This is a genomic window from Corynebacterium minutissimum, assembly GCF_000805675.1.
Taxonomy (GTDB): domain Bacteria; phylum Actinomycetota; class Actinomycetes; order Mycobacteriales; family Mycobacteriaceae; genus Corynebacterium; species Corynebacterium minutissimum.
In genome coordinates this window covers 109,703-223,936 of record NZ_JSEF01000006.1, presented here as the reverse complement: position 1 = coordinate 223,936, position 114,234 = coordinate 109,703, and the positions used below count along the sequence as shown (strand labels likewise).

The 114,234-nt window shown below is 60.6% G+C and carries 105 protein-coding genes and 2 pseudogenes (2 of these 107 only partly in view); 64 read left to right on the top strand and 43 right to left on the bottom strand.

Annotation, left to right across the window (positions count from 1 at the left end):
- From NX84_RS04175 to NX84_RS04150, 6 genes are all read left to right on the top strand, one after another.
- On the top strand, nt 1-632 hold the 3' portion of the coding sequence (locus NX84_RS04175) for an arginine deiminase (RefSeq protein ID WP_039674073.1). Its footprint begins 616 nt before the window's first position; 632 of the gene's 1,248 nt are visible here — the last part of the coding sequence; its start codon lies off the left edge, out of view; its stop codon occupies nt 630-632.
- Nucleotides 633-1,138: 506 nt separating this feature from the next.
- Nucleotides 1,139-2,377, top strand: a complete 1,239-nt coding sequence (locus tag NX84_RS04170) for a hypothetical protein (protein ID WP_174519846.1) — start codon at nt 1,139-1,141, stop codon at nt 2,375-2,377.
- 30 nt (nt 2,378-2,407) lie between these two features.
- Nucleotides 2,408-2,980, top strand: a complete 573-nt coding sequence (locus NX84_RS04165) for a hypothetical protein (RefSeq protein WP_039674069.1) — start codon at nt 2,408-2,410, stop codon at nt 2,978-2,980.
- A 3-nt stretch (nt 2,981-2,983) separates the two neighbouring features.
- Nucleotides 2,984-3,565, top strand: a complete 582-nt coding sequence (locus NX84_RS04160) for a hypothetical protein (protein ID WP_039674067.1) — start codon at nt 2,984-2,986, stop codon at nt 3,563-3,565.
- Nucleotides 3,566-3,784: 219 nt separating this feature from the next.
- Complete coding sequence (locus NX84_RS04155; protein ID WP_052319657.1) at nt 3,785-5,038, top strand: ATP-binding protein; 1,254 nt, start codon at nt 3,785-3,787, stop codon at nt 5,036-5,038.
- A gap of 27 nt (nt 5,039-5,065) precedes the next feature.
- Complete coding sequence (locus NX84_RS04150) at nt 5,066-5,413, top strand: DUF2200 domain-containing protein (protein WP_039674065.1); 348 nt, start codon at nt 5,066-5,068, stop codon at nt 5,411-5,413.
- A 34-nt stretch (nt 5,414-5,447) separates the two neighbouring features.
- Here NX84_RS04150 and NX84_RS04145 read toward each other — a convergent pair whose 3' ends face one another.
- Nucleotides 5,448-5,678: a hypothetical protein gene (locus tag NX84_RS04145; RefSeq protein WP_039674063.1), complete on the bottom strand. Its 231-nt coding sequence runs from the start codon at nt 5,676-5,678 to the stop codon at nt 5,448-5,450.
- A 1-nt stretch (nt 5,679) separates the two neighbouring features.
- Nucleotides 5,680-6,522, bottom strand: coding sequence for a nucleotidyltransferase family protein (locus NX84_RS04140; RefSeq protein WP_039674061.1), 843 nt, complete (start codon nt 6,520-6,522; stop codon nt 5,680-5,682).
- Nucleotides 6,523-6,838: 316 nt separating this feature from the next.
- On the opposite strand from NX84_RS04140, the gene NX84_RS04135 reads away from it, so the two are divergent.
- The 5 genes from NX84_RS04135 to NX84_RS12345 all read left to right on the top strand — a co-directional run bounded on the left by NX84_RS04135 (nt 6,839) and on the right by NX84_RS12345 (nt 11,437).
- Nucleotides 6,839-7,366: a hypothetical protein gene (locus NX84_RS04135; RefSeq protein ID WP_039674060.1), complete on the top strand. Its 528-nt coding sequence runs from the start codon at nt 6,839-6,841 to the stop codon at nt 7,364-7,366.
- Between the two features lie 60 nt (nt 7,367-7,426).
- Nucleotides 7,427-8,380 carry a DUF2891 family protein gene (locus tag NX84_RS04130; protein ID WP_039674059.1) on the top strand — a complete coding sequence of 318 codons (954 nt, stop codon included), beginning with the start codon at nt 7,427-7,429 and terminating at the stop codon, nt 8,378-8,380.
- A 41-nt stretch (nt 8,381-8,421) separates the two neighbouring features.
- A complete protein-coding gene (locus NX84_RS13135) occupies nt 8,422-9,420 on the top strand; it encodes a sortase family protein (protein WP_231913707.1) in 999 nt (332 codons plus the stop codon).
- 289 nt (nt 9,421-9,709) lie between these two features.
- Nucleotides 9,710-10,618: a hypothetical protein gene (locus NX84_RS04120; protein WP_039674058.1), complete on the top strand. Its 909-nt coding sequence runs from the start codon at nt 9,710-9,712 to the stop codon at nt 10,616-10,618.
- Nucleotides 10,619-10,834: 216 nt separating this feature from the next.
- On the top strand, nt 10,835-11,437 hold the full coding sequence (locus NX84_RS12345; RefSeq protein ID WP_052319656.1) for a hypothetical protein: 603 nt from the start codon (nt 10,835-10,837) through the stop codon (nt 11,435-11,437).
- A gap of 81 nt (nt 11,438-11,518) precedes the next feature.
- Here NX84_RS12345 and NX84_RS04110 read toward each other — a convergent pair whose 3' ends face one another.
- Entirely contained in the window at nt 11,519-13,099 is a 1,581-nt protein-coding gene (locus tag NX84_RS04110) for a peptide ABC transporter substrate-binding protein (RefSeq protein WP_039674056.1), read from the bottom strand.
- A 407-nt stretch (nt 13,100-13,506) separates the two neighbouring features.
- On the opposite strand from NX84_RS04110, the gene NX84_RS13255 reads away from it, so the two are divergent.
- The 11 genes and pseudogenes from NX84_RS13255 (at nt 13,507) to NX84_RS04045 (ending at nt 25,891) form a co-directional block, all read left to right on the top strand.
- On the top strand, nt 13,507-14,142 hold the full coding sequence (locus NX84_RS13255; protein ID WP_039674054.1) for a hypothetical protein: 636 nt from the start codon (nt 13,507-13,509) through the stop codon (nt 14,140-14,142).
- Nucleotides 14,143-14,378: 236 nt separating this feature from the next.
- Complete coding sequence (locus NX84_RS12340) at nt 14,379-15,182, top strand: hypothetical protein (RefSeq protein ID WP_052319655.1); 804 nt, start codon at nt 14,379-14,381, stop codon at nt 15,180-15,182.
- Between the two features lie 260 nt (nt 15,183-15,442).
- Nucleotides 15,443-16,015: a hypothetical protein gene (locus NX84_RS04090; protein WP_039674053.1), complete on the top strand. Its 573-nt coding sequence runs from the start codon at nt 15,443-15,445 to the stop codon at nt 16,013-16,015.
- A gap of 429 nt (nt 16,016-16,444) precedes the next feature.
- The gene (locus NX84_RS04085) at nt 16,445-17,206 is read left to right on the top strand and encodes a 5-oxoprolinase subunit PxpA (RefSeq protein WP_039674052.1); all 762 of its coding nucleotides are present in this window, start codon (nt 16,445-16,447) and stop codon (nt 17,204-17,206) included.
- Nucleotides 17,206-18,753 carry a 5-oxoprolinase subunit B/C family protein gene (locus NX84_RS04080; RefSeq protein WP_039674051.1) on the top strand — a complete coding sequence of 516 codons (1,548 nt, stop codon included), beginning with the start codon at nt 17,206-17,208 and terminating at the stop codon, nt 18,751-18,753. Before NX84_RS04085 ends, NX84_RS04080 begins: the two co-directional genes overlap by 1 nt.
- A gap of 18 nt (nt 18,754-18,771) precedes the next feature.
- On the top strand, nt 18,772-20,547 hold the full coding sequence (locus tag NX84_RS04075) for an acetyl/propionyl/methylcrotonyl-CoA carboxylase subunit alpha (RefSeq protein WP_039674050.1): 1,776 nt from the start codon (nt 18,772-18,774) through the stop codon (nt 20,545-20,547).
- A 22-nt stretch (nt 20,548-20,569) separates the two neighbouring features.
- Nucleotides 20,570-21,169, top strand: a complete 600-nt coding sequence (locus NX84_RS04070) for a GntR family transcriptional regulator (RefSeq protein ID WP_039674049.1) — start codon at nt 20,570-20,572, stop codon at nt 21,167-21,169.
- A 394-nt stretch (nt 21,170-21,563) separates the two neighbouring features.
- Nucleotides 21,564-21,833 (top strand): lactococcin 972 family bacteriocin, encoded by a 270-nt coding sequence (locus tag NX84_RS04065; protein WP_039674046.1) that lies wholly within the window; start codon nt 21,564-21,566, stop codon nt 21,831-21,833.
- Nucleotides 21,834-21,879: 46 nt separating this feature from the next.
- Nucleotides 21,880-23,106: pseudogene (locus NX84_RS12775) on the top strand (IS3 family transposase).
- 57 nt (nt 23,107-23,163) lie between these two features.
- Nucleotides 23,164-25,170 (top strand): hypothetical protein, encoded by a 2,007-nt coding sequence (locus tag NX84_RS04050; RefSeq protein WP_039674044.1) that lies wholly within the window; start codon nt 23,164-23,166, stop codon nt 25,168-25,170.
- Complete coding sequence (locus NX84_RS04045; protein WP_016456434.1) at nt 25,157-25,891, top strand: ATP-binding cassette domain-containing protein; 735 nt, start codon at nt 25,157-25,159, stop codon at nt 25,889-25,891. Before NX84_RS04050 ends, NX84_RS04045 begins: the two co-directional genes overlap by 14 nt.
- 133 nt (nt 25,892-26,024) lie before the next feature.
- Here NX84_RS04045 and NX84_RS04040 read toward each other — a convergent pair.
- From NX84_RS04040 to NX84_RS04030, 3 genes and pseudogenes are all read right to left on the bottom strand, one after another.
- A pseudogene (locus tag NX84_RS04040) lies at nt 26,025-26,804 on the bottom strand (IS3 family transposase); the annotation flags it as partial.
- An 81-nt stretch (nt 26,805-26,885) separates the two neighbouring features.
- Nucleotides 26,886-27,665, bottom strand: coding sequence for a putative hydro-lyase (locus tag NX84_RS04035; protein ID WP_174519842.1), 780 nt, complete (start codon nt 27,663-27,665; stop codon nt 26,886-26,888).
- Nucleotides 27,656-28,819: an NRAMP family divalent metal transporter gene (locus NX84_RS04030; protein ID WP_111689426.1), complete on the bottom strand. Its 1,164-nt coding sequence runs from the start codon at nt 28,817-28,819 to the stop codon at nt 27,656-27,658. The genes NX84_RS04035 and NX84_RS04030 overlap by 10 nt, the downstream gene beginning before the upstream one ends.
- A 279-nt stretch (nt 28,820-29,098) precedes the next feature.
- Here NX84_RS04030 and NX84_RS04025 point away from each other — a divergent pair, with 279 nt between their 5' ends.
- The gene (locus tag NX84_RS04025) at nt 29,099-30,259 is read left to right on the top strand and encodes an acetyl-CoA C-acyltransferase (protein ID WP_039674038.1); all 1,161 of its coding nucleotides are present in this window, start codon (nt 29,099-29,101) and stop codon (nt 30,257-30,259) included.
- Nucleotides 30,260-32,446 (top strand): 3-hydroxyacyl-CoA dehydrogenase/enoyl-CoA hydratase family protein, encoded by a 2,187-nt coding sequence (locus NX84_RS13250; protein ID WP_039674035.1) that lies wholly within the window; start codon nt 30,260-30,262, stop codon nt 32,444-32,446. It begins immediately after the preceding gene.
- A 279-nt stretch (nt 32,447-32,725) separates the two neighbouring features.
- Here NX84_RS13250 and NX84_RS13315 read toward each other — a convergent pair whose 3' ends face one another.
- Both NX84_RS13315 and NX84_RS04010 read right to left on the bottom strand, forming a co-directional pair.
- Nucleotides 32,726-33,142 carry an endonuclease domain-containing protein gene (locus NX84_RS13315; RefSeq protein WP_414973610.1) on the bottom strand — a complete coding sequence of 139 codons (417 nt, stop codon included), beginning with the start codon at nt 33,140-33,142 and terminating at the stop codon, nt 32,726-32,728.
- A gap of 852 nt (nt 33,143-33,994) precedes the next feature.
- Nucleotides 33,995-35,170 carry an acyl-CoA dehydrogenase family protein gene (locus NX84_RS04010; RefSeq protein ID WP_039674031.1) on the bottom strand — a complete coding sequence of 392 codons (1,176 nt, stop codon included), beginning with the start codon at nt 35,168-35,170 and terminating at the stop codon, nt 33,995-33,997.
- A 121-nt stretch (nt 35,171-35,291) separates the two neighbouring features.
- Here NX84_RS04010 and NX84_RS04005 point away from each other — a divergent pair, with 121 nt between their 5' ends.
- A complete protein-coding gene (locus NX84_RS04005; protein ID WP_039674030.1) occupies nt 35,292-35,849 on the top strand; it encodes a TetR/AcrR family transcriptional regulator in 558 nt (185 codons plus the stop codon).
- Here NX84_RS04005 and NX84_RS04000 read toward each other — a convergent pair.
- Entirely contained in the window at nt 35,846-36,895 is a 1,050-nt protein-coding gene (locus NX84_RS04000) for a hypothetical protein (RefSeq protein ID WP_039674027.1), read from the bottom strand. The genes NX84_RS04005 and NX84_RS04000 overlap by 4 nt on opposite strands.
- Nucleotides 36,888-37,382 (bottom strand): RNA polymerase sigma factor, encoded by a 495-nt coding sequence (locus NX84_RS03995; RefSeq protein WP_039674024.1) that lies wholly within the window; start codon nt 37,380-37,382, stop codon nt 36,888-36,890. Before NX84_RS03995 ends, NX84_RS04000 begins: the two co-directional genes overlap by 8 nt.
- Nucleotides 37,383-37,477: 95 nt before the next feature.
- Between NX84_RS03995 and NX84_RS03990 the strand changes: the two genes are divergently transcribed.
- Together NX84_RS03990 and NX84_RS03985 are read left to right on the top strand one after the other, a co-directional pair.
- Nucleotides 37,478-38,518, top strand: a complete 1,041-nt coding sequence (locus NX84_RS03990; RefSeq protein ID WP_039674022.1) for a ribonuclease HI — start codon at nt 37,478-37,480, stop codon at nt 38,516-38,518.
- A 38-nt stretch (nt 38,519-38,556) separates the two neighbouring features.
- A complete protein-coding gene (locus tag NX84_RS03985; RefSeq protein ID WP_039674020.1) occupies nt 38,557-39,012 on the top strand; it encodes a hypothetical protein in 456 nt (151 codons plus the stop codon).
- Here NX84_RS03985 and NX84_RS12510 read toward each other — a convergent pair.
- Nucleotides 38,969-39,463, bottom strand: a complete 495-nt coding sequence (locus NX84_RS12510; RefSeq protein ID WP_169744702.1) for a YdcF family protein — start codon at nt 39,461-39,463, stop codon at nt 38,969-38,971. The genes NX84_RS03985 and NX84_RS12510 overlap by 44 nt on opposite strands.
- A gap of 31 nt (nt 39,464-39,494) precedes the next feature.
- Here NX84_RS12510 and NX84_RS03975 point away from each other — a divergent pair, with 31 nt between their 5' ends.
- Nucleotides 39,495-40,388: a ribokinase gene (locus NX84_RS03975; protein WP_039674016.1), complete on the top strand. Its 894-nt coding sequence runs from the start codon at nt 39,495-39,497 to the stop codon at nt 40,386-40,388.
- On the opposite strand, the gene purE is transcribed toward NX84_RS03975, so the two are convergent.
- Together purE and NX84_RS03965 are read right to left on the bottom strand one after the other, a co-directional pair.
- On the bottom strand, nt 40,389-40,889 hold the full coding sequence (gene purE / locus NX84_RS03970) for a 5-(carboxyamino)imidazole ribonucleotide mutase (protein WP_039674014.1): 501 nt from the start codon (nt 40,887-40,889) through the stop codon (nt 40,389-40,391).
- 41 nt (nt 40,890-40,930) lie between these two features.
- Nucleotides 40,931-42,193: a 5-(carboxyamino)imidazole ribonucleotide synthase gene (locus tag NX84_RS03965; RefSeq protein WP_052319652.1), complete on the bottom strand. Its 1,263-nt coding sequence runs from the start codon at nt 42,191-42,193 to the stop codon at nt 40,931-40,933.
- Between NX84_RS03965 and budA the strand changes: the two genes are divergently transcribed.
- Complete coding sequence (gene budA, locus NX84_RS03960; RefSeq protein WP_039674010.1) at nt 42,179-42,898, top strand: acetolactate decarboxylase; 720 nt, start codon at nt 42,179-42,181, stop codon at nt 42,896-42,898. The two genes, NX84_RS03965 and budA, sit on opposite strands and share 15 nt — an antisense overlap.
- On the opposite strand, the gene NX84_RS03955 is transcribed toward budA, so the two are convergent.
- Complete coding sequence (locus NX84_RS03955) at nt 42,895-43,338, bottom strand: hypothetical protein (protein WP_039674008.1); 444 nt, start codon at nt 43,336-43,338, stop codon at nt 42,895-42,897. The genes budA and NX84_RS03955 overlap by 4 nt on opposite strands.
- Before the next feature lie 258 nt (nt 43,339-43,596).
- Nucleotides 43,597-44,472, bottom strand: a complete 876-nt coding sequence (locus NX84_RS03950; RefSeq protein WP_039674005.1) for a biotin--[acetyl-CoA-carboxylase] ligase — start codon at nt 44,470-44,472, stop codon at nt 43,597-43,599.
- Nucleotides 44,473-44,547: 75 nt separating this feature from the next.
- Here NX84_RS03950 and NX84_RS03945 point away from each other — a divergent pair, with 75 nt between their 5' ends.
- The 12 genes from NX84_RS03945 (at nt 44,548) to NX84_RS03890 (ending at nt 55,591) form a co-directional block, all read left to right on the top strand.
- Complete coding sequence (locus NX84_RS03945; protein WP_039674003.1) at nt 44,548-45,537, top strand: ABC transporter ATP-binding protein; 990 nt, start codon at nt 44,548-44,550, stop codon at nt 45,535-45,537.
- A 132-nt stretch (nt 45,538-45,669) separates the two neighbouring features.
- Entirely contained in the window at nt 45,670-46,956 is a 1,287-nt protein-coding gene (locus NX84_RS03940) for an ABC transporter substrate-binding protein (protein WP_039674001.1), read from the top strand.
- Between the two features lie 211 nt (nt 46,957-47,167).
- Nucleotides 47,168-48,160 (top strand): carbohydrate ABC transporter permease, encoded by a 993-nt coding sequence (locus NX84_RS03935; RefSeq protein WP_039673999.1) that lies wholly within the window; start codon nt 47,168-47,170, stop codon nt 48,158-48,160.
- Nucleotides 48,157-48,978: a carbohydrate ABC transporter permease gene (locus NX84_RS03930; protein WP_039673997.1), complete on the top strand. Its 822-nt coding sequence runs from the start codon at nt 48,157-48,159 to the stop codon at nt 48,976-48,978. The genes NX84_RS03935 and NX84_RS03930 overlap by 4 nt, the downstream gene beginning before the upstream one ends.
- Nucleotides 48,978-49,163 carry a hypothetical protein gene (locus tag NX84_RS13115; protein ID WP_039673994.1) on the top strand — a complete coding sequence of 62 codons (186 nt, stop codon included), beginning with the start codon at nt 48,978-48,980 and terminating at the stop codon, nt 49,161-49,163. Before NX84_RS03930 ends, NX84_RS13115 begins: the two co-directional genes overlap by 1 nt.
- Entirely contained in the window at nt 49,160-50,662 is a 1,503-nt protein-coding gene (locus NX84_RS03920; RefSeq protein WP_039673992.1) for an alpha-amylase family protein, read from the top strand. Before NX84_RS13115 ends, NX84_RS03920 begins: the two co-directional genes overlap by 4 nt.
- Before the next feature lie 161 nt (nt 50,663-50,823).
- Nucleotides 50,824-51,075, top strand: coding sequence for a hypothetical protein (locus NX84_RS03915; RefSeq protein WP_039673990.1), 252 nt, complete (start codon nt 50,824-50,826; stop codon nt 51,073-51,075).
- Between the two features lie 231 nt (nt 51,076-51,306).
- The gene (locus tag NX84_RS03910; RefSeq protein ID WP_039673988.1) at nt 51,307-52,920 is read left to right on the top strand and encodes an acyl-CoA carboxylase subunit beta; all 1,614 of its coding nucleotides are present in this window, start codon (nt 51,307-51,309) and stop codon (nt 52,918-52,920) included.
- Nucleotides 52,921-52,968: 48 nt separating this feature from the next.
- On the top strand, nt 52,969-54,300 hold the full coding sequence (locus tag NX84_RS03905) for a carboxyl transferase domain-containing protein (RefSeq protein ID WP_039673986.1): 1,332 nt from the start codon (nt 52,969-52,971) through the stop codon (nt 54,298-54,300).
- 8 nt (nt 54,301-54,308) lie between these two features.
- Nucleotides 54,309-54,503, top strand: coding sequence for an acyl-CoA carboxylase subunit epsilon (locus NX84_RS03900; protein ID WP_039673984.1), 195 nt, complete (start codon nt 54,309-54,311; stop codon nt 54,501-54,503).
- Nucleotides 54,504-54,507: 4 nt separating this feature from the next.
- Nucleotides 54,508-55,098 (top strand): Maf family protein, encoded by a 591-nt coding sequence (locus NX84_RS03895; protein ID WP_039673982.1) that lies wholly within the window; start codon nt 54,508-54,510, stop codon nt 55,096-55,098.
- 76 nt (nt 55,099-55,174) lie between these two features.
- On the top strand, nt 55,175-55,591 hold the full coding sequence (locus NX84_RS03890; RefSeq protein ID WP_039673980.1) for a DUF3151 domain-containing protein: 417 nt from the start codon (nt 55,175-55,177) through the stop codon (nt 55,589-55,591).
- A 303-nt stretch (nt 55,592-55,894) separates the two neighbouring features.
- On the opposite strand, the gene NX84_RS03885 is transcribed toward NX84_RS03890, so the two are convergent.
- Nucleotides 55,895-57,322 (bottom strand): DUF4282 domain-containing protein, encoded by a 1,428-nt coding sequence (locus tag NX84_RS03885; RefSeq protein ID WP_039673978.1) that lies wholly within the window; start codon nt 57,320-57,322, stop codon nt 55,895-55,897.
- Nucleotides 57,323-57,515: 193 nt separating this feature from the next.
- The gene (locus NX84_RS03880; RefSeq protein ID WP_039673975.1) at nt 57,516-58,574 is read right to left on the bottom strand and encodes a Cj0069 family protein; all 1,059 of its coding nucleotides are present in this window, start codon (nt 58,572-58,574) and stop codon (nt 57,516-57,518) included.
- A 281-nt stretch (nt 58,575-58,855) separates the two neighbouring features.
- On the opposite strand from NX84_RS03880, the gene NX84_RS03875 reads away from it, so the two are divergent.
- The 4 genes from NX84_RS03875 to NX84_RS03860 all read left to right on the top strand — a co-directional run bounded on the left by NX84_RS03875 (nt 58,856) and on the right by NX84_RS03860 (nt 63,503).
- A complete protein-coding gene (locus tag NX84_RS03875; RefSeq protein WP_039673973.1) occupies nt 58,856-59,716 on the top strand; it encodes a sulfurtransferase in 861 nt (286 codons plus the stop codon).
- Between the two features lie 141 nt (nt 59,717-59,857).
- Nucleotides 59,858-61,630 (top strand): ATP-binding protein, encoded by a 1,773-nt coding sequence (locus NX84_RS03870; RefSeq protein WP_039673971.1) that lies wholly within the window; start codon nt 59,858-59,860, stop codon nt 61,628-61,630.
- Between the two features lie 11 nt (nt 61,631-61,641).
- The gene (locus tag NX84_RS03865; protein WP_039673969.1) at nt 61,642-62,199 is read left to right on the top strand and encodes a GNAT family N-acetyltransferase; all 558 of its coding nucleotides are present in this window, start codon (nt 61,642-61,644) and stop codon (nt 62,197-62,199) included.
- An 80-nt stretch (nt 62,200-62,279) separates the two neighbouring features.
- On the top strand, nt 62,280-63,503 hold the full coding sequence (locus tag NX84_RS03860; RefSeq protein ID WP_052319651.1) for an ATP-binding protein: 1,224 nt from the start codon (nt 62,280-62,282) through the stop codon (nt 63,501-63,503).
- Between the two features lie 62 nt (nt 63,504-63,565).
- Here NX84_RS03860 and NX84_RS03855 read toward each other — a convergent pair whose 3' ends face one another.
- Nucleotides 63,566-66,997, bottom strand: coding sequence for a pyruvate carboxylase (locus tag NX84_RS03855; protein WP_039673967.1), 3,432 nt, complete (start codon nt 66,995-66,997; stop codon nt 63,566-63,568).
- A 397-nt stretch (nt 66,998-67,394) separates the two neighbouring features.
- On the opposite strand from NX84_RS03855, the gene NX84_RS03850 reads away from it, so the two are divergent.
- Together NX84_RS03850 and NX84_RS03845 are read left to right on the top strand one after the other, a co-directional pair.
- On the top strand, nt 67,395-68,081 hold the full coding sequence (locus NX84_RS03850) for an ABC transporter ATP-binding protein (protein WP_039673965.1): 687 nt from the start codon (nt 67,395-67,397) through the stop codon (nt 68,079-68,081).
- The gene (locus NX84_RS03845; RefSeq protein WP_039673963.1) at nt 68,071-70,506 is read left to right on the top strand and encodes a hypothetical protein; all 2,436 of its coding nucleotides are present in this window, start codon (nt 68,071-68,073) and stop codon (nt 70,504-70,506) included. The genes NX84_RS03850 and NX84_RS03845 overlap by 11 nt, the downstream gene beginning before the upstream one ends.
- Here NX84_RS03845 and NX84_RS03840 read toward each other — a convergent pair.
- From NX84_RS03840 to prpD, 3 genes are read right to left on the bottom strand one after another with little or no spacing between them, the layout of a single operon-like run.
- Nucleotides 70,503-71,651 carry a bifunctional 2-methylcitrate synthase/citrate synthase gene (locus NX84_RS03840; protein WP_039673961.1) on the bottom strand — a complete coding sequence of 383 codons (1,149 nt, stop codon included), beginning with the start codon at nt 71,649-71,651 and terminating at the stop codon, nt 70,503-70,505. The two genes, NX84_RS03845 and NX84_RS03840, sit on opposite strands and share 4 nt — an antisense overlap.
- A gap of 28 nt (nt 71,652-71,679) precedes the next feature.
- A complete protein-coding gene (gene prpB, locus NX84_RS03835; RefSeq protein WP_039673959.1) occupies nt 71,680-72,612 on the bottom strand; it encodes a methylisocitrate lyase in 933 nt (310 codons plus the stop codon).
- Nucleotides 72,613-74,124 carry a 2-methylcitrate dehydratase PrpD gene (prpD, locus tag NX84_RS03830; protein ID WP_039673956.1) on the bottom strand — a complete coding sequence of 504 codons (1,512 nt, stop codon included), beginning with the start codon at nt 74,122-74,124 and terminating at the stop codon, nt 72,613-72,615. It abuts the gene before it with no gap.
- Nucleotides 74,125-74,293: 169 nt separating this feature from the next.
- On the opposite strand from prpD, the gene NX84_RS03825 reads away from it, so the two are divergent.
- Nucleotides 74,294-75,610: a short-chain fatty acyl-CoA regulator family protein gene (locus NX84_RS03825; RefSeq protein ID WP_039673954.1), complete on the top strand. Its 1,317-nt coding sequence runs from the start codon at nt 74,294-74,296 to the stop codon at nt 75,608-75,610.
- A 192-nt stretch (nt 75,611-75,802) separates the two neighbouring features.
- Nucleotides 75,803-76,036, top strand: a complete 234-nt coding sequence (locus tag NX84_RS03820) for a hypothetical protein (RefSeq protein ID WP_039673952.1) — start codon at nt 75,803-75,805, stop codon at nt 76,034-76,036.
- Between the two features lie 111 nt (nt 76,037-76,147).
- Here NX84_RS03820 and NX84_RS03815 read toward each other — a convergent pair whose 3' ends face one another.
- From NX84_RS03815 to upp, 3 genes are all read right to left on the bottom strand, one after another.
- Nucleotides 76,148-77,572: an NAD(P)H-quinone dehydrogenase gene (locus tag NX84_RS03815; RefSeq protein WP_039673950.1), complete on the bottom strand. Its 1,425-nt coding sequence runs from the start codon at nt 77,570-77,572 to the stop codon at nt 76,148-76,150.
- A gap of 57 nt (nt 77,573-77,629) precedes the next feature.
- Complete coding sequence (locus NX84_RS03810; protein ID WP_370664342.1) at nt 77,630-78,826, bottom strand: amidohydrolase; 1,197 nt, start codon at nt 78,824-78,826, stop codon at nt 77,630-77,632.
- Between the two features lie 103 nt (nt 78,827-78,929).
- Entirely contained in the window at nt 78,930-79,565 is a 636-nt protein-coding gene (gene upp, locus NX84_RS03805) for a uracil phosphoribosyltransferase (protein WP_039673948.1), read from the bottom strand.
- A 61-nt stretch (nt 79,566-79,626) separates the two neighbouring features.
- Here upp and NX84_RS03800 point away from each other — a divergent pair, with 61 nt between their 5' ends.
- The 3 genes from NX84_RS03800 to NX84_RS03790 are packed head-to-tail and all read left to right on the top strand — an operon-like array spanning nt 79,627 to nt 82,030.
- Nucleotides 79,627-79,911 (top strand): hypothetical protein, encoded by a 285-nt coding sequence (locus tag NX84_RS03800; RefSeq protein WP_039673946.1) that lies wholly within the window; start codon nt 79,627-79,629, stop codon nt 79,909-79,911.
- Nucleotides 79,911-80,780 (top strand): C40 family peptidase, encoded by an 870-nt coding sequence (locus NX84_RS03795; RefSeq protein WP_039673944.1) that lies wholly within the window; start codon nt 79,911-79,913, stop codon nt 80,778-80,780. The genes NX84_RS03800 and NX84_RS03795 overlap by 1 nt, the downstream gene beginning before the upstream one ends.
- Before the next feature lie 11 nt (nt 80,781-80,791).
- The gene (locus NX84_RS03790) at nt 80,792-82,030 is read left to right on the top strand and encodes a hypothetical protein (RefSeq protein ID WP_039673942.1); all 1,239 of its coding nucleotides are present in this window, start codon (nt 80,792-80,794) and stop codon (nt 82,028-82,030) included.
- A gap of 22 nt (nt 82,031-82,052) precedes the next feature.
- Here NX84_RS03790 and NX84_RS03785 read toward each other — a convergent pair whose 3' ends face one another.
- Nucleotides 82,053-82,913, bottom strand: a complete 861-nt coding sequence (locus NX84_RS03785; RefSeq protein ID WP_174519843.1) for an amidohydrolase family protein — start codon at nt 82,911-82,913, stop codon at nt 82,053-82,055.
- Between the two features lie 39 nt (nt 82,914-82,952).
- Here NX84_RS03785 and NX84_RS03780 point away from each other — a divergent pair, with 39 nt between their 5' ends.
- Entirely contained in the window at nt 82,953-84,179 is a 1,227-nt protein-coding gene (locus tag NX84_RS03780; RefSeq protein ID WP_039673938.1) for a D-alanyl-D-alanine carboxypeptidase family protein, read from the top strand.
- Here NX84_RS03780 and NX84_RS03775 read toward each other — a convergent pair.
- From NX84_RS03775 to NX84_RS03750, 6 genes are all read right to left on the bottom strand, one after another.
- Entirely contained in the window at nt 84,154-84,963 is an 810-nt protein-coding gene (locus tag NX84_RS03775) for an RDD family protein (RefSeq protein ID WP_039673936.1), read from the bottom strand. The genes NX84_RS03780 and NX84_RS03775 overlap by 26 nt on opposite strands.
- Nucleotides 84,964-84,967: 4 nt before the next feature.
- Nucleotides 84,968-86,050: a YhjD/YihY/BrkB family envelope integrity protein gene (locus NX84_RS03770; protein WP_039673934.1), complete on the bottom strand. Its 1,083-nt coding sequence runs from the start codon at nt 86,048-86,050 to the stop codon at nt 84,968-84,970.
- 52 nt (nt 86,051-86,102) lie between these two features.
- Nucleotides 86,103-87,137 (bottom strand): tryptophan--tRNA ligase, encoded by a 1,035-nt coding sequence (gene trpS, locus NX84_RS03765; protein WP_039673932.1) that lies wholly within the window; start codon nt 87,135-87,137, stop codon nt 86,103-86,105.
- A gap of 47 nt (nt 87,138-87,184) precedes the next feature.
- On the bottom strand, nt 87,185-87,376 hold the full coding sequence (locus tag NX84_RS03760; RefSeq protein ID WP_039674349.1) for a hypothetical protein: 192 nt from the start codon (nt 87,374-87,376) through the stop codon (nt 87,185-87,187).
- Between the two features lie 64 nt (nt 87,377-87,440).
- Entirely contained in the window at nt 87,441-88,340 is a 900-nt protein-coding gene (locus tag NX84_RS03755) for an exodeoxyribonuclease III (RefSeq protein WP_039673930.1), read from the bottom strand.
- A gap of 10 nt (nt 88,341-88,350) precedes the next feature.
- Nucleotides 88,351-89,592 carry an MFS transporter gene (locus NX84_RS03750; RefSeq protein ID WP_039673927.1) on the bottom strand — a complete coding sequence of 414 codons (1,242 nt, stop codon included), beginning with the start codon at nt 89,590-89,592 and terminating at the stop codon, nt 88,351-88,353.
- A gap of 182 nt (nt 89,593-89,774) precedes the next feature.
- On the opposite strand from NX84_RS03750, the gene NX84_RS03745 reads away from it, so the two are divergent.
- From NX84_RS03745 to NX84_RS03730, 4 genes are all read left to right on the top strand, one after another.
- A complete protein-coding gene (locus NX84_RS03745) occupies nt 89,775-91,958 on the top strand; it encodes an NADP-dependent isocitrate dehydrogenase (RefSeq protein WP_039673925.1) in 2,184 nt (727 codons plus the stop codon).
- 367 nt (nt 91,959-92,325) lie between these two features.
- Nucleotides 92,326-93,684, top strand: a complete 1,359-nt coding sequence (locus NX84_RS03740; protein ID WP_039673923.1) for a PepSY-associated TM helix domain-containing protein — start codon at nt 92,326-92,328, stop codon at nt 93,682-93,684.
- Between the two features lie 29 nt (nt 93,685-93,713).
- Nucleotides 93,714-95,741 carry a M3 family metallopeptidase gene (locus tag NX84_RS03735; protein ID WP_039673921.1) on the top strand — a complete coding sequence of 676 codons (2,028 nt, stop codon included), beginning with the start codon at nt 93,714-93,716 and terminating at the stop codon, nt 95,739-95,741.
- Nucleotides 95,742-95,824: 83 nt separating this feature from the next.
- On the top strand, nt 95,825-96,853 hold the full coding sequence (locus tag NX84_RS03730; protein ID WP_052319650.1) for an HNH endonuclease signature motif containing protein: 1,029 nt from the start codon (nt 95,825-95,827) through the stop codon (nt 96,851-96,853).
- A 255-nt stretch (nt 96,854-97,108) separates the two neighbouring features.
- Here NX84_RS03730 and ppc read toward each other — a convergent pair whose 3' ends face one another.
- The 3 genes from ppc to pdxS all read right to left on the bottom strand — a co-directional run bounded on the left by ppc (nt 97,109) and on the right by pdxS (nt 101,502).
- Entirely contained in the window at nt 97,109-99,853 is a 2,745-nt protein-coding gene (gene ppc, locus NX84_RS03725; protein WP_039673919.1) for a phosphoenolpyruvate carboxylase, read from the bottom strand.
- Between the two features lie 99 nt (nt 99,854-99,952).
- Entirely contained in the window at nt 99,953-100,606 is a 654-nt protein-coding gene (pdxT, locus tag NX84_RS03720; RefSeq protein ID WP_039673917.1) for a pyridoxal 5'-phosphate synthase glutaminase subunit PdxT, read from the bottom strand.
- Nucleotides 100,600-101,502: a pyridoxal 5'-phosphate synthase lyase subunit PdxS gene (pdxS, locus tag NX84_RS03715; protein WP_039673915.1), complete on the bottom strand. Its 903-nt coding sequence runs from the start codon at nt 101,500-101,502 to the stop codon at nt 100,600-100,602. Before pdxS ends, pdxT begins: the two co-directional genes overlap by 7 nt.
- Nucleotides 101,503-101,583: 81 nt before the next feature.
- On the opposite strand from pdxS, the gene pdxR reads away from it, so the two are divergent.
- Entirely contained in the window at nt 101,584-102,885 is a 1,302-nt protein-coding gene (gene pdxR / locus NX84_RS03710) for a MocR-like pyridoxine biosynthesis transcription factor PdxR (RefSeq protein ID WP_039673913.1), read from the top strand.
- 3 nt (nt 102,886-102,888) lie between these two features.
- On the opposite strand, the gene NX84_RS03705 is transcribed toward pdxR, so the two are convergent.
- Genes NX84_RS03705 through NX84_RS03695 form a run of 3 tightly spaced genes read right to left on the bottom strand, consistent with a single transcriptional unit; the run spans nt 102,889 to nt 104,319 of the window.
- The gene (locus NX84_RS03705; RefSeq protein ID WP_039673911.1) at nt 102,889-103,521 is read right to left on the bottom strand and encodes an anti-sigma factor; all 633 of its coding nucleotides are present in this window, start codon (nt 103,519-103,521) and stop codon (nt 102,889-102,891) included.
- Nucleotides 103,518-104,126, bottom strand: a complete 609-nt coding sequence (locus NX84_RS03700; RefSeq protein WP_039673909.1) for a sigma-70 family RNA polymerase sigma factor — start codon at nt 104,124-104,126, stop codon at nt 103,518-103,520. The genes NX84_RS03705 and NX84_RS03700 overlap by 4 nt, the downstream gene beginning before the upstream one ends.
- Before the next feature lie 7 nt (nt 104,127-104,133).
- Nucleotides 104,134-104,319 (bottom strand): hypothetical protein, encoded by a 186-nt coding sequence (locus NX84_RS03695; protein WP_039673906.1) that lies wholly within the window; start codon nt 104,317-104,319, stop codon nt 104,134-104,136.
- A 179-nt stretch (nt 104,320-104,498) separates the two neighbouring features.
- Between NX84_RS03695 and NX84_RS03690 the strand changes: the two genes are divergently transcribed.
- Complete coding sequence (locus NX84_RS03690; RefSeq protein ID WP_039673904.1) at nt 104,499-106,082, top strand: redoxin domain-containing protein; 1,584 nt, start codon at nt 104,499-104,501, stop codon at nt 106,080-106,082.
- A gap of 10 nt (nt 106,083-106,092) precedes the next feature.
- Nucleotides 106,093-106,695, top strand: a complete 603-nt coding sequence (locus NX84_RS03685) for an MBL fold metallo-hydrolase (RefSeq protein ID WP_039674345.1) — start codon at nt 106,093-106,095, stop codon at nt 106,693-106,695.
- A gap of 6 nt (nt 106,696-106,701) precedes the next feature.
- On the opposite strand, the gene NX84_RS03680 is transcribed toward NX84_RS03685, so the two are convergent.
- The 4 genes from NX84_RS03680 to NX84_RS12770 all read right to left on the bottom strand — a co-directional run bounded on the left by NX84_RS03680 (nt 106,702) and on the right by NX84_RS12770 (nt 109,687).
- Nucleotides 106,702-107,079 carry a hypothetical protein gene (locus NX84_RS03680; RefSeq protein ID WP_126297598.1) on the bottom strand — a complete coding sequence of 126 codons (378 nt, stop codon included), beginning with the start codon at nt 107,077-107,079 and terminating at the stop codon, nt 106,702-106,704.
- Between the two features lie 99 nt (nt 107,080-107,178).
- Nucleotides 107,179-107,748: a hypothetical protein gene (locus NX84_RS03675; RefSeq protein ID WP_039673899.1), complete on the bottom strand. Its 570-nt coding sequence runs from the start codon at nt 107,746-107,748 to the stop codon at nt 107,179-107,181.
- 210 nt (nt 107,749-107,958) lie between these two features.
- Entirely contained in the window at nt 107,959-108,636 is a 678-nt protein-coding gene (locus NX84_RS03670; protein ID WP_039673897.1) for a response regulator transcription factor, read from the bottom strand.
- Nucleotides 108,581-109,687, bottom strand: a complete 1,107-nt coding sequence (locus tag NX84_RS12770; protein ID WP_126297597.1) for a sensor histidine kinase — start codon at nt 109,685-109,687, stop codon at nt 108,581-108,583. Before NX84_RS12770 ends, NX84_RS03670 begins: the two co-directional genes overlap by 56 nt.
- 209 nt (nt 109,688-109,896) lie before the next feature.
- Between NX84_RS12770 and NX84_RS03665 the strand changes: the two genes are divergently transcribed.
- Both NX84_RS03665 and metX read left to right on the top strand, forming a co-directional pair.
- Complete coding sequence (locus NX84_RS03665) at nt 109,897-111,216, top strand: O-acetylhomoserine/O-acetylserine sulfhydrylase (protein WP_052319649.1); 1,320 nt, start codon at nt 109,897-109,899, stop codon at nt 111,214-111,216.
- On the top strand, nt 111,164-112,363 hold the full coding sequence (gene metX, locus NX84_RS03660) for a homoserine O-acetyltransferase MetX (RefSeq protein ID WP_231913708.1): 1,200 nt from the start codon (nt 111,164-111,166) through the stop codon (nt 112,361-112,363). Before NX84_RS03665 ends, metX begins: the two co-directional genes overlap by 53 nt.
- Before the next feature lie 34 nt (nt 112,364-112,397).
- Here the strand turns inward: metX and NX84_RS03655 are convergent, their stop codons facing one another.
- On the bottom strand, nt 112,398-112,766 hold the full coding sequence (locus NX84_RS03655) for a DUF3017 domain-containing protein (protein WP_052319648.1): 369 nt from the start codon (nt 112,764-112,766) through the stop codon (nt 112,398-112,400).
- An 8-nt stretch (nt 112,767-112,774) separates the two neighbouring features.
- Nucleotides 112,775-113,629 carry a bifunctional methylenetetrahydrofolate dehydrogenase/methenyltetrahydrofolate cyclohydrolase gene (locus tag NX84_RS03650; RefSeq protein WP_039673893.1) on the bottom strand — a complete coding sequence of 285 codons (855 nt, stop codon included), beginning with the start codon at nt 113,627-113,629 and terminating at the stop codon, nt 112,775-112,777.
- Between the two features lie 24 nt (nt 113,630-113,653).
- Here NX84_RS03650 and NX84_RS03645 point away from each other — a divergent pair, with 24 nt between their 5' ends.
- Both NX84_RS03645 and NX84_RS03640 read left to right on the top strand, forming a co-directional pair.
- The gene (locus NX84_RS03645) at nt 113,654-114,124 is read left to right on the top strand and encodes a tRNA (cytidine(34)-2'-O)-methyltransferase (protein WP_039673890.1); all 471 of its coding nucleotides are present in this window, start codon (nt 113,654-113,656) and stop codon (nt 114,122-114,124) included.
- 45 nt (nt 114,125-114,169) lie between these two features.
- Nucleotides 114,170-114,234, top strand: the start of a protein-coding gene (locus NX84_RS03640) for a pyruvate kinase (RefSeq protein ID WP_039673888.1). 1,798 nt of this gene lie beyond the right edge of the window; the window shows 65 of its 1,863 coding nt (coding positions 1-65); the start codon lies at nt 114,170-114,172; its stop codon lies beyond the right edge, outside the window.

Genomic DNA, 114,234 nt, shown 5'->3' with positions numbered 1-114,234 from the left:
AGTTCTGGTACGGCAATACTGACGAAGACCAGGGTTTGGCCGCACTTGAAGGCGGTGACATCATGCCGATCGGCAAGGGCATCGTGCTCGTCGGCATGGGTGAGCGCACCACGTGGCAAGGAGTCAGCAGGCTGGCCATGCGCCTCTTTGAGGAAGAAGCGGCCACCCAGATCATCATCGCTGCCATGGCCAAGGATCGCGCGTCAATGCACCTCGACACCGTCTTCACCTTTCTGGATGCGGATAAGGTCACCGCCTACCCCAAGGTCGTTGACACCATTCGCCCCATCGTGTTGCGCCCTTCAACGAGCACGGCGCCTTTCGACGTCGAACTACCCACCGAATCCTTCCTCACCGTTGTCGCTCAGGCGCTTGGCATTGGAACGTTCGAAGTCATCGAGACGGGCGGCGATACCTACACTGCCGCGCGTGAGCAGTGGGACGATGCCAACAACGTCGTGGCAATTGAGCCCGGCGTGGTGGTGGCCTATGACCGCAACAAGCACACCAACAAGAAGCTGCGAGCCGCGGGCGTGGAGGTCGTGGAAATTGGCTCGGCGGAGCTTGGCCGAGGCCGCGGTGGTGGACACTGCATGACGTGTCCCATCATTCGGGATGCCGTGGATTACTAAAGTCTCCTGGGAACATATTTTCGCACTCCTCACCGGACGTTCCTTTCGGCATGCGGAAGGGGTGGTGGTTGAGATAAGGGGGAAGTCGGCAAGCGCGGCGTAGGACTTACCGAAGTAGCGGCCGCACGTCCCCTACCCCGAGGGTGAGAAATGTGGATATGGGCGCGACGGCCGGTAGCGCACAGCCTCAGCAGTACACATTCAACTTTAAGCTCACTGCCAGCACCTTCGGATGAAAGGTCAGAATGTCAACACCTCCAAACAGGGTTAATCGAACGATGGTGCACGAACGGTCAAAACACTGGTCTCCAGGCGCTTAACATTGCTAACTTTCTTGCGGGTGTAAAAAATATTTTTCTCGCTTTATTGAGGAGAGCGTTTCTGGCTCCTAAGATTGTCCCAGGATTCAAGAAGTTACCCATTATTTTTTAAGTTTCTTTAAGGACGGTATCCAGGTGCATATCAAGGGACTCCGCGCGCTCGCGCCGTTGGCGGCCACAGCCGCGATGGCGAGCGCGGCCATCATCGCGCCCGCAGCACAGGCGGCTAACATTCCGCCCATGCCGCAGGCTTACCCCATCACGAACCTCTACAAGAGCTGCAGTGCGGCCGGTGAAGATAACGCCACGCCGGAGTGGCGCTTTGCGGAGACGGGACGCCGCTACGTTAGCGACGGCACCCTACAGTTTAAGAACACCACCAACCAGGAGGTGCCCTACACCGCCTCTGTGGAAACGGGCACCAACCACAAGATTGAGGCCAACTCCAAGGCTGCTATGCCTTCCGGGTGGGACACCACGGCTAAGTCCGATATCGGACTGAAGCTGAGCAACGGTTGGCACGATAAGGAGACCTTTGGCCCCATCACGCTCAAGCCGGGTGAGTCTTTCCGCGTGGAGTACGGCGTGGTGGAAAAGGACTTCATCTCCATGTTCGTCGGTTGCAACGATGACCGCCTAGAGAACATGCCGGGCGCCAACGTCATCCGCGGCAAGGGCCCAGCTGAGCGCTATGCTTTTGCCTACATCATCAAGGCAGACGGTTCCATTTCGGACCTGGCCATGGAGATTCCGTCCCGCTCCCCGGGCGCGAACTCCAAGCCCATCGAGGGCACCTACACCTCCGTCTCCGGTCCGAGCCTGGAGAAGATTGCGGACCCCAAGAAGGATGAAATCATGCAGCCTTCTGAGGAGCTGCAGCGCGATCCGTCGTGGCCCAAGGAGGGCGAGACCTGCGAAGGCCGCGATAGCTCCTGGTACCCGCTGGACATCACCGCGGTGACCCCGACGTTCCGCAAGCCGGGCTACTCCACCGACTTCCTCAACTGGTCCAAGGGCGACTACGAGTACGCACCAGTCACAGACTTCGTCGTCGGCGCAGAGCACGCTCCATACACCAACTGGCAGGGCAACCGGGGTGATATCCCGAAGGGCTGGCTGGAATCCGTCGGTGCGGTCAAGCGCGCCTACATGCCGGTGGGAACTGAGCTCGAGCACATCGACCTAGCCCCGGGCGAGCGCGTCCGCGTGGAGTACGGCACCACCATGACCCGCATCAACTACCGCGAGATCCACTGCGGTAAGGACGGAAAGTACAGCCTGACCTCCAACTACAAGCAGACCACTGCGCCCAGCGGTTTCTGGGCGGAGGCCGCCATCACGGGCAAGGACGGCTCCACCCGTACCGAGGATGTCACCCCGGACGAGTACCGCGACCTTCCGGTTCCTACCCAGACCATCTACTAATCCCTTTCAAATATTCAAGAAGAAAACACCATGTTCAAAACCAAGATCGCTTCCACTACCGCTGCCCTGGCCGTTGCTTCCGGCTTGATCCTCGCACCAGCAGCTAACGCCCTGCCAGCTCGCGACCTGGGCCCGGCCAACCCGACCACCATTGGTGAGCACTGCGCCAACCCGGGCGACACCGGCCAGACCGTCGACATCAAGCGCACCTACTTCGACGGCTCCGCTGGTTCCTGGACCGTGTCCAACTACAACGACGAGCCGCTGCCGGTTACCCGCTCCATCACGGAAACCAAGACCAAGACCTGGAACGTCTCCGCCGGCGTGGACTTCAAGCTGATGGACCTGATCAACTTCACCTTCTCCTCCAGCTACACCGATTCCCAGTCCTACGAGGTCGGCGAGCAGGTCGGTCCGTACAACATCGCCCCGGGCAAGACTGCCGTGCTGCGTGCCGGCTGGGTCGTCTCCGACTTTGAGGGTCAGAAGACCATCTGCGGTTCCGATAACACCTGGCAGCCCAACGGCGGTACCTTCACCGCTACCCTGCCGAAGGAGCGCCACATTGAGGTCTCCACGCGCGATAACAACGATTGGGGTTAAGGCGTGCTGAAGAAGTCCATCGCGAGCACCTTTGCCGCACTGAGCCTGTTGGCGGCCGCTCCTGTTGCCCACGCCGCGGACTTCGGCGGGGACTTCGAGCTGCCCCAGCGCTGGAACGAGGACCACAAGCCGGGCACACACTGCTCGACGCCCGGTGAGAACGGCACCTACGTCACCGCTACCCGCCGCTGGTTCAAGCAAACCGACGCCACCAGCGTGGCCAATCGCAACGATGAACCCGTGCCGGTGAGCCACACCGTGACTCAGGCCCGCACGCAGACCATCGAGGTCTCCGGTTCCATCAAGGGCGTGGGCGAGCTGGCCAAGGTGCTGACCCAGACCTACGGTTTCACTTACGTCAACGAGCAGCACTGGAAGCTCAACCAGGAGGTTGGCCCCTACGAGCTGCCGGCCAACTCCCAGGGCAAGCTGGTGTGGGGCTTCACCATGCTCGACACCGACGGCCAGGACGTGCGCTGCAACTCCGACCAGGAATGGGAGGCTGTGGGCAAGCCCTACTCCGCCACGGTTCCGGAGGCGCGCTACTCCGAGCTGCAGCTTGGTGACGCCCCCGTCTGGAGCTAACTGAACTAGCTCACCTCCCTGAGCCCCACCACAGAGGGCACCCTCGCTCCGCTTTACGACGGCCGCGGGTGCCCTCTTTTTGGCGTTTCACGGTGTGATCAAACGGCAACGAGAGCATTGCAGAACGGCAATGGAACCCTTGCAGAATGGCAACGCGGGGCTTGCAGAACGGCAACGAAAGCCTTGCAGAACCGCAACATCGCAGGTAGATTGACTGTCATGACTGATTCTTTTCTACATAGAAACGCACAAGATCTGGCGGAGGAAATCCTCTCAGATACGCCTGTGCTGACTATTTCTGGCGCACGCCAGGTAGGAAAGAGCACCCTCGTTCATCAATTGCTCGAAGATAGAAAGCATAGGTTCTTTAATCTTGATGAGAGCGCTTCGCTGGCATCTGCACAAGAGGACCCAGACGGGTTTGTCAGGCAGATCCCCAAGGGGACACTAGCAATTGATGAAATTCAACGCGCGCCCGAGCTCTTTCGTGCCATCAAAGGCGCGCTCGAAGAAGATCGACGACCAGGACGCTTTATCCTCACTGGTTCGTCGAATCTCCTTGGCCTCAGAGGAGCTGAGGAGTCGCTCGCTGGCCGTGCAGAAACAATTCGCCTTCACGGCCTTAGCGTGGGTGAACGCTTGGGCATCTACGATGACTTTGCCGGCCGGGTGTGGTCATTAGGGGATTCAGGGCTGAATCCCACGTTTACTCCTTCCCGGAGTGACTACTTTCAGCTCTTCTGCACACCGAGTTTCCCAGGGCTGAGAGATGCTAGCCGGCGGCGACAGCACCGCTGGTTCGACGCCTACATTGAACGAGTACTGTCGAAGGATGCTGCCGAGCTCTACGGTATTCAATTCCCCGACCGTTTGAGCAATCTTCTCAACAAGTTGGCGGCACAAGGAACTGCCGAGCTTGTAGCGGCACACATTGGGCGCGCACTCGATATTCCTCAACGCTCGGTCCCTACCTATGTAACTGCATTGAGTGATGTCTTCTTGCTCAACCAGTTGCCGTCTTGGGGAACCAATCTAGAGAAGCGGGCTATTTCTAAGCCCAAGGTCTTTCTTTCGGATACCGCACTTGCTACAAGCCTGGCCGGGCTTGATCCAGAGGCATTAGAGATGAATATCTCCAGCACGATCACCGGCGGTATCTGCGAAGCTTTCGTCGCCAACGAGCTCTTGAAGCAGAAGGCCTGGTCTTCGATTGACTATCGCCTCTTCCACTTTCGTACGTCCACTGGCAAAGAAGTGAACCTCGTATTGGAATCGCGTTCCCGGGACATTGTTGGCATCGAAGTCAAAGCTGCGATGTCGATTCAGCCGAAAGACTTTGCCGGACTGCGCTACCTTCAGCAGGTTGCAGGCTCTTCCTTCCGCGCAGGAATCGTACTGTATACAGGCAAAGACGTCCTACCAATGGGCGAGAACCTATGGGCAATGCCCATTTCCACGCTGTGGCACGGCTAAACCAGCGACAATAGATATACTGCTCACATGTCCCACCGCATCTTTTCCGTGCCCTTCGCCGACATCTACCCGCACTACGTCAACAAAGTAGAGCGCAAAGGCAGGACTGTCAGCGAGCTCCACGAAGTTATCTCCTGGCTCACTGGCTATTCAGTTGAGGGCTTAGAGCGGGCGCGGGAGGAGAAAGTCACCCTCGAGGAATTCTTCGAACAGGCACCACATCTCAACCCGTCCCGCTCACTTATCACCGGGAGCATGTGCGGATACAAGGTGCAGGACATCGAGGACCCGCTGATGCAAAACATCCGATACATGGACAAGCTCGTTGACGAGCTCGCCAAAGGCAAGGCCATGGAGAAGATCCTGCGCAGCTAATCTCTTCTCGCTGCGCTATTCAGAGCCTCCGGACTTAAGCCACGAAAGGGTATGGCGGCGCGGTTTTCTCACGGAAGAAGTAACGCGCATGCGTATGCCGGACGGATTCCAAGTTCTTAGCACCAATAGCAACGAGTTCAACGTCGGGGTCATCGTTGATTTGATCGAGGTCATGGCGGGCAAGGGTTGCCTCAGTCAAGGTTTCAAACTCGGTGACATTCAATGCACCCGTCGGTCGGTGATACTTGATGAGAAAAGCCGGCATTTTATTCGCTCCTTTCCGACTCATTGTCTGCCCGTCGCTTGTCGAGCTCACTAATGAGTCTATCCAACATCGTAGAAGTCTTTTGCCGCAATAAACGGGCTTCACGCAGCTCTACTGTTTCGACGATATGCTCGGCAAACGGAGGGGAAAGCACATCGAAATACCTCTCCACTTTATACACAACGTCTGAAAGCTCATGGAGTGAGCGGACCTGGGTATTGAATTGCCGCGGTACTTGCTCACCAAACTCCAAGTACCGAATGCCACGACCGTATAAGTCACCAGCCAGTTCGTAGAGGTTGGCCCAACGTGATTGGAGTGCTGTACGTAGTTGGAACTCGGCACGGCCTGCCGGAGAATAAATGTGCAGATGGATCGACCGATACCCAGAGTGCGGCCTTTCTCTCATATCCTGAATTTTGACGCGAGCAGCGCCTTGCTCTTCAAGGTATTGGGCAAGTAATTCAGCGACTTTTGTTTGCTCCGAAAGCGAGACATCAAAGTCCATTCGCACTCCCGAAAAATCCTGGATGCTCTCTAGTGGAAAGCTCGGCATTCTCCTTAGTTTCTCAACAAGCACTGGCCGAGTTTTAACCCTCGAGCCTATGAAGAAACGATTCGAATCCGGCTCCACAACGGCATTTGTCGAACGCTCCAGTGGCACGCCCGATTCGCCCAACGCTGATACGGCCAAGGACTCAAGATGGTCGCAAAGGGCAGACTGTTGAACCAATATGAGCCGGTAAAGCCCCTCATCGATCTCTCTCCCAGCGCGCAGCGCACTGCCTATTCGATGTATCTGCCCTTTACTAAAAGTTGTCGGCTTTTGTTCTAAGAACCTCATGGCTCCCCCTCGTGAGTTGTGCAGCAGTCCGTTTTTGTGAACTGCATCCTGTGCTATAGACACCCTTGCGCCCCACAATGAACCGATTCCCCAACGCTTCAGATGTCTGCTTTACACACTAGAAAGAAGCTAAGACAACAACTCACATACTCGCCCACATGTTCGATTGAACCGATAGATATCATACGAATACTGGCTATACGGATAGGAAAGACTGGCATATTGACCAACAGAACCCTCCCATTTCCCAGCGTTCCGACGCATCCCGCGATACAGTAAGGACACTTCCCTACCTCCCCTATTGAAGGAGACTTCTATGAATTCGTGGCATTGCCGGTCCAGCCTTGGAATGGCAACAGTCATCGCCGCAGGCCTCGTAGCGGTTCCTACTGCGACAGCTCAGGAGCTCAACGTGGATTCCTCTCGGTGCTTGCACGAAGACTGCTTCAGCGCATTTAGTAGCAAGGCAGACGAGGCCGAAGAGTACAAGCCATCTGAAGAAGATGAAGCCCGGGCCAAAGAAATGTGGCAGGAGGCTGAAGACGCCCGCCTCAAGCTAGAAGAATTGAAGAATTCCGGCGCTTCAGCGGAAGAGATAAAAACGGCCGAAGAGGAGTACCGGCTCGCCTCCCAAGCGTGGGGCGAGTTCAGCATGGATATCAACGTCAAAGACGCGCTGCGCTACGAGCACGAGCGCGAGCTTGAGCAGATCGATATGAAGGAAAAGCGCCTCTCCCTATTGGCGGCCGGTGGCGTCGTTGCACTCGTCACCGCGGCGGTGGCTGGGCTTGTTAAGGCAGCAGAGTTTTTCCTCCCGCAGTTGAAGGCTGCGCTTTCCCTGTAGCGAACAACCACGAAACTGCAGGTCGTAATGGATGTCTGCGGTCTCTGTCATACTTGATTCATGACAGAGTTTGAGACCATGGCTAGCGCATGGGCGAGTGGGATTGCGGGCGTCCTCGAGCGCGAGTTCCCCGCTGCCATGCACCATACAAGCACGTCCGCTGATGATTGCCACGTGCGCCCGCGGGAGCTGCACCCGAGTTTCTATGGGTGTTTCGACTGGCATTCCAGTGTCCATATGCAATATTCAGGGGTGCTTCTGGACGCAACTCTCGGCCCAGAGTCCCCAGCCGAACTTGCCGCGCTTCTCGACGAACGCCTCAGCCCCAACGCCCTCGCCGTAGAACAGGAGTACCTTACGCAGCATCCGGGCTATGAAATGCCTTATGGGCGTGCCTGGCTGCTCCAGTTAGCGTCGGTTCGGCCCACCGAACCACTGCTGGCTCTAGCTGAGCTGACCACCCAGCATTGCCACAGCTGGCTTGCCTCGTTAAACCAACCGGTGCGCCACGGCATGCATTCCAATACCGCCTTCAACCTCTTCCTTATCCTCGAAGCAGCAGAGAAACTCGGGCTGGATTCACTGGCAGATTCGGTGCGCGAAGCTGCAGTTCGACTGTTCGGTAATAACCATAACTATCCGCTCGAGTGGGAGCTTTCCGACCATGACTTTTTGTCTAATGGCCTTTCGGAGGCACTGCTCATGTCCCGCGTGCTACCGGATTTCGACGAGTGGTTCGATGGCTTCCTTCCCCACCGGGCCGAAGCACTGGATTTTCTGACAACGATCCCGGAAGTCCTCGACCCCACCGATGGCCGCCTGGCCCACCTCTACGGCCTAGCTCTGTCGAGGGCGTGGATGCTTGTTGAACTCGCCGAGCATTTCGATGACTCCGCCCTACCGCGCGCCCAAGCGCTGGCGGCTAGCGCGGAGCCTCAGCTTATCGAAGGCGACTTCATGTCTACCCACTGGCTCATCACGTATGCGCTGCGCTATCAGCTTGCTACGAAGTAGTACCCTATTTCTTTAATCACCTCACTATCAGGAGCTTGCCCATGGATTCTCGCTACTCGGCGCGGCGCGACGACTACCGCCTGCCGGAAGAGGGGATCCGCATTGATCTTCACAAGGAACGCGCCAGGCGTCGCGACCGCTCTTCCCAAGACCACGCGGGCCCTGCCCTAGAGCGCGCACCCTACCGGCCGCGTCGGCGTCCCGACCACACGCGCATAGCTTCTTCCCCTTCTACCCCGACTACGTCGGCCTCGTCCCGGCGGTCCGCTTCCCCGTCGGTACCCAGCCAGAAGGCGTCCAGCCATGCGGTGCCGGACAGGGCTAGGAGGGGAACCGGGGGACGTCGCCAAGCAGCGCGTCACCGCAAACCCAGCAGTCGCCGCGGGATAGGGATGCTCCTTATTCTGGCGCTGGTGTTCGTCGGTATCATTGCCGCGCTCAACCTCAATCAGGAATCAGATGCACCGGCACCGCAGCCAACAGAGGTGGTGGCGGAGCCCGCTGCCGTCATCGAGCCCTCCCCCGCGGTGGAGATGTACATCCCAGCAATTGATGTTCGCGCAGAATTCGAGGAAGGTTCCTGCCGGGTCAAGGACAATAAAATCAACCCGGATTCGATGAATAAGGCCTGCACCTACACTGCGGACGATAAACCTTATGCGCTTCCCGGCACTGACTCGCCGGACATCGTCGTCATTGCCGGACATACCGGCGCGGGCGTACCAGCAGTGTTCAATAACCTCTACGACGGTCGCGCCGATACTCACAAGGCCTCCGTGGGCGACAAGTTGTTCTTGCGCACGCAGAACTCCGGCGAACAGTGGCTGGTATACACCGCTACCGATCTGCATGACCCGTCCAAGGAAGGCCTTGAGCAGGATGAAAGCATCTGGGGCGCCGATGCCAAACCTGGCCGCCTGCTCACCATCAGCTGTATCCAGCCGGCCAATCCGCTCGCTTCCGCCGTACGCAATGCGGTTGTGGGCTGGCAGTTTGAAGGCGTAACTGCAGCACCAGAAACTGACGGCAATCAGAGCTAAGCTCCCCCTCGGCCATCCCCCCATGCAGGGGGATCCCGACTTCCAGGGGCCTTTGTCGAACATTTTCGCAGGTCATGGTTTCAAACACTTCCGCATTCCCGCAGTGTAAGCGGATTATTTGTGCCCTATCCGAAAGCTTCACCGCATCGAACACGCTGCGTACATGACTCCGCATATACCCAAAAAGTTACGGGAAGTCACATCGTAACTCCTGTGACTAATGTGAAAGCTGTGACTATTGTGGTTCAGGTCGGGTGAATCCCTCTCACAACCCCACAAGGAGAAACACATGAAGCGCATCAACCGCACTCTGACCGCAGCTGTCCTGGCTGGTTCCCTCGCACTGGGCGGCACCGCCGTTGCCTCTGCGCAGATCCCGGCCCCGGCCGTGTTCGAGCTCGATGGCACCACCTACCAACGTCAGCCTGACGGATCCTACAAGAGCACCAACCAGCTGGGCTCCACGTCCCTCACCGCTGAGCAGGCCCAGGCCGCTTGGGAGCGTCTGCAGGAGAAGGAAGCTCCTGCAGACAACCAGGATGAAGGCCCCACGACCACCATTCAGCTCGGCGACGAAGAGGAAGCCCCGGCACCGGCACCGGAAAACCCGGATCCGGCTCCGGCTGGCCCGTCCAAGGTTGATACCCCGATCGACAACGGCACTGGCGGATCCGAGCAGGGTTCCGCAAAGCCGGAGGCTCCTGGCTCTGAAAAGCCTGAAACCCCGGGCTCGGAAAAGCCGGAGGCTGGCAAGGAAGAACCTGCTAAGCCTTCCGGTACCGAGACAACACCGACGGGTGGCTCCCAGGCCCCTTCCACCCCTGCAGACGATGCTGACTTCGACACCAAGAAGCTGGCATGGCTGGCACTCCCGGCTGCCCTCATCATCGGTGGCGTGACCTGGTACCTGGCTAAGGACGGCAAGACCTACGTTAAGACCGAAGAGGCTGCTCAGAAGGACACTCCTTCCGCTGAGGAGAAGGCAGCTTCTGAGCAGATGCTCAAGGAGAACAAGGACGAGGTCATCGCCCAGGGTGGCAAGGTTGCCGAGAGCACCGCTGAGAAGTCCCAGGCTCAGTCCCGTGGTATCTCCGCCGAGACCGGCTCCAACACCGTGGCCCGCGGCCTCGCCGCACTGGCTATCGCAGCCATGATTGCTGCCGGCGCCTTCGTTGCGCGCCGAAAGCTCTTTATCTAAAACACTGACACACCAACTTCCACGCTAAGCCGCGGGAGTACCGCATGCCATCCCCTTATTCGCGAGTGATGGCATGCGGTTTGTGTGTCTTTGATGACACCTCGGCGCTCAGAGCACAACAAGCCGCCGTTGAGCACAACATTCCCATCCATATCCGCTAATCTAAAATCGTCTCGTTTTCCCTGCGTCTATCGCTGATTTTCCTAGGAGAAGAATATGAAGAAGACTTCGCTCACACTCGCCACTACCGCTCTGACCGGTTGCCTCGTCTTGGCCGGCACCACCATCGCTTCCGCCGATGAAGAGGCTACTCAGGAGAACGACACCAAGATCAATATCTGCTGGGCACCGGCCGCGGAGTTCACCACCACTGTCGACGAAGAAGAGCACACCTTTAAGCAGGAATCCTTCGGCCTGTGGCGCGCTGCTGACAACGAGGACCTGACGCTCAACCGCGCTGAGGTCATGGAGATTGCTAAGGCCGACACGCAGGCCTGCGGCGAACAGGATGAGGATGCGGCGAAGATCCAGGAGTCCATCATCAACAACCCGCCGACGTCCACCACCACGACTTCGGAGACCCCGACGTCGGAGACCCCGGCCTCTGAAACTCCTTCCACGCCGTCCGAGACCCCATCTCAGAGTGAGACCCCGACTGCCGAGTCCAGCTCCTTTGATGAGTCACTGAGCTCCGAAGACGGTGAGCCGACCGATCTGGGTATTGCCGCCATCATCGCGGCTGTCCTCGGTGTGGTGGGTGCTATCGCCGCCGTCGCTCCGAGCGTAGCTAAGTCCCTAGGCATCAAGCTGCCGTTCTAACAGCTTCGAATTCTCCATAAAAAGCGCTCCTCAGTACTAATCGTTGAGGAGCGCTTTTCGCGTAGCAGGGCGTATGGCGTTCTACTTCAACGTCACCTTGTAGTACAGCGGCTTCGATTTCCACGTGAAGATCACATTATCAACACGCTCGGAGTAGCCACCGGTGGAGTTGGTGTACCACAGCGGGATTGCCGGAAGGTCCTGCATGAGTATTGCTTGGGCATCATTGACCCGCTCAATACTCTCCTGGTCGTTGGATGCCGCAGCAGCCTTCTGCAGAAGCGAATCAAACTCGGGGTTGGAATAATCGGCGTCGTTAGTCGCAGCGCCTGTGGCATACAGCGGCTCCAAGAAACTCGACGGCGACGGATACACCGACTGCCAGCCGGTGCGGAATGCACCCTCGATCGTTTTATTCGTTACTTCATCACGCAGCGATTTGAAGTCCGGATACGGCGCTGGCTGCGCGTCAATGCCAAGGGTGTTCCGGATGAAGTTCACGACGGCATCGACCCACTCCTTGTGGCTGCCATCGGAGTTATACGCCACGGTGAACGGCCCCTCGAACGGCTTCATCTCTTCCGCCTTGGCCCACAGCTCGCGAGCCTTGTCCGGGTTATAGGTCAGGACGTCGTTGCCGGGGATGTCCGTGGCGCCGTCGTTAAGCACAGGCGATGTGAAGTCCACCGCCGGAGTGTTCGTCCCTTGGAAAATGGTCTGGGTAATCTCGTCGCGGTCAATGGCCATGGACAGTGCTTGTCGACGCAACGCCCCCGCCTCCCCGCTAAAGTTCTCATCCCCTGCGGGAATAGTGATGGACTGGAAGATGGCAGCAGGCTCATTGACTGCACGTTCGCCAAGGTCCGTTTCAAAGTTGGCCATGGCCGAGGACGGAACCGAGTCCAAAACATCCAGATTTCCCGAGAGTAGATCCGCATAAGCTGCGCTGGCATCGGCATAGAATACGAAGTTCAAGCCATCGTTCTGCGCCTTACGGTCACCGTCATACTTCTCGTTAGGTACCAGAATCGCGTTTTGGTTATGGTTCCATTCCTGCAGCTTATAGGGTCCGCTTCCCACTGGGTTTTGGCCGTAGGCGTCGATGTCGACAAAGGCGGATTCGTGCATGGGGAAGAAGACGGAATAGCCCAAACGCGTCTCAAAGTCCGCAGTAGGTTCATCGAGCTCAATGGTGAACGTCTTTTCATCGACAACTTTGAGCCCCTCCATGCTCGCTGTTCCTTCTTTATAGCCCCTGATGGGCTCGAAGAAATAGGCAGAGAGCATGCTGTTTTCTACAGCGTTGTTCCATGTGTCGACGTAATCCTGGGCTCGCACCGGGGAGCCGTCGGAGAACACCGCGTCCTCCTTGAGCGTGACCTTGTAGGTCACGTCATCGGTTTTCTCAATGCTTTCTGCTTGGTCATTGTGAACCTCTCCGTTCTCATCGAAATACACGAGCCCTGAGTAGATGAGGTCGATGAGCGTTGCTCCCGGCACATCGCTGGTGTCCGCAGGGATGAGAGGTTTTTGGGGTTCGGTGGAGTTGGTACTGATGAAATCAACATCCGCCGCATCACCGGAACCGTCTCCTCCGCAGGCGGTCAGGCCAGCCGCTGCGACGACGGCGGCGAGGCTCGCGCCTACTTTTGTCCATTGCATGAGTTCTCCTTAAAAGTAGCAGGTGTGTGAATTGTCTCATAACAACATCCCAATATGTGGCACTTCACTTATTAATCACACTTCCGACGCCGAAACCATTCGCACATTTCCTACATAAAGCCTGTCAACCCCCTCGGCGGCTTCCCCACGCCTTCTCCCCAACTGCACCACCACCTTGCAGACCTTTTCGCTTTTTCGTAGCACCAAAACCACGCCGGCGAACATTATCGTGCACTGATAAGCCCTTGGCAGCTGTCGTGGAATACCCATATAACCCTTCACAGGTTGGCCAATCCTTTGCCGTCCTTCGTTAGCATGTGGGAAGTCGATTTCAGTACGCGGTTACGCCCACTGACGTCGGCATCGGATTTTCATACAACGTCCCCGAATTCCCTAGGAGAAGAAATATGAAGCGCATTTCCCGCAACCTCACCGCTGCCGCTCTGGCCAGCTCCCTGACCATGGCCGGCGTTGCAGCTGCCTCCGCCGAGGAGAACACCGAGCTCAATGGCAACGACCTCGTTGACGCCGTAATGACGGCCGGCGAGAACGACACCGAGGGCGAGAACGGTACCGAAGAGGCCGGCGAGGCCGAGGGCGAGAACGGCGAGGACCCGATTGTCCCTATCAGTGCCCCTGGCGAGGGTAACAACGAGAACAAGCCAGGCGAAGGCGACAACAGCAAGCCGGGCGACGAGAACAAGCCAGGCAAGGACGAGAAGCCGGCCGACGAGAACAAGCCGGGCGAAGGCGACAACAGCAAGCCGGGCGACGAGAACAAGCCAGGCGAAGGCGACAACAAGAAGCCGGGCCAGGACGAGAAGCCGGGCCAGGACGAGAAGCCAGGCAAGGACGAAAAGCCGGGCGAAGGCGATGACAACAAGGAGAAGAGCTCCTTCGACGACTTTAAGTCCAAGCTGTCCTCCGAGGACGGCAAGCCGACCAAGCTGGGCATCGCGGGCATCGTCATCGGTGTCCTAGGCGCAATTGCTGCTGCCGTTCCGGCCGCTGCTCAAGCTCTGAACATCAAGCTTCCGTTCTAATTACTGGGGCTGGAACGTCCTAAGGGACATCGATAAGCGCGCAGGCACCCCCACCACCTTTGCGTGGATTGGGGGTGCCTTTGTGTGTTCATGGGGAGTACTCCCGAAAATCGCAGGTTTTCCATCTAACACCAGTCGCACGCGTGGGATCTGGGTTACACTCCGAACCCAACCGATATCGGTTAGCGGAATGGTTCATTCCACTTTTCACCTACTACCTATTCCCGGAGTTTTTCATGTCTAACTTCTCTCGCGGCCTGCTTGCCGCTACTTTGACTGGTTCCCTCGCACTTGCCGGCACCACCGTCGCTTCCGCCAATGATTGCGGCTCCCCGTCTGATGAGTTCACCGCCACCGTTGATGGCAAGGAGCACACTTTCAAGAAGGTCTCCGAATTCCTGTGGCAGGCCACCGACGATGACGACGTTACGTTGAACCGCGCCGACATCTTCCAGTTGGCGAACGAAGGGGAAGATGTATGCTCCTCTGATCCCATCGACCTCGGCGATTGGGGAAGCGGTGACAACGACAGCGGTTCCGAAAGTGACGAACGCGAGGACGACGACACCGATTCCGAGGACAACGGCGACGACGCTGACTCCGACGACGAGACCGACGGCGATGATGCCGGTTCCGACGACGAGACCGACGGTGACGACGCTGACTCCGACGAGGACGGCAATGACGCTGGTTCCGACGATGACGAGGAAGGCGACGATGCTGGTTCCGAGGATGACGAGACCGAAGGCGACGACGCCGACTCCGACGACGAGACCGACGGCGATGACGCTGACTCCGACGACGAAAGCAACGAAGATGACGTCGATTCCGAGGACGGCAATAACGATGATGCCGATTCCGAGGACGACAAGGACGACGAGAACAAGGGCAAGAAGAGTTCCCTTGAAGACGCACTGTCCTCCGAGGACGGCAAGCCATCCGGCCTGGGCATTGCCGCCATCGTCATTAGTGTTCTTGGCGCACTGGCTGCGGCCGCCCCGCACGCTGCACGCGCACTCGGCATCAAGCTTCCGTTCTAGCTGGCAGCTTTAGTAATGCCGTCACCTGCGGCATGAAGTGCAAGTACCTCCATCGAGACCACGATGGAGGTACTTTTTTGATTTTCAAACGCCAAAAAGCCGCACGCCTAGAAAGGTGAAAAGAAAAAGTACCAATTCTCAAGACAGCCAGCCTCCCGCTCAGTACACTCCTCTTCAACCGATACCGGTTAAACGAATGGTTTCACACTCCTTACCATTCACAATTTTTCACTTTCCAATTCTTCTTCCCTGGAGACACAATGAATAACTTCTCCCGCGGTCTGCTTGCCGCTACCTTGACCGGCTCTCTCGCACTTGCCGGCACTACCGTTGCTTCGGCCGAGGAGGCCGCCACCTCTTGCGGCTCCCCTAAGTCGGAGTTCACCCTCAACGTCGACGGCAAGGAGCGCACCTTCCAGAAATACAACGAGTTCATCTGGACAGCGACTGACGATGAGAACCTCAAGCTGAACCGCGCTGAAATCTTCCAGATAGCCAAGGAAGATGCCAACGTCTGCGACTCTGCACCCATCGATCTCGGCGATTGGGGCGCATCCCAGGATGGCCCGAAGAAGGTCGACTACGACATCGTCGAGGGCGAGCGCCAGGACCCAGCGCCTGTCGAGGACGACGACAAAGACAAGGACGAGAAGCCGTCTGAAGACAAGGATGGCAACAAGGATAAGAAGAGCTCCATTGAGGGCGCACTGTCCTCCGAGGACGGCAAGCCGTCCGGCCTGGGCATTGCCGCCATCGTCATTGGCGTTCTTGGCGCACTGGCTGCCATCGTCCCGAACGCCGCACGTGCACTCGGCATCAAGCTTCCTTTCTAGGCAGTAGCAGCTAACACGTCCATGCCCGCTCCCGCATTGTCACGGGGAGCGGGCTTTCTTTTCATCTCGGTATTGCGAAGATGGAAAGCATGTGGTTGTAGTCACACGGTTCGGGTCATACGGTTTCCTTGGGGGCAGACGAACCATGCGTATTGCTGTAGAAGGTTTGTTTGACCCCAAACAAACCCGATGAGTAATGCCTTTTGACTAGAACCACCTGCGAAGCTGGGGCGAGACCGTGTGCGGAGTTCCGGCGAAGCAAGAGCGAGACCATGGGGCGGAACCACCGGCAGACCACCAAGCAGTCCGGACGGCGCAGGTCACTCCCCCGCACCCACGCAAATGAGGGACACACTTCACAAACTCACGTGACGCGGGCTACACTAAACACCCGAAGATTGTTCAACAATTTGGGATTTAGGGAGAACCATGAGCGCGCTGCACATAGACCTCAACGCCGACCTCGGCGAGACCACCGCGGGCAACCCCGTCGCCGACGATGCGGCCATGCTCCAGCTAGTCTCTTCCGCCAACGTGGCCACTGGTTTCCACGCGGGTGACCCGCACTCCATCGCAGGAACGCTGAAAGCAGCCGCTGAGGCGGGTGTGACGGTTGGCGCGCACGTGGGCTACAACGACCCGGCTGCTTTCGGCCGTCGTTTCATTGATTACAACCCGGCTGAGCTGGCAGATGAGGTCACCTACCAAATCGGCGCCCTGCAGGCTTTGGCCCAGGCCAATGGCACGAAGGTCGCCTACGTTAAGCCACATGGCGCGATGTACAACGCCATCGTTCACCACGAAGCCCAAGCACATGCGGTCATCGACGGCATTAAGGCCTTCGGCGATCTGCCGGTCATGCTCCTGCCGGGCGGCGTGGCTGTCGATATCGCAGAGAAGAAGGGACTCACCGTCATCCGCGAGGCCTTCGCGGACCGCAATTACAACCCCGATGGCACGCTCGTCTCGCGGCGAGAGGCGAATGCGGTGATGGGTGATGAGGGGGACGTCGTCAAGCGCGTGCTCGACGTTGCCGAAACCGGATCCGTCACGGCCATCGACGGCACCGTGCTCAATGTGGATGCGCAGTCGGTGTGCACGCATGGAGATTCACCCGGTGCGGTAGCACTTCTGCGCGGCGTGGTGGATGAACTGAAAGCGCGCGGCATTGAGATTCGGAGCGTTGTCTAATGCATATCCACCCTGTGGGAACCCGCGCGCTACTCATTGAGCTGGAGGATTTGTCCCAGGTTATGGCGTGGCATGCGGCTCTCGACGCTCATCCGCTCAAGGACCAGGTCGACGCCATCGCGGCAGCAACCACACTGCTATTGACGTTTGCCACCCCGAATTCTGCTGCAGCGGCCGCCGAGAGGTTGCAGGATTTCCGACCCACCGCGCATACGGGCGAGGATCCTCGCTTGGTGGAGATTGATGTGCTGTATGACGGCGACGATCTTGATGAGGCCGCCGAATTGATGGGCATGTCTCGTGAGGGTCTGATTGATTGGCACACGTCGACGGAGTGGCTCGCGGCTTTCGGCGGCTTCGCTCCCGGCTTTACCTATTGCACTCCGGCGGACCCGGAGCAGAACTTCAACATCGAACGCCGCGCCACCCCGCGCACCGCGGTTCCGGCCGGCGCGGTGGGCATTGCTGGTGGTTTCTCCGCGGTGTACCCGCGCGTTTCTCCTGGCGGCTGGCAGCTGCTGGGCACCACGACGACCCCCATGTGGGAGTCCGATGCCCAGCCACCCGCGCTCGTGCAGCCGGGTGACCGCGTGCGCTACCGCGCGGTGAGCTCGCTACCGGATGTGGTGTCCACCACGCCTTTTGGTCGCCGTACCCCGGCGCGCTTGCCCCGCATGGAGGTCCTTGATGCTGGCTTGCTCACGCTGTTCCAGGACCAAGGCCGCCCGGGCCGCGGCAATCTGGGTGTCACGCCGTCCGGCGCAGCGGACCAGGCCGCCGCAGCCACGGCGAATGTGGCCGTGGGCAATCCGCGCGGGGCGACGGTGCTGGAGAACATCGGCGGCATTCGCCTCCGCGCGCTGACCGACGCCGTCATGTGTGTCACCGGCGCCCAGTCCCGCGTCCTGCTGGACGATATGCCGGTGGCCCTCGCCCGCCCGGTCCTGGTGACGGCAGGGTCTACGGTGACGGTGGAACCGGCCACGGTGGGCCTGCGCAATTACATCGCCATTCGCGGCGGCATTGTGGCGGATGCGGAGCTGGGTTCGGCCTCCACGGACATGCTCTCCGGGCTGGGACCTCAGCCGGTGCGGCTTGGCGACGTCATCGGTGTCCTCCCCCGCTCCACCGCCATGACCGATGCGCAGCTGGCCAATCCGCTGCGCGTGGGTTCCGGTGCGCAAGGCCAAACTCAGGGCGTCTTGCGCTGCGTGCTGGGACCGCGCGATGACTGGTTCACGCCTGATAGCCTCAACGTCTTCGTGTCCACCGAGTGGACGGTGACCTCACAGTCCAACCGCGTGGGAGTGCGCCTGGTTGGCCCTTCAGATGACAGCGGCCTGGAGCGCTCCCGCGAGGGCGAACTGCCGTCGGAGGGCATGGTGGCCGGTTCCGTCCAGGTTCCGCCGAGTGGCGAGCCGGTCATTTTCCTCCGCGACCACGCCGTCACCGGTGGTTATCCGGTCATTGCTACTGTCCTCGAAGAAGATATTGATATTGCCGCACAGCTCCCGCCGGGGGCTACGGTCCGCTTTGAACTCGCTTAAACATCCAGAAGGTTAACCATGATTTCTGCAGTCCTTATTGCTAACCGCGGCGAGATCGCCGTCCGTATCGCCCGTACTGCCCGCGACCTGGGCATTCGTTCCATCGCCATCTATTCGGAGGCCGATGCCGGCGCCCTGCATACCCAGGTGGCCGATGAAGCCTATGCACTGCCCGGCAACACCGCAGCGGATACCTACATGAACGTCCCAGCACTCCTCGATATCGCTGTGCGCGCCGGTGCCGATGCCATCCACCCGGGCTACGGCTTCCTTTCGGAGAACGCCGACTTTGCCCGCACCGTGGCCGAGGCCGGCCTGACGTGGATTGGCCCATCGCCTGAGTCCATCGAGCTGCTCGGTGACAAGATTGCTGCGCGCCGCGTGGCTGAGGAGGTCGGTGCCCCGCTGGCCCCAGGTACCTCCGATCCCATCGATGACTGGCAGGAAGCCCGCGCCTTCGCTGAGGAGCACGGCCTGCCCATCGCCATTAAGGCTGCCTACGGTGGTGGCGGCCGCGGCCTCAAGGTGGTGGAGAATCTCGAGGACATCGAGGCCGCCTTCAACTCCGCTGGCCGCGAGGCCAAGGAGGCCTTCGGCCGCGCAGAATGCTACGTGGAGAAGTTCCTGACCCACCCGCGCCACGTGGAGGCTCAGATTTTGGCCGATACCCACGGCAACGTCGCCGTTCTGGGCACCCGCGATTGCTCCACGCAGCGCCGCTTCCAGAAGCTCATTGAGGAAGCCCCAGCGCCCGCGCTTTCCGACGACCAACGCCACGGCATCCACGAAGGTGCTCGCGCCATCTGCGCGAAGGTTGGCTACACCGGTGCCGGCACGGTCGAGTACATCGTCTCCGAGGACGGCACCATTTCCTTCCTCGAGGTCAATACCCGTGTGCAGGTGGAGCACCCCGTGACCGAGATGGTCACCGGAGTGGACATTATTGCGGAGCAGTTCCGTATCGCTTCCGGCGAACCGCTCTCCTTTGTGAGCGGCTCCGACGCGCAGGCGTTAGACCCGCAATCTCATGGCCACGCCTTCGAGTTCCGCATCAACGCCGAAGACATCCTCAACGGCTTCGCGCCGTGCCCGGGCACGGTCGTGCGCTTCGAGCCGCCGACGGGCCCCGGCATTCGCGTTGATTCCGGCGTGCGCTCCGGGTCTATCGTGCCGCCCTACTACGATTCGCTCGTCGCGAAGCTGCTGGTGTGGGGACCTACCCGCGAAATTGCATTGAGCCGCGCCAAGCAGGCGTTGAAGGAGTTCGACATTGAAGGCGTGCGCACCGTGCTTCCGTTCCACCGCGACATGGTGGCCTCGCAGGTCCTGGTGGACCACGGAGATCCTGAGGCCACGGCCGGCATCTACACCGACTGGCTCGACCACAACTACCGCCCGTCCGCCGAGGCCACGAGCCACGTCGCGCCCGTCGAGGCCATCTATGCCAAGCGCACGCGTGTAGCCCTAGAAATCGATGGCAAAATCGTCAGCGTGGGCTTCCCCTCCAACCTCTTGGCGGCGGGTGCACCGGCGGTGCAGGCGGCGGGGGCGTCGGCAAGCGCAGGCTCCGGCGCCAGCACCGGAGGAAACGACGTGACCTGCCCGTACGAGGCCAACCTTGTGGCGTGGAACGTCGCCGAGGGCGAGAAGGTCGAGGAAGGCCAGGCCATCGCGACCATCGAGGCCATGAAGATGGAATCCGCCGTCAAGGCTCCGGCCGCGGGCACGGTCTCACTCGTGGCCAAGGAAGGCGCGCGACTCGAGCCGGGCGCGGTGATCGCCACCATCAGCTAGCCGGCAGGCTACTGTAAGTCGCATGCTTGCAGATTCCGTCGCCGCCGCGCTGCGCGCCGCCATCTCCGAGGGCGAGTACATGCCCGGCCAGCAGCTCAATGAGGTCCGCGCGTCCGAGCGCTTCGACTGCTCCCGCAACACGCTGCGGGAGTCCTTCGCCATGTTGGCGGCGGAGCGCATCGTCGAGCGCATCTCGCACCGCGGCGTCTTCATCGCGACCCCGGACGAGGATTTCGTGCGTGACCTGTACCTCGCGCGAGCCGCCATCGAGCCTGCTGCGGCGCGCTACGGTACGTTCCCGGACCCTGGCGAGCTCGTTAGTCTCACGGAATCCGCCGTGCTTAGCGACGCTCCCCGCCCCCTCCTCAACCAGCGCTTCCACCAGAAGCTCGTCGCGGGCTTGGGCTCACCCACGTTGGACCGCACCATGTCCCACCTGCTCGCCCGCATGCGGCTGACCTTCTTGCTTACGCTGGAGCGCTACCCGCAGATTCACGATAATCACGTGCAGCCCAACATCGAACTAGCGCACCTCATCGCGCAAGGCGAGCGCGATGCCGCCGCCGACGCCTGCCGCGCCGACCTCATGCGCGCGATGGACTCCATTCTTCGCGTTCTCTAGCCTCGTCGCAGGCCATATCAGCCGTCCCGTTGCTTCGCGTTGCGTCCCGTTGCGTCCCGCCGCTTGCCGTCGCTTGCCGTCGCACAGCATTTCCAAAAGGTCCCTTTACTCTGGTCCCTTTGCAGCGAAAAGGGACCATGTATTCCGGATTTTTGGCCTCCACGTGGTCCCTTTACAGCGACAAGGGACCAAACTAAGGGGACCAAACTGAAGGGAATCCCGCCTCATTTCCTCTCTCAAAGGAGACTGTTATGACCCCCCAAAAAAGCGCACTCGGCAGTTTGCAGCGCTGCTGATTGCCTCTGCTCTGAGCGTTTCCGTATCTAACTCAGCCGTTGCTTCCGCAGAAGAATTCCAAGACCACGGCGCCAAGGGAGGCTTTGCTTCCGGTGTGATGGCCGAGCTACTCGGCGAGGCAGCACCCGCCTTCACAACCTACTGGGCATCTGCCGGCCGGAAAGTTCGCTACCCTGCAGGTGGCGGTACCTGGGAGTACGGATTCTGGAACGCTAAGGCGCGTTCTTATTTCACCGTGAATCGGTGCCATACTTCGACTGTGACCGTCAACGGCAGAACGCAACGAAGCATCAACACCCGCGGCGGCCAGAAGTCGATCGCCGAGCTTTGGGCAACGAATTTTCCGGGCACTAAGGACAGCTACTGAAGCGTCCTGGGTTTAGTTCCTACCTCAGCTAAGGAAGGATTGAACTATGCCTAGAAAGTATCCCGTCGAGTTCAAGGAGAAGGCTTTCTACCAGATCATCGATTTGGTTTGCTTGGAGTCTTGCTCACTGCAACGCTCCTACACGAAGGTCGGCGAGCTCCTTGGAGTATCTCACCACTCGTTGCGGGCTTGGTACCGTGACAGCGCTTCAGTACGCGATGACTCTGACGCTTCAGGCGGCGAAACAATGGAAGAATAGCTTGGGGCGTCTGTGCCGCAAAACCGTGAGCTGAAACGAGCAAACGGGATTCTTAAGACAGCTTCGGCTTTTTCGCAGCGGAACTCGACCGACCCACGACCAAATGATCTCCTACATCGACGCGTATAAAGATCAGTTTGGAGCCCGTGGCCATCTGCCGAGTCCTTAAACAAGCAGATCGTGGATTCATTACTTCACGCGGCTACCGCAAAGCCACCACCCGTGTTCCCAGCGCAAGGGCCTTAAGCGATAGCCTTCTCATCCCAGAGATACAGCGTGTGCATGCGGAGAATTTCTCGGTCTACGGTATCCGCAAAATGTGGCACGCGATGAACCGTGAAGGTTTTCATATCGGCCGCGACAAGACCGCCCGACTGATGAAACTCGCAGGCGTTTCTGGCCGCAGACGTGGGCGAACCCCAGTAACAACGATTAGCCCGAAGGCACCGGATCATCGCCCAGACCTTGTGCGCCGAAACTTCTGTGCGCAGGCACCAGGCAGGTTGTGGGTTGCCGACATTACCTACGTTCGCGCCCTGTCAGGATTCGCCTACACCGCGTTTGTCGTGGATGTCTTCAGCCGAAAAATTGTTGGTGTTGCTACACGCTCGACGATGCGTACCGATGCGCTGCCGATGGAGGCTTTGGAGCATGCGTTAACGACTGCAGGGCGAATCCATGGAAACCAGCTAATTCACCACAGCGATCGGGGCAGCCAGTATGTGTCACTGAAGTATTCCACTGCGCTAGCTGAGTCAGGAATCCGTCCGAGTGTGGGGAACAGTCGGCGATTCTTATGACAATGCTCTAGCCGAAACAGTCAACGGTTTCTACAAGGCGGAACTGATTCATGCCCAGGGTCCGTGGACGTCGGTCGGAGAAGTCGAATTGGCCACCTTGCGGTGGGTGCATTGGTGGAACACTAAGCGGGTTCATGAAGCTTTGGACTACGCCACCCCACAAGAAGTAGAAACCGAGTACTATCTCACCCAGCCCATCAACACAGGGCCGTAAAAGAAGCGGAACTAAACCCAGGACGCTTCACTACTACTACAACTTCTGCTAGAACTCATGCGCATTCGACCCCTAGTACTTGGGCTTTTGAGCCTACTTCTTGCTGCAGTCATCGCGACTACTGGGTGGCTGCTGACAGCCCTGGTTGACTCCACCAAGCCCTTGTCCTTAGGGGTCGAATCAACCTTTAGTCTTGACTACGTCGAGCCTAAGACTTCACTCGCGGAGGAACTTGAGTCAGACTACGCACCGACGGTAATCCGTAACTCACTGGTTTCATTGGCCGAGCAGAACGGCTACTCCATCTACCGGCTGACTGGCACCGATGACGCAAGCGGGACTTCCCACGAGGTTTTCATCCCGCTGGAGCAAAATTATCCAGCACCGGAACGCATTCCCCGGCTCAACCGGCCGGATGCCTTGAGCCAAGCGTCCAGTGAGCTTGGGTCGCTGGATTACCACGGTGACTACGTCTTGGTTCCCAAAGCAACGGGTGGCAATGCGAACCACTTCTACGAATCGGCCAGGAATGACGGGCTCAGGCTAAGCGAAAAGACGCAGTTCCTTCACCTCATCCAATCGGTCGTATTCCGCCTGCCCGCGTTGGTGGCGATCCTGTTTCTATTTGTCGTTTCCCTTTTTGCCCTGGTATTTGTTCTTCGGGTTTCCGGTCTTAGATTGGCAGCGCTGCGCACAATAAATGGAGGGCACCGCAGTCAAAAAGGCAATTGGCGGCAATGGGCCTTTGTCATCCTCCCGCACCTAGTTCTCATTGGCCTTGCGAGTACATTCCTCGCCCGCCAAGGAAGCTATTCTTTTGCTCTCCTGTTCCTCAGGTTCTACGCCGCCGGGATAGGCTTGGCCCTGGCTACCACCGGTTTGGCCGTAGCCGTCACCGCCCCATTGTTGCGCCGCGCAGTAGCGCTGCTGGGGCAGCGTGCCCCCGCAGAGAAGGCGGCGGGAAAAGCGCTGAAAGTAATTTCGGTCTTTACCTGCGTGACCTTTGTAGCAGCGGGTCTTAGCTCAGCGGCTGCGCTCCGCTCCTACCAGCAGGAATCCGAGGCCCAGCAGACCTGGAAATCTCTCGCGGAGTTTGGAGCCTTGCATTTTTCAGCCAACTTCGACGGCCCTGCTGGCCGCGCGGAAGGAGGCGAGCTCTTGCCGCCCAGTGTGCAGCAGAACTTCCGCGACTTCGCGCTCAGCTGGGAACGGGAGCACGGGGCTGTCCTCAGCCATACTTTGCCGAAAGAAGGTACCGGTGTGCCGGACTCCTGCCCCGTGGCACTTGCTAACCGCCAATGGCACGATCTGCAGGATTATCAGTTCCGTCCCGGAGACGACAACCACTCGGTCGACTATTCCGCAGCCCAAGAGCATTTCGCAGCTTCCGTGGATCTGTGGGCTCAGGAATCCGGCGACCTGCTCCTTAAGTCTGCGCAAATTGGTCCGGTCAGTGCCGATCATGCGGTCGGATTCATTAGTGGAACAATGTCGGGGGAACTGGTTCCCGGCGATTGTTTTTACGTGCTTGAAACGGACGATCTATCCGGCTTCGACGCAGACTTCCTAAGCTCCACAGCTTCGAGTAAAAATTTGCTCTTCGCGGATTTCTCGGAACTGGGTCCAGAACTTACCGCTGCCGGCCTCGAAGGCTACGTGTACCCGGTACACGCCGCCGATCGCGGTCTGGCCGAACTAGTAGCCAGCACGGCGCTGTTCTGGCTGAGTATCCTGAGCGTCCTCGGAGCTTTGCTCGCCACGCTTGCGGCCTTGATAGTCCAGGCGCGCATCCAGCTCCGAGTTCACCGTCGCCTCCTGGTACTCCTCCACAGCGCTGGGCAATCACCGGACAAAACGATGTGGCGACTATTCAAAAGCCAACTGGTCAGCCTGACAGTTGTCGTCATATTGTCCGTCCTGGCTCCGCTACTGCTTCCCAACCCGTTCCTCTACACCTTCACCGCGCTAAGCTGCCTTGTCTTAATCGTCTACCTCGGTTTTGTCCGTCTCAGTATTTCTCAGCACATGTCCGCCTCCCCTAGGAGTCACAATGTCATTGGCTAGCCCCAATCAGTCCCCCACTCTGCCGCCGGAGATTTCCACCTCTCATCTCTGTCTCGCCGCGGAGTCGACTTTTTCTGTGGGGCGCAGCACGCGGATGGTGAAGAAGTCCCTCGTGGAAAATGCAACGTTTTCCCTACCCGGGCCAGGCTTTGTCGCCATCTGTGGAGCCAGCGGTTCCGGAAAGACTTTGCTGCTCAACACCTTGGCCGGGCTCCTGCCGCCGGCGGACGGCCTCCTCCGGATAGACGGTGAGAATGCCTCCGCGTGGAGGATGAAGCGGAGGCGGAGGTTCTGGCGAGAACGCGCAGCGATAATCCACCAAGACCACGGAATCATTCCCGAACTAAGCTGCGAAGATAACCTCACCCTCGGGCTATCCAGGAAGCAATACTCCAAAGAAGAATTGCTGCACTCCCTCGGCGAAGTCGGTCTTGATGTCCCCTTCGACGGGCCGGCAGCTATTCTCAGCGGAGGCGAGCAGCAGCGGCTGGCGATCGCCCGAGCCCTGCTCCGCGGCGCGGCTTATGTGTTCGCTGACGAGCCGACCGCCTCCCTCGACCCCACTAACCGCGACCAAGTTATCGCGCTCCTGCGGCGAGCTGCGGACGGGGGCGCACTCGTTCTGGCCGCCACGCACGATGCCGCAGTTATTGCTGCCGCTGACAGCACCTTGCGCATCAATGATCGCCAGGTCACAGTCTCCGGCTCTGCGCGGGATTAAATCGCGATGCCCGCGGCCTTGGCCACCTTCCGGTACCCGGCCGCATGGTCCGCGACGCTGGCGTGGGCGTTGAGTCCGCTGGGGTTGTCGAGCACGGGCCTGACCCCCGGAAAGTAGACACGTCGGGGGTTAGCTATGCTGCTTGGGTCAGTGTAGCTGATGTGAGTGCTTCGAAGTCATTGGGGGCTAGAAAGTTGCACCAGGAGTGCCGTCTGCGGGTGTTGTAGCGCATGCACCACCGGAAGACTTCTTGGCGACAGCTGATTGGATTGTCAAAGACTTTCCGATCACGTAGCACTTCACGTTTTAAGGTGGCGTTAAATGACTCTGCTAGGGCATTATCGGCGCTAGTTCCCACCGCGCCCATGGATTGGCGCACACCAAGTTGGGCGCAGTGGTCTTGAAAAGCCTGTGAGGTGTACACACTGCCATGATCAGAATGGAAAATTGCCCCGTCAAGGCTTCCGCGGACTTTGCTGGCATGAGACAAAGCCTCGATTACCAGAGATACCCGCATGTTATCGGCTAGCGCATGACCAACGAGCTTGCGTGAATAGGCGTCAATGACCGTGGCAAGGTACATGTTCTTGCCGCCCTTACACGGCAGGTAGGTGATGTCGCCTACATAGACGTGGTTCGGCCTGTCAGCGGTGAATTTGCGGCCTACTAGATCTGGCATGACTCGGTGACCAGGCTTGCGCCTAGTGGTGATGCATCGACGCCGTTTGGTAAAGCCTTTTAGCCCCATGGATTTCATGATGCGTGCAACCTTCTTGTGATTTATCGGGCCGAAGTCCATATCGTCGTTGAGGCTTGCAGCGATGCGTTTAGCACCATAAAGCCCGTGCTCATCATCGAAGATGGTCTTGATTCTTGCACCAATAAGAGCATCAGAGCATATCTTTAACCTGCGATTTTCGCGGGGGACTAAACCGAGGGGACCACAGTGTCGGGGCCGCCTGGCCCTTTCGCCCACCACCCGAATGGGCGGAGTTTAGGGGATGAGGTAGTCGCGGTCCGGGATGTCGGTAACAAGCATCTTGCCGGGCGCATGTGTGATGGCGAGGCTGGGCCGCGAGTTCATGACAATGGCCTGCGGGGTCACGCCACAGGCCCAAAAGACGGGGATGGTGCCCTCGGGGGTGTCGATGGCCTCGCCGAAATCAGGCTGAGACAGGTCCTCGATGCCGATGGCTGCCGGGTCGCCGACGTGCACCGGGGCACCGTGGACGGCCGGGTAGCGGGAGGTGATGCGCACGGCGTCGGAGACCTGGTTCGCGGGAATGGGGCGCATCGATACGACCATGGGACCGGAGAAGACCCCGGCTGGGGTGGTGGCGATGGAAGTGCGATACATCGGCACGTTTCGGCCTTGGTCGATGTGAGCGATGGAGATGCCGTTCTCCAGAAGGGCGTTCTCAAAGGTAAACGAACAACCGATGAGGAAGGAGACGGTGTCGGGGGAGTAGAAAGGCGTGGCGTCGTTAAGCGTGTGCGTAAGCTGGCCGTCTTCGTAGATGTTGTAGGCGGGGATGTCGGTGCGGATGTCCCCGCCAGGGATGAGGTCGGACGTGAACTCCCCTGCCTCGAGCACGCCGACGATGGGGCATGGCTTGGGGTTTCGCTGGGCAAAGAGAAGGAAGTCGAAGGCGTACTCGCGCGGCAGGGCGATGAGGTTGGCCTGCATAAATCCGCGAGCGTGACCAGCGGTGGTGGTCATATCGTGCGAGCGGGCGAAAGAGCGAACCTCGGCCGGGCTGTGCATTATGCCCATAGTTCAACGATTCCAGAAATAGACTTGACGCCGATAATAATTTCCAGTCCCAGGGCCAGCACACCGGCGATGAGCAGCCACATCGGCTGCTTGACGCCGTGGGTCAGGTCATGGCGGCGGAAGGCTACCCACATGACCATAGCGAAGGCGATGGGCAGGATGATGCCGTTGAAGGCGCCGGCGAAGATGAGCAGCTTCTGCGGGGCGGAGTTGAGAATCACGAAGAGGATCGTGCATACCACGATGAAACCGACAGTGAGGAAGTTGCGGGTGCGCGGGCTGGTCTTCTGTGTGGTCACGAAGGTAATCGAGGTATAGGAGGCACCGATTACGGAGGACAGACCGGCGGCGAAGAGGACGACACCGAAGGCGCGGAGGCCGAACTCGCCGGCAGCGTGGCGGAAGGCATCGGCGGCCGTGTTGTCCTCGGACAGGGCCACGCCCGTGGCGACAACGCCCAAGACCGCGAGGAAGAGCAGCACGCGCATGATGCCGGTAACGATGATGCCGAGCACGGACGTCTTGGTAATGGCGCCAACGTTCTCTGGGCCCGAGAGGCCAGAATCGATGAGGCGGTGCGCGCCGGCAAAGGTGATGTAGCCGCCCACCGTGCCGCCGATGAGAGTGGTGATGACAAAGAAGTCGATGTTCTCTGGCATGACGGTGTTCTTCAGGGCCTCACCTACCGGGGGCTGGGACACGATGGCTACGTAGAGCATGAGCAGAATCATCACCGCGCCGAGGGCCGCGACGATGCGGTCTAGGGCCACGCCGGCGCGCTTAGACAAGAAGATAAAGACTGCGATCGCCGCAGCGATGACGCCGCCCCAGCGCGCCTCGATGCCGATCATGGCATTGAGGCCCAGTCCCGAACCGGCGATGTTACCGATATTGAAGACCATGCCGCCGATGAAGACAAGCACGGCGAGGAACCAGCCCAAGCCGGGAAGAACGGTGTTGCCCAGCTCGTTGGCGCGCATGCCGGAGACGGCCAACACGCGCCAAACGTTGAGCTGGATGGCGATGTCCACGATGATCGACAACGCAATGGCGAAGGCGAAGGCCGCGCCCATCTGGACGGTAAAGACCGAGGTCTGGGTCAAAAAGCCCGGGCCAATGGCCGAGGTGGCCATGAGGAACATGGCACCGGCCATGGCGCCGATGCCCTTGGGCGGTTGAGCCTGCTGAGGTGTCTGGTCAGAGGCCGGAACTGCGGAGGGGGTGGTTGATTCAGAGCTCACTGGAGAGAACCTTTCGTGACGCAGGTCGCATTATTGAATGGTCAAAGCATAAGGGTTGTTCAACAATCTGTAAACAACTAGGCGGTTGGGTGCACCCGCGCCCCAGACGTGACGGACCATTGCGCGGTGAGAAAAAGTGACCTAGGATACTGAGTTAACTAATAGCCATTCGCTTAACTTGTGGAGGACCCTATGACTCAGGACATCTACATCGCTGGCGCTGCGCGCCTGCCCATCGGCAAATTTGGCGGCAGCCTCGCCCGCCTTTCGCTTACCGAACTCGGCTCGCTCGCAGCAGAAGCAGCTATTGAGCGTTCGGGACTTTCGGGTGCAGACCTCGACACCGCCGTAGCCTCCAACGTCATGCCCGTCGTGCCGAAGGACCTCTATCTCTCGCGGACCATCGCTAAAAACGTAGGCATGCCGGACTCATCCACCGCCATGGGCGTGAACCGCCTGTGCGGCTCCGGTGTCCAGGCCGTCATCAGCGCGGCGCAGCTTCTGCAATCCGGCGACGGCTCCCTGGCCCTTGCCGTCGGCGTGGAATCCATGAGCAACGCTCCCTATTCCGTCGAAGGCGCGCGCTTTGGCAAGCGCATGGGTGACGGCAAGCTCTATGACTGGCTGACCGGCGCACTCTCCTGCCCCTTCGGCACCGGGCATATGGGCATGACCGCAGAAAACGTCGCCGCAGATAACAACATCTCCCGCGAACGCCAGGACGAGTTCGCCGCCGAATCCCAAGAGCGCGCCGCCAAGGCCCGCGCGGAGGGCGTGCATGCCGAGGAGATCGTCCCGGTCGGCGAGTTGGACTTTGATGAGGGGGTGAGGGAGACGGACGTCGAGAAGCTGGCGAAGCTCAAGCCGGTCTTTGTTAAGGACGGAACCGTTACCGCCGGAAACGCCTCCGGCATCAACGATGGTGCGGCGGCCGCCGTGCTGGCCACCGCTGACGAGGTGGACAAGCGTGGCCTTGACCCGCTGGCGAAGATTGTGTCCTGGTCCATCGCGGGTGTGGATCCGACACGCATGGGTATCGGCCCCATCGCCGCAGTGCCGAAGGCTTTGGAAAAAGCAGGCCTGAGCTTGGAGGACATCGACCTTATCGAATCCAACGAGGCCTTCGCCGCCCAGGCCATCGCTGTGCAGGACCAGCTGGGCTTCGACCCGGCCAAGACGAACGTCTTCGGCGGCGCTGTTGCCCACGGCCACCCGGTCGGCGCCACGGGCGTCATCCTGCTGACCAAGCTGGCTTATGCGCTCCGCCGCCAAGGCAAGCGTTACGGCCTAGTCACCATGTGCATCGGCGGCGGTCAGGGAATCGCCATGATTATTGAGAATGGAGCGAAGTAAATGAGCATCACCAAGGTAGCCGTCATCGGCGCAGGTTCTATGGGTTCCGGCATTGCGGCACTCTGCGCGTCCGCAGGCATGGACGTCGTGCTGCTGGACCAGAATGTGGAGGGCGCCCAAAAGGGCGTCGATATCCAGCTCAAGCGCAAAGGCTTCCACCTGCCGGAGTTCGCCGAGCGCGTGCGCGCTAGCGATGACTACGCGCTGTTGGAGGACCGCGAGTGGGTCATCGAGGCCATCTTCGAGGACCTCGGCGCCAAGCACTCGCTCTACGAGGCCATCGAGCCTTATTTGTCCGCAGATGCTCTGTTGAGCTCGAACACTTCTACCCTGCCGCTGGCCTCCCTCCTCGAGGGCGTTCCGGAGGCCCGCCGCGACAAGTTCGCCATCACGCACTTCTTCAATCCTCCGAAGGCCATGCGCCTGGTGGAGCTCATCGCCTCCGGTTCTACGGAAGCCACGCTGCGCACGACCATCGAGCAAACCCTGGGCAAGATTGCCCTCGAATGCCGCGATACCCCGGGCTTCATTGCCAACCGCGTGGGCTGCTACTGGATGGCCGCCGGCGTGGCCCGCGCCCGCGAGTTCGACGTGAGCTACGAGCTTGCCGACGCTGCCTTCGGCCGCGCCTTCGGCATCCCCCGCACCGGTATTTTCGGGCTGCTCGACTACATCGGACTCCAGCTGGTCAAGCCGATTTGGAAGTCTTTGGAGACGGCCCTCCCCGAGGGCGATCCGCTCCTGGACGTTCCGCTTGGCGATGATTCCTTCATCGAGGGCCTCGTTTCTCGCGGTCTGACCGGCCGCACCGGTGATGGCGGCTTCTACCGCGGCCGTGACGAGGTCATCAACTCCTCCTACGAATACGTACCCCGCACTCAGCCCTCCGATCCTGTCGTGGGACTCAAAGATCCGCGCGAGGTCATGGAGACCGATTCCCCCGGCGGCCGTTTTGCCCGCGCCGTCTTCCTCGACACGCTGGCGTACTGCTGCGAGGTCGCACCTGACATTGCGGACCACGTGGGCCTCATCGACGAGGGCCTTACTCTTGGTTTCGGTTGGAAGAAGGGCATCTTCGCGCTTGCCGACGCCATCGGGATCGACCACGTCGCCTCCGCTTACGGCCCAGACGTTCCGGATCTGGTCGCCGCCGCTGCCTCGGCGGGCGGTTTTTACGGCAAGGGCTCGGTGCTCTCTTCTCAGGGAGAACGTCAGGAACTCGCGCCGCGCGAGGGTGTTGTCACCCTGGCTTCTCTGGATGCGGAGACCATCGTGTCTCAGGAGGCGGGCGCTGTCCACGCGGTCTCCACCCCGGCTGGGCGCATCGGCATCATTGACCTGCACACGCCGATGAACTCTCTGCCGACCCCAGCCCTCGAAGTCATCCGCGCTGCTCTGGGCGCTGTGGCCTCGGAGAACCTCGTCGCGCTGGTGATTGGCAACGACAAGCCAGTTTTCTGCGCGGGTGCTGACCTGGGCTCCATCGCTTCCGCCGGCGAGTCTGGCGACGCGTCGCTCGTAGAATCCCTCCTTTCGGACGGCTCGACCACCTTGCGTGCCCTCAAGTTCGCCCCGGTGCCGGTCGTGGCGGCTGTGCGCGGCGTGGCCTTGGGCGGCGGCTTCGAAACCGCCCTGGCCTGCGACCGCATCGTGGCCCACGCCGATACGCGCCTCGGCTTCCCGGAACGCACCGTGGGCCTCTACCCCGGCTGGACCGGCACCATCTCCTCGCTGGAGCGCCTCAAGGCTGCCGGCGTTGAAGACTACCACCAGAAGGCCTTCGACTTCGTCGCCTCCGCCCGCAACTTCTCCTCGGCCTTCGAGGCCCAGAAGGCAGGTTTCCTGTCCTCCGATGACGTCGTGCTCATGTCCTTCGACCACGTCCTCGCCCGCGCTGTGGAGGAGGCCGGCAACCTCGCCGACTCCTACACCCCACCCGCCGATGAGCAGATTGAGATGTACTCCGGTTCCCCCGCCTTAGACCGCGACTGGCCCATCGAGGGCACCACCGAGAACGACCACGTCATCGTGGCCAAGCTCGCCGAGATGTACACCGGCTCCGGCTCACTCAGCTTTACCGAGTTCTGCGAGCGCGAAGTGGAGTATGACGTGCCGCTGGTCCTCCTGCCGGCCAACGTGGAGCGCGCCAAGCACATGGCCGCGACCCGTAAGCCGCTGAACAACTAGCCCCGACCTCTCACCGCCGCGTGCCCTCCCGCAGCCCCGCTCCCCCCTTTTCTTGGAGCGGGGCTTACCTTTCCACCGCTTTTACCGCGTACCAACTGGTCCTTCTTACGCCTTGCCCCGAAAGCCAACCCGGCTCCACATGGCATCTGCCCAAAGGCATCGTAAAGAAGGCATTATTACCACTTAAAACACCATTTGGAAGCCTCAAAAGGCGTTTTCAGGCGTGAGAACGCCTTCTGCCACATGCCGTTTGTGAGATGCCGCCCAGCTATTGCCTTTTCAAGCCGACTGGCGGCGCTGCAGACCATCTAGCCCTCGCCGAATCTCAGCAAGTACTCGTTCTTTATCCCGTAGCAATTGGGTGGGACTGAAGCGTAGAACAACATAACCCATGTTTTGGATATGCTTCTCGCGTTGCCGCTCCGCGCGGATCACGGCATCGGTGGGTGTGCCAAACGTTTCCCCATCGTATTTCACGGCTCCATCGATTTCCACGACAAGATGGTCATCGATAAGTAAGTCTGGCCGATACCCACCAGGCAACTCATGTTGCAGTCTAACTCTGTGCCCAATCCGGGATTCGATGATAAGTGCCCGTGCCCACGATTCGTATGGAGCTTCCGAAAGGGCATTGGCATGCTCGACAGCCTTCCTAGCGGTAGCTATCCCTTTTGCTCTTCCCAGCTCCACAGTCATCCTTCTCAACTCATCGATGTTCACCAGTCTTTGGCGCAACGCAGAATCCATTGCCATGAGTCCCTCACCAAACGACCATAACCGCGCAATATCGAGACACGTACGCGCAACAGAGGTGCACCGAATCTCTTCCCTTGTCACTATGTGTCCCGGGGGAATTGCCATTTTCCGATAGCTCACCTTTTCTCCCCAGTCCAGCTTTCGCGGAACTGACTTTGACGGACGCGCAAGCGACACCTTTTCACCCATTGGTGGAAGCGTCCATAACCCCAGGATGCGTGCCGCCGATACCCCGACGACCACGGCGTTATTCGCACTGAGCCCCACTGCTTTGACATCTATAAGCTGTTGCCGATGTCGAGGGAGATCACAATAGGAATCTCGCGAGATCGCGTAGCGTGAGGTTAGGCGGATAACGGATCCGTTAGCTAATTCCCGCCAGACGGGGTGGTCATTAGGGCACCTACGAAGGTGGATGAGCTTATCGAAATCATTCATGCTCCCCACTTTGGCCATGTCCCACCTACTCGCACCATCGCTGAGCGCTCATTTCAACGAAACTGTGGAATTCTAGCCCGGACTTACCTTTTGACTGCTGAAATGGAACGGTTATCCCCAGGAGACGTCCTCTGAGCAGTACCAGTCATACGGCATTCGCCGGAAGGCATCACTTAAAAGGTATCTGCCGGAAGGCAATTACCAGAAGGCATCAGTTAAAAGGCAGCTTCGCTCCTGAAAACACCATATGCAAAGTCCAAAAGGCGTTTTCAAGCCTGAAAACGCCTTTTAACGAATACCTTCTGGAAAATGCCATTGAGAGCAGCGAGCGATTCCACCTCCCCGGCCGGCTGACTACTTGTATGCCGAGAAGCCCGTGATCTTCTTGCCCATGATGAGCGACTGCACGGTATCGGTGCCCTCGTAGGTGTGCATGGCCTCGATGTCAGCGAAGTGGCGCGCGATATCGTTCTCCAGCAGGATACCGACTCCTCCGAGCATGTCGCGAGCATCAGCAGCGATGCGTCGAGCAGCGCGTGTGTTATGAAGCTTCGCCGCTGAGGCCTGTTCCGGCGCCAGGGCCCCTGCAGTTTCCCGCAAAGAGACCTCGCGGCAGGTCAGCATCATCTGGCTCAAGTCGAGCACCATATTGGCCAAGCGCTGCTGAATAATCTGCGCCTTGGCCAGTTCACGGCCGAATTGAACGCGTTCGAGCACATAGGAGCGGGCAATCTCGTAGCAGGCCACCGCCGAACCGAGCGCCATCCAGGACACGCCAATGCGCGTCGCGGTGAGCACGCGGGAAACGTCTTTGAAGCTGCGGCAGCCTGGAAGCTGGTTGGCGGCGGGGATGCGGCAGTCAGTCAGCGAGATGTGTGCCTGGTGGATGGCACGCAGGGAAAGCTTGCCCTCAATCACGGTGGCGGAGTAGCCGGCACTGTCCTGCGGAACGATGAAGCCGCCGACGTTGCCGTCTTCCATGCGGGCGTAAATGATGGTGATGCCGCCGGAAGCACCGTTGCCAATCCACTTCTTTTCGCCGTTGAGGACCCACTCGTCACCATCGCGAACCGCGGTGGTTTCGAGCGCGATGGAGTCCGAACCGTGCGCGGGCTCGGTCAGGCCGAATGCGCCGAGCAGAGAGCACGAGGCCATCTGCGGCAAGTACGAAGCCTTCTGTTCCGCCGAACCCAGCATCGCAATCGAGCGCATGGCCAATCCTGCCTGAACTGCGATGACCGTACCCATCGAAGCATCCGCACGCGTGATTTCCATGAGCGCCAAACCAGCACCGAGCGTGGACATCTGCTCGTGGCCTTCCACAGCCAGCCCGTCCGTCATCACATCCAAGGAACCCAAACGCTCCACCAAGTCCAGCGGGTACTCGGAAGCTTGCCAATGCTTGTTGATCACCGGGTCGGAGTATTCGCGAAACTGAGCGGCACGTTTCCAGCCAGCAGCATCGGCCTCAGAGAGGCCGTCGAAGACGCCGAGGAAGTCAGTGGTGCGCTCGAAGAGGTTGTGGGACATGGTTGCTTCTCCAGGTAATACGAATGACGATTAGCCATAATTGTGACGTGAATCTCGGCACCTGTCAAGCAGTTGCCCTGTACACTAACCACCATTAGCTAGAACAGGAGGACGCCCCACCGTGGCCAACCAGAAACGTCGCGACCAAATCGCCGCCGCCGCGCTCGACCTCTTCGACCAGCGCGGCTACCACGCCACGGGCATGGAGGACATCGCCAAGGCCGTCGGCATGCGCGCCTCCAGCCTCTACAATCACTTCTCCTCCAAGCAAGAACTCCTCGCCGAGGTCACCATTACCGCCATGGAGGACCTCCTCCGCGCTAACGCTGCCGGACTCGCGGGCTTGAAAGACCCACGCGAGAAGCTCGTCGCCACCATGAAAGCCCACGTCATCTACCACGCCACTCATGCCCGGCGGGTCCGCGTGGTCAACAACGAGCTCACCAACCTCGAAGAACCCCACAAGTCAGTCGTCCTGCAGCTACGCCGCGACTATGTCGCGCGCTGGATGGCCATCGTCAACGAAGGCGACTTCCGCGCCGAAAACTTGAAAATCGCCTGCTGGTCGCTCATCGACATGGGAATCGGTGTGGCCCAATGGTTTAGCCCCGACGGTGAATTCACCGCCGAGGCTTTAGGGGATATGTACGGCCAGTTCGCCTTGCGCCAACTTACTTAGGGAGCGCAGCCAATCGGCTGTTCCTCCTCACGGCCATCGGGGTACTGCACACGGACGCGGGAGTACACCTCAGCGTGGTAGCCACACGCCTCGCGCTTATCGACGACCACCTTTACCCTCTCCTCATTAAACGTGCCCTCCGCACAGTTAGGGTCACAGTCATTCTCGATGGCCACTCCTTCCGCCTCCGCGGAATCGGCTCCCCAGTTTTTCCATTCCAGCTGGTTAACCAGGTAGTTGTTATCAGCGCATGCCAGCGAGATGCGGTCCGGCCCCTCCAAGCCCGTGACGGAGACGCAGTCCAGGATGGCCGTGGCGTCCACGGTGGTTTCCACGTCTGGGCCTACCAGCCCCACTACGCGCACCAGTTGGCCGCTGGCGGGGAGGACGGAGAAGGAGACCTGGTCGGAATCGCGAATCACGGTGACTAGTTCGTCGTCACCTTCGCCTTCGACGCTACCCACATCATTGCCGTCGGTATCCGCCAGAATGTCGTAGGTGATTTTTTGCTGTTCACTGCTCAGTCCAGGCTGGAGCAGCAATTCCAGCGCACCGAGGGCGCGGTTGGGGAAGGTATCCGCAAGCTTTTCCAGCTGCGCACGGTCGGTCGCGATGACGAGGTCCTCTGGATTCACCGAAGGCTGCGGGTCAAATCCCGGGACCTCTCCCTGCGAGGAGACCTCCACGGCACCTCCGGCGTCCACCGCATATTCGGTGATCGCGGTGGCATCGCCGAGGGTATCGACGCGCTTCATGTATTCCTTCGCGGTCACGCCCTTATCCACGGCATCTGGCTGGGTAGCGGCAGCCTCGCCGGCTTGCGTCAGAACCTCCGCAGCCGAGGCCACCGGCTCCGAGTTATTAAGCAGTGGAAACGCACCGCCGACCAACGCGAGAACCGCCACGCCAGCCGCTGCATAGGTCCACGTCGGGCGCCCCTTGGTAATGCGGGCGAGGGTGGCTTCGGAGTGCTTGAGGGAATCGTCGGAAAGCGCGGCGTCCGGGACGGGGTTCGCCTTACGTAGCTGTTCGAGAGAGTTAGGCATCGGTTTCTCCTGTGAGTTCGGATAGATGAGTACGGGCGCGGTGCAGGCGCACGCGAACGTTGTTGCGGGAAATACCCAGGACCTCGGCGATTTCCGGGTGGTCGAGCCCCTCCCAAGCATGGAGAGTCAGTATTTCCTGGTCGGCAGAGGGAAGACGCAGGAAGGCTTCGCTGATATCGAGGCTTAAATCGACAGCGTCGTAGCCGGCGTACGATTCCAGCTCATGATCGTCAAGGTTCTCCGTCTCGCGGCGCGTTCGGTAGAACTCGCGCATAACGTTGCGGGCAATGCCATACAACCAGGGCAGCGGCGTGCTGCGCATCGAGTCGAAGCCGGCCCAGGCTCGCTCAAAGACGTCAGCAGCCAGCTCTTCGGCATGGCTCGGTGGCACGCGGCGGCGCAGATACGCCAACACCGCCGGGTAATGCTCGCGGAAGAGACGGGAAAACTCCCGCTTCCGCGAACCAGGCAAAGTTAAAACAGACACTAAAAATCTCCAGATTACTGATGGGCTCACTAGGTATGTGGCAACTAATAGCCAAGCGTTACACAGAACTTCTCTAATGGTTTACTAGAAGGGCTATGGAACCACTCGAGCTCTCTGCCCTCACGGGCAATCAGTCGCGGACGTACGGCACCCGCAAGATAACCGCAGACATGGTCTCGGCGCCGGTACACGTGGCGATCGCGCTGTGGGACGAACGCTGGGATTCCGCAGAGGACGGGACTATCGACGGCTGGGTCATCGCCGTCAACACGAAAAACACCCGCTTCGTGCGCAAGGGCCAAATCCGCACAGGCGACATCGTGGAGGTCACTGTCCGCGAGTTGGAGAAGGCCACCAAGAACATTCGGGGCCGGAAATGGATCGTCACAGGCCGCCGGCAAACTGCGTTGCGCGCCGCGCTCGAAGAGCGTGGCTATACGGTGACGGGAAGCTTTGCGGAGGAGAATAGGGCATCACGAAGCGCGAGCTCCGTGCGGCGCAAAGAAGCCGGCATTACCGCGCGCCGCGCCAAAAAGGAAGGCGAGGCGCCCCGCACGAAGGAGGTCGTAAAGGTAGAAACCCCCACAGCACGCTGGTGGCCGAACTTCTCCAAGGCCTCATCCTGGCCTAAGGGCACCACGGTGCGCATCGCGACCGATGCCTCCTCGGATACCGTATTCAAAGGCTCGATGTGCTTCGTGGCAGGAAATGGCGACTACCGCTTGCGCACCCGCGAGACCTCCGCGAGTACCGACGAGTTGGAGCTCGAATCCCTTACCTTAGCGCTTAAATACCTGCTCAAGGTTGGCGCCACGAAGGCGATCATTGAATCCGACTCCGTCGCCGCATTGGACGCAGTGCAGCAGATTCGGACGAAAGGTTCGAAGGCCATGCGCTCACGGGGCGTGTGGCGCGGCTTGTCAGCGGGGTCGCGTTCGCGCTTCCAGCAGGCCTGGAACGACATTGACGGCATCTGCGATGTCACGATTCGCCGCGTGATGGGCCATGCCGGTGACCCGCTCAACCGGGCTGCCGACCAGATTGCGTACATGGGACTGCGCGCGATTGCGCATCCACGAAAGCAATCGCAGCCTACGCTCATGGAAGGAATTAGCAAGGCACTGTCCAAGCTCTGATTCGGGGCTGCGACTACCTGTGGCCTAGGGTTATTCATATGACCAATCCCTTTGACTCAAACCCCTTCGAGGAGTCGGCCGAACCTTTCCGTGGCCGCGGGGCTAATCCTTTCGCGGAGCCCACACGGCAGAACTATGCCGAGCCTTCTGCGACCCCTTCTGTAGATCCTTTCGCCGAGCCTCAGCGTTCCAATGCCCCGGCCCCATTGCCGGACTATGCCCCGGTTCATTCTCCCGAGCATGAACAGCAGTCAGCAGGCGGCAGGATTCACCGCTTCTCTATCTTCAAGGGCGTGCTGAGTCTGTTCTCGTTCTTAATAGGCTTTGCCACCCTGACCAGTGGCGACGTACTATTCGGTGTCGGCTTCGGCCTGCCCGGAGCGTGGTACTTCATCAAGGCGCTGGAACAGAAGACCAACCCAACTACCCCGCAAAAGCGCCATTGGTTTGTCATTTGGTTGATTGCCATCGTGCTCTTGTTCTTCGGCGCCTAGCCACCACCCGCCGCCACACGATGCGCAGCAGCGAATGGGGTGTGGCCACGACCTCGCGAAGATAATTCCAGGCGCGATCCTTTGCCGGGGTACGAACGCCATGCACGTGAACCCGAATCCCCAGATGCCATGCCCACAACCGTGTGCGTAGAACGTGAAAATCATTCGTCACGACGCGAAAATAGGTGTAGTCAGGACACAAGGCATGGGCACGCTCAAGGTTTTCATTCGTGCTGGTCGCTTCCGGCTCAACGACGATTCGCCCCGCGTTCACTCCCAGCTCAATGAGGTAGCGCGCCATGGCGTCCGCTTCCCCGAAGCCGGAGACGATGACCGGTTCCTCCGGCATCACGCGGGCAGCCACCACCGCTCGGTCAAGGCGACTGCGCAGCAGCGAGCCGGGCTCACCGGCCACCACACGCGCGCCTAACACCAGAACCGGATACTGCATGTTCGTTAGCTTAGCGTGCATACTGGTCTGCATGAGCATGTGCGTAGTCGGGTCCATCAACGCTGACCTCGTGGTCCACACCGCGCGGCATCCTCAGCCGGGCGAAACACTTATGGGCCGCGGTGGCACCATCAGCGCCGGCGGCAAAGGCGCGAACCAAGCGGTCGCGGCCGCGCGGCTCGGCGCTCAGGTCAGCTTCGTCGGCGCGATGGGCCGCGATGCCTACGCCACGCCCGCTATGCACTACTTGCAGGCCAGCGGCGTGGACCTCACGCACGTCGAAGCCAGCGAGGAGGTCACCGGCCTGGCGGTCATCACCGTAGACGAGCAGGGCGAGAACACCATCATCGTGGTTCCGGGAGCCAATGCGCTTGTCGACGCCCCCTTTGTCGCCTCCCACTCCTCCCCCATCACCGAATCGGAGCTGGTCCTCCTCCAGGGAGAAATTCCCGCTGATGGCTTTGCCAAGGCCATCGAGCTGGCGAAGGGTCGGGTCGTGGTCAACCTCGCGCCGGTCATTGAGGTGGACAAGGACGCGCTCCTGCGCGCTGATCCGCTGCTGGCCAATGAACACGAGGCCGGTCTCATCTTGGAACAGCTGGGGTTGAGCGGTGAGGGCGCGCCAGCACAGTTGGCGCAGCGTTTAAGGGAGGCTGGCTTTGCCTCGGTGGTTCTCACGCTGGGCGCGAAGGGGGCGCTCGTCGCCGAGGGGACTTCCCTCGTGGCAGTCCCCTCCCCGCAGGTCACTGCGGTGGATACCACGGGCGCGGGCGATGCATTCGCGGGTGCTCTGTGCGCGCGGCTACTCCTTGGTGACGACCTCGTGGAGGCCGCCACCTATGCCGCTCGGGTCGGGGCCTTCGCCGTTACTGGAGAAGGCGCGCAGGCATCCTACCCCGATCTTACGAGCGAGCTCCCCAGCTAATTACTCACCGAGAAGCTGGGAGCGCAGGTTCTCGTCCTTCTTCTCCACCTCGGCAGCCATGTTCTCCTGGTACTCAGCCATCTTCTCCACCAACGCAGGGTCGCCAGCGGAGAGGATACGCACGGCAAGCAGGCCAGCGTTTTTCGCGCCACCGATGGACACCGTGGCCACCGGCACACCGCCCGGCATTTGCACGATGGACAGAAGGGAATCGAGACCATCAAGGTCCTTGAGCGCGCGCGGAATGCCAATGACCGGAAGCGGCGTAGCCGCGGCCACCATTCCCGGCAGGTGCGCCGCGCCGCCGGCACACGCAATGATGGCTTTAAGTCCGCGCTCGTGGGCGGACTTAGCGTAGGCCAGCATCTTCTCCGGGGTGCGGTGAGCACTCACCACGCCTACCTCGAAGGGCACACCGAATTCAGCGAGCACCTCAGCAGCAGGTTTCACAGTGGGCCAGTCGGAATCAGAGCCCATAATCAGACCAACGAGCGGTTTCATCATCAATCTCCTTCTCAAAAAGACTTCAGCCCACCGCGAGCTTAGGCCCACTGCGCGTGGACGAGGAAGTGGGCAGCATCGTGGGCAATGCGGCGAGTCTCGTCAACGTCGTCGCCGACAACGTTAACGTGTCCGATCTTGCGTCCTGCCTGGTGATTCTTGCCATAGAGGTGGATCTTGGCCTCTGGGTAGCGTTCCATAACTTCGCGGACGCGGTGCGGCATCGGCATACCGGGATCCTGCTCCGCACCGAGGACGTTGGCCATGACCGTAATCGGGGCCAGCGGCTTAGTGGAGCCGAGCGGCAGGTCCAGCACGGCCCGCAGATGCTGCTCGAACTGGGAGGTCACGCACCCGTCCTGTGTCCAGTGTCCGGTGTTGTGCGGGCGCATGGCCAGCTCGTTGACCGCGATGTCCTCACGGATGTGTGCCCCCGGGGCACCAGAGGCCGAGGCAATAATGTCCCCCGCATCCTGCTCAGCGGCAAAGGCAAAAAGCTCCACCGCCAAGACTCCGGTGACACCGAGTTCAGTGGCAACCTGAACACCTACCTGCATGGCATGTTCCGCCAGCTCCGGCGAGAGGTTCGGGGCAGGCGCGAAAGCCTCAGCACAGATACCGTCGCGCTGTACAGACTCGGTCACCGGCCATGCCTTGACCTCACCGGAAGGGCGGCGGGCAACGAGCACGGACAGTTCACGAGTCAGAGCCACCTTTTCTTCCGCCATCAGTGCCGTGTCAGCGGCCAGAAGCTCCTCTACCAGCGGTTCTAATTCCTCCGCAGAGGGGAACCACACGCCATGGCCGTCGTAACCGCCACGGCGGGCTTTGAGGCACACGTGCCCGTCGACAAGCGCGGCGAACTCTCGCGCATCCTCCACCGACTCGATGGCGGCAAAGCGCGGCACTGGGGCTCCCAACTCGGAAAGCTTCTGGCGCATGAGCAGCTTGTCCTGCGCGTAGAGGAGTGCGGAAGGCTGGGGCTGGACGTTGTAGGAGGCGTCGATAAGCGCGCGCACATGTTCCGTCGGCACGTGCTCGTGTTCGAAGGTCACCGCGTCTGCGCCCTCTGCGGCCTTAACCAGAACGTCATAGTCGTGGTAATCACCAAGGACGACGTCTGGAATGACCTGCGTGGCAGACTTGCCCGGCTCGGACGCCAAGAGGCGCAGGTGGATGTCGAGCTCAGCCGCGGCCGGCTGCATCATGCGTGCAAGCTGGCCATCTCCAAAAACAGTAACGGTTGGTTTGTGTTGTTCACTCACTCCTTCAATACTAGCCTTGGGGCCATGATTGTCCGGCATACGATCTTCCAGAACTCGCTCATGACCGCCCTGTTGGACGGTATTTATGACGGCGAAATGACCATTGGTGAGCTTTTGGGTAAGGGCAATTTCGGCATCGGTACCTTCGATGCGCTGGATGGGGAGATGGTTATCCTCGACGGCGTCTGCTACCAGCTACGTGGCGATGGCACCGCGACGGTGGCGGACTTGGACCAGGGAACTCCCTTCGCCGTTGCGACGAGTTTCGTCCCCCGCATTAAGGTGGCCGCGCCCAAGGGGTTGAAGCGCGAGGAGCTGTCCTCCTTCATTGATGATCTGGAGCCCTCGGCCAACTACATGTATGCGGTGCGTATTTCTGGCCGGTTCAGCAACGTTGTCACCCGCACGGTGGTCAAGCAATCCAAGCCCTATCCGCCCATGACCCAGGCGGTCGGCGGCGATAAGGAGCTGCGCTTTAGCGACGTCGACGGCATCATCGGCGGCTTCCGCACCCCGGTCTTTGAGAAGGGCATTTCGGTACCGGGCTGCCACGTTCACTTCATTGATGATGCACGCACGTCCGGCGGCCATGTGCTGGACTACACCGTGGATGAGGCCACGATTGAGCTGTGCCCGGGAACCGACTTGGAGCTGCGCCTGCCGCTGACCCACGAATTCCGCTCAGCGAACTTGGCACCGGAAGACCTCGATTCCCAGCTGCACACGACTGAGATTAAGAACTAGCCCCAGACCGGCTGTTCGTTAAGGATATCCTCAACGCGCTTGGCCTTGGGGATGGCCGGAAAGTACATCGGCCGCTCATAGCCATGCAACGCCAGCGAAATCCCACCGCGGCGTCGGCGGGCTCCGCGGATATCGCTCAGCGGAATCGAGTCAACGCGCTTGCCTTCGCGGGCGATAACGCGCAGGTTGGTCACGATGAAGCGCTTGCGTCGTGCTTTGACCAGAGGCAGGATGAAGCGCCACACCGCCAGCAGCGCCCACAGGGCCACGAGCCCGTTGCGGATCGCGAGGTCAATAGCGTTGTAGTCACACCAGCCAATGGCAATCCAGCACACGCCGGTGACCACAATGAGCTCAAGAAACGGGAAGAGCAGCGTGCGAAACGGCGCTGTCATATCCGCGCGGACCACCTCGCCGCGTCCCATCTCCATGAGGTTCATGGGGCACATGATACCCACCTGCTCACGCAACCCGACTAAGCGGCACTCAGTTCATGGTGGTGCAGAGATCACCTTCTAAACGGCATCTTCTAGACGGCATCAGTCAACGGGCATCTTTGCCTCCAAAAAAAGCCTTGCGGGGTCTCCATATGGCGTTTTCAGAGATGAAAACGCCCTTTGAGATATGCCTTTTAGCGGATGCCTGATAGAGAGGGGCGCGTGCTTAACGACGCTCCCCTCCCGACAAAAGCTCAAAAGCTACTGTGCAGCGGGCCGCAGGTGGATGACATCGCCGGCGGAATAGTATTCGCCACCGACATTGATGCGGCCATCATCAGCCACGCCTTCAACAGTGCCGGTAACATCACCGGTCGGGGCTTCGAGGCGCACTTCCTGGCCAATCGAAGAGCAGACCTTGCGGTAATCTGCCATGAGCTGCGGATCCTGTTGTTCCCACTGGTTGATTCTGCGGTGCAGGTTCTTCAGCACGGTGATAGCGAGTTCAGTGCGGTCAGTGTCCAAGCCCTCAAGCGCCAAAGAGGTCGCGGCCTCAATAGGCAGCTCTTCGCGAGTCAGGGTGACGTTGATGCCCATCCCCACGACGACGCGCGCGGACGGCGGGTTCGCCGCTTGGGTCTTCGGCGCCACCTCGGTCTTGTTGATTTCCGCCTTATTCACTTCCACCTTGGAGACCTCAGCCTTAGCCACCTCTGCCTTGGAGACCTCCGTCTTCGGCGCGGACTTGAAAGCCTCGCCCACTGGGCCGGCCTCGGCGAGGATGCCGCACAGCTTCTTGCCACCGATGTGCACGTCATTCGGCCACTTGAGTACCGCTCCTTCGACGGAATCGGTCACAGCCAGGCCGGCGGCCAGCGGCAGGGTTCCTAAATGATCCAGTGAATCCGGGAGGATAAGCACGGAGAAAATAAGCTGCGAACCGGCCGGGCTGACCCAGTGACGGCCCAAGCGGCCCTTGCCAGCGAGTTGCTCATTGGCTAGCAGGACAGTGCCATCAGCCACCTTGTCTGCCTGCATGAGGTCGGTATTGGTCGAGCCAGTGGACTCGGTGTACTCAATGACGGCGAAGTCATCCGCCACGGCTTCACGGATACGGTCCAGATCAAGAGCAGTCATGGTGACCGATCCTACTCGCTGCTGTCGAGCACCTCACTGCAGCTGAGTGTCAGTAACGAGTGTTAGGGTTACTGCATGGCAAAGGTCACATTTGAGAACGTCGGCATTACTTATCCCCGTGCCGAGAACCCCACGGTCAAGGACCTCAATCTCGAGATTGCGGATGGCGAGTTCCTGGTCCTCGTCGGCCCCTCCGGCTGCGGTAAGTCCACCACTCTGCGCGCACTTGCCGGATTGGAGCCGGTCTCCAGCGGTCGCATTCTTATCGACGATAAAGACGTCACCGGCCTCGAGCCGGGCGAGCGCGATATCGCGATGGTCTTCCAGAACTACGCGCTCTACCCGCACCTCACCGTGGCAGAAAACATGGGATTTGCCCTCAAGCTGGCCAAGCGGCCAAAGGCAGAAATCAAGGCCAAGGTGGAAGAAGCCGCCAAGACCTTGGGGCTGACTGACTATCTCAAGCGCAAGCCCAAAGACCTTTCCGGCGGTCAGCGCCAGCGCGTGGCCATGGGCCGTGCCATCGTGCGCGAGCCGAAGGCCTTCCTCATGGACGAGCCGCTGTCTAACCTCGACGCCAAGCTGCGCGTACAGACCCGCGCGGAGCTCGCGAGCCTCCAGCAGCGCCTGGGCACCACCACCATCTACGTCACCCATGACCAGGTGGAGGCTATGACGATGGGAGATCGCGTAGCCGTACTCAAGGATGGCGTGCTCCAGCAGGTAGCCCCTCCACGCGAGCTGTACGACGCACCAGCAAACGAGTTCGTCGCGGGTTTCATCGGTTCCCCGGCCATGAATATCTTCGATTACAACGGCGGCCGCATCGGCGTGCGCCCGGAGAAGATGTTCATCAACAAGGGCCCGCTGGGCTTCCAGGGTGTCGTGGACTTCGTGGAAGAGCTCGGCGCCGAGTCCTTCGTGTACGTCACCGTCGGCGAACAGCGCTTCGTCGCCCGGGCACAGGGCGAGGCACCCCAGCGCGGCGACGACGTCGTGCTCACCTTCAATCCCCGCGAGGCGCACCGCTTCGATCCGGAGACCGGTGAGCGCATTAACGACTAACGAGCGCATCCACGGCTAATAGGGGGTAGTTTCACCCCCGTTTCTAGTGAGATTAACGCCAAAACCACATGCACTGTGGACCTGATCCCTTATTTTGAAGTCACCAGAAGTTTTCCGAAAGGTGAATATTCCATGAAGAAGCCGTTTCTTCCCAGCTCCCTGTGTACGGTTCGTCGCGGTGTCATTGCCACCACAGCTGCACTCGCGCTGACCTTGGCCGGATGCTCGTCCAGCGATGACTCCTCCTCCGACGCTGGCTCGGACGCCGCCACCAAGGACACGGACGGCCGCGGGCCCATCACCTTTGCCATGGGCAAGAACGATACCGACAAGATCACCCCCATTATCGAAGCGTGGAACGCCGAGCACCCGGACGAGAAGGTCGAGCTTAAGGAGCTCGCTGGCGAGGCCGACGCTCAGCGTGAGACCCTGGTGCAGTCCCTGCAGGCAGGCAACTCTGACTACGATGTCATGGCGCTCGATGTGGTGTGGACCGCTGACTTTGCCGCTAACCAGTGGCTGGCGCCGCTGACCGGTGACCTCGAGGTGGACACCTCCGACCTGCTGGAGCCCACCGTCGAGTCCGCCACCTACAACGACACCCTTTATGCGCTGCCGCAGAACACCAACGGACAGCTGCTCTTCCGCAACACTGAGTTGGCGGACAAGGCTCCGGAGAAGTTCGAGGACATCGCTTCCGCATGTGAGGCGCTCAAAGACGACACCTCCTGCCTGACCACGCAGCTTAAGCAGTACGAGGGCCTGACTGTAAACACCGCAGGTTTCATTGAGGGCTGGGGCGGCTCCGTCTTGGATGACCAAGGCAATGTCACCGTTGATTCGGACGAGGCCAAGGAGGGCCTCCAGGCGCTTGTCGACGCCTACGAGGACGGCACCATCTCCAAGGACTCCACCGCCGCAACGGAGGAGGAGACCAACCTCGCCTTCACCGAGGGCAAGACCGCCTTCGCTATTAACTGGCCGTACATGTACACCAACGCTGAGGACAAGGGCATCAAGTTCGAGGTTCAGCCGCTGGTGGGCAAGGACGGCGTCGGTGTGTCCACCTTGGGTGGCTACAACAACGGCATCAACATCAACTCGGAAAACAAGGCCACTGCCTTGGACTTCATCAAGTTCATCATCAACGAAGAGAACCAGAAGTCCTTCGCTGAGGCGTCCTTCCCGCCGGTCTTGGCTTCCATCTACGACGATGAGTCCCTAGTTGAGGAGTTCCCGTACCTCCCGGCCCTGAAGGAGTCCCTGGAGAACGCCGCACCGCGTCCGGTTTCCCCGTTCTACACCGCCATCTCCAAGGCCGTGCAGGATAACGCCTACGCAGCGCTGACCGCTGGCAAGTCCGTCGATGACGCTACGAAGGACATGAAGGCAGCCATCGAGGCAGCGTCGCAGGGTTAATCCTCCCCGCGAGTATGGGGCGCGAGTAAGTCCACTGAGACTTGCCCGCGCCCCTTCGTTGATCTTGGCCAACCCGAGCTACAAAGTAGCGGCTACTGCGTGCATAACACCGATGCCCGGAGCACCCGCTATGATTTTCACAACTGTCCTCTAATATCCTGACAACTTTCACCCCCCTACAACTTTCATACTGTAGAAAGGCAGGCACCGCATGGCTGGTAGAACGCGTACTGCGGATTCGCGCAAGCAGTATCTGCAGGCAGCCGGCCTCATCGCGCCAGCGCTCATTGCACTGGCCGTGGTGATTGGCTACCCCATCGTGCGAGCTGTCATGTTGTCCTTCCAAGGCAATAAGCGGCTCAACCCCACCACGGGCGTATTCGAGGAAGGCTCTTTTGCGGGCCTAGAGAACTACCTCTACTGGATTACCAACAGGTGCATGTCCGCTACGGGCCAGGCCGCCACGTGTCCCGATGGCGTTATTGCGACGGACTTCTGGCCGGCGGTGAAGATTACGCTTTTCTTCACCGTCGTGACCGTGGCTCTGGAAACCATCCTCGGCATGTTCATGGCGCTGGTAATGAATGGCGAGTATCGCGGCCGTGGCCTCGTTCGTGCTGCGGTGCTCATTCCGTGGGCTATTCCGACGGCAGTTACGGCAAAGCTGTGGCAGTTTATGTTCGCTCCGGATGGCATTATCAACTCGCTCATCGGTGAGCGCATCGCGTGGACCACGGACCCGTTTTACGCGCGCCTTGCGGTCATCATCGCAGACGTGTGGAAGACCGCACCATTTATGGCCCTGCTTATCTTGGCCGGCCTGCAGATGATTCCACGCGATGTGTACGACGCCGCCCGCGTCGACGGTGCCTCCCGTATCCAAACCTTCTTCACCATCACCCTGCCACTCGTGAAGCCGGCACTCATGGTGGCTATTCTCTTCCGCACGCTCGATGCACTGCGTATGTACGACCTGCCGGTCATCATGATCTCGGCGTCCTCCAACTCGCCCACTGCCACGATTTCCCAGCTGGTGGTCGAAGACATGCGCCAAGGAAACTTCAACTCCGCCTCCGCACTGTCCACGCTAATCTTCCTGCTCATCTTCACCGTGGCCTTCATCCTCGTGCGCTTCTTGGGCGCGGACGTCGGCGGTGTGGCACGTGACAAACGCACCAAGAAGGATAAGGAGCCCGCAGCATGAAAAAGTTCGGCCACTACCTCGGTATCCTCTTCATCATGTTCTGGGGCCTAGCCCCCTTCTACTGGATGGTTGTCACAGCACTTCGCGATAAAGCCCATACCTTTGACACCACCCCGTGGCCTACGCACGTAACCCTGGACAACTTCCGTGACGCTCTGGCCACGGATAAGGGCAACGACTTCCTCAATGCGTTGGGCAACTCCCTGATCATCTCCCTGGCCACGACCGCAGTGGCCGTACTCATCGGCGTGTTTACCGCTTATGCGCTGGCCCGCTATGACTTCCCTGGCAAGGGAATCGTCACGGGCATCATCCTGGCGGCCTCGATGTTCCCCGCCATCGCGCTCGTTACCCCGCTTTTCCAGCTTTTTGGCAACCTTGAGTGGATTGGCACCTACCGCGCGATGATCATTCCGAACATCTCCTTTGCGCTGCCGCTCACCGTCTACACCTTGCTGAGTTTCTTCCGCCAGCTGCCGTGGGAGTTAGAGGAAGCGGCGAGGGTCGATGGGGCGTCGCGAAGCCAGGCCTTCCGCCTCGTGCTCCTCCCCTTGGCCGCACCGGCACTGTTTACCACCGCCATCATCGCCTTCATCACGACCTGGAATGAGTTCATGCTGGCCAAGCAGCTATCCACCACCGGTACCGAGCCGGTGACCGTGGCCATCGCGCGCTTCTCTGGCCCCTCGGCCTTCGAGTACCCCTACGCCGCCACGATGGCAGCCGGCGCGCTGGTGACGATTCCGCTCATCATTATGGTGCTCATTTTCCAGCACCGTATCGTTGCCGGCCTCACCGCCGGAGGTGTCAAGGCGTAATGCGGCGCGCACTGCTGTGGGATACTGCGCTAGGCTTCGTCGGTTTCTTCGCCGCCCTAGCGCTCCTGCAGGCGGTTCTTAATCTTTTTCAGCCCTCCCCCGCCATCTGGCCGGGACTCCTCGCGGGCGCACTGTGCCTAGCGGAGTATCTGCTGTGGCGGGCTAAACGGAAGGATCTCCGATGACCTGGCACGATAACGCCATTTTCTACCAGGCCCTCGTGGGCTCGTACAAGGACACCCGCGGCGAAGGCGTTGGCACGCTGCGCGGAGTTATTGAAAAACTGGATTACCTCAAGTGGCTCGGTGTGGACTGCCTGTGGCTCTCCCCGTTCTATGCCTCCCCGTTGCGCGATGATGGCTATGACATCGCTGACTACTACTCCATCCACCCGGATTACGGCACCATGGAGGACTTTGACGAGCTCGTTGCCGAGCTTCACGCCCGCGGCATGCGCCTCATGACGGACCTGGCTTTCAACCACACCTCAACGGATCACCCGTGGTTCCAGGCCTCGCGCACCGATCCGGAAGGCCCCTATGGCGACTACTACGTGTGGGGCGATGATCCGCTGCGCTACCCGGAGATCCGCATCATCTTTACCGATACGGAAACCTCGAACTGGGCATGGGACCCGGAGCGCAAGCAGTACTACTTCCACCGTTTCTACTCGCACCAGCCAGACTTGAACTACGACAACCCGAAGGTCCACGAGGAAATCTTTAAGATCCTCTCCTTCTGGCTGGACAAAGGCGTGGATGCTTTCCGGCTCGATGCGATTGCATATCTCTATGAACGCGATGGCCTCGGCGGCGAGTCCCTCCCGGAGACCGTGGACTTCGTGGAGAAGATCCGTGCTTTCCTGGAAGAGAACTACCCAGAGGCTGTTATCCTCGCCGAGGCGAATCAGCCCCCGGAAGACACCATGGAGTTCTACGGCACGGGCAATCGCTTCCACATGGTGTTCAACTTCCCGGTCATGCCACGGTTGTATCAGGCGCTCGCGCTGGGCGACGCCACGCCGGTCTACGACATCATGGCGGAACTTCCCGAGCTTCCCCAGGGCTGCCAGTGGGGAACCTTCCTGCGCAACCATGATGAGCTGACACTGGAGATGGTCGACGAGGATCAACGCGCCGTCATGTACGAGCACTACTTGCCAGACGATCAGATGCGTGCCCACGTGGGCATCGCGCGACGCTTGGCACCCCTGTTGGGCAATGATTACCGCAAGATTGAGCTCTTCTACTCCTTGCTCATGACGCTGCCGGGTGCGCCTTTCCTGTATTACGGCGATGAGATTGGCATGAATGATGCCTCGGAGCTTCCGGACCGTGACGCCGTGCGTACTCCAATGCAGTGGGAACCTGGCGACGGCGCTGGTTTTACTTCCTCCTCCCGTCCACGTCGTCCGATTGTGGGTGGAGTAGGCGTGTCCGTGGCGGAACAGCTTGAGGATGAGGGCTCACTTCTTCACCGCCTGCGCGGACTCATCCAGCAGCGCAAGGCGCACCCAGAGTTGGGCACCGCACCTTTCGAGGCCGTGGAGACTGGTCACAAGGGCGTGCTGGGGTTCCAACGCGGGGGCTTGCTCTGCCTGCATAACTTCACCGACGAAGCAGTGGACCTGGGCCCCGTAGAGCTGGGCCCCTTTGGCTATGCCTGGCTTCCGGTCGAGGTCTAAAACGAGAACTGTGCCCTACCTCACCCCGCACGTCAGGTTACCCAAAAGTTAACTCAGGGTGAACAAAATGCGGACTTTTCCCCTCTATAGCTATATAGTTGGTTCCACCCAATGATGCGCACGGTCGCATCATCACTACAAGAGAATAGAGAGGTGGGAAAATGAATACCCTGAACGGATTCCTTTCCGCCATTACCAACACCGTCAAAAGCGCCACCAGAATCAACCTCGACCCCGTGCAGCCAGCACCCCTGGTAACACACATCGCCGAGGACCTGCTCAAGCACGACCTCATCCCAGCCACCCGCAACGACATCGAAGAGTCTTACGCCGTCCTCACGGGCAACTTCCCTAGCGAAGGTGACCTTGCCGAGGTGGAACTCTTCCTCCATAGCTTCGGCTGGCTCGCCTAGCCCCCTTCACATAACCCCGCCCCCACCACGGGCGGGGTTTTCCCATACGGCCACCCCCACACAGTGCACATTTCACGCCCACTAGACTGTGAAGATATGCCGTCAACCATCCAATCGCGAGGATTTACTCATATTTTTCACTACGGTTTACCTGCACAAACATGAATTGTGAGAGAAATCACCCACGCGCCGCTATACATTCCTATTCAAAACCTCTCTACACTGCCGAACATGACTATTTCCTCACATTTGTCAGAGCTGGACTCCCTCAGCGCCGACACCACCGCAGGCAAGATCGCTGAATTGAAGAGGCGTCGTGAAGCAGCGACCCAACCCATGGGCGAGAAAGCTCACGAAAAGGTCCACGCACAAGGCCGCCTCACCGCCCGCGAGCGTTTGGACTACCTCCTCGATGAAGGTTCCTTCGTGGAGACAGACATGCTCGCTGTGCACCGCACCACGGATTTCGGCATGGGTAAGAAGCGCCCGCTTACCGATGGCATTGTTACCGGCTGGGGGACCATCGACGGCCGCGAGGTCTGCATCTTCTCCCAAGACGGAACCGTCTTCGGCGGCGCGCTCGGCGAGGTCTATGGCGAGAAGATGATCAAGATCATGGAGCTGTCCATCACCACCGGCCGCCCGCTTATCGGCCTCTACGAGGGTGCCGGCGCCCGCATCCAAGACGGTGCTGTCTCCCTGGACTGGATTGCCAAGACCTTCTACCAGAACGTCATGGCCTCCGGCGTCGTCCCGCAGATCTCCGTCATCATGGGCGCTTGCGCCGGCGGCAATGCCTACTCCCCTGCCCTCACGGACTTCGTGGTCATGGTGGACAAGAAGTCCAAGATGTTCGTCACCGGCCCCGATGTCATCAAGACCGTCACTGGCGAGGAAGTCAGCCAGGAAGAACTCGGAGGCGCGGGCGTCCACATGCACAAGTCTGGCACCTCGCACTACACCGCGGCCAGCGATGAAGAAGCCTTGGACTGGGTCCATGATCTGCTGACCTATCTTCCCTCCAATAACCGGCAGCTGACCCCGGCAGAGCCCTACGAAGAACTGGGCGAAGAAACCGTCGACGACCTCGTGCTGGATAGCATCATCCCGGATTCCCCCAATCAGCCTTATGACGTCAAGGAGGTCATCGAGGCTCTCACCGATGACGGCGATTGCCTGGAGATCCAGGCCGACCGCGCCGATAACGTGGTCACCGCTTTCGGCCGCATCGAGGGCCGCACCGTCGGTTTCGTGGCCAACCAGCCCCAGGTCTTTGCCGGCTGCCTCGACATCGATTCTTCGGAGAAAGCCGCCCGCTTTGTGCGGACCTGCGATGCCTTCAATATTCCTATCATCATGCTCGTCGACGTCCCCGGTTTCCTCCCCGGCACCGATCAGGAACACGACGGCATCCTGCGCCGCGGCGCCAAGCTGCTCTACGCCTATGCCGAAGCCACCGTTCCCAAAATCACCGTCACCCTGCGCAAAGCCTACGGCGGCGCCTACTGCGTGATGGGTTCCAAGGGCCTTGGCGCTGACGTGAACTTGGCATGGCCCACTGCCCAGATTGCGGTGATGGGTGCCGCCGGCGCCGTCGGCTTCATTTACCGCAAGGAAATCAAGGCCGCCCACGAGAAGGGCCTCGACGTAGCTGAGCTCACCAAGTCTTTCGAGCGCGAATACGAGGACCACATGCTCAATCCGTATAAGGCAGCGGAGCGTGGGCTTATCGACGCCGTCATTCTCCCTTCCGAAACCCGCAGTACCATCGCCAAGAATCTGCGCTTCTTTGCCGATAAGAATGTCCCGCGCCCATCCCGCAAGCATGGCAACATTCCGCTGTAAACAGCACGCCTTAAAGCGCACGGCTGCGCTGTATTACACTAGTGTTTCATGACTGACTTGAAGACGACCGCTGGCAAGATCGAGGACCTGGGCGCCAAGCTCACCGAGTCCCGCGCGCCGCAGGGAGAGGTTCCCGCTGCCCGCAGCGCCATCGAAGCGCTCTTTGACGCCGGCTCCTTCGTGGAGACTGACGCGCTAGCACGCCACCGCTCCACCGACTTCGGCCGCGAGCACAACCGCCCCTACACCGACGGCGTCATCACTGGTTTCGGCACCGTCGATGGGCGCAAGGTCTGCGCTTATGCTCAGGACGCCTCGCTTTTCGACGGCACCATGGGCGAGGTTTACGGCGAAAAGGTCACCAAACTCTATGATTTGGCCATTAAGACCGGCGTGCCGATCGTCGCACTGGTCGCCGGTGATAAGCCGCGCGCTCAGGAAGGCATTATTTCTTCCGCCATGCAGGCGCGCATCCTCGCCCGCGCCACCACTGCGTCCGGCCTCATCCCGCAGGTCACCGCGGTCTACTCGGACTCGAAGGATGCCTCGCTTATCGCAGCTCTTTCCGATGTCGTCATTGCTCCCGACGGTGACCTGCAGGCGGAGGGCGAGCATGAGGTGGACGTCGCCAAGCGCGTGCTCTCCTACCTGCCCTCCAATAACCGTGCTGCTGCTCCCCGTGCCGAGGCCACCATCGTCTCCGGTTCGGTCGAGTCCAACATCAGCGATGCTGACCGAGAGCTCGATAGCCTCGTGGCCGACGATGGCACGGTGGACCTTGCCGACGTGGTCACCGCGACCTGCGAGGATGTCTTCGAACTTACCTCTCAGGTGCGCGGCGTTTTCACCGGTTTCGGCCGCATTGAGGGCCGCACGGTGGGCATCATCGCCAACCGCGACACCCTCGATGCCGCGGCCGCAGCCAAGGCAGCACGTTTTATCCGCCTGTGCGATGCCTTCAACACCCCCATCATCGAGTTCGTCGACTCCCCCGCCCTCGAGGTGGAGAAGGCCGCCTTGGCCAAGCTCGTGCATGCCTACTCCGCCGCCAGCGTGGGCAAGATTAGCGTCATCGTGCGCCGCGCCCACGGCACCGGCTACATCGCATTCGGTTCCAAGGACCTTGGCGCCGACCTGTCCTATGCGTGGCCAACAGCAGAGATTTCCGTAGCCGACGGCCCCGCGCTGGCCGCTGAGCTGGAGCTAAGTGAAGTCGACGCCGCCGATTACCTGACTCCCTACCAGGCGGCTGAGCGCGGCCTCGTCGATTCTGTTATTACCCCAGCAGCCACCCGCGGTTCCCTCATTGAGGGTCTGCGCCTGCTGGACCGCAAGATTGTCCCGACTCTGCCGAAGAAGCACGGCAATATCGTTTTGTAGAGGTATCCATGTCTGATTCCCTGTTTACCGTCCTGCGCGGCAACCCTACTGACGCCGAGGTCGCGGCACTGTCCACGGTGCTCACCCAGCTCGATTCTGAGGCGCGCGCCAAGGCCGCCGATACCCGCTCCGAGCGCAACCTGTGGGGCCAGCCGGGCGATGTGTTCAACCCGTCCGCATTCCGCAACGTCCGCTACTACTAAGCACATGCGCCTCGTCCTCGCCTCCCAGTCGCCGTCCCGCCTGTCCATCCTGCGCAGCGCCGGCGTGGAGCCGGTCATCGCCCCGGCCCACGTGGACGAGCGGGCTATCGAGGAGCGCCTGGCGGGTGCTGAGCCCGCGGAGATCGTCTGTGCCTTGGCTGCCGCGAAGGCGGAGGCCATTGCTGCCGACTATCCCGAGGACGTCGTGGTGGGCGGGGATTCCATGCTGCTTCTCGACGGCTCCCTCCAAGGCAAACCCCACACCCCCGAGGCCACCGTGGAGCGCTGGCATGCGCAGGCCGGGCGTACCGCGGAACTCATCACCGGGCATTGCGTGCTCCACGGCGATAAGCGCTTCGTCGAGGCCTCGCGCACGACGGTCCACTTTGCCGAAGCCAGCTCCGCAGATATTGAGGCCTATGCCCACACCGGCGAGCCACTCGAATGCGCCGGTGCCTTTACCCTGGAGGCCCTCGGCGGCTGGTTCATCGACCGCATTGAGGGCGATCCTTCCTCCGTTATCGGGCTTTCGCTGCCGGTGCTGCGTCGCGCGTTGTACTCCTTTGGGCTCAACGTTTCTGACTTCTGGGCTTAGCCCCGGTTTCAGGCGAATCCTTCTAGTTTCGGCCCCCTGTGGTGGTCGTGGCGCCACAGGGCTACAGTGGGGCGGCATGGAAATGAAAGACATGCTCGCACCAAAACCCATCAAGCTGCCTGCCGATCCGGGTGCTGACAGCACTTCCGATCTCACCGCGGGAATTGTCGCCCACCCGGATTCGCCACTGCTGTGGGCACTGCTGGCGGAGCAGGAACTAGACAAGCACAAGGACGCTGAGCCCACCGCCTTCATCACCGCCTACGCCTACGCGCGCACCGGCTACCACCGCAGCCTCGACCGCCTGCGCGGCAATGGTTGGAAGGGCTGGGGCCCTGTCCCCTTCTCCCACGAGCCCAACCAAGGCGTGCTGCGTGCCATCGCTGCTCTTGGCCACGCCGCGAAGGCTATCGGCGAGGACGCGGAGTATGACCGCATCCGCCAGATGCTCTCCGATGCCGACCCCGAGTGCGTCGCAACCTTGCTGGACTAATTACCTTTCCCACCCAGCGGTGCTTTCACTCCCTCAGCACCGTTTCCCCGCCCTACACATGGTTCTATTCAAACGGCTCGACTCAGAAGGCTTCCCTGGGGGCAAGTAAACCTTCTAGAGCACCGCAGATGGTTTGTTTGCCCCCAAGCAAACCATCTCACCTAAACCTTCTGACTGAAACCTTTTACGGCGACTGCGGTTCACCCTCGCCACGCGCCCTGTTAGCAGACAACATCCCCGCGGCCCTCACACATTCGAGGTCGCGGGGATTGCTGTTATCGGAGTGACTACCGTGCTAAGGATTTACTCCTTGTCATCGCTTTCTGCCTTGGCTACAAGCTCACTGGTGTTCTGCGCGGTACGGATGTTGGCCGCGAAGAACTCCAACACGAGGCGGATTTGGATGACGTAGAGGAGGAAGGAGATACCTCCGACGATGATGGCTCCCAACAGCGCAGCGAAACCGTTTCCAAAGCCGTTAGAGAATGAAACGAGAGCGCCGATTAGAGCGATTGCCCATAGGAAGGCACCGAAAGCCACGGCGAGAATGTAAATGACAGAAGCGAACTTCAGGGTAATGAAGTCCTTGAAGGAGAAATCAAACAGCGCGCTGAAGAAGCCAGAGCCCTTGCTAGAGGAACCAGCGGACTGATTGTTCTGCTGCGGCGCCGGGGCGGCGAACGGCGAGTTCTGGTCGCCGAAGCCCTGGTTCTGTGACTGCTCACCGAATCCATTGTTCTGTGCGGCAAAGCCCTGGTTCTGGTCCTGCTGGCCAAAGCCAGAGTTCTGGTCACCAAAGCCTTGGTTCTGCGGCTGCTCACCGAATCCGTTGTTCTGCGCGGCAAAGCCCTGCTGCTGGGAGAAGCCGCCGAAACCTGCGTTCTGGTTAGCGTGCTCGCCCTGTGAGGACTCAAAGGACTGTACTGCCTGGGAATCCTGAGAGGCTTGAGCGCCAAAGCCTTCCGTCTGCTGCTGGCCACCGAAGCCATAGCCCTGACCGAGGGCCGAAGAGCTACCGAAGCTTGCGTTCTGAGCGCCAAAGCTCTGGTTGGACGAGCCATAGTCAGCGGAGCGTGCAGAGTAGTCAGCGTTCGAGGAGTTGGCGGCACCGTCGGCATTGCTGGAGGAAGACTCCACACCGAAGCCCTGGGAAGAGCCATAGGAAGCGCCCTGAGCCGAACCATAGGACTCGGAAGCCGGTACAGCGGAACCGGAATCACCAAAAGACGCTCCTGCGTCGGAAGAAGCCGAGTCACGTGCTGCAGTCTCTGAGGCGAACGCAGAATCAGACGAAGCGGACGCCGAAGAGGAGGAAGACTCAGAGTACGAGGAGTCAGAATCCGCCGATGCGGCCGAATCAGCAGGCTTATTGGTCTGCGCAGGCTCATTGGTCTGCGCAGGCTCAGACGGAGTCTGGGAGTAATCGCCGTACCCAGCCTGTCCGCCCCAACCGAAGCCAGAGTTGGAGTTGGACGGAGCACCCGGGTAGCCCCAACCAGCAGCAGCATTGTCATTGCCGTAGCCACTGCCAAAGCCTTCACCGAAATCCTGCTGGGAATTGTCGGTGGCGGAACCGTTCTCTGCTGCGGCGGAGCCCTCAGCGGAATGGTCCGGCGCCGGATTGTTCGGGTTGAAATCAGAGCCAAAGCCGCTGCCGAAGCCGCTACCAAAACCCTGGTTGGAAGGATCGTTGTTGTCGCCGTTCTCGCCGAACTGGTTGGGGTTAGTCATCGCTCGGTTGTCCTTTCACAGAGAAAATCGCAGAGCAGTACACATTCGTGTAATTTTTACTTCTCCGAAGGTACCTGAGATCCGGCTCACTGGCAGCGCTCATTGGGGAACGCGCCCCACAACGCTGGAATCCACCCTAAGCCCCGAAACAGGAAAATCCCCCGCCGAAGGCGAGGGATTCACGGATGAACGCTTAGGCGTGCTTGGCCTCAACGCGCTTGATGGCTTCAGCGGCCACCTTCTCCTGGATGCCCATGTCGAGCTCCGAGGTAAAGCCCACGCAGGAGCAGTTGATTTCACCAAGGACGTAGGTGTCCTCGCCGTTCTCACCGTCTGCCAGCATGAAGTCTGCAGTCCAAATCAGCGGGATGTTGTCGCCACCGAGCTTTTCAGCGATGACCGGGCGGACCTCAGCGAACATGTCGACGAGCTCCTGCCACTCCTCCGGCTTCTGGTAGGTGTACTTAGCACCAGAGAACAGGGTGGCGGAGAAGGCGTCACCGCCCTCAGCCGGCTTCTTGTGCACCACGAAGACTGGGTCTGGGCCGACGAGGAGGATGCGGATCTCGCCTTCGACGATGCGTGGCATGAAGCGCATATCCACGAGCATGCCGTTGTCACCGATGATGTACTGGTCGCAGAAGTCCATAAATTCGCCGAGTTCGCGCTCCTCGGTGTGGTTGTCCACAGCCTCGGTGCACTTGATCTTGGTGTCGAGCGGCAGTGCGGTGCCCGGCTCGACGGACTCGGCCAGCTTTTCGTCAGCCAGGCGCACACGCCAGATGCCGGAGCCAGTGGAACCACGGTTCTGCTTGAGCACGCGCTCGCCGTAGGACAGGGAGGTCGGGAACGTGTTGTGGAAGGACTCGACGTCGTAGTAGGCAGCGGTGTCGGACGGCACAAGGTCGGTGTCGTTGAGCTTGACCAAGGCGTCCTTAGCACCGTAGGCCATCATCTCGTACGGCGTGGACATGCCAACCAGGCCGGCCTCAGACAGCTTGGTGAGCAGGTCGAAGTAGCCCTTCTCGCCGCCCGGAATGTTGCCGGGGTTGACGCGGGAAATGTAGGCATCGAAGTTCTCAGAGACGTACTCGAAGAGCTGCTCAGACCACTCGGGGCGGTAGAAAACTACCTCTGCGTGCCAGCCAGCATCCTTGATGCTGTCGACGATGGGCATGGTGTCCTTGCGGTGGCCGTTGATCTGCTTGTCGGATCCGCCCTCAACCTCGAAGACGACGATTGCCTTATGCACAGCGATTCCCTTTCGTTGGGTATTTATGTGGGGGTCACCTCTTAAAATAACCCAGGTTTGCGTCGCGCGCTGAACAAGCATTTTCCACTAAAAGGCGTGCTCATCCGCCCCGCAAAGCTCCTGACCAGCACTCTTGTTATAACCAGTGCCTGTGCCGTGGAAAATACCACTAGCTAAATGTATCCAACACCACAAAAGTTTCTCTTGAGTGACCACTTATGAGCGAAGCGCGCTAAGGTTGAGACGACCGTCCCCCTCGCAACGAGAAAGGTAGGTGGACCGTGGCCGAGTTCGACCCGAATCCCCCTTTCCAGGAGTACGCGCACCCCGAGCGTCTCGTTTCCGCCCCGTGGCTGTCCGCGCGTCTGGGCGTCAATGGCCTACGCGTCGTCGAAGTCGATGAGGATTCTCTCCTCTACGACATTGGCCACATCCCAACCGCCATCCGCATTAATTTCCAGACGGAACTGCTCGATAGCACCACGCGAGACATCATCAATGAGGAAGCTTTCGCCGAGCTTCTTCGCTCCAAGGGCATTGAGCGCGACGACACCGTCATCCTCTACGGCGATAAGTCCAACTGGTGGGCCGCCTTTGCCCTGTGGGTCTTCGAACTATACGGCCACCCGGACGTCCGGCTGCTCGACGGCGGACGTGACGCCTGGATGTCTGAAGAACGCGATACCTCTTTCATGGTGCCCGAGCCCACCACCTCCTCCTACCCCGAGGTCACCCGCGACGATTCCGCACGCGTCTTCGTTGACGAACTGCGCTCTTCAGAAGCCACGTTGGTAGACACTCGCAGCCCGGAGGAATTCTGCGGCGAGGCCACCCGCGAATCCGGCAATGGCGAGTCGCCTTACGGCACCACGATGACCTACGGCCACATCCCTGGTGCGGCAAACCTAGAATGGGATCGCGCGATCTACCCCAACGGTTGCTTCCGCGCGCTCAGCGAGCTCAAGGTCAACTACGGCGAACTCGAGCCAGCGACCGAGACCATCCTCTACTCCCACGTTGGCGCCCAGGCAGCCCACACGTGGTTTGTCCTTAAATACCTGCTTGGCTTCGACAACCCGCGCGTCTACGACGGTTCCTGGGCCGAGTGGGGCAACATGGTGCGTATGCCGGTTGAGCGCTAACAACACGCCGAAATGAACCCGCATCCTTACTGGTGCGGGTTTATTTTTTGACACGAAACCAAGATGTGACGGTATCCTCATGTTTTGGTGTGCAAGAATAGTACGCAGTCCTATCAGAAATCATGGAGGAGGGTTCCTGCCGTGGCAGTTGAAACCAAGAACATCACCAAGGTCCTCGTGGCCAACCGCGGTGAGATTGCGGTCCGCATTATTCGTGCGGCTCGTGACGCGGGAATTGCATCCGTAGCCGTCTATGCAGAGCCTGACGCCGATGCCCCATTCGTCACGCTTGCCGACGAAGCCTTTGCCCTCGGCGGCCAGAACTCCGCAGAGTCGTACCTCGACTTCAGCAAGCTTCTCGACGCCGCCACCAAATCCGGCGCCGACGCCATCCACCCCGGCTATGGCTTCCTCTCCGAAAACGCCGACTTTGCCCAGGCCGTCATCGATGCCGGCCTGACCTGGATTGGCCCATCGCCAAAGTCCATTGCGGAGTTGGGCGACAAGGTCACCGCCCGTCACATTGCCGAGCGCGCCGACGCCCCTATGGCCCCGGGCACCAAGGACCCCGTTGCCAGCGCGGAGGAGGTCGAGGCCTTCGCTGATGAGCACGGCCTCCCCGTTGCCATCAAGGCCGCCTTCGGCGGCGGTGGTCGCGGCATGAAGGTCGCGCACACCCGCGAGGAGATCAAGGACCTCTACGAGTCCGCCACGCGCGAGGCCGTCACCGCTTTCGGCCGTGGTGAGTGCTTTGTCGAGCGCTACCTGGATAAGGCCCGCCACGTCGAGGCTCAGGTCCTCGCCGACCAGCACGGCAATGTCGTCGTCATGGGCACCCGCGACTGCTCCCTGCAGCGCCGCTTCCAGAAGCTCGTCGAGGAAGCCCCTGCCCCCTTCCTCACCGATGAGCAGCGCGCTTCCATCCACGAATCGGCCAAGCGCATCTGCCGCGAGGCCGGCTACTACGGCGCCGGCACCGTGGAATACCTGGTCGGCGCCGATGGCCTCATCTCCTTCCTTGAGGTCAACACGCGCCTCCAGGTGGAGCACCCCGTTACCGAGGAAACCACTGGCTTCGACCTGGTGCGCGAGCAGTTCCGCATCGCGGAGGGCCGTGAGCTCTCCATCTCCGAGGACCCGGCTCCGCACGGCCACGCCATCGAATTCCGCATCAATGGCGAGGACGCCGCCGCGGGCTTCATGCCGGCCCCCGGAACCGTCGCCACTTACTCCGAGCCTTCCGGCCCGGGCGTGCGCATGGACTCCGGCGTGCGCGAAGGTTCCGTCATTGGTGGCCAGTTCGATTCCATGCTGGCCAAGCTCATCGTCTGGGGCCCGGACCGCGCGACTGCCATTGCGCGTGCCCGCCGCGCCCTGTCTGAGTATCGTATCGAGGGCCTGCCCACGGTTATCCCCTTCCACCAGGCAATCCTCACCGATCCTGCCTTCACCGCCGAGGACGGCAACTTCACGGTCTACACCAAGTGGATCGAGGAAGAGTGGGTCAACGAGCTGCCCGAGTACACCGACACCGCTGACGTTACCGAGGACGACGAACAGGATGCCTCCCAGAAGTTCGTCGTCGAGGTCGGCGGCCGCCGCATCGAGGTGGCCCTGCCGGGCAACCTGCTCTTGGGCGGGGGCAACAAGCGCAAGAAGTCGAAGAAGCGTCGCGGGAAGGGCGCGGCGGCAAACGTGTCCGGCGACGCCGTGACCGCGCCGATGCAGGGCAGCGTCATCAAGGTCGCCGTCGAAGAGGGCCAGGAAGTCGAAGAAGGTGAGGTCGTCGTGGTGCTCGAGGCCATGAAGATGGAGAACCCTGTCAAGGCCCATAAGTCCGGCACCGTGACCGACCTCAAGGTATCCACCGGCACGCAGATCAACAAGGGCGAACCGATTCTGGAGATCAAGTAGCCTCGGAAGGCATGAGCGTTAACGATTCTGAGTTCGGCGTACGGTTGGCCAAGGAGCACGACCGTACCTACCTCTCCCGTCTCCTTTTCCTCGCCGATGTCCTCGGTGACGAGGACGCCCATATCGGGGATTTCCACACGCCTGACGTGGGAATGTACGTCGATGAATGGTCTCCCCATGTCGACGGCGGCGTCATCGCCATTTCCAGCCACCGCGTCCCCGTCGGCGGTGCGTGGCTGCGCTATTACACCACTGAAGCGAAGGGAGCTGCCTACACCGGCAATCCGGAGGCCGATCCTTTTGATGAGTCTCAGTGGGCCACGGACCTGGATCCGGAGGAAATCCCCGAGCTTTTCCTCGCTGTGGAATCCCGCTACAGGGGCTTAGGCGCTGGACGACGCCTCCTGCACAACACCTGCGACCTCGCCGAGGCACAGGAGGCGCCCGCCGTATCGCTGTGGATTGAGCCGGAGAACACCAGCGCTCGCAAGCTGTATGAATCCGAAGGTTTCGTCGACATCGATGTCCCGGGCCGCCCGGATGCCCACGTGATGCTCAAGCGTTTCTAGCAGCACAAGTCCGCAAAGGGTGTCGACTATACTCGACACTTTCTCGTTTTTTCCTAGAAGTGTCGACTATACTCGACGCCATGGCTGACCTCATTCCTCGCCCAAACTATCTTGCACAATTGCACGCGATCGAGGATCGCGACCTTGTGCGTATAGTCACGGGTGTGCGTCGCTGCGGAAAGTCCGCATTGCTTTCCTTATATCGACAGGATCTCCTCAACTCGGGAGTGCCTGCTGAGGACATTCTCGTCATTAATTTTGAGGACGCACGTAATGATCGGCTCCGTGAGCCGCATGCCTTTCACACTTTCGTCGAAGAAGCCCTAGACCAAGGGCTTCGCTATCTCCATGTCGACGAAGTGCAAGAGCTCGAAGACTGGGCACGAATCATTAACTCGCTAAGACTCAATGATGAGCTCGAAATCACTCTCACTGGTTCGAATGCCTCGATGTTTGCTGGCGAATCCCTTACATATCTTGCCGGCCGCTACATAGAGCTTCGAATGCTCCCCTTGTCATTAAGCGAGTTCACTGCCTTCACCCATCGTGAAAAGTCATCGCCAACGATCCCGACTGCCGAAGACTTTTCGGCGTGGATGCGAATCGGCGGGTTCCCTGCAAGTGTGTTGGCAAACGATGTCGGAGTTGCCTCAGATTTCAATCGTGCGCTTTTCGACTCGATTTTTACCCGAGACATCGCTCTTCGTGGCCAAATCCGTGATACATCAACGTTCCTACGGCTTGCTCAATTCATCTTCGATAATTCTGGTTCAGAACTATCCACCCGCCGAATCCGCGGAGTTCTTAAAGCAGATGGATACGCTAGCTCCTCTGAAACCATCGACCGCTACCTCGAGTTGATGGAGGACGCCCACCTGCTATACCGCTGTCGTAGCCGTGATACGAAGGGAAAACAATGGCTGCGAAGCAACGGTAAGTACTACTTCGTGGATCCAGGATTACGTAATGCCGTACTTGGTTCCCGAGATTTCAACCTAGGCCACGACCTTGAGAATATGGTGTTTCTCGAGCTTCTTCGCAGAGACTATGAGGTGTCCACTGGCTCAGTCCCAGACGGGGAAATAGATTTCATCGCAACTCGTGGGGATGACACCTTTTACGTGCAGGTAGCTTACGCCACCTCAGAACCATCTACTCTGGAACGCGAAATAGCCCCGTTCGCGCATACCCCGGCTGGCTCACGCTGCATACTCATCACACTAGACCGATTTCCACCGCCGACAGGCCACGTCCAGTGGGTCGATGGCCTTGCGTTCCTGGCCGGACAAGACCTAGCCCCTTAAATACAGAAAGTAAACCCTCCTGCTTGGATGTTCTATCTAAGCAGGAGGGATTAGCGGCTTTTCTAGTTGATGACGGCGATGAGGTCGCCGCCCTCAACCTTGGTGGCGGCGCCGATGGCGACGCGCTCGATGGTGCCATCCTTGGTGGCGGAGATGGAGGCTTCCATCTTCATGGCCTCGATGACGGCGATCTGGTCGCCGGCCTTGACCTCGTCGCCCGGCTTGGCGGTCGGGTTGACCACGCCAGCGAACGGTGCGGCCACGTGGCCATCGTTGGACGGGTCAGCCTTCTCCACGGTGGCGACGGTGGACTCGACGTTGTTGTCGCGCACCTTGAGCGGGCGGATCTGGCCGTTGACGTTGAGAACTACGTTGCGGATGCCCTTCTCGTCCGGCTCGCCCATAGCGTCAAGACGCAAGGTGATGGGCTTGAGATCCGCGCGGTCGTTGGACCCCTCTGGGAAGTGGTGAACAATGTAGTCCTTGCCCTCTTCCAGCCCGTAGAAGAAAACGGTATCCGTGAGCGCCTCGGTGTTACCGTACGTGCGGCGGAACTCGTTGAACTCCTCAAACTGCTTCGGGAAGAGCAGGCGATTCAGGCTGTCACGCCGCTCAGTAGAATCATCCGAAACCAGGTGTGCCTTCTCTTCTTCCGGAACTGGCTTCACGGTAACGTCGCCAGGCGCGCGGCCTTCAAGGACCTTGTCACGCAGCGGCGGCCAGCCACCTGGAGGCGTACCGAGCTCACCGCGTAGGAAGGCGATGACGGAATCTGGGATGTCGTACTTGGTGGGGTTGGCCTCGAAATCGGCCGGATCCACACCAGCGCCCACGAGGTGCAGGGCGAGGTCACCGACCACCTTGGAGGACGGGGTCACCTTGGTCGGGCGGCCGAGCATCTCGTTCACTGCCGCGTAGGTGTCCTCAATGATTTCGAAGCGATCCTCCAACCCCAGCGCGGTAGCCTGCGCGCGCAGGTTGGACAGCTGGCCACCTGGAATCTCGTGGCGGTATACGCGGCCGGTCGGTCCAGGAATGCCCTTCTCAAACGGGTGGTAGAGCTGGCGCACTGCCTCCCAGTACGGCTCCAGGTCGGAGACTGCCTTGAGGGAGATACCAGTATCGCGCGAGGAGTTGGAGAACGCCGCGATGATGGCGGACAGCGAAGGCTGGGAGGTGGTACCCGCCAGCGGTGCGGAGGCACCATCCACGATGTCCGCGCCGGAAAGCGCTGCCGCGTAGTAGGTGGCCAGTTGGCCGCCTGCGGTATCGTGCGTGTGGACGTGAACCGGCAGGTCGAACTCCTTGCGCAGAGCCATAACCAGCTTGGATGCAGACTCCGGACGCAGCAGACCCGCCATGTCCTTAATAGCCAGGACGTGAGCACCGGTGTTGACAATCTCCTCGGCCAGCTTGAGGTAGTAATCCAGCGTGTAGAGCTTCTCATCCGGGGAGCACATGTCGCCGGAGTAGGCCATGGCGACCTCAGCCACGGTGGTGTTGGTCTCCAGGACGGCGTCGATAGCCGGGCGCATCTGGGTGACATCGTTCAGCGCGTCGAAGATACGGAAGACATCCACGCCGGACTTGGCTGCCTCCTGCACGAAGCCGTTGCACACATCGTTGGAGTACGGCGAGTAACCCACGGTGTTACGGCCGCGCAGCAGCATCTGGATGTTCTGGTTCGGCATAGCCTCACGCAGCAGGTCCAAGCGGACCCACGGGTCCTCCTTGAGGAAGCGCATGGCCACGTCGTAGGTGGCACCGCCCCATGCCTCCACGGAGTACAGTTCCGGGGTCATGCGGGCTACGGCCTCAGCGGCGGTAACCAGCGCGGTACCGCGCACGCGGGTAGCCAGCAGGGACTGGTGGGCATCACGGAAGGTGGTATCGGTGACCGCCAGGGCGTCCTGCTTGCGGATCTTTTCTGCCCACTTCTTCGGGCCGAGCTCCAGCAGATCATCGCGGGAACCGCGCGGCAGCTCAGAGTTAAAGTCCAGATCCGGCAGCTTATCGAAAGGACGCAGGATGGTCGGGCGCTCGCCGTTCGGCTTGTTAACGGTCACGTCCGCGATGTAGTCGATGATGCGACCAGACTCGTCCACAGCCGGCGGGGCCTTGAGCAAATCCGGGTGCTCCGGAATGAAGCTGGTGTCCACACGAGTGTTGACGAAGTCCGGCTCACGCAGCAGGGCCCGCAGGAAGCCGATGTTGGTGGCCACTCCGGCCACGGTGAACTCGTTGAGTGCACGCTGGGCGCGGGATACCGCCTGCTCGAAGGTGGCACCACGGCAGGTCATCTTCACCAGCAGCGAGTCGAAATTCGGAGAAATCTCCGCGCCGACGGCCGTTGCACCGTCGAGACGCACGCCCGCACCGCCCGGCGAACGGTACTGGGTCAGCGTACCGGTATCCGGACGGAAACCGTTGGAAGGATCCTCAGTAGTGATACGACACTGCAGGGCCGCACCGTTGATGTGGATGTCTTCCTGCTTGAGGCCCAACTCCTCCAGGGAGAAGCCCGCGGCAATCTGCATCTGGGACTTCACGATGTCCACGCCCGTGACCTCCTCGGTCACGGTGTGCTCCACCTGCACACGCGGGTTCATCTCGATGAAGACGTGATTGCCCTTTTCATCGACGAGGAACTCAACAGTACCGGCGCCTTCGTAGTTGATGTGCTCACAGAACTTCACGGCGTCCGCGCAGATACGGTCACGCAGCTCCGAGTCCAGCGTCGGGGCCGGGGCAATCTCCACGACCTTCTGGTGGCGGCGCTGCACGGAGCAGTCACGCTCATACAGGTGCATGACGTTGCCCTGGGAGTCAGCCAGAATCTGCACCTCAATGTGCTGCGGGCGAATCACCGCGGTCTCAAGGTAGACGTTGCCATCACCGAAAGCGGCCTCCGCCTCGCGGGAAGCCTCCGCACACTTGGTCTTCAGCTCCGCCTCGTTCTCAATGAAGCGCATACCGCGGCCGCCACCGCCAGCAACTGCCTTTACGAAGACGGGGAACTCGAAGTCCTTGGAGTATTCCGCCAGCTCGTCGACGTCCGTCGAGGGCTTCGAGTCCTTCAGAGTCGGCAGACCCGCCTCCTCGGCCGCAGCCACAGCGGCAGCCTTGTCACCGGTCAGGTCCAGGGTCTCAGCGGTGGGGCCAATGAACTTAATGCCGTTGTCGCGGCATGCGCGGGCCAGATCCGCACGCTCAGAGAGGAAGCCATAGCCTGGGTAAATGGCATCCGCACCGGACTTCTTAGCGGCGCGAATCACCTCATTGATGTCCAGGTAAGCCTTGACCGGCTGGCCTTCGGTACCGATGCGCACTGCCTCATTAGCGAACGCGCGGTGGAAGGAGTTGCGGTCTTCCTTGGGGTAAATGGCGACCGTCTTGGCACCAACCTCGAAGGCCGCACGGAAAGCACGCACGGCAATTTCGCCGCGGTTTGCCACCAAGACCTTGGAGAAGGATTTGTGGGCGGTATCAGACACTGGGAGTAATCCTTTCAGATAAGCACGATACAGATCTCAGAGTAGTGCCCTTCGTACTCACGTGAGGCGAAATTCGACATATAGGTCAACAGAAATTGTTTAGTTTCTCACTCGACTCTCCATGCGCACCCCTTTAACACCCCACCCCATATCGCTTCAGAACCGAAGCGGGCGGAAATTACTTCCCTTCCAAAAAGATATAAACCTCTTGACATGCCTTCTTCAGGGTTGCAATATTTCGATAAAGTACATGAACCAACCTCATCCTCCATTTCCGAAGGACCCGCAAAGGAGATGGATACCAACTGTAGGTTGCGTTCTCGCCACCAGCCATTCCTGTTCCCACCCGAGCCGCGGCCAACGAGCATGGCGCGGGCTTCCCTACTGTAAAGAGCTCATGAATTCAGTCACTATTTCTAGCGTCCACAAGTATTTGGGCGAAGGCGCCCAGCGCACGCATGTTCTCAAGGGCACAAGCCTAGAGGTCAATGAAGGTGATTTTCTCGGGATTTCAGGAAAGAGCGGCTCCGGCAAAACCACTCTCCTGCGCGCGGTTGCAGGTCTTCTACCTATCGATGAAGGCTCAATCTCGGTCTTCGATACCTGTGTATCCACCGCTGCTCCCAAGGAACTACTCGCCTTGCGCCGCAACACAATCGGCTTCGTCCATCAAGACGACCTATTAATGAATGAACTCACCGCGCTCGAAAATGTCGTGCTTGTGCTTGCAGCATCGGGGTTCGATGAGAAGGCAGCACGCGACAAGGCTTCCGAGGCACTAGCCCAGGTAGGACTGGCAGAACTCGCTCAACGATTTCCCGCAGAGATGTCGCGCGGCCAATGCCAAAGAGTAGGAATCGCCCGAGCACTGTCTGGGAACCGGCGAATTCTCTTGGCTGATGAGCCGTCTGCTGCGCTCGATTCCGAGAACTCCCATGGCATTTTTCGACTCTTCAAAAAGCTCGCATCAACTGGCACAACCGTGATAGCGACCAGCCACGATCCCATCATGCTCGATTATTGCAGCACGGCCTACACGCTGATCGACGGCCAGCTCGGGAAAGCAGCCCCGCATGCTCAATGAACTGATTACGAAAGTTGTGCATTCTTCGAAACGGTACCGCTTCGGCGCAGCGGCAATCGCAGTGTGCTTAGGATTATTCGCATTTGCTGTCTCGGCCGATCTCTTCATGACGTTGTCCCCGCAGCAGAAGGCGCAGTCAGAATTGGGAAACAACGCCGTGCACGTGGACGTGCCTGTGTACACGCGGGCGGGCGTGATTGAACAAACCCTGCCGCAACTTGATTCCCCAGAGCGAGGCTTCACTGCTCAGCTTGAGACTTACGATCTCTATATCGATAGCGATCCTTCAACTTCCCTTGTCTACAAGGAGTCTCACTGGGAAGAGCAAGCTCCCGATTTTGGGTTGGCATTGGTTCAGGGCCATTGGCCTAGCGCTCCTGGCGAGGTAGTAGTCACCGAGGACGTGAACCTTAGTCTTGGAGAGAACACAACTGCATTCAACGGCACGCTACCTCTCCGTATCGTTGGCGTTGCATCGAATTCCTTCCACAAGCATGAAGAAGCTGTGTACGGCGCGTCGGGAACGTGGAACACCATCGACGCTGACGCTTATTCCATGACCTCCGCTTCGGTCCGGCCAATTGTTTTCGGTTCCGAAGGAACGACTCCTGCCGAGCTCACCAACTTCATTAGCAGTCAGCTCGAAACTACAAACCTCGTTGATCGCGCCGCGCTTGACGACGCCTTCTCGGCATCGCTTCTCACCCGAGAAAGCTTACTCGCAACACCACCTTCAGGGTTCGCCGATAGCTATTCCTTCTTCTTCGGCCTGTTCGCCGTTGTCATCCCATGCGCTTTGATCTTCTTCCTGTGGCGGATTACCTACCAGGTACTTCGCCCGTTGATCCAGCGGTTTTTCGAGCTAGGAATCCCGCCCTTCCTATTGTGGAAGTCCAGCACATCCACCCTGCTTCGTTCAGCCCTGATGTACTCCGTCGCAGGACTCGTTGTAGGTGCAGGCCTGGCGCAATGTGTGCGCCCTTTCATTTCGGGACTTGCAGGGTTGCCTGATCCTGGAGTCCTCATTCCGTGGAAATGGTTAGTGCTTCTTCTCGCTAGCTCGCTAGCAGCACTCCTGATTGGCGGTGTTGCCACCGCGCCATCGACCCAGCCGCATCCGTTCTGGAAAGACATCCCGCTGCCGGCCCCATCGGCATCATTCTTGCGTTGGAGTGCGATTGCTATTGTCCTTGTGGCCGCACTCTTCACGGTCGCTTCAGCGCTGCTGGGGCCAGACGTGTTCGAAACCTGGGCGCCATTGCCAACCGTGGCATTGTGCATCGTCTTTTCGCTTCTTCTCGCACAATGTCCGCGAACCAGTCGGCCCTACACTCCAGCAGGCGTGGCCCTTAGATTTGCTGAGAAACACCGTCAACTCATTGGTACGGGTCTGGCGTTGTTGGTCCTGTGCATGGGAACCGCAGTGTTCAGTAGTTCGATGTCGGCCAGTTTTACAGCCAGTGAAAACGACAGCTTGACGTCAACAATCGCCCCAAACCAGGCACACGTTTTAGAAAAAACAGATGACGGCCTAGCCACAGACGCTGATTCCGTTCAGCACGTAGCCCTCGCGTTGGGTGTTCCCGCCCCAGTTCGAGTTTCTTATGTCCAGGCCACGCTAGACATGCCCACGGAGATGTCGGGAACCTATGGCGTACTGACCGTCGAATCCGTTCATGACGTAGAGCAGCTCTTAGGCCGAGAGCTCACGGACCATGAAAAAGATGTTCTTAAGACCGGAGCTTTGGTCCGCGATAACCGATTCATCAATCAAGACCACGTTTCAATCACCACGGGCAAAAACTCAAGTCCCACATCACTTCCAGCGCTAAGCACAGACTTCGGACCTCACTGGGAGAAACTAGCTGGAGGGTTTATCCTCGAATCCACGGCGCAGAAACTCAACGCACCGGCACGTGGGACACAGTGGGTCTTTACGGAACTCAACGAAGAAGCAGAAAAGCGCTTTCTCGATAGCGCTGCGCAAGCACGTATCCCCCACGAGCTCGTGCTGCTACCGCTGGTTCAAACCTCTTCGACACCGCGGGCATTCTATATCAGTTTGGCAGCCGCGCTGCTCAGCGCGTTAGCCGTAACCTTTGTTTTCTCGCGGCAACTTGCTCGCGCTACCGAAGCAATCCAGAACACCTTCAGAGTACTGGGCCTCGATTCTTCCTGGCATTTAAAAATTGTTGTGCTTACCACGAGCGCACTGGCATGTACTGCGATCATTACTGGCTGTATTGCTGGATTCCTCCCACTTGCCGGAATGGTCTACGCAATGGGAGATGGACTCACTTTCGCCATCGATTGGAAGGCACTTTTTGTGGCTGCAGGCGCAATAGCACTAGGCGCTGCAAGTGGCGTTGGCATGACATGCCTTCGCTACATGCAGCGCCCGTCGTCAAGCGCAACTGCTAACTAGATTTCCTTCGGCGGAACGGAGCGCTGCTCCTCGCCGTTGTAGGCAGACAGCGGGCGGATGAGGGAGTTGTTCTCGTTCTGCTCCACGATGTGTGCGGTCCAGCCGGTGATGCGGGCCATCACGAAGATCGGGGTGAAGAACTCGATGTCAAAGCCGAGGATGTGGTACGCAGGGCCAGCCGGGAAGTCCAGATTCGGCTGAATCTTGATGGAGGTGTTCTCGTACATGGTCTTGGCCATGATTTCGTACATCTCCACCCACTGCTCCTGGCCGTGGTCCTTGGCCAGCTCGCGGAAAGCAGCCTCCATGGTTGGAACGCGGGAGTCACCGTTCTTGTACACGCGGTGGCCGAAGCCCATGACAAGCTCCTTGTTCTTGAGCTTGTTGAGCGTCCACTCCTCGGCCTTGGCAGGGTCACCAATCTCGAGGAAGTTCTTCATCACGGCTTCGTTGGCACCACCATGCAGCGGGCCCTTCAGCGCACCGATAGCAGCGGTGACGGCGGAGTAGGTGTCCGACATCGTCGAGGTCACCACGCGGCCAGCGAAGGTGGAGGCGTTGAAGGAGTGCTCAGCGTAGAGGATGAGGGACTTATCAAAGGCCTCAATATCGGAGCGCGACAGGGCCGGCGATCCTTCTTCCTCGCCGAAGACCATCCACAGGAAGTTTTCTGCAAAGCCCTTCTTGCGGGAAGGCTCGATGTAACCTTCACCGCGACGGCGGCGGATGTCGAGTGCGACGATGGTCGGCAGCTTCGCCATGAGCTCCAGAGCGGTGCGGCGAATGTGCTCGGAGTCCTTGGTGTACTCCTCCGGGTCCTGGGAACCAATGAAGGAGACTGCGGTGCGCAGAACGTCCATCGGGTGGCAGGACTTGGGCATGGAGGTGATGAGGTCAATGAGGTGGCGGTCCAGGTGGCGCAGTGCCTTCTCACGAGCGGAGAAGCGTACGAGCTCGCCCTGGGTCGGCAGCTCACCGTTCCACAGCAGGTAGGCCACTTCCTCGAAAGAGCAGTAGCGTGCGAGCTCCTGAACCGGGTAGCCGCGGTAGGTCAGGGAGTTGGTCTCCGGGACGACCTTGGACACGGCGGTCTCGTCTACGACGACGCCGTACAGGCCCTTGCGAATCTCTGGGGTCTCAGACATGGTATTTCTCCTTTGCAGTTATGGGGTTTTAATCAAAAGTGGGCTTGTAGCTGTCCTTGGAGTACGTGAACACGCTCTGGTCGAAGGCGTTGTACTCGTCGTAGCGCACCAGCTCGTAGAGGCGGGAGCGGTGCTGCATGCGCTCGAGCCACTCCTCGGATTGCAGGCCGGTTTCCTGCATGTCGCGCAGGAATTCTTCGGTAGCACCCATGGCCACGCGCAGGGTGGACACCGGCCAGATGACGGCGTTGTAGCCCAAGTCTTCGATGTGCTTAGCCGACAGCAGCTCGGTCTTGCCAAACTCCGTCATGTTGGCCAGCAGTGGGGTATCCACGGCGGCGCGGAACTTTTCAAAGTCCTCGGGCGAGTACAGTGCCTCGGTGAAGATGAGGTCCGCGCCGGCAGCGGCGTAGGCCTTGGCGCGCTCGATAGCGTCATCAATGCCGTGGATACCGGCGGCATCCGTGCGGGCACAGATGATGAAGTTCTCATCGCGGCGCTCGTTGACGGCGGCGGTGATGCGGCGCACCATGAGATCCGTCGGCACCACTTCCTTGCCATCGAGGTGGCCGCAGCGCTTCGGATTGACCTGGTCCTCTAGGTGGCAGCCGGCCAGGCCAGCGTCCTCCAGCGCTGCGACCGTGCGGGCGGCGGACATGGGTTCGCCGAAGCCCGTGTCGGCGTCGACAAGCACCGGCAAGTCCGTGGCGCGAGCAATGTGCCCGGCGCGCTGTGCCACCTCGGTCAACGTGGTCAGTCCAATGTCCGGGAGACCCAGGTCGTTAGCCAGCACCGCGCCGGAGACATAGACGCCGCCGAAGCCACCGAGATCCTGAATGAGGCGCGCGGTAAGCGGATTGAACGCGCCCGGCAGCGTGGTGATTTCTGGTGCGTTCAGCGCCTCGCGAAAGCTCTTGCGCTTGTCCGCATTGCTGATAGTGGAACCAAACAGGCCAGCCATTTAGAACACTCCCTTCGGGGTCTCAGGTGCGGTGGCGAGTGCTTCGTCGGTGAGGCGAACGTTGAGCTCGTTGAGGTCCGTGAGGTTCTCCAGGTCCTGTACCGCGGCAAGGAAGCGCTCCTGCTCCTCCTCCGAGACCTTGCCGGCGGCGAGCTTCTTGAACTTGTTGATGTACTCCTCGCGGCCGAAGGGGCGGGCGCCGAGCGGGTGGGCGTCGGCCACCGCGCGCTCATCCTCAATCACGGTGCCGTCCTTGAAGGTGATGACGGCCTTGCCGCCGAAAGCCTTCTCCTCCAAATCGTTGGAGTGGTAGCGGCGGGTCCACTCCGGGTCCTCGACGGTGGAAATCTTGTGCCACAGGTCGATAGTGTCCTGGCGGTGCTTGCGCTCATCAGAGTAGGAGGTCTCGTAGTCCCACTCACCGTCCTGGAGGGCCACAGCGAAGATGTACATAATGGAGTGATCCAGGGTCTCGCGGGAGGCGTTCGGATCCATCTTCTGCGGGTCGTTAGCACCGGTGCCGATGACGTAGTGCGTGTGGTGCGAGGTGTGCAGGACAATGGACTCGATGTCCTCGGTCTTCAGGCCCTTCTCTGCGAGGGTCTTCTTGAGGGCAAAGGCCATGTCGATCGGGGCCTGTGCCTGGTACTCCGCGGAGTGCTCCTTGGTGTAGGTGTCCAGGATGGCACGCTTTTCTTCACCTTCGGCCGGCAGTGGGACGGTGTAGGTGCGTTCTGGGGAATGGAGCATCCAGGCGATGAAGCCGTCTTCGCCTTCCCAGATTGGAGCCGGGGCACCCTCGCCGCGCATGGAGCGGTCCACTGCCTCGATGGCCATCTTGCCAGCGAACGCTGGGGCGTAGGCCTTCCAGGAGGAAATGAGGCCCTTGCGGGACTGGCGGGTGGCGGTGGTGGTGTGTAGCGCCTGGCCGATGGCCTGGTAGATGGTGTCCACGTCGAGGTTCAGCATGGTGCCGATACCCGCAGCGACGGACGGACCAAGGTGTGCTACGTGGTCAATCTTCCACTCGTGCAGGCAAATCCCCTTGACCAGGTTGACCTGGATTTCGTAGCCGGTGGCCAAGCCGCGGATAAGGTCCTTGCCGGTCAGGCCCTTGTGCTGAGCCACGGCGAGAATCGGCGGGATGTTATCGCCTGGGTGGGAGTAGTCGGCAGCAAGGAAGGTGTCGTGGTAGTCCAGCTCACGCACGGCAGTGCCGTTGGCCAATGCTGCCCACTCGGCGGAGTAGGTACCGTCAACTCCGAAGATGGTGGCGCCGCTTTCCGACGTCTCATGGGCCTGCGCAATCACTCGCGCCGAGGTCACAGGGCGACGCGTAGCTGAGGCCACTGCAACACTGGCGTTGTCGATGATGCGGTTAATAATCATCTCGGTGGTCTCGGCCGGAACCTCAACGGGATCGGCGGCTACCTTGGCAATCTTGTGTGCGAGATGCTCTTCGATGGGAAAGTCTTCGGCAGACTTGTGGGTCCGTACTTCGTGGTTAATCAACGTGTTCTCCTCCTAGGCAATGACTGCGACTGCGATAGCCATCACACTAATTATCCGAGCGTGTGGCCTGCCACATGTGTAAACTGTGGAAATCTGTTGCAAGTCTTTGCGCTATTAGCAAAACTTGTGGAACGTGCAGTTCATGCGGCATTTTCGGAGGATTCGAGAGATGACTAAGCACTACGCGGGGGCGAGAATCCACGCGCTGCGCAAGGAACGCGGGCTCACTCAAGCGGCCATGGCCAAGCAACTTGGCCTGTCCACGAGCTATCTCAATCAACTGGAAAACGATCAACGTCCCCTTACGGTCACTGTTCTCATGCAGCTCACACAGCGCTTCGACGTGGACCCGACCTACTTCTCGCCAGTCAAAGACGTGCGCACCATCTCCGATCTGCGCGCCATCTTCCCCCAGGCGCCCGAGTCCACGATCTCCGAAATCGCCGCCCGCTACCCCGAGCTCATGCCGGAGCTCGTCGACATCGCCCGGCGCGTGCCGGACTCCCGGCCCGCCGGCTCCTACGAGGTCGTGCGCGATTTCTTCTACGACGCCAACAACTACATCCACGAGCTCGACGTCCTGGCCGAGGAGCTCTCCGGCCGGCTGGGCGACAGCCTGTTCCGCCTGACCCAGCTGTCTACGCTGCTCGACCACGAGCTCGGCGTGCAGGTCCGCTTCCGCGCGGCCGGCCCCCACCTGCGCCGCCACTACGACCCTGAGACCCGGCAGCTGGACCTGCAGGACGGGCTGACCGATGCCCAGCTGTGCTTCCAGATGGCCCTCCAGTACTGCCTGCTGGCCTACCGCGAGGTCATGGACAACCTGGTCTCCGAGCTGGCCGATGCCGACTCCCGCGACCTGGCCACCTACGGCCTGGCCCAGTACTTCGCCGCCGCCGTGACCATGCCGTATACCGCCTTCCTCGAGCAGGCCGAGGACTTCCGCTACGACGTCGAGCGCCTCGCCACCGCCTTCGGCACCAGCTTCGAAGCCACCGCCCAGCGGCTAGCCACCCTCCAGCGCCCCGGCGCCCAGGGTGTGCCGTTCTTTTTCATCCGCACCGACCGCGCGGGCAATATCTCCAAGCGCCAGTCCGCCACCAGCTTCCACTTCTCCCGCTCCGGCGGCTCCTGCCCGCTGTGGGTGGTCCACCGGGCCTTCGAGACCCCCAACCGCATCACCCGCCAGGTCGCCACCATGCCCGACGGGCACAGCTACCTGTGGATCGCCCGCCACATCCAGGGCCAGGTCCAGCCCTTTGGCACCCCGCGCAAGGAGTTCTCCGTCGGCCTGGGCTGCGACATCTCCCAGGCCCACCGGCTCATCTACTCCGACGCCCTCAACCTCAACCCGGCCGCCGCCACCCCCATCGGGCCCGGGTGCACCACCTGCCCGCGCAGCGTCTGCCCCCAGCGTGCTTTCCCGCAGTCCGGCGTCGAGGCGCACCACGATCTCAACGCCAGCCCCAACGGCCTGCACATATAGGCAAAAAGACATTTGTATCGAAGAAAACACTATTTCGAGTTGATGAGTAACAGCCACACCGGTACCGTGTTGAGCACCGGATTGGAGATGATTTAGGTGACAAATGCAAGAGTTTTATGCTTTCTCTCGCTCTTATCGATTGTTGTCGCGATCGCTTGCATGTCCATGGAGTTTGGTACAGCTTTTCGAGTAATGGAATGGGTAGCGTTGGTAGTCACGGTGGCAGCACTCGTGGCCATCCTGGCCCGCCCGCAAGCGCCGCGGATGCCGAAAATTGTGGGCGGCCTCGGCGCCGCGCTCATCATCGCGGGAGTGGGGTCCTTCATCGCACTGACCGGCACCGCGTCCATCAACCTGACGGGCCTGGCGGCCCTGGCCGTGGGCTTTATCGCGCTGCTGGCCTACCTCTTCCTGGCCCGGGCCTAGGCCGCGGGAGCGGCAAAAGCACGGAGAAAGCGCAGCAAAAAGGCAGCTGGTCTGACCAGCTGCCTTTAATTTGTGCCGTCGGGGCCGCCCTCGGGGGCGTTTGAGCAGTGTCTACTCCAGATCGTCGTGGGCAACCAGGCGGCGGGCGGCCTCGGTGATGGTGCCGGACAGGGACGGGTAGACCGCCAAGGAATCTGCCAGCTGGTTCACGGTGAGCTGGTTGGTCACGGCAACCGCGATGGGCAGGATGAGCTCGGAGGCAGTCGGAGCAACGATCACGCCACCGATGACGCGGCCGGAGGTCGCACGGCAGAAGAGCTTGACAAAGCCGTGCTGCAGCGAGCGCATCTTGGCGCGCGGGTTGGTGTTCAGCGGCATCATGACGGTGCGGGCAGCAACCTCGCCGGCCTCAATCTCAGCCTGGGTAAAGCCCACAGCGGCAATCTCCGGCCGGGTAAACACGGCGGTGGCCACGGTCTTCAGACGCAGCGGGGACACGCCCTCACCCAGGGAGTGGTACATCGCGATACGACCCTGCATCGCAGCAACGGAAGCCAGCGGGAACAGGTCGGAGCAGTCACCAGCGGCGTAAATACCGGCAACGTTGGTGCGGGAGACGCGGTCCACCTCGATGTGGCCGGATTTCGTGGTGGCCACGCCGACGTGCTCAAGGCCTAGGTCCTTGGTATTCGGGATGGAACCAATGGACATAATGACGTGGGAGCCGTGGATTTCGCGACCGTCCTGGGTCTTGACCACAACGTTGCCGTCTTCAGTACGGGAGACTGTCTCCACGCGGCAGTTCTTCTCCAGTTCCACGCCACGCTCGGCGAGGACAGTCTCGAGGACGTCGGCAGCATCGGCGTCATCGTGCGGCAGAATGCGGTCGCGGGAGGCCACCATGGTCACGCGCACGCCCATCTCCGCAAAGGCGGACACGAACTCCGCACCGGTCACACCGGAACCGACCACAATGAGGTGCTCCGGTTCCTCCTTGAGGTCATAGACCTGCTGCCAGGTCAGGATGCGCTCGCCATCCGGCTGCGCGCCCGGCAGGATACGTGGGGTGGCACCGGTGGCCACGAGGACAAGGTCCGCCTCAAGGGTTTCGGTGGTGCCATCCTTATGGGTGACATCGACCTTGTGAGCTGCACCTTTCACACCGTGCTGGTCTTCGGAGAATGCGGCACGGCCATCGATAACCTGAACGCCGATCTTTTCTAGGCCCGCACGCACGTCACGGGACTGATTAGCGGCCAGCGCCTGCACGCGCCCATTGAGCGCCTGCAGGTTGAGTTGCAGCGAACCGAGCTCGTGATTCAGGCCCATGTCATCCGCGCGGCGGAAGTCGGTGCGGATATTGGCGCCAGCAATAAAGGACTTCGAGGGAACACAGTCCAAAAGAACGGAGGAGCCACCAGGGCCCTGTTCCTCAACCAACGTAATATGTGCGCCGTACTTGGCGCCGGCAGTCGCGGCCTCGTAGCCAGCGGGGCCTCCACCAATGATTACGATGCGGGGGGCTTCCTGTGACAATGTCGCTCCTTAAATTAAATTCTGGGAAATCCGTGTCACAGTGTAATGCTTAAGTCCCTAATCCTCCACGTTGGCGAACTGTTCCGCCACTGACCCAAAGAGCTTGACGCCCACGCCGATTGCCCGTTCGTCTGGAGCCAAATCACCCATGTGGAGATCGTGCTGCTCACCTTCGCCAGACCAGCAGCCAAGACGGGCCATGGAGCCGGGAACCTTCTCGAGGTACCAGGAGAAATCCTCACCGCCGGAAGACTGCGGCGCCTGGACCACGGCTTGTGGGTCGATGGCTTGGGCAGCGCTGGCGAGGAGGGCGGTCGAGACGTCGTCATTAAGCACCGGCGGAACCCCTCGGTGGTAGACCAACTCGTGCTCAACGCCCAACGGCGCCAGAACCTGCTCCACGAGTTTAGAGAACAGAGTCTGCATCTCACGCCAGATGCCAATGTCCGCGGTGCGCATGGTGCCAGACACGGTACCGGTCTCCGGAATGGCATTCGGCGCATATCCTGAATTGACCTGGCCAAAGACCAGCACCGTACCGGTACGGGGGTCAACGCGGCGCGACAACAGACCCGGCAAATCAGTCAGGAGCTTGCCCAGCGCATAGACGACGTCCGCCGACAAGTGTGGGCGCGAGGTGTGACCACCAGGGCCCGTCACGTTGATTTCAACCACATCGGTAGCCGAGGTGATAGCGCCCGCACGAACGCCAATGCGTCCGACGCGAAGCTTGGGCTCGACATGGACGGCGAAAATCGAGTTCACACCTTCGAGCGCGCCCCATTCAATGACATCAGTGGCACCGCCGACCCACACTTCCTCGGCGGGCTGGAAAATCACGCGGATGCCAAAGTCAAGGGGGTGCTCGCGGTGAAAATCGGCCAACGCACAGGCAGTGGCCAGCGCAATGGTGGTGTGAATGTCATGGCCACACGCATGCATAACACCGGGCACTTCAGAGGTGTACTCGAGCCCGGTGACCTCAGTAACCGGAAGAGCATCGATGTCCGCACGGAATGCCAAACGGCCAAGTTCCGTGTCAGGACCGATGTCCACCATGAGTCCGGTCTCAGGAAAGAGCTGCGGCTCCAGGCCATACTCACGCAGGGTGCGGGCGAGGAAGCGAGTGGTTTCCACCTCATTGTTGGAGGTTTCCGGGTGGCGGTGAATATGACGGCGCCACGCGATGACCTCTGCGCGGTGGTTGGTGAACCACTCACTCACATAATCTGAGATCACTGCTTCCTCCTCCATGGTTTTCTATGGGGAAGAGTCTACAACTAGACCATGCGGTTCAGTTAGCCGGGCAGGTCAGACCTAGATATACTGAGTGGTCTGCGGTTTCCCAAGGCACCTGTTAAAGGTCGATATTGCGCGGACCGTAAAGGCGGTCGCCGGCATCACCCAAGCCAGGAACGATGTAGGCATCGTCGTTGAGCTCGGGATCGATGGCCGCTGTCACGAGGCGAACCGGCAGGCCAGAGTTAGCGAGGGCATCCACACCCGGCTGCGCGGAAACCATGCAAATGGCGGTGATATCGGTGGCACCGCGGTCTGCCAACAACTTGAGGGAGTGCAAGAGGGAGCCACCCGTGGCGAGCATGGGGTCCACGACGAAAACACTGCGGCCGCTGAGATCCTCCGGCAAGGCCTCAAGGTACGGGACTGGCTGGTGCGTCGTCTCATCGCGCGCCATGCCGATGAAGCCCACTTGGGCATCAGGAATCATCGACAGGGCTGGGTCGACCATGCCCAGGCCAGCGCGAATGATGGGGACGACAATCGGCGGGTCCTGCAGGCGCGTGCCGTCTGCAGTAGCAACGGGAGTCGTGCAGTCGAAATGCTCAACGGGGAGGTCGCGGGCTGCCTCGTAGACAAGCATGGCGCCGAGGTCACGCAGGGCAGCACGAAAAGCGGCGTTGTCGCTGCGGGCATCGCGCATAAGCGTGAGGCGGGATGTGGCGAGGGGGTGGTCTACAACGTGGATATCCATGACCACCACTCTATAAGAGTTGTGCGGGAACCGATTGGCAGGTTGGGCAGTCTAATAGGACATGACTGACTTCGATACCTTTGGCATTGATACCGAATACACGCGCCGCTTGGCGCACGAGCTTGTTGAAGCCTCCCAGGACTCCCCTACACCCCCTCCTGTGTTGCCGAATGACCCCGTCTTGCAGGGCTTTACGAGTGCACTCGATGCAGCCTTAGAGAACCTGTCTGCTCGGCTTACCCAGGTCAGGGCTGACGCCGCTGCGGTGGCGGAGTCTAGTTTCCTCATGGCGCGTGAGGCTGAGGATGCCGATCATGCGCTCGCCAGCGCGTGTGGGGGTCTGTGATGTTGGAATCAGCTATTGCCCAGATCGCTCGCTTGCAGCCAGCACAACTGCCTAATGTGGGATTGCCCATCGTTCCGGATCTCACTGCTGCGGGCCCCTTGGCGGAGATTGCGCATGGAGATCCGCAGGCGCTTTTCGACGTCTCCCGGCAGGCCGCCGAGGATATCTCCACCGTGCGTTCGGCACTGGGCTCCGCGCGGAGTTTGATTTCAGCAACGGTTCGGGACCTTGTAGGACTGGGATTTGAGTTGTTACAGCGCGGCCTTCCGCTCGCGCTAGGATTACTTATCCCGAACCCGGCTGCTCAGGCCGCTGCGCGTTCCGCACTGCAGGTTCTGGCCATGGAGTACATAGGCAAAGCCATGGTGCGCATCAAACGCCTTGCTGGAGAACTACTCCAGGCAGCCGCTCCCCTAGTGCCGATCGGTCAGCGTGCCGTACGGCCCGCGGTGCGCGGCCGCCAGGACAGCACTGATGTCACCGTGGCGCGCCATGCGCTTCGAGAACCTGCAGTCGAAGGCGGTTCCGAGCAGGGACAAGCCGCCGCGCAAGCAGCCCTATCACAGGTGGGAACGCCCTATGGATGGGGAGGAACGGGCAACGGAAACTTCGATTGTTCAGGACTGACGCAGTGGGCGTGGCGGCAAGCCGGAGTGGAGCTGCCCCGGACTGCGGAAAGTCAGACAGTGGGCCGGCAAGTCAGCGCCGAGGAGCTACAACCGGGGGACCTCGTGGTGTGGGATGGGCACGTCGCCATGTACTCCGGTGATGGACAGATCGTTGAAGCGGGCAGCCCGGTACAGACTGGGCCACTGCGCACTAACAACATGGGGATGGCTTTCAAAGGCTTCTGGAGGCCCACAGGGTAGACTGTTTGCCCATGAACACACGCGCGATTGTCCCCATCCAGCTCTCTTTGTCTGAGGGCGATTTCTACACCCTGTGGGCGCCGAAGTGGCGTCAGAATGGTTCCGAATGGCAGGCCTTCCTTGGCGATGATGAGTCTGTCTTGTTGTTCCACACCGAAGCCGACATGCTGTGCTTCCTCGAATCAGACAAGAAGCATGACCTGCTTGACCACCCCAAGTGGGAAGTCTTTAACTCCCAAGCTGCGGACCGAGTCGTGCCGGACAAGAAGCGCGTCTATGACCTCGTCGGAATGCCGAAGTACCTGGCGGGGCGCCCCAGCCACGAGAACGTATCCTCGGTAGCTCGCTGCTTGGAGGTTGCGCACGCGCTCGCCGAAGTCTCCGCCGCAGAACACACGGTCATTTTCTTTGCCTCGCACTCTATTCTGCGCAACCCTGCGCGCGGCGCGGATCATTACGCCGGCGATGCAGGTTTGAACGAGTGGTCTGGACTGGGCAGCGTCGTTCTCGCGAACTGGCGCGAGGTTATTGAGGACCTCGACAAGGTAGTCAAGATAGTGCCTTCCTCTGACTTTGCTGAGGATGCAACGGCGAACGCGGCTACCCGCATCTCCGCGGCCACGGAGGCTGCCGACGAAGCTCGCAAGAAGGCTGAGGAAGAGCGCAAGGCCGCCGCAGAGGCAGCTGACCCATATGACAGCTCCCCGTGGGCTGCTGCCGGTATTGACCCGGTCAAGATCACCGCTAACCAGAAGTCGGTCTACACCCTGCGCACCTACCTGGATGGCAAGCCGGTCTTCTTGGGTAAATGGGGCGAAATCTTCACCTTCCCCACTTCCAAGGTGCTTACCCGCTGGATCATGGAAAACGATGACCACGACCTAGCAAAGGTCTCCACCTGGGAAGAAGTCGTTGCTGCAGCCAATGCGGGCGAGCTCGAGGTCACCGTTCACCCGGATAACCAGTACACCTTCAACGGTATCGTCCGTGACATTGAGAAGGGCCCCGAGTCTGTTGATAGCGACCAGATGGGCCGCTGCTATGAAATCTGCGCCGATGCCGCCGACTGGGCTGGCGATGATTCCATCAACTCCTACATGCTGCAGAACCCGCGCTTCCAGGATTACCTGGGCTACATGCTGGGTTCCACCGAGCATGCGGGCTATGTTCCGTCCAAGCCCTACACCGAGCACGCGGAGTCCTGGAAGGGCTTAGAGGAAATGCTGACCAAGCGCTTCTCGCGCTTCTAATGAGCGCCCAATAAATCAGCGCCTAGTCAGTGGCGGAGAGGTCTTCTTCGTCGTCCGCACCGTCAGCGTCTTCAGCAAACTCCGGGTCCGCGAGTTTTTCGTACGCGGGCAGGATTTCCTCTTCGATGAGGCGCTGGCGGTCCTCTTCGCTAGCGAAGGAGTTCTCGATGGCCTTGATGGTCAGGTCGAAGAACTCCTCCAGGCCGTAACCAAAGGTCTCACTGAGCGCCACGAAGACATCGCTAAGCTTGTCGCCCGCGACGGTGCAGGTGAAGCCGAGCTGCTGCAAAAGCGGCAGGGGGTGGTCGGCAAGTTCCTCGGCCGGAAGCTCCTCAAGGGGCGCGAAAGTCAGAGCGATGCGACGATCACGGATCCACGCTGACGCCTTTCCCGGGCGAACACCGTCGAGGTCAGCGCTGAAATCATCAATGAGATCCGTCGCGTGAACAAGGCGCGTGGCACCCGCACGCACGGCCGCCACCACGTCGTCATAAGACGCAGCATCGAACTCCCACGGAATGAACTCCTCGCGCAGCGCAGGTGCCTTCGTGAGATCACTCAGAACAACGCCCGCCGCATGCTCGGATGCTTCTCCGTGCACAACCAGTCGCGCATCGATCCCCGGCACCTCAAGACCCTCAGCGGCTGCTGCCAAGGCCTCATCGCGTGAGAAGGGGAACGAGTCGGCGGGGAGGCGGAGTTCGGCGTAGACCACGTGGTCGTCGACAAGCGCCTGCACCACGGAACGAGTGGCCGCGCGCAGCTCCTCCGGGGTGGAAGCATCCGCCGGCAGCGGTACGAACAGCGTGACCTTGGGCAGGGAGGCGAAAATTTCGGCTCCAGAGTCCTTGTTTTCGGGGCTAATCAAAGGTGCGTCATGCATGGGGTTCATCCTAGGGCGGGGTCTAGGATTAAGCACGTTATGAAATATGTCTCCGCGCTTATCGCTACCCTCACGCTGCTCATCACCCCACCGGCGTACGCGGAGGAATCCGACGAGACATCATCGTCTTTGCCCACACGTACCACGGCACCCGATACTGATTCCTGCCCGCACTCGCTCGTACCAGCCGAGCCGAGCACGACCTCTGAGGAGCTCGCCCCCGGTCAGGCCACGCCTACTCCTCTGCCGCCGGTGGACGGCGCCGCCTGCGGGGTCACGGCGCCGCGTGGTTTTAAGGTCAACAAAGACGTTGTGGCCTCAGCATGGATGGTCAGTGACCTCGACTCGGGTGAAATCATCGCGATGAAAGATCCCAATGGGCGCTACCGCCCGGCGTCGATCATTAAAGCCCTGTTGGCGCTCGTGGTGATTGAGGAGCTCCCGTTGGACCAGCGCATTACCGCCACGCTGGAAGACGCTTCTGTTGAAGGTTCCGCCGTTGGCATTGGTCCGGAGGGTACGTACACAGTAGAGCAACTGTTGCAGGGCCTGCTCATGGCTTCAGGCAACGATGCTGCGCATGCCCTCGCAACCGCGTTGGGTGGCGACGAGGACACCCTCCGCAAGGTGAATGAGAAGGCCCGCGAGATTGGCACGCGCTCGACCGTCGCGGCGAGCTATTCAGGGCTCGATGCCGCGGGAATGTCGACGTCTGCCGCGGATATCTCGCTCATCTATCGCGAGGCTTTTGCCAATGACACCTTTGCGCGCATCGTCGACACCGAGCACGTGGATTTTCCTGGCTGGGGCGAGATGCCCGGCTACGAGCTCTGGAATGACAACGGGCTCTATCTCAATGACCCTGATGGCATCGGCGGCAAAACTGGATATACCGAGGACGCGCATCACACCTTCGTCGGTGCCATTGATCGCGACGGGCGCCGCCTGCAGGCCGTCATCCTGGACACCACCGTCGATCACGGCTTTAGGGCGTGGGAGCAGGCACAGATGCTTCTCGACGAATCCTCCACCGTCACCCCCGGACATGGCGTAGGCCAGCTGGAGGATTTCTCAGCGCAGGCGGCTGAGGAAACCACAGTCGTTTTGACGCCCACTCCGCCCACCCCTACCAAGACCCCAGAAACGACTCAACCCCGCTCATCCTCATCGTTCGAGGACTCACAGGGTTGGATCGGTTGGATGGTGGCGGGGCTCGTCGCCCTGCTCGTGGTGGTCGTGGCTACTTTTTCACTACTTCGGCGTTAGCCATGATGTCGTGCTGGCCGCGCAGCGCGTTCTTGGGGCCAATAGTCGTGACAACGTAAAGCGCACCAACGAAAGCCACAAGTGGTCCAATGAGCGGCACCAGGGAGGCCACGCGCCACCAGTTGCGCTTAATGCTCTGCTGCCAGGAGAGATTCTTGTGTGTTGTCACATCACGGACGGTGTAACCAGCGATCAGCTTTGCGGGCGTGGCACCGAGGTAGACCTCGGAGACAAGGTAGTAGGCCACGGTAAACAGGCTGGACGCGCTCATCACGAGGGCGGCATGCGCATTTGGATCAGAGAGGCCAAAGCTCACGACGGCTGAGACGACGACGGCTGCAATGATGTAATCGAGAATCGCCATGAGCACGCGGTTGCCGGGGGTAGCGCGCTGGGAGTCCTGAGACGGAGCCGGGCTGGGGTCGAAAGAAACCGGCTGAGATTCGGGGCTAAAGCTTTCTGCGCTGGAAGCTTGTGTACTCGAAGCGTCTGTACTCGGAGCTTCTGTGCGCCAGCGCCCCGTTTCCGCGAACTCTTCCAGTTGGCGCCACGTCGGCTGGCGCCCGCTCTCCAATCCCTGATCGTAGGTGGCGCGGGACGACGGCTCGCACAGAATTCGGGCGGCCACCGCTATCTCCTGGCGCTCGACGTCCTCGGGGATGTAGCCGATGTCCTCGAGGTTGGCGTCGGCAGCCGCGAGCTGCACGCCAAGGTCGTTCGACGTCGCCCGCGGGTCCAGGGTGAAGTAGGTATACAGGTTTGGTGCAGGGGTTTCAGGAAGCACAAGCCTACTTTCGACGCAGCAGGGCCACAGCGCTGGCAGCAACCGCACCCAGGGCAGCACCTGCGCCTAGGGTCACGCCCGTGTTCGGGCCCTTCTTGATTTCGTTGCGAACGCGGATGACTGCCTGAGCTGGGACAGGCGGTTCGAGCAACTCAAGGGATTCCTCGGTGGTGGCGGTCCACGCCGATACATAAAGCACAACGCGCCACACCAGGTACATGACAACCATGAGGACGATGACCGGTCCAAAGACCGCGCCCGCCGGGTTGCCTGTCGCCGAAGACATGATGACGGTGGACAGCTGCTTCAGGACCTCAAAGATCACAGCGCCGATAAGCGCGCCAATAAGGCCAGACTTGGTGGGCACCTTGGTGCGTGGCAGGAAGGCCACCATCCACCAGAAGACAAAGAAGTTCGCGATGAGGCCAATGACAATACCGGCCACAACAAGCACCGCATCCATGCCGGGGAAAGCTTCAATGCCTACCCATTCAAAGACCTTCTGGGTCAGGCCAGAAGAACCAGCCGCGGTAACGCCAAATGCAACCACCAAAGCAAGAAGCAGGCCGATAAGACCCAGCAGGTCACTGAGCTTCTTGGTCACAAAGTTGCCCGGAGCGTCATTGGGATCCTGCATCCACATGGCGGAAATGCCAATACGCAGGTTGTTCATCCAGCCCAAGCCGGACCACAGGGTGGTCAGACCACCGATGCCGTACATGGCACCGCGCTGATCGATGGCCGTCTTCAGCAGCTCAGTTATGGAATCACCGAGATCACCCGAAACAGAGTTGGCAATCTGTTCTTCCAGCTGCTGCATCAAGTCTGGGCGGTTGGCCAGCACCGTAGCCGCACCGGCGACAACGAGCATGAAAATCGGGAAGATAGCCAGAACCGAGAAGTAGGTAATACCCGCGGCAAATTGGTTGCCGCCTTGGCTGCCGTAGCGGTCCAGCATCTTCATAATGTGGTCGATGAAGCCAGACTTCTCACGGACCTTGTCCACCGCACCCGGTTCATCAGCGTGCGCGCGCTCGATACCATACTCATCGGTCTTCTTCTCATCAGTGCGTGTCGTTGGTGCCACGGGCACACCCCTTTTATGTTGTCTATTAAACGTCCCTCATATGCTAACCAACTCAGCCGCGACGTGCGGGGAGGAAGCCCACCGCCTCGTAAACCTTGTCCACGAGCGGGGCAGCAATCTCCGTCGCGCGCGCAGCACCCTCGGCCAAAATGCGCTCGAGCTCGCCGCGGTCTTCCATGAGCTCGTCGTAGCGAGCCTTGAGCGGAGTGGTAAATGCCTCTAGAGCTTCGGCCGTATCGACCTTGAGGTGGCCATAACCTTGGCCAGCGTACTTCTCCACGAGGGCATCGATGCTCTCGCCCGTCAGCGCAGACTGAATGGCCAGCAGGTTGGACACGCCCGGCTGCTTCTCGCGGTCAAAAGCCACCACACCGAGGTCATCGGTCACCGCGGACTTGATGCGCTTGGCGGAGGTCTTAGGGGCGTCGAGAAGATTGACAATGCCCTTCGGGTTCGCGCCCGACTTCGACATCTTGGAGGTCGGCTCCTGCAGGTCATAAATCTTGGCCGAGCCTTCCGGAATGAAGGGCTCCGGAATGCGGAAGACCTCGCCGTATTTATTGTTGAAGCGCTCCGCCAGGTTGCGGGTGAGCTCGAGGTGCTGGCGCTGGTCCTCCCCCACCGGCACGTAGTGCGGGGAGTACAGAAGAATATCGGCGGCCATGAGCATGGGGTAGGTAAAAAGGCCCACCGTGGTGCGGTCCTGGCCCTGCTTGGAGGACTTGTCCTTGAACTGGGTCATGCGCGAGGCTTCACCGAAACCGGTCAGGCACTGCAGCACCCAGGTCAGCTCCGCATGTGCGGGCACGTGGGACTGCACAAAGAGGGTAGATTTCGCCGGGTCAATACCCAAAGCGATGAGCTGGGCGGCACCCGCGATAGTGCGGTGGCGCAGCTCCTCCGGGTTCTGCTCCACCGTGATGGCGTGCAGGTCCGGGATAAAGTAAAAAGCCTCGTAGCTCTCCTGCAGGTCAATCCACTGCTTGAGAGCTCCGAGGTAATTGCCCAAGTGGTAGGAATCCGCCGTGGGCTGGATTCCCGAGAGGACTCGGGATGCGGAGGACGATGCAGAAGTGGAGTCAGTCATGGTTGACCACTCTACTCTGCTGCTGCCTCCACGCGGCGTTGTGGGCCTTAAATCTTGCGGGAAGTCGGGCTAATAACGTCCATAATGACCGCGAAACCGGCCACCATGAATGCACCACCGACGCCCTGGAGGACAATCGGTCCAAGGAAGGCGAAGGACGGGCCAACAATGGTCCACCACCAGATACCCAGGGCAAGCAGAATAGCGCCGAGGACGAAGTAGATGAGTGCGCGGGTCATGAACATCTCCTGCGAAATAGAAAGGACGTTAATTCGGACTTATCGTACCACTACTTGTATTCGGCTACTTATACTCGACGAGAAGCGGGGAATGGTCAGACCAGCGCTGCTCCACCGTCGGCGCCTTCTCCACCCAGGTGCGCTGCGCGCGCTCCAGCATGGCCTTCGTGGCGGCCTGATAGTCAATGCGCCAGCCTGCATCGTTGTTGAAGGCTTGGCCGCGATAGGTCCACCATGTGTAGGGCCCGTCCGCCTCCGGGTGCAGGCGCCTGGCGACGTCAAACCACTGCGGGTCCGCAGTCGCCTCCCAGGCGGTCTTCGTGTCATAGTCCACCACGCCGAGCCAGTCCCCGAGCCCCTTCTTTTCTTGCGGCTGCTCATCCGGGAAGGAGCCAAAGACGCGGTCCATGAAGGCGCGCTCCTCCGGCAGGTGGCCGGACTTCTTCTCATTGGCCTTGTTGTTCTTCAGGTCCTGAGCGCGGTGGCAGATGTTCCAGTCGCCGCCAATAACGGCCTCTGGGTAAGTCGCAGCCATGTCGTCTAAAATTTCCGAGAACTCATCCAAGAAAAGGTACTTTTCATCCTGCTTCGGGGAATCCACGTCACCGGAAGGCAGGTACAAAGAAGCCACGCGCACACCTTCCACGGTGGCGGCGATGAAGCGGCCGGATTCGGCGAAGGAGCCGAAGCCCACGGAGACGTCGCCAAGCGCATGCTTCGATAGGATGCCCACGCCCGCACGACCCTTCGCGGCGGATTCGGCCTGGACCAGGTTCCATCCGGCCTCCAGAGCTGGGGCCAGGGCCTTCTGGGTCTGCTCGGGGTTGGCGCGCACCTCCTGCATGAGGACGACATCGGCAGGCGTGGTCTCCAGCCACGCATTCATACCGGGGTTGTCGTCATTGCGCTGTTTGCAGGCCGCGCGGATGCCATTGACGTTAACGGAGGCGATAGTGAAACTCATGCCGGTCAGTCTAACGGTGTTCGATGATCTTTACGGAAGGGCCCAGGCGGCGCTTGTCCCACATGGTGACAAACCAAGTAAGAATACCGGCCACGGCCAAGGCAGCACCTGCCAGTGCGGTGGAATTATAGGAATACCCCGCGCCCACGACCACGCCGCCAATGGCAGCGCCCGCCGCATTCGCGATGTTGAGGGCGGACTGATTCAACGCCGCCGCGAGAGTCTGTGCATCCCCCGCCACGTTAACCAAACGCAGCTGCAACGACGGCACGAGGATGGAGCCAAAGAAGGCCAAGACGCCGAAGACAACCGTGCCCGCCCACGCGTTGTGCGCCACGAAATAGAAGGTCACGGACACACCGACCATGCAGATAAGCGCAAAAATGATGCCGAATTCCACGTTGCGGTCCGCCAACCACCCGCCGGCGACGTTGCCGGTGGTCATGCCGATGCCATACGCCATGAGCACAAGCCACGTGTGGCTCGGGTCCATGCCGGCAACCTCCGTCATGGCCCACGTGATGTAGGTATAGACGGCAAACATGCCGCCGAAGCCCACGGTGCCGAGGAACACGGTGAGAAGCACCTGGCTGTTTTTCAGCGCGCCAAGCTCAGTAAACATATCCGTTTGCGGCATACGCGTCATGTGCGGGAAGAGGAAAAAGAGCAGCACCATCGTCAGCGCCGCGATGGCCACGACTAGGAAATACGCCGCATGCCAGCCGAGCTCTTGGCCCAACGCCTGGGCTGCAGGCACACCAATCACGGTGGCAACGGACAGGCCCATGCCGACCATCGACATGGCAAAACCCTGGCGGCCCGGTGGAGCCATCGAGACCGCCGCTAGGTTAGCTACCGAGAAGTACGCGCCATGCGGTAGACCGGCGATGAAACGGGCCACGAGGAGGACTCCATAGTTTGGTGCCACAGCCGTGAGCAGATTGCCCACGAGCAAAAAGCCAATGAGCAGGATAATCAGGCGGCGGCGCGGAAGCTTGCCCGTGAGTGCTGCGATGACCGGCGCGCCCACGACGACGCCAAGCGCGTAGACGGAGATGACTACCGACGCCGTATCTTCCGTAATGCCGAAATCATCCGCGATGAGTGGCAGCAAACCCATCGACGTAAATTCCGTCGTGCCGATGGCGAAGGCGCCCAACGCCATGGCGATCATGACGATGGTGCGGCGCGACGCGGAAATTTCCGTCTGGCGCGGGACGGGACGGCGTTTGATGCGAGTGGCTGGCTTCATCGGGTTCACGTGGGCAGACCTTAATACTTCTCCTACGGGGCTCGTAAGCTCAGACGGACAGGTTGTGCCAAGTCAACAAACCTTCCCCACAGGTGGCACGTGTCACACAGGGGCCGCCACGCGGCGATAACAAGACAGGTATCCTGTGAGGTTGAACAGTTTTCAACTAATCGAGGAGAACCATGGCTAAGATTATCTGGACCCGCACCGACGAGGCGCCGCTGCTGGCGACCTACTCTTTCAAGCCGGTTGTGGAGGCCTTCGCCTCCACCGCAGGTATTGAGGTAGAGACCCGCGACATTTCCCTGGCCGGCCGCATCCTGGCCCAGTTCCCGGACCGCCTTGGTGACAAGAAGGTCTCCGACGCCCTGGCCGAGCTTGGCCAGCTGGCGAAGACCCCGGAAGCTAACATCATCAAGCTGCCGAATATCTCCGCATCCCTCGTGCAGCTGAAGAAGGCCATTGCTGAGCTGCAGGCCGCCGGCTTCGATCTTCCGGAGTACGAAGAGGCACAGGAGCAGTACGACGCTGTTAAGGGCTCCGCTGTGAACCCGGTTCTGCGTGAGGGCAACTCCGACCGCCGCGCCCCGATTGCGGTCAAGAACTTTGCTAAGAAGAACCCGCACAAGATGGGCGCGTGGTCTGCTGATTCCAAGACCAACGTGGCCACCATGGATGCTAACGACTTCCGCCACAATGAGAAGTCCGTCATCATGCCGGAGGAGGATACCCTCTCCATCGTCCTGAAGACCGCCGAGGGCGAGCAGACCCTGCTGGAGAAGCTGCCGGTGCTCAAGGGCGAGGTTATCGACGGCACCTTCATGTCCGCCAAGGCACTCGACGAGTTCCTCAAGGCGCAGGTTGCCCGCGCCAAGGAGGAGGGCGTTCTCTTCTCCGCTCACCTCAAGGCCACCATGATGAAGGTTTCTGACCCCATCATCTTCGGCCACGTCGTGCGCGCTTTCTTCGCTGATGTCTTTGAGAAGTACGGCGAGGAGCTCGAGGCTGTTGGCCTCAACGGCGAGAACGGCCTGGGCGCTATCTACGAGGGCCTGGACAAGGTGGAGAATGGTGTTGAGATCAAGGCTGCTTTCGACGCCGCGCTTGCCGACGGTCCTGACCTCGCTATGGTCAACTCCCACAAGGGTATTACCAACCTGCACGTTCCGTCTGACGTTATTATCGACGCCTCCATGCCGGCCATGATCCGCACCTCCGGCCACATGTGGAACAAGAACGACGAGGAGCAGGACACCCTCGCCGTCATCCCGGATTCCTCCTACGCCGGCGTCTACCAGGCCGTGATCGAGGACTGCAAGGCTAACGGCGCCTACGACCCAACCACCATGGGTACCGTCCCGAACGTCGGCCTCATGGCTCAGAAGGCTGAGGAGTACGGCTCCCACAACAAGACCTTCAAGGTGCCCGAATCGGGCACGGTTGAAATTCGAAACTCCCAGGGCGAGGCCCTCATCTCCCACGACGTGGAAGCTGGCGACATCTGGCGCGCCTGCCAGACCAAGGACGCCCCGATCCAGGACTGGGTCAAGCTGGCCGTCAACCGTGCCCGCCTGTCTGGCATGAAGGCTATCTTCTGGCTCGACCCGGAGCGCGGCCACGACGCCAACCTCATCGAGCTGGTCAAGAAGTACCTTGAGGATCACGACACCGAGGGCCTCGACATCTCCATCGAGGATCCGGTCACCGCGACCAAGATCTCCGTCGAGCGTATCCGCAAGGGCGAGGACACCATCTCCGTGACCGGCAACGTGCTGCGTGACTACAACACGGACCTCTTCCCCATCCTCGAGCTGGGTACCTCCGCCAAGATGCTGTCTGTGGTTCCGCTGATGGCTGGCGGCGGCCTGTTCGAGACCGGTGCCGGCGGCTCCGCCCCGAAGCACGTCCAGCAGGTTCAGGAGGAGAACCACCTGCGTTGGGATTCCCTCGGTGAGTTCCTGGCCCTGGCTGAGTCCTTCCGCCACGAGCACAACACCAACGGCAACGCCAAGGCAGGCGTCCTGGCCGCGGCCCTGGACAAGGCCACCGAGACCCTGCTGGATGAGGGCAAGTCCCCGTCCCGCAAGGTCGGCGAGAACGACAACCGCGGCTCCCACTTCTTCCTGACCCTCAACTGGGCTAAGGAGCTGGCTGCGCAGACTGACGACGCCGAGCTGGCCGAGGCTTTCAAGCCGGTTGCTGAGGCCCTCGAGGCCAAGGCTGGCGAGATTGAGCAGGCGCTTCTCGACGTCCAGGGCTCCCCCGTCGACCTCGGCGGCTACTACGCCCCGAACGAGGACAAGCTCAACCAGACCATGCGCCCGGTTGCTGCCTTCAACGAGATTATTGATGGCCTGAAGAAGTAATTCTGCGCTAGGCGCTTAACAAAAGACCGCTTCGTCTCCTCCCTGGAGTTCGAGGCGGTCTTTTCTTGCTTCATTAGCCGCAAACCGGCCCAAAACAACAGATTCGGGCGCTATTTTTACCCATTGAGCTGCGAGAACTTTTTCTTGACTGTTTCTTGCTTCTCGCGCCTTACTTCGCGCGTTTTCATCCTTTGAACACCGAGGAACCCAGTTAGTTAAAAAGTTTTTCAATTTTCGGGAACCGAGAAACCATCGCCTCCGACTACTAGTGCAGTTGATATCAGCGCCTGTCCATCGCCCCTACTGAGCGTCCCGCGAACGTTCAGCAGGTGCCCTTTACCCCTAGACCCCCGAAAGAGCACTACATATGAGTCGGACGGCTCTGCGATCTTTTATTCAGCGCATCCATTTCTACGGCGGCATGTTCGTCGGCCCTTTCATCCTCATCGCGGCCCTGACCGGCTGTATTTATGCCGTGGCACCTTCTCTGGAGAAGGTGGTGTACCGCGACGTCATGACCGTTCCAGCGGTCGAGCACCCAGTGAGCTTGGAGGAGCAAATCCAGGCCGCACAGCACGAGCACCCAGACATGCCAGTCACGCAGGTGTGGCCAGCCACGACACCGACGGATTCCACGCGCGTTCTGGTGTCCGATGACAGCATCGATGAGAGCCTCCAGCGCACCGTCTTCATCGACCCCGCAACCGCCAAGGTCATCGGGGACTACCCCACCTACTCCGGCCTAGGCGAGATGCCCCTGCGCCGCTGGATTTCCTCCCTGCACGAAAGCTTCCACTTGGGCAAGCCCGGCGAGCTGTACTCGGAGCTGGCCGCATCCTGGCTGTGGGTCATGGCCTGCGGTGGCCTGTACATGTGGTGGATTCGCCGCCGCCCGAAGAACAAGGCAACCGCAAACGCCGCCCAGCAGCAGCCCAAGCGCTCTGCCCGCTGGAAGGCCACCCGTCTGCACTCCACCATTGGTGCCTGGATCTTCATCGGTCTTCTTGGCCTCTCTGCCACCGGTATCACCTGGTCGGGCCTGGCCGGCGGGAACGTCGATTCCCTCGTCGAGCACATGAACTGGAAGGCCACCCCCATCGAAACTGCCCTCCCCGGCACCACCGCTGAAACGCATGAGCACACCGGGCATGAAGGACATGGGGTTGGAGGGGCGTCGTCAAGCGCGAGCGTGGCTGCCGAGGCCGAGCGCGTCCTTGCCACCGGCCGCGCCGAGGGGCTGACCGGACCGCTGCGCCTGTACCCGCCGGAGGACGCCCATTCCGCCTGGCAGGTCAGCGAACGCTGGGTAGAATGGCGCACCACCTCCGATGCGGTCTCCGTGGATGGCGCCACCGGTGACGTCATCCACCGCCAGCCTTTCTCTAGCCTGCCGCTGTTTAGCAAGCTCAGCAGCTGGGGCATCTACCTCCACATGGGCATCATGTTCGGGCTGCCACTGCAGATCGCGCTGCTCGCCCTGGGCCTCGCCACCGCCGCCCTCGTGGTGCTGGGCTACTACATGTGGTTCCAACGCCGCCCACGTTTCCTCCCGACGACTCACTTCTCCTGGGCCACAACGGGATTAGGCGCGCTGTTTGCCGCCACCGTCGGCGTCTTCCTTCCACTTTTGGGAATTACGCTCGCGGCGTTCCTGGTTCTCGACGTCATCCTCATTCACCGCAGTCAGACGCCACGGCAGAAGAACCTAGTGAAAGCCATCACATAGAACACTCTGCATAGGTACGGTAGTTTCTTATGACTAACCCACTGCTGACTCCCTCCACTCTGCCGTACCAGCTCCCGCCGTTTACGGACATCACCGTCGAGCACTACCGCCCCGCCTTCGACGAGGCACTCGCGCTTCACGACGCCGAAATCGCCTCCATCACCGCCAATCCCGCCGATCCCACGTGGGAAAACACGGTGGAGGCGCTCGAGCGCTCCGGCCAGGACCTTGACCGCGTCATGGCGGTCTTCGGCAACCTCTCCGGCACGGATGTCACCGATGAAATGGAGGACATTGCCGCTGACATCTACCCGCGCTTGTCCGCGCACTATGACGCGATGTACCAGAACGAGGTGCTCTACACGCGGCTTAAAGAAGCCACGCCGCTTGCCGACGACGCGGAAGGCCAGCGCCTCCACGATCACCTCCTGCGCACTTTTAAGCGCAAGGGCGCGGACCTCGACGCGGCCGGCAAGGCCCGCCTGTCCGAAATCAACCAGCGCCTGTCCGCGCTCTCCGAAGAATTCGGCCGCAACCTCATGGCCTCTACCCGCGAGCGCGCGGTGTCCTTCACCGAAGAGGAGCTCGAGGGCCTGCCTGCCGAGCGCATCGCCTCCGCCAAGGTCGACGCCGAAGCTTTGAACCGCGAGGGCTTCGTCATCCCGCTAGAGCTGCCGACCGTGCAGTCGGAGCTCAGCCGCTTGGCGCGGGAAGATGCGAGGGGGAGGTTGTATGGGGCGTCGGCAAGCAGGGGCTCCGAGAACAACATCCCGGGGCTCATCGAGGCCGTCCAGCTGCGCGCCGAACGCGCCGAGCTGCTGGGCTACGCCACGCATGCCGACTACGTCATCGCCGAGGAAACCGCCGCGACTGCCGACGCCGCCCGCTCCATGCTCTTCGACCTCGCCCCCGCCGCCGCAGCCAACGCTGAAGGCGAGCAGAAACTCCTCGCCGAAGAAGCTGAACTCAACGGCCAGGGTTTTAGCGCCGCGGACTGGCCTTACTGGGAATCCAAGGTCCGTGCCCGCGACTTCTCCCTCGACGAGGCCGAGCTGCGTAAATACTTCCCGCTAGACCAGGTTCTGGAAAAAGGCGTGTTTGCCGCCGCCGAACGCCTCTACGGCATCACCGTGACCCCGCGCGATGACCTCGAAGGTTATGCGGAGGGGGTCCGCGTGTGGGAGGTGCGGGACGGCAATCACGAGAGTAAGGGGATCGGTCTTCTCCTTACCGATTACTTCGGGCGCCCCACCAAGCGCGGCGGCGCATGGATGAGCGAATTCGTGGGCCAGTCCCGCCTGCTGAAGCGCAAGCCGGTCATCGTCAACGTCATGGGTATCACCAAACCCGCCGACGGCTCGCAGCCGCTGCTCAGCATGGACGAGGTGCGCACCGTCTTCCACGAGTTCGGTCACGCCCTGCACGGCCTGCTTTCCGACGTCCGCTACCCCACCTTCGCCGGCACCAACGTACCGCGCGACTGGGTAGAATTCCCCTCGCAGATCAACGAGAACTGGGCGCTCGATAGGTCTCTGGTCAAGGAGTACGCGCGCCACGTGGAGACCGGCGAGCCCATCCCCGACGAGCTTCTCGACGCCATCACCGCCGCCTCCGAATTCGGCCAAGGTTTTGCTACCTCGGAGTATTTGGGGGCATCGATCATCGACTTGGCCTGGCATTCGCTCAGCGCTGCCGACGCCTCCGAGCTGGAGGCCACCCCGGAAGCCGTCGCTGAGTTTGAGGCCGAAGCCCTGCGCGCTGCTGGCTTGGATAACCCGCTCATCGCGCCGCGCTACCGCTCGACGTACTTTAATCACATCTTCGCCGGTGGCTACTCAGCGGGCTACTACTCCTATCTGTGGGCCGAGGCCCTCGATGCCGATGGCTTCGAGTGGTTCAAAGATCAGTCCGACCTGCGCACCGCCGGCGAGAAGTTCCGCGAGGTCATCCTGTCCAAGGGCGCATCCCGCGACTTCACGGAGGCCTACCGCGAGTTCCGCGGCCGCGACAAGGACGTCGCCCCGTTGCTCAAGCGTCGCGGCCTCGCTGGTGCCTGAGTCGGGGCTAGTTATTCACAGATATCGCGGCCGGCGGCAGCTGGCCCTTGTCCGTCGGATGAGGCGCTTTTAGGCTGCGGGGCATGAGATTACAGACATTCTTCGCCGCACTCGGCCGAGCCATTGACCTGGTGGCCGAGTGCGCGGGCCTGTCTGAATCCGACCTCGTGTCTTTTGGTGCTACGCCTGCCGACGCCTCCCTCCTCCTCTCCCTCCACCACACCTACTTCGGGCACACGACCTCCACCCGGAAGCAGCGCACCGCCGCCGAATCCGCCCGCCGTCGAGGCCACGGATTGGTTACTTTGCAACTCATCGAAAGCTTCGTGGCGAAAGTCCGGGACCACAATAAAGCGTGGGACCTGCGCGTAGAGCTGTGCCAGACCAGCGCGGAGCTGGTGGAGAACGTCGCCCGCAAGCGCCTGCGTGAGATGCGCAAGCCTCGCACCTATTCCGAGCGCGCCAAGCTTACCCAGCACGACAACGGACTGGCCACGCTCACGGTGACGGCGGATTCGCTGGAGCTTAGCGACGTCTTCAAGGGCATCGACCAAGACCGCCCCGGCGCAAGCTTCTTGGAAAACCTCTCGGGCGGCGGTGTCAAGACTCAGGTAACTGCCATGGCGGTCCTGCAGATCGATGATTACGCCGAGCTGCTCAAAGGCAATACCGAGAAAGATGGTGAAGAGTTCCTTGTCCGGACCACCGATGGCGCGACGATGACCGGCTCGCAGTTAGTGGAGCGCGCGATGCTGGACAGGGGCATCATCGTGGCGGTCAGCCGCGAGCACGGTCCGCTCGATGTCTTCCGCTCCCAGCGTTTTGCCACCTCAAAGCAGCGCCTCGCGCTGGCCGCGGAGAATCCGTGCTGCGCCTGGAAGGGCTGCAAAGTACCTTTTGAGAAGTGCCAGATTCACCACATCAAGGCCTGGGCCCGCGGCGGGCCGACCAACATCCTCAACTTGGTGCCACTGTGCCCGTACCATAACGGCGTCAACGACGATGACCCCGATGCTCCGCCCTCGCGCGGCCGCATGGATCGCATCGGCGGGCGGGTGGCATGGATTCCGCCTTACGACGCCTCCCCGGTCTTCACCAGCCCCTTCAACTAACCACCGCGCCCACCTGGGCAGCGCCGACCTTAGCAGTGCATGCCGGCAGACCACTTTCCGCCAGCGCTTTTCGACACTCCCATGATTGTCCCGAATCCCCGCAGGAAATCACCTCCTCGCGGGGCATTCGGCGTGCGAGTGTGGCCAGCCGCGGAGGTTTAAGCCCGCGGGTTAGCTGGCGGTTTAGCCTGCGATTTAGCTGGCGGTTTAGCCTGCGGTTGAGCTGGCGGCTGAGCTGGCGATTTGGCTGGCGGTTTAGCCGGCGTTGCGCAGTGCTGTGGCGAGGCCGTTCATGGTGACCTGGATGGTCTTGGACACGAGGAACTGGTCATCGCCCTGACGGTAGCGGCGCAGCAGCTCGAGCTGAACAGCGTTGAGCGGGAGCAAGTACGGGTAGCGGCGCTTGAGCGAGCGCGCCTGGCGCTGATTCTCGCTGACCAGATCCGCGTTGCCTGTGACCTTGAGGTAGACCTCGCGGGTACGCTCAAACTCCTCAGAGATGAGGGCAAAGATGCGCTCGGCGGTGGCTTTATCATCAACCAGGTTGGCGTAGAGGCGCGCTAGCTGCATCTCCGCCTTCGCCATGACCTGGGCCATGTTGGAAAACACCGAGCGGAAGAATGGCCAGGTGCGATAGAGCTCACGCAGCTCCTCCCAGCGCGCCTCTTCACCGCTCTTGACCTCACCGCTCTTGACCTCGCTGCTCTTAACCTCTCCGCCGGGTGACGTGTCGGCACTGCTACCGGCGGTGCCAGCGCCTTGGGCTACCCACAACGTCACTGCGCTGCCCACACCGAACCAGCCAGGAATATTGGTGCGAGACTGCGACCACGACAGCACCCACGGAATCGCGCGCAGGTCCGAAATCGCGGTGGTCTGCTTGCGTGAGGTCGGGCGCGAGCCTAAGTTAAGCTCGCCAATCTCGTGTAGAGGCGTGGATTGGGTGAAGTAGGAGATGAAGCCGGGGTCGTCAACCAGCTGGCGGTACGCCGCGCCGCTCAAGGACGCCAGCTCACGCATGATGTCGTAGGCGCGCTCCGGATCCGCAATCGGCTCAGTATCGAGCAACGAGGCCTCCAACGCTCCAGAAACAAACGCCTCCAAGTGGCGGCGCGCAGTCTCCGGCGCACCGTACTTTGCGGAGATGACCTCTCCTTGCTCGGTAATACGCACCGAACCCGACACCGCACCCTTCGGCTGCGCCAAAATCGCATCATAGGTCGGGCCGCCACCGCGACCAACCGCCCCGCCGCGGCCATGCGCGAGGCGCAAACCAATACCGAAGCGTTGGCACAGTTCCACCAATTCAAGCTCGGCGTCGTACAGCGCCCAGTTAGCCTGCAAATAGCCGCCGTCCTTGTTGGAATCGGAGTAGCCCAGCATGACCTCCTGGATGTCACCACGCGAGCGCAGGTGCTCGCGATAAACCGGCACCGCCCACAGCTTCTCCAGAATGCCCGCACCGGCCTTCAGGTCCTCGATGGTTTCAAACAGCGGCACCACGTCCACCTGTTTCAGCCCCACTTCCTTGAGCAGCACCATCGGCTCCAAAATATCGGAGACCGTGCCCGTCATGGAGATGATGCAGTGCGAAACCGACTCCGGCCCCAAATCCCGCACCGCCCGCGCGGCTGCCCGGAAGATGCCAAGCTCCTTGGCGGTGTCCTCGCTGAATTCTGCAACGGAAAACAGCAGCGGGCGGTTGGTCTGCAGTTCCTTCACCAGCAGCTCGATTTTCTCCTCTTCGCCGAGCGCGCGATACTCCTCGACGATGCTCGCTTCCGCGAAAATCTCCGTCAGTAGGTTCTCGAAGGACTCCGAATTCTGGCGCATATCCAGCGAATAGAGGTGAAAGCCAAAGGTCGTCACGGCAGAGCGCAAACGTGCGAGGCGGTCATCGGCGATGATGTCGTCATTGAACTGGCGCAGCGAACGGTCGATCACGTCCAAGTCACGCTTGAGTTCTTCCGGCGAGGCATACGCGCTTGCCGACGTCCCCCTCATCTCACCCTTCACCTCCTGCAGCGTTGCCTTCACGCGGTGCCGGATACCGTAAATAGCACGGCGGTATGGTTCGTCGACGCGGGATTCTTCGGTGTTATTTGCGGCGTCGGCAAGCGCGCCCAGCTCCTTGGAGCTAGAGGAGTAGCGGTCGGAGAGGGAAAGCTCGCGCTCCAACTCGGCCAGCTGCTCTTCGTAGTAGCGCAATACCGTTTTCGCAGCCTTGCGGGTGGCGTAGGTGAGGGTGTGCTCGGTGACATAGGGGTTGCCGTCATGGTCGCCGCCGATCCAAGAGCCCGGGCGCACGACCGGGGAATCCGGCAGCTGCTGGCCAAAGGTCTCGCGCATAGCATGGCGGATGGCGCGATTGAGGGCGGGAACCTGGTCGAGCAGGGAAAGCTTGTAATAGCGCAAGCCAACATCCACCTCGTCTTCCAAGGTGGGGCGCGCGATGCGGATAAGCGCAGTCTGCCACAGCAGCGTCATGCGCAGGTACATCTCTTTTTCGATCGCCGCCATGTCGCCGCCGCGGTGCGATTCCTTGAGCAGGTCTTTGATGCGCGTCTGGGTATCAAAGACGGTACGGCGGCGGGTTTCGGTGGGGTGTGCGGTGAGCACGGGAGCGACGTGGGCGCCGCGGATGATGGAGGAGGCGTCGGCAGGCGCGACGCCCTCGGCTTTAAGCTTGGCGAAGGTCTTGCGCAGCGACACCGGTGCATCAACAGACTCGTCTTCTAAGTCCTCCGCAAGGTTGGCAATGAGCGCGAAGTAGCTAAAGGCGCGGGCCACGAGGTTGACTTTGGTGATGTCGAGGTCGCGGAAGATGGCAACAAGGTCTTCCGGCTTGGCATCGCCGTGGGCAACGTCGAAGGCCATGCGGCGGGTAGATTCGACGAGGTCGAAGACGTCCTCGCCCTCTTGCTGAGCGATGACCCTGCCCAGCACTCGGCCAAGAAGGCGGATATCTTCGCGGACTTGTTCTGGGGCGGGTGTGCTCACAGCGGGCCTTTCTGGACGTGATCTGTTCAGCGTTCAGACTTCAATGTAGCCCACATCACTATCGAGCGATAGTTAAACCGCTAAATTAGCCGCCTCCGCCTAGAGCGACGCCAACCACGCGGCATGGAGGCGGGAGTCCCCGTTTTCCTCCGGGTGAAAGCTCAGCGCCGTAACGTTACCCTGCCGCACGCCCACCACCGCCTCCCCACCCGCATCCAGTGAGGATTTCTGGCCAACACCCTGTCCATCCACGTCTCGGCCGAGGCTCTCCGCCACAAGGCCTGAGACTGGTACGGTCGCGATGACCTCCACCCCTTCGCCCACGCGGGTAACGATGGGCGCACGGATGAAGCTCGCTTCCACCTCAAACATCTCCATGCCCATCGCGACGGGCACGATACGTTCCTCGGAGAAGCGCTGATTGCCGAAGGCGTTGCGGCGAACGGAGACGTCGATAAGCGCGAGCGTCTGCTGTCCCGGCGCGGGGTTGTCGAGCTCGCGGGCGCTGTAGATAAGGCCCGCACACGTGGCGAGCACCGGTAACTCAGTCTGGCGCAGCGGCTCAGCGACGCCACAAGAGCGTGCCAGCTTGTCAATCGCGCTCGATTCGCCGCCGGGCAAAATGATGCCGTCGAGTCCGTCGAGGTCCTGGGGCAGACGCACCCGGCGCGTAGTCACGCCGAGACCTCCCAGCACAGCGATGTGTTCTTCCACGCCGCCCTGCAGCGCCAGGACGCCGACGGTGGTTACCATCCGCGTTCAGCCAGGCGGTGCGGGGCGGGGACGTCGTTGACGTTGATACCTACCATGGCCTCGCCGAGGCCGCGGGAAATCTTGGCCAGCTCAGCAGGCTGGTCATAGAGGGTTGCTGCCTTAACGATGGCCTCCGCGCGCTTGGCAGGCTCACCGGACTTGAAGATGCCGGAGCCGACGAAGACGCCTTCGGCCCCCATCTGGCGGACGAGGGCGGCGTCGGCAGGCGTGGCCACGCCACCGGCGACGAACAGCACGACCGGTAGCTTGCCGGTCTCCGCTACCTCAGCAACCAGGTCGTACGGTGCCTGTAGTTCCTTGGCCGCCACGTAGAGCTCGTCGCGGTCCAGGTTCTGAAGGCGTGCAATTTCACCCTTGATGGTGCGCAGGTGCTTGACGGCCTCGGAGACGTCGCCAGTACCGGCCTCGCCCTTGGAGCGAATCATCGCCGCGCCCTCGGTGATGCGGCGCAGGGCCTCGCCCAGGTTGGTAGCACCGCAGACGAAGGGCACGTCGAAATCCCACTTGTTGATGTGATTGACGTAATCGGCCGGGCTGAGCACCTCGGATTCGTCGATGAAGTCCACGCCCAGCTCTCCCAGAATCTGCGCCTCCACGAAGTGGCCGATGCGGGCCTTCGCCATCACCGGGATGTCAACGGCATTGACGATGCCCTCAATGAGGTCCGGATCCGACATGCGAGCCACGCCACCCTGGGCGCGGATATCGGCCGGCACGCGCTCGAGCGCCATGACAGCGGAAGCGCCCGCGTCTTCAGCAATGCGCGCCTGCTCCGGGGTGACAACGTCCATGATGACGCCACCCTTGAGCATGTCGGCCAGTCCACGCTTGACGCGCGTCGTGGCGCGTCCCTGTTCATTCTTCTGTTCAGTCATAGCTCACATCATGGCCCCAAAAATTGGTCCAAGACAAGAGCCATTTTCCGAGTGTTGGATTAGACCACTTATGATGGGGCCATGCCTCTCCGCCTCGACCCATCTGATACGCGCGCCCTGCCAGTGCAGATTGCCGAAGCCCTCCGCACCCAAGTGGCCGCCGGAATTCTGCTTCCGGGCGAACAGGTTCCCTCCACGCGCGCATTGGCGAGTCAGCTCGGCATTTCCCGAGGCAGCGTGGTCACCGCCTACGAACAGCTCACCGCCGAGGGTTACCTCACCGCGGAGATTGGTTCGGGTACCGTCATCAACCCACACCTGCCACACGGGCGCGCCCCGCAGCCTGCTCCTGCGCCGCGGCCCACCCCCACCCCACGGCGCGTGGAGTTGACCCCCGGTTTGCCCGATACGGCCGGAATCATCACCCCCGAATGGAGGGCGGCGTGGCGCAAAGCCGCCGTGGATCCTTCCGGCGACCTGCCCCGCGAGGTAGCCACTCACCTGCGCCACATGCGTGGACTCACCGTCGATCCCGCCTATGTTGTCATCACCGCCGGCGCCCGCGACGGGCTGTCGGTACTGTTGCGCGCGCTGGGCGGCCAGCTTCGCGTGGGTGTGGAATCGCCGGGCTACCCCAGTTTGCGCCGCGTTCCCCAGGCTTTGGGCCACGTGCTTATCGACGTCCCCACCGACACGCACGGCGTCACCGTCCCCACCGTTGACCTCGACGTTCTCATCGTCACGCCGTCCCACCAGCACCCTTACGGCGGATCCCTGCCAGCAGCTCGGCGCGCGGAGCTCGTCGAGTGGGCGCGGGACAATAACGTGCTCATCATCGAGGATGACTTCGATTCCGAGCTGCGCTACGTCGGCCAACCGCTGCCGGCTCTCGCGGCGCTCGCCCCGGAGCACACGGTGTTGCTGGGTACTTTTTCTTCGGTGATTTCGCCGTCGATCGCGTGTGGCTACCTCGTGGTGCCGCCGAGCTTGCGCTCGGCGGTGGATCAGGTGCGGGAGGTCTTTGGTCAGCCGGTGGGAGCTATCCCCCAAGCAGCCTTGGCGAACTATCTAGCCAGCGGTGCATTGCGGCGTCATACGGGCAGAATGCGCCGCGCTTACAAGCGCCGCCGCGATCTCGTCCGCGCTGCGCTGGAAGATACCCCCGCCACCCTCCTGCCCATCCATGGTGGGCTCCATGCGGTGTTGTTGTGTGAGGAGGGCGTCGTCAAGCGCGCGGCCAACTTGGGCCTCACCCTCACCCCACTGCGAGATTACTGGGGTGGTGCGGCCGCCGAGGAAGGCGTGGTGTTGGGTTTTGGGCACTTAAGCGACGTCGAGCTCGCCGCCGCCCTCGAGCTAGTCAAGCAGGCGCTTGCAAACTGACCCCTAGCCGGCGCTGGCCAAGGTCACGGTGGCGAGGGTACGGCCCGTCGGCTGCGCGCTGCCGCCTACAGGTTCCTCGGTGACCATGACCTTAACCGCCGCGCCGTCGAAAGGCATCCACACCCCATCGTGCGGATCCTGGCCAATGACTCCCGCCGAGGCCATGTCACCGCCAGCACTGACTGCCCACACCTGGGCGCCCATGCCGTCGGCGAGCTGCGGCTGGCCATCCACCATCGCGCCGGATTTCGCCATCGACGCCGAAGAAACGATATCCAGCTGCGCTCCCGACGCATCGGCGTTGCCTTGCATGAGGTCCTCTGCCCCCATGATGGCGTGCATCGACTTTTCACCGGGCGATTCGGCCTCTACCCGCGCGCTGTCCGCTGCATCGGGTTGCCCCAATTGCAGTAGTTGCGGCGCGGCCACCACGCCCACCACGAGCACTGCCGCGGCCGCTGGCACTGCCACGAAAGCCCGCCAGCGGCGGCGGGGAAGCTCCACAACCTCGGCATCACCAGCGGCGTCGATGTTCTCAAAGACGGCATCCTTCATCCGCGCCGGCGGTTCGACTTCGGGGAGGGAATCGAGGAAGTCATCGAAAGTCTCATCAGAAAACTCATGCGTGTTGCTCATCTCCCCTCCTTTCCGAGAATCGCTTTTAACTTCTTGACACCGTCGCGCACGCGCGTCTTCGCTGTACCCAGCGGCACTCCCGTTGATTCTGCCAGTTCAGCGTGCGTCAGGCCATCGAAAAACGCGAGGGCTACCGCGGTGGAATGCGGTTCCCCGATCCTGTCGATGGCCTGGCGCAGTTGCTGCACTTCGACGTTTCCGAGGGCTTCATCTTCAAGCGTCTCAGCGAAGGTGGCCTGGGTAAGCATCGCGTCGCGGTCATCGCGTTGTACTGCGGCAACGTGGCTACGCAGCTTATCGACGGCCCTCCCATGCGCCAACTTGCCCACCCACGACCGCGCGTTTCCCCGCTGCGGGTCGAACTTCACCGCAGAGGTCCACACTTCAACGAAAACGTCTTGGGCGACTTCCTCTGCCAAGGCGGGATTGCGCAGAACGCTCAGGCACACGCTGTAGACGGTGGGCGCGAGGGCGTCGTAAAGCGTGCTGAAGGCATGCTTGTCTGCCGCAGCGGTCTGAACGAGCAGGTGGTTCAGCCGCGCGTGTTCATCAGGTGACATCGCAGGCACAGGTGTAGAGCTTACCTCCAGCAGCGGGGCGGGCATGGCAGTTTTACTTGCTCATTTCTTCGCTCTTCATCTCCTCAGTCATCATGGAATCCGACATCATGGCGTCAGAGCTGGGGGCCATCATCTCAGAGCTGGGCTTCATGTCCACCTCTTCCTTCTTGTCGTTGCAGGCAACCAGCCCACTGGCGGCAATGGCAAGTGCAGCGGCGGTGGTAACAAGCTTCTTCATTTCGGTGCTCCTTTTCAAACGTTCGGGCTCGGCCTTTCCGGGGCCCTGTAACTCACCATTCGGAGCCACCCGGGGTTGCGGATTGGACGAATTTAGAAAAAGTTTGGGGCAATCCGTTTATTGCTTGCGCTCCGAACTGGTTGCATACCCACACCGCACTCACAGCGAAGGAGTACAGCATGTTATCTACGCTCTTTATCGTGTTTACCGGTGGTCTGATTACCGGCATTTCGCCCTGCATCCTGCCCGTCTTACCCTTGGCCCTCGCAGTCAGCGGCGGCTCACGGTGGCGGCCATGGCAAGTCGTGGGCGGGTTGGTGACGAGCTTTAGCCTCGTCACGCTCTTTGCCACAACGCTACTCAACGCCCTTGGCCTGCCCGCCGATATTGTGTGGAAAATAGGAATCGCGCTGCTGGTTCTCGTGGGCCTGGGAATGGTGTTTCCCCGCGTGCAGGAAATCCTCGAGTGGCCTTTCCAGAAACTCCCGAAAGCCGGCAGCGTACAAGCCAAAGCTCGCGACAAGGGAGGCTTCATCGTCGGCCTAGCTATGGGCGTGGTCTTCGTTCCCTGCGCGGGCCCCGTACTCGCGGCAATCTCCGTCGCTGGCGCCACTGGAACCATCGACGCCCACATCCTCGTCCTCTGCCTCTCCTTCGCCCTCGGCGTGGCCATCCCGCTACTCGCGTTCGCTCTCGGCGGAAACGAAGTGGGCAAACGCGTCGATGCGTTCCGCTCCCACCAGCGCGGGGTACGCATCACCGCGGGAATTGTGGTAATCGCCATGGCCGGCGCGATTTCACTCGGCGCACCGGCGTGGCTGCAACAGAAACTCCCCAGCATTAACGTCGACGCTGCCCCGGTTGAGCAGGCCGCCCTCGCAGCAGAAGGGACCCCCGTGCCCGCGTTCGCGGGGTTGACCGGCTGGTTCAACACGGATGCCCCCATCGATCCGCGCACCTCCGGCAAAGTCACGCTCATCGACTTTTGGGCCTACGCCTGCATCAACTGCCAACGCAACAACACACACCTGACCAAGCTGTATGCACACTACAAGGACTACGGCTTCGACATCATCGGCATCCACGCACCGGAGTATGCCTTCGAGCACGAGGCCGACAACGTTCGCCGAGCGGCCCGCGAGCAGGGAATCGAGTATCCGGTGGCCCAGGACAACGACTTCGCCACGTGGAAGAACTTTGAGAATCGGTACTGGCCGGCGCACTATGTCGTCGATAAGCACGGCATGCTGCGCCACTCCCACCATGGCGAAGGTGACTACGCCGAGACCGAGCGCCTCATTCGTGAGCTTCTCATCGAGCGCGACCCTTCCGTCGAGCTGCCCGCACCGATTGCGGCCACCGCAGATGCTCACAGCGCGCCGCGCTCGCCAGAGACCTACCTCGGCACCGCTCGCGCGCAATTCTTCGCCCATGCCGATTACCGCAACGGAACCCACCAGTTCACCCTGGGTAATCCTCTGTTGGAACAGTATTCGCTGGGTGGCACGTGGACACTGGCTGACCAACCTATTACTGCCGGCCCCAACGCACGCCTGCGCCTCAACTACCACGCCGCATGGGTACAGCTGGTCACTTCCGGGCGCGGCACAATCCGTCTGCATCGCGCCGATGGTTCGGTTCGCACCTTCGACATCACCCAGGACGGCACGGTGGATCTCGTCCGCGACCCCGAAAGCCACACCGAAACCGTCGAGCTGGAGGTCAGCGAAGGGCTCTCGCTGTATTCCTTTACTTTTGGCTAGCGTGGGGCTCATGAAGATTTCGCTGCATGGACAATCCACAGTGGCCGTCGAGGCACCCCAAGGCCGCATCGTCATCGACCCCGGCCCCTTCTCCGACCTGAGCTGTCTTGAGGACGCCAAAGCGGTGCTGCTCACGCACGCGCATGGAGACCACCTCGACATCGACGCCGTGCGTGCTAGCGACCTGCCGGTGTGGGGAACGCAGGAGGCTATCGACGCCCTCGGCTCCGGCACCGTCGTGCATGCGGATGAGACGTTTACGGTTCTGGGCCTTGAGATTCAGGCTCTGGGCGGCCTCCACGAGGAAATCCACCCGAACATCCCACGTCCGGAGAACCTAGGTTATTTCTTCGGCGGTGTGCTCCACCCGGGTGATCAGTGGTGTGTCCCTGAGGGACGCACGGTTGAGGTTCTGCTGCTCCCCATCGCCGGGCCCTGGGTGCGCGGGGCGGACGCCGCGGACTACGCCATGCGCATCGGCGCGCGGCTAACGGTCCCCATCCATGACGCTGTGCTTTCCGACGTCGGCAAGCACATCACCGACGGCATGCTCCAGCGCGCCGGTGTGACCGGCTATCAGCGCCCCGCGCTCGGCGAGCCCATTCCGGTGTAGCCAAGTTTAGGCTCGCCGGCGGCTGGCAAGCCCGCCGAGAAGGGTACCGACCAAAGTGCCTGGCAGGTAAATGGCGAACCAATAAAGTACAAAGGCCACCGCGTCCAATCCGGTTCCATCACCTTTGTCAGCCAGCGAATAAATGACGAGCCCTGCTACAACCACTGCCGAAGCAGCGCTGGTCTCCACCATCGAATTTGCTATAGAAGGACGACGCAGCGCCCCCACCCAAGCGGCAATCACCACAAGGAAAAGCGGCACTAGGTATTCCCACCAGGAATCACTCACGGCTTCGGGAGCACATACAATCCACAGGGCAATACCGAGCCCGGCTAAGGCTCCAATCCAGGGGATTCGGAGCGCAAAGTTCTGTGAATTAGCCACAACGAACCATGTCAGCCCGATTACAGCGCATAGTGGCAAAACTCCAAAAAGCAGGCCTAGCATTGTCACACTCCTCTTTACTTCATCGCTCTTAACTTTTTAGCAGCCCGGCCGACAGACTCGGGCTCCCTTAATTGCCAGAATTGCAGCTTCAATATATACGCGATCAGCGCCGCGGTAGCTTCCCTTGACCTTGTTCATCCCGTCAATGAATTGGTTATCACACGCGATCTCTGCTGCCCTCTGATTTCCTGCATTAGCTAGGCATAAATCGTGACGCTTACACACTCCATCCGCACTATTTAGTACGTTCCCTCCAGTCCGGTACTTTCCACACCAGTTCCACCTATCGGCTAGAGAAGCACGGTCTCTGGGCCCGCTACCGTAATCATGCGAGACGATATCGTTGTAATAGATTGCTACTTGAATTGCCTCGCTAGATAGCCCATCTTCTTTTGCTCTCTCCACATCGATCAGGGGCATCTCTGCGCCAATCGAATACTTGTAAGGCTCAAGCTCAGCTTCAAAATTGGACTCGTACCCATTGCCATTGACCTGCAGCAGCTGCTCAACGGAAACTTCGTGAGGTCGCTCCTGCGCAACTGCGACTGACTGCTGCATGGCGATCACCCCACTAAACACGACAGCGCCCAAGGCAAGCTTCTTCATTTCAGGATTCCCTTCTTTCGATAACTGACAGGCACAGTATCTGTGGCGCCATTAACTCCCTGCAAGAGTTTTCGTCCTTTCACCGACGAAAGTAGGCAATTCGGCCGAGGGGCTTGATGACCTCCGCCGGAGGAAGAAAAATAGGAAAAGGCCCTAAATCAGAACAAGGGTCCCACCCACTGCCGCTTCGGGACCAAGAATCCCAAACTCTCAGCGCAAAAGTCCAAGAGGGACACCCTGGAGCCGGGCAATAAGTTTGGTTCTCGAGGTCACACCAAAGTGATCGAACAGCACGCGTACCTTTTGTTTAATCGTTGATTCCGCGTAGTGGAGCTGATGAGCAATTTCGGAGTTTGAGTGCCCCTCTACCAGCAGGCGTAGAACCCTCTGATCTTCGGTTTTTAATCGTCGAACCATTTTTTGAGTATGTTGCACTCTCGGTGAGCCAAAACTGTTCGCAAGAATCCGCTGTGCCACATCGGCCTCGATGGTCTTTTTACCCACAGCCGCATTAACAACGCTAGAAACGAAAGCTTCGGGGCCAGCCGTCTTGGGAACATATCCCATTGCCCCAAGTGAATAGCTTTCAAGCAGCGCTTCATCGGTGTCAAAGGAGGTCATTACGACGAACGGAGGCGCCTTCTCGCTCCTGTCTTGAGAGCACATCAATTCAAAGCCATCAGCCCCTGGAAGGCGAAAATCTGTAAGCACAACGTCGTAGGTTGACTCCCTCAGCTTTTCGGCGGCAGTCTCAGCATCATGGACTGTCTCTACATGTGAAATATCGGGGTGGTTCCAAAAAATCGACTGGAGAAGCGCAGCGTACTTCTTTTCATCTTCCACGATAAGCAGTGATATTCCCATACCCGATTTCACCGCTTTCTTCATGTTCAAGCCGGATCTCACTGACCCATTGATGTGCTTCCCTCTTCACTACCATTGTTCCGCCGTGCGCGCGTACAACCTTTTCGAGATTGTCTAAGCCAATTCCCATCCCACTGACACCCGCAGGGTGCCCCAATGATGAAAGCTCGTTAGAGACAGTTAAAGCATGGGTCGACCGATTCGATTCAAGCCTGAGTGAAACTACGGCTCCCTTTTCGGAATTCCTTATCACGTTAGAGCACAGCTCATCCATTGCTCTGAGAAGAACTGCTTTGTGCACTTCAGAAATTCCCGCGCTACTCTCCACCGACACTGACGGGGACAATCCACATGCTTGCATCTTGTCAGCCCATTCCATCGCCGCGCCTCGAACAGTGCGTCTACGGCCTTTCCCCGCTTGGCTTGCGACATGTGATAATGCCTCAGCAGCCCGTTGAACTTCCTGCATAACAAGATTTAACTGCCCCGAATCACCATGCTGAGCTGCCGCCAATTGCGCACCCAACGTGGCAATGCTTAATGGATTACCCACATTGTCATGCAAGTACTCCCGCAGTGATTCCTCTTGTTCACGCCGGACATCGGTGCTTCGTTTCACCGTTGCCTGCAAGCCAAATCCTAGTACCCATAAGAGCCCAGCAATTCCCATCACTGCTGTTGACGCCGCAAAAAGGGACGTAGAAAATGGTTCTCCTGGTTCTGCCCAGGAAGGAAAAAGAACAAACACCAGCGGAACATATCCAACGAGAAATATTCCTACAAGCCCCGTTCGCACAAAACCGAGAACAGCTAAGCAACAAATGAACAATGCACTGACCGCGTTCAACGCGTATCCATTGAGCCCTTGAGCGTTAAGGATAAGAAACAGAGCAAAAACAATCGCTATGGAAACTCGTGGACAAATACTAGAGATAGTCATCCCCAAGGCCAGTAGCAGCCAGAGAAGACTCATTGCGCTCCACGCGGCAAGCGCCGCCCCGCAGGACACTATGACTGCCAAGCCGACCACGAACCTATGTATCAGCAACACTCCGCGATCAACAGTAGACACCATAAAGACGCTCCTCCGGTTTTCTAGATTTTATCGCCTACGTGCTTATCCGACCACGAAACTGGAAAAGATCTATCAACTCCGTTGGGGAGCTTCGAACACGATGAGACGATCATCAACCAACCGCTCGGTCTATTTTTATTCCGCCGCTCGCCTGCATTTTCCGGTAGGCCACTTACAGTTCTGAACCGCTTGGTCTAGCGTTTCCAGATATGAGCACCAAATACGATAATTCCGCAGTGGGCGAATGGTCTTTTGCCACCCGCGCCCTTCACGCCGGCCAGAACCTGGACGGCTCCACCGACGCACGCAACGTGCCGATTTACCAGACCACGTCTTATGTCTTCAACGACGCCGAACATGCCGCTAATCGCTTTAACCTCTCGGATGCCGGCCCGATTTATACCCGCCTGACCAACCCCACACAGGATGCGTTGGAGGCCCGGTTGGCGTCGCTCGAGGGTGGCGTCGCCGCCGTTGCTTTCGCTTCCGGCCAGGCCGCCGAGACCGCGGCCATCCTGAACCTCGCCTCCGCCGGCGACCACATCGTGACCTCCCCGCGCCTTTACGGCGGCACCTCCACGCTGTTTACCGTGACGCTCAAGCGCCTGGGCATCGACGTCACCCTCGTTGAGAACCCCGACGACCCGGCCTCCTGGCAGGACGCCGTCCAGCCGAACACGAAGGCCTTCTACGGCGAGACCTTCGGCAACCCGGTCGCCGATGTCCTCGACATCCCCGCCATCGCGGAGGTCGCGCACAAGAACCAGGTCCCGCTCATCGTGGACAACACCATCGCTACCGGCGCGCTGGCCCGCCCGCTGGAGTTGGGCGCGGACATCGTCGTGGTTTCCACCACGAAGTTCTACACCGGCAACGGTTCGGCCATCGGCGGCGCGATTATCGACGGCGGCTCCTTCGACTGGACCGTCGAGCGCGACGGCGAGCCCGTCTTCCCCTACTTCGTCACCCCGGACGAGGCCTACCACGGCCTCAAGTACGCCGATCTGGGCGCACCGGCCTTCGCTATCAAGGCGCGCGCGGGCCTGCTGCGCGATACGGGTGCCGCCATTTCGCCCTTCAATGCGTGGCTGACGCTGAATGGCATTGAGACGTTGCAGTTGCGCGTCGATAAGCACAATGCCAACGCCCAGGCCGTGGCCGAGTACTTGGAGTCCCACGCCAAGGTCACGAAGGTCAACTACGCCGGCCTGGAGTCCTCGCCGTACAAGGCCACCAAGGAAAAGCTGGGGTACGCCTACACCGGCTCCGTGCTCTCCTTCGACATCGACGGCGGCCGCGAGGAGGCCTGGGCGTTCATCGATGCACTGAAGCTGCACTCCAACCTGGCCAACATCGGCGATACCCGCTCGCTGGTCGTGCACCCGGCCACCACCACGCACTCCCAGTCCGACGAAGCTGCGCTCCAGGCCGCGGGTATTACCCAGACAACGGTGCGCCTGTCGGTGGGCATCGAGGATGTCAACGACATCATCGCCGACCTCGAGCGTGGGTTCGCGGCCATTGGCTAGCCCGATTCCGGAACTCGCGCCCGAAGGCGAGCTCGCCCACGTCCCCATCGGCGACTTCACCACCGAAGCCGGCGCCGTGCTTGCCGACGCCTCCCTGGCCTACCAACGCTGGGGCGCTTTCGCCGGCGACCCGGACGGCGTCAACAACGTCATTGTGGTTGAGCACGCGCTGACCGGTGATTCCAACGTGGCCGACTGGTGGTCCGAGCTAGTCGGCCCCGGCAAAGCCCTGGACACCACGCGCTGGTGCGTCATCGCGACCAATGCGCTGGGCGGTTGTAGCGGCTCGACGGGGCCGAAGTCACTGCACCCAGATGGAAAGCCGTGGGGCGGGCGCTTCCCGGCGCTGTCGATTCGGGACTTGGTGGAGGCCGAGTATGCGTGCCTGCAAGAGCTCGGAATTTCTCGCGTCCATGCGGTCATCGGCGGCTCGATGGGAGGGGCGCGCACGCTGGAATGGAGCCTCATGTACCCAGACAGTGTGTCCGCGGTGTGCGTGATTGCGGTGTCGGCCCGGGCTTCCGGCTGGCAGATTGGCATCCAATCGGCGCAGATTTCCGCCATCGAGCGCGACCCTTTCTGGCATGGCGGCAATTACTACCGCACGGACAAGACTCCGCGCGATGGTTTGGCGGCCGCACGCCGCATCGCACACCTGACGTATCGCGGCGAGCAGGAAATCGATGAGCGCTTTGGCGCCTCCGCGCAGCAGGGCGAAAACCCCTTGGGCCCGCACCGCCAGCTCACTCAGCGTTTTGCGGTGAACTCCTACCTGGATTACCAGGGAAGAAAGCTCACGGAACGGTTTGATGCTGGTTCCTATGTCACGCTGACGGAGGCGCTCAACCGCCATGACGTCGGCCGCGGGCGCGGCGGGCTCATCAAGGCCTTGGCCGCCTCCCAGGTGCCGACCATGGTCGTGGGCGTGGACACGGACATCCTTTATCCCTATCACCAGCAGGAGCACATCTCCCGCAACGTCAACCAACTGTTGGCCATGGCCAAAATTGTCTCCCCCGTGGGCCACGATGCCTTCCTCACCGAAACCCGCCAGATGAACCGTATCCTGCGCAACTTCTTGTTGCTGTCAGCTCCGAATGGCCTTGATGTGGGACCGGCCTACGTGGGCGACGAGTATTTCATTTAAGGAGCCGTTTGGTTCTTTCCAGGAGCCAAACGCGTCACGATCCAAGCGCGTCGATGGAAAAGGCCATGAACACCATCGCCGCACCGAGGATGCCGGTGAAACAGGCGTCGAAGCGTCGCGAGCGCACCGCGAGCACGCCAACGCGTGAGGAATCACAGGTCAGGCGCACCACGGTGAGCCACAAGAGTGCCCCTCCCAACATCATTGTGGCGCGCCGCCAGTGCTCGGATACCGCATAGATTCCCGATACCGCCACCGCAGCCACGAACAACCCAATGGCGACCCACTGCACTGCCGGGGGCAACGGCGAAGGCTTCAGGTGCGCGTCGTGTGGGTTCGACAAGGACACCGGCGGCGCTGCCGGCGCTTCTCGACGCCCCTCCCCTGGACCCTGCGTAGTCATGCGCGATCTTATTGCGCGGCCAGCTTCTCAGCGCGCTCGACGATGTTGCTCACCAGGAACGCACGCGTCAGCGGGCCCACGCCACCCGGGTTCGGGGAGACGAAACCGGCCTTGTCCCACACGTCCTCGGCGACGTCACCGGCGAGTTGTCCGTCGACGCGGGAGACGCCGACGTCGAGAACCGCGGCACCTTCCTTGACCATATCGGCGGTGAGCATGTGCGCCTTGCCGGCCGCAGCAATGATGACGTCGGCCGCACGGGTCTCCGCGGCAAGGTCCTTGGTGCCGGTGTGACACAGCGTCACCGTGGAATTCTCGCTACGGCGGGTAAGCATCAGTCCAATCGGGCGGCCCACGGTCACGCCGCGGCCGATGACGACCACCTTTGCGCCGTTAAGCTCCACGCCGAAGCGGCGCAGCAGGTGGATGCAGCCATTCGGCGTGCACGGCAGCGGGGCGTCCTCGTTGAGCACCAGCTTGCCCAGGTTAATCGGGTGCAAACCATCGGCGTCCTTGGCCGGGTCGATGAGCTCGAGCACCCGATTTTCATCCAAGTGCTTCGGCAGCGGCAGCTGCACGATGTAGCCGGTACAGGCATCATCATGATTGAGCTCTTCGATGACGCGCTCGAGTTCTTCCTGGGTAACGTCGCCAGGCAGGTCCTTGCGAATCGAATTAATACCGAGTTTCTCGCAATCGCGGTGCTTCATCTTCACATAGGAATGAGACCCTGGGTCATCGCCCACCAGGACCGTGGCCAGCCCCGGGGTAATCCCCTTCTCCTTGAGGGCAGCCACGCGCTGGGCCAAGTCCTCAAAAATCTCGTCGCGATACAGGTTGCCATCTAGTTTGGTAGCGCTCATGCCCACCATCCTAGACTGATGCCTATGAGCCGCCTGCACATCGTCTTCGACAACCCCGTGATCCCCACCAATACCGGCAACGCCATCCGCACCGCCGCCGTCACGGGCGCGAGCCTGCACCTCATTGAGCCACTCGGCTTCAACTTCGAGGACAAGCACCTCAAACGCGCAGGTTTGGACTACCACGACCTGGCGGACCTGAAGATTCACAAAGACTTCGATGCCTGCATGGAGGCCCTGCCCGGCGCGCGCGTCTTCGCCTTCACGACCCACACGGATAAGTGGTTTAGCGACGTGGAATACCAGGAGGGCGATGTCCTCCTCTTCGGCACCGAGCCCACCGGCCTGCCGGATGAGCACGCCTTCCACCCGCGCGTCACCGAACGCGTTCGCATTCCCATGATGCCGGCGCGGCGCTCGATGAATCTGTCTAACGCGGCGTCGACAGCCGTGTATGAGGCCTGGCGCCAGCTCGGCTTCCGTGGCGCGGTGTAGGAAGTCGCGGCACAATGTGGGTGACAGCCACGACGAAGGAGCACCATGTCGAACTTGCGCCCACTTCTTGATTCCCTCACCCTGCGCGTTGAAAACGCCGCGAACGAGTA

Excerpts from the sequence above, each read along its gene's own strand:
- NX84_RS04170 (WP_174519846.1), top strand. The coding sequence starts at position 1,139 with ATGGCGAGCGCGGCCATCATCGCGCCCGCAGCACAGGCGGCTAACATT.
- NX84_RS04165 (WP_039674069.1), top strand. The coding sequence starts at position 2,408 with ATGTTCAAAACCAAGATCGCTTCCACTACCGCTGCCCTGGCCGTTGCT.
- NX84_RS04155 (WP_052319657.1), top strand. The coding sequence starts at position 3,785 with ATGACTGATTCTTTTCTACATAGAAACGCACAAGATCTGGCGGAGGAA.
- NX84_RS04150 (WP_039674065.1), top strand. The coding sequence starts at position 5,066 with ATGTCCCACCGCATCTTTTCCGTGCCCTTCGCCGACATCTACCCGCAC.
- NX84_RS04145 (WP_039674063.1), bottom strand. The coding sequence starts at position 5,678 with ATGCCGGCTTTTCTCATCAAGTATCACCGACCGACGGGTGCATTGAAT.
- NX84_RS04140 (WP_039674061.1), bottom strand. The coding sequence starts at position 6,522 with ATGAGGTTCTTAGAACAAAAGCCGACAACTTTTAGTAAAGGGCAGATA.
- NX84_RS04135 (WP_039674060.1), top strand. The coding sequence starts at position 6,839 with ATGAATTCGTGGCATTGCCGGTCCAGCCTTGGAATGGCAACAGTCATC.
- NX84_RS04130 (WP_039674059.1), top strand. The coding sequence starts at position 7,427 with ATGACAGAGTTTGAGACCATGGCTAGCGCATGGGCGAGTGGGATTGCG.
- NX84_RS13135 (WP_231913707.1), top strand. The coding sequence starts at position 8,422 with ATGGATTCTCGCTACTCGGCGCGGCGCGACGACTACCGCCTGCCGGAA.
- NX84_RS04120 (WP_039674058.1), top strand. The coding sequence starts at position 9,710 with ATGAAGCGCATCAACCGCACTCTGACCGCAGCTGTCCTGGCTGGTTCC.
- NX84_RS12345 (WP_052319656.1), top strand. The coding sequence starts at position 10,835 with ATGAAGAAGACTTCGCTCACACTCGCCACTACCGCTCTGACCGGTTGC.
- NX84_RS04110 (WP_039674056.1), bottom strand. The coding sequence starts at position 13,099 with ATGCAATGGACAAAAGTAGGCGCGAGCCTCGCCGCCGTCGTCGCAGCG.
- NX84_RS13255 (WP_039674054.1), top strand. The coding sequence starts at position 13,507 with ATGAAGCGCATTTCCCGCAACCTCACCGCTGCCGCTCTGGCCAGCTCC.
- NX84_RS12340 (WP_052319655.1), top strand. The coding sequence starts at position 14,379 with ATGTCTAACTTCTCTCGCGGCCTGCTTGCCGCTACTTTGACTGGTTCC.
- NX84_RS04090 (WP_039674053.1), top strand. The coding sequence starts at position 15,443 with ATGAATAACTTCTCCCGCGGTCTGCTTGCCGCTACCTTGACCGGCTCT.
- NX84_RS04085 (WP_039674052.1), top strand. The coding sequence starts at position 16,445 with ATGAGCGCGCTGCACATAGACCTCAACGCCGACCTCGGCGAGACCACC.
- NX84_RS04080 (WP_039674051.1), top strand. The coding sequence starts at position 17,206 with ATGCATATCCACCCTGTGGGAACCCGCGCGCTACTCATTGAGCTGGAG.
- NX84_RS04075 (WP_039674050.1), top strand. The coding sequence starts at position 18,772 with ATGATTTCTGCAGTCCTTATTGCTAACCGCGGCGAGATCGCCGTCCGT.
- NX84_RS04070 (WP_039674049.1), top strand. The coding sequence starts at position 20,570 with ATGCTTGCAGATTCCGTCGCCGCCGCGCTGCGCGCCGCCATCTCCGAG.
- NX84_RS04065 (WP_039674046.1), top strand. The coding sequence starts at position 21,564 with ATGGCCGAGCTACTCGGCGAGGCAGCACCCGCCTTCACAACCTACTGG.
- NX84_RS04050 (WP_039674044.1), top strand. The coding sequence starts at position 23,164 with ATGCGCATTCGACCCCTAGTACTTGGGCTTTTGAGCCTACTTCTTGCT.
- NX84_RS04045 (WP_016456434.1), top strand. The coding sequence starts at position 25,157 with ATGTCATTGGCTAGCCCCAATCAGTCCCCCACTCTGCCGCCGGAGATT.
- NX84_RS04035 (WP_174519842.1), bottom strand. The coding sequence starts at position 27,665 with ATGGGCATAATGCACAGCCCGGCCGAGGTTCGCTCTTTCGCCCGCTCG.
- NX84_RS04030 (WP_111689426.1), bottom strand. The coding sequence starts at position 28,819 with ATGGCCGGTGCCATGTTCCTCATGGCCACCTCGGCCATTGGCCCGGGC.
- NX84_RS04025 (WP_039674038.1), top strand. The coding sequence starts at position 29,099 with ATGACTCAGGACATCTACATCGCTGGCGCTGCGCGCCTGCCCATCGGC.
- NX84_RS13250 (WP_039674035.1), top strand. The coding sequence starts at position 30,260 with ATGAGCATCACCAAGGTAGCCGTCATCGGCGCAGGTTCTATGGGTTCC.
- NX84_RS13315 (WP_414973610.1), bottom strand. The coding sequence starts at position 33,142 with ATGACTGTGGAGCTGGGAAGAGCAAAAGGGATAGCTACCGCTAGGAAG.
- NX84_RS04010 (WP_039674031.1), bottom strand. The coding sequence starts at position 35,170 with ATGTCCCACAACCTCTTCGAGCGCACCACTGACTTCCTCGGCGTCTTC.
- NX84_RS04000 (WP_039674027.1), bottom strand. The coding sequence starts at position 36,895 with ATGCCTAACTCTCTCGAACAGCTACGTAAGGCGAACCCCGTCCCGGAC.
- NX84_RS03990 (WP_039674022.1), top strand. The coding sequence starts at position 37,478 with ATGGAACCACTCGAGCTCTCTGCCCTCACGGGCAATCAGTCGCGGACG.
- NX84_RS03985 (WP_039674020.1), top strand. The coding sequence starts at position 38,557 with ATGACCAATCCCTTTGACTCAAACCCCTTCGAGGAGTCGGCCGAACCT.
- NX84_RS12510 (WP_169744702.1), bottom strand. The coding sequence starts at position 39,463 with ATGCAGTATCCGGTTCTGGTGTTAGGCGCGCGTGTGGTGGCCGGTGAG.
- NX84_RS03975 (WP_039674016.1), top strand. The coding sequence starts at position 39,495 with ATGAGCATGTGCGTAGTCGGGTCCATCAACGCTGACCTCGTGGTCCAC.
- purE (WP_039674014.1), bottom strand. The coding sequence starts at position 40,889 with ATGAAACCGCTCGTTGGTCTGATTATGGGCTCTGATTCCGACTGGCCC.
- budA (WP_039674010.1), top strand. The coding sequence starts at position 42,179 with ATGATTGTCCGGCATACGATCTTCCAGAACTCGCTCATGACCGCCCTG.
- NX84_RS03965 (WP_052319652.1), bottom strand. The coding sequence starts at position 42,193 with ATGCCGGACAATCATGGCCCCAAGGCTAGTATTGAAGGAGTGAGTGAA.
- NX84_RS03955 (WP_039674008.1), bottom strand. The coding sequence starts at position 43,338 with ATGAACCTCATGGAGATGGGACGCGGCGAGGTGGTCCGCGCGGATATG.
- NX84_RS03950 (WP_039674005.1), bottom strand. The coding sequence starts at position 44,472 with ATGACTGCTCTTGATCTGGACCGTATCCGTGAAGCCGTGGCGGATGAC.
- NX84_RS03945 (WP_039674003.1), top strand. The coding sequence starts at position 44,548 with ATGGCAAAGGTCACATTTGAGAACGTCGGCATTACTTATCCCCGTGCC.
- NX84_RS03940 (WP_039674001.1), top strand. The coding sequence starts at position 45,670 with ATGAAGAAGCCGTTTCTTCCCAGCTCCCTGTGTACGGTTCGTCGCGGT.
- NX84_RS03935 (WP_039673999.1), top strand. The coding sequence starts at position 47,168 with ATGGCTGGTAGAACGCGTACTGCGGATTCGCGCAAGCAGTATCTGCAG.
- NX84_RS03930 (WP_039673997.1), top strand. The coding sequence starts at position 48,157 with ATGAAAAAGTTCGGCCACTACCTCGGTATCCTCTTCATCATGTTCTGG.
- NX84_RS13115 (WP_039673994.1), top strand. The coding sequence starts at position 48,978 with ATGCGGCGCGCACTGCTGTGGGATACTGCGCTAGGCTTCGTCGGTTTC.
- NX84_RS03920 (WP_039673992.1), top strand. The coding sequence starts at position 49,160 with ATGACCTGGCACGATAACGCCATTTTCTACCAGGCCCTCGTGGGCTCG.
- NX84_RS03915 (WP_039673990.1), top strand. The coding sequence starts at position 50,824 with ATGAATACCCTGAACGGATTCCTTTCCGCCATTACCAACACCGTCAAA.
- NX84_RS03910 (WP_039673988.1), top strand. The coding sequence starts at position 51,307 with ATGACTATTTCCTCACATTTGTCAGAGCTGGACTCCCTCAGCGCCGAC.
- NX84_RS03905 (WP_039673986.1), top strand. The coding sequence starts at position 52,969 with ATGACTGACTTGAAGACGACCGCTGGCAAGATCGAGGACCTGGGCGCC.
- NX84_RS03900 (WP_039673984.1), top strand. The coding sequence starts at position 54,309 with ATGTCTGATTCCCTGTTTACCGTCCTGCGCGGCAACCCTACTGACGCC.
- NX84_RS03895 (WP_039673982.1), top strand. The coding sequence starts at position 54,508 with ATGCGCCTCGTCCTCGCCTCCCAGTCGCCGTCCCGCCTGTCCATCCTG.
- NX84_RS03890 (WP_039673980.1), top strand. The coding sequence starts at position 55,175 with ATGGAAATGAAAGACATGCTCGCACCAAAACCCATCAAGCTGCCTGCC.
- NX84_RS03885 (WP_039673978.1), bottom strand. The coding sequence starts at position 57,322 with ATGACTAACCCCAACCAGTTCGGCGAGAACGGCGACAACAACGATCCT.
- NX84_RS03865 (WP_039673969.1), top strand. The coding sequence starts at position 61,642 with ATGAGCGTTAACGATTCTGAGTTCGGCGTACGGTTGGCCAAGGAGCAC.
- NX84_RS03860 (WP_052319651.1), top strand. The coding sequence starts at position 62,280 with ATGGCTGACCTCATTCCTCGCCCAAACTATCTTGCACAATTGCACGCG.
- NX84_RS03850 (WP_039673965.1), top strand. The coding sequence starts at position 67,395 with ATGAATTCAGTCACTATTTCTAGCGTCCACAAGTATTTGGGCGAAGGC.
- NX84_RS03845 (WP_039673963.1), top strand. The coding sequence starts at position 68,071 with ATGCTCAATGAACTGATTACGAAAGTTGTGCATTCTTCGAAACGGTAC.
- NX84_RS03840 (WP_039673961.1), bottom strand. The coding sequence starts at position 71,651 with ATGTCTGAGACCCCAGAGATTCGCAAGGGCCTGTACGGCGTCGTCGTA.
- prpB (WP_039673959.1), bottom strand. The coding sequence starts at position 72,612 with ATGGCTGGCCTGTTTGGTTCCACTATCAGCAATGCGGACAAGCGCAAG.
- NX84_RS03825 (WP_039673954.1), top strand. The coding sequence starts at position 74,294 with ATGACTAAGCACTACGCGGGGGCGAGAATCCACGCGCTGCGCAAGGAA.
- NX84_RS03820 (WP_039673952.1), top strand. The coding sequence starts at position 75,803 with ATGGAATGGGTAGCGTTGGTAGTCACGGTGGCAGCACTCGTGGCCATC.
- NX84_RS03810 (WP_370664342.1), bottom strand. The coding sequence starts at position 78,826 with ATGGAGGAGGAAGCAGTGATCTCAGATTATGTGAGTGAGTGGTTCACC.
- upp (WP_039673948.1), bottom strand. The coding sequence starts at position 79,565 with ATGGATATCCACGTTGTAGACCACCCCCTCGCCACATCCCGCCTCACG.
- NX84_RS03800 (WP_039673946.1), top strand. The coding sequence starts at position 79,627 with ATGACTGACTTCGATACCTTTGGCATTGATACCGAATACACGCGCCGC.
- NX84_RS03795 (WP_039673944.1), top strand. The coding sequence starts at position 79,911 with ATGTTGGAATCAGCTATTGCCCAGATCGCTCGCTTGCAGCCAGCACAA.
- NX84_RS03790 (WP_039673942.1), top strand. The coding sequence starts at position 80,792 with ATGAACACACGCGCGATTGTCCCCATCCAGCTCTCTTTGTCTGAGGGC.
- NX84_RS03785 (WP_174519843.1), bottom strand. The coding sequence starts at position 82,913 with ATGCATGACGCACCTTTGATTAGCCCCGAAAACAAGGACTCTGGAGCC.
- NX84_RS03780 (WP_039673938.1), top strand. The coding sequence starts at position 82,953 with ATGAAATATGTCTCCGCGCTTATCGCTACCCTCACGCTGCTCATCACC.
- trpS (WP_039673932.1), bottom strand. The coding sequence starts at position 87,137 with ATGACTGACTCCACTTCTGCATCGTCCTCCGCATCCCGAGTCCTCTCG.
- NX84_RS03760 (WP_039674349.1), bottom strand. The coding sequence starts at position 87,376 with ATGACCCGCGCACTCATCTACTTCGTCCTCGGCGCTATTCTGCTTGCC.
- NX84_RS03755 (WP_039673930.1), bottom strand. The coding sequence starts at position 88,340 with ATGAGTTTCACTATCGCCTCCGTTAACGTCAATGGCATCCGCGCGGCC.
- NX84_RS03750 (WP_039673927.1), bottom strand. The coding sequence starts at position 89,592 with ATGAAGCCAGCCACTCGCATCAAACGCCGTCCCGTCCCGCGCCAGACG.
- NX84_RS03745 (WP_039673925.1), top strand. The coding sequence starts at position 89,775 with ATGGCTAAGATTATCTGGACCCGCACCGACGAGGCGCCGCTGCTGGCG.
- NX84_RS03740 (WP_039673923.1), top strand. The coding sequence starts at position 92,326 with ATGAGTCGGACGGCTCTGCGATCTTTTATTCAGCGCATCCATTTCTAC.
- NX84_RS03735 (WP_039673921.1), top strand. The coding sequence starts at position 93,714 with ATGACTAACCCACTGCTGACTCCCTCCACTCTGCCGTACCAGCTCCCG.
- NX84_RS03730 (WP_052319650.1), top strand. The coding sequence starts at position 95,825 with ATGAGATTACAGACATTCTTCGCCGCACTCGGCCGAGCCATTGACCTG.
- pdxT (WP_039673917.1), bottom strand. The coding sequence starts at position 100,606 with ATGGTAACCACCGTCGGCGTCCTGGCGCTGCAGGGCGGCGTGGAAGAA.
- pdxS (WP_039673915.1), bottom strand. The coding sequence starts at position 101,502 with ATGACTGAACAGAAGAATGAACAGGGACGCGCCACGACGCGCGTCAAG.
- pdxR (WP_039673913.1), top strand. The coding sequence starts at position 101,584 with ATGCCTCTCCGCCTCGACCCATCTGATACGCGCGCCCTGCCAGTGCAG.
- NX84_RS03705 (WP_039673911.1), bottom strand. The coding sequence starts at position 103,521 with ATGAGCAACACGCATGAGTTTTCTGATGAGACTTTCGATGACTTCCTC.
- NX84_RS03700 (WP_039673909.1), bottom strand. The coding sequence starts at position 104,126 with ATGCCCGCCCCGCTGCTGGAGGTAAGCTCTACACCTGTGCCTGCGATG.
- NX84_RS03695 (WP_039673906.1), bottom strand. The coding sequence starts at position 104,319 with ATGAAGAAGCTTGTTACCACCGCCGCTGCACTTGCCATTGCCGCCAGT.
- NX84_RS03690 (WP_039673904.1), top strand. The coding sequence starts at position 104,499 with ATGTTATCTACGCTCTTTATCGTGTTTACCGGTGGTCTGATTACCGGC.
- NX84_RS03685 (WP_039674345.1), top strand. The coding sequence starts at position 106,093 with ATGAAGATTTCGCTGCATGGACAATCCACAGTGGCCGTCGAGGCACCC.
- NX84_RS03675 (WP_039673899.1), bottom strand. The coding sequence starts at position 107,748 with ATGAAGAAGCTTGCCTTGGGCGCTGTCGTGTTTAGTGGGGTGATCGCC.
- NX84_RS03670 (WP_039673897.1), bottom strand. The coding sequence starts at position 108,636 with ATGAAGAAAGCGGTGAAATCGGGTATGGGAATATCACTGCTTATCGTG.
- NX84_RS12770 (WP_126297597.1), bottom strand. The coding sequence starts at position 109,687 with ATGGTGTCTACTGTTGATCGCGGAGTGTTGCTGATACATAGGTTCGTG.
- NX84_RS03665 (WP_052319649.1), top strand. The coding sequence starts at position 109,897 with ATGAGCACCAAATACGATAATTCCGCAGTGGGCGAATGGTCTTTTGCC.
- metX (WP_231913708.1), top strand. The coding sequence starts at position 111,164 with ATGTCAACGACATCATCGCCGACCTCGAGCGTGGGTTCGCGGCCATTG.
- NX84_RS03655 (WP_052319648.1), bottom strand. The coding sequence starts at position 112,766 with ATGACTACGCAGGGTCCAGGGGAGGGGCGTCGAGAAGCGCCGGCAGCG.
- NX84_RS03650 (WP_039673893.1), bottom strand. The coding sequence starts at position 113,629 with ATGAGCGCTACCAAACTAGATGGCAACCTGTATCGCGACGAGATTTTT.
- NX84_RS03645 (WP_039673890.1), top strand. The coding sequence starts at position 113,654 with ATGAGCCGCCTGCACATCGTCTTCGACAACCCCGTGATCCCCACCAAT.